Annotated in this window: 73 protein-coding genes (1 of these 73 only partly in view); 31 read left to right on the top strand and 42 right to left on the bottom strand. The window is 55.6% G+C overall.

Annotated features, from left to right (window positions below; translation table 11 throughout):
• Positions 1-787 precede the first annotated feature (787 nt).
• Positions 788-988: a hypothetical protein gene (locus ACIQT8_RS18395; RefSeq protein ID WP_400968043.1), complete on the top strand. Its 201-nt coding sequence runs from the start codon at positions 788-790 to the stop codon at positions 986-988.
• Between the two features lie 114 nt (positions 989-1,102).
• Here ACIQT8_RS18395 and ACIQT8_RS18390 read toward each other — a convergent pair whose 3' ends face one another.
• The gene (locus ACIQT8_RS18390) at positions 1,103-1,915 is read right to left on the bottom strand and encodes a nickel-binding protein (protein WP_400968040.1); all 813 of its coding nucleotides are present in this window, start codon (positions 1,913-1,915) and stop codon (positions 1,103-1,105) included.
• Between the two features lie 236 nt (positions 1,916-2,151).
• Here ACIQT8_RS18390 and ACIQT8_RS18385 point away from each other — a divergent pair, with 236 nt between their 5' ends.
• Positions 2,152-3,216: a class I SAM-dependent methyltransferase gene (locus ACIQT8_RS18385; protein ID WP_400968037.1), complete on the top strand. Its 1,065-nt coding sequence runs from the start codon at positions 2,152-2,154 to the stop codon at positions 3,214-3,216.
• A 154-nt stretch (positions 3,217-3,370) separates the two neighbouring features.
• Positions 3,371-3,541, top strand: coding sequence for a hypothetical protein (locus ACIQT8_RS18380; protein ID WP_262526291.1), 171 nt, complete (start codon positions 3,371-3,373; stop codon positions 3,539-3,541).
• Positions 3,542-3,577: 36 nt separating this feature from the next.
• Here the strand turns inward: ACIQT8_RS18380 and ACIQT8_RS18375 are convergent, their stop codons facing one another.
• Positions 3,578-4,189, bottom strand: a complete 612-nt coding sequence (locus ACIQT8_RS18375; protein ID WP_400968034.1) for an ankyrin repeat domain-containing protein — start codon at positions 4,187-4,189, stop codon at positions 3,578-3,580.
• A 124-nt stretch (positions 4,190-4,313) separates the two neighbouring features.
• On the opposite strand from ACIQT8_RS18375, the gene ACIQT8_RS18370 reads away from it, so the two are divergent.
• Complete coding sequence (locus ACIQT8_RS18370; RefSeq protein WP_400968031.1) at positions 4,314-4,976, top strand: AAA family ATPase; 663 nt, start codon at positions 4,314-4,316, stop codon at positions 4,974-4,976.
• Between the two features lie 117 nt (positions 4,977-5,093).
• On the opposite strand, the gene ACIQT8_RS18365 is transcribed toward ACIQT8_RS18370, so the two are convergent.
• The 7 genes from ACIQT8_RS18365 to ACIQT8_RS18335 all read right to left on the bottom strand — a co-directional run bounded on the left by ACIQT8_RS18365 (position 5,094) and on the right by ACIQT8_RS18335 (position 12,023).
• The gene (locus tag ACIQT8_RS18365) at positions 5,094-5,345 is read right to left on the bottom strand and encodes a hypothetical protein (protein WP_400968028.1); all 252 of its coding nucleotides are present in this window, start codon (positions 5,343-5,345) and stop codon (positions 5,094-5,096) included.
• Between the two features lie 408 nt (positions 5,346-5,753).
• Positions 5,754-7,793: a putative bifunctional diguanylate cyclase/phosphodiesterase gene (locus tag ACIQT8_RS18360; RefSeq protein WP_400968089.1), complete on the bottom strand. Its 2,040-nt coding sequence runs from the start codon at positions 7,791-7,793 to the stop codon at positions 5,754-5,756.
• Between the two features lie 327 nt (positions 7,794-8,120).
• Complete coding sequence (locus ACIQT8_RS18355; RefSeq protein ID WP_400968025.1) at positions 8,121-9,056, bottom strand: 2-hydroxyacid dehydrogenase; 936 nt, start codon at positions 9,054-9,056, stop codon at positions 8,121-8,123.
• A gap of 22 nt (positions 9,057-9,078) precedes the next feature.
• The gene (locus ACIQT8_RS18350) at positions 9,079-9,810 is read right to left on the bottom strand and encodes an amino acid ABC transporter ATP-binding protein (RefSeq protein WP_138793236.1); all 732 of its coding nucleotides are present in this window, start codon (positions 9,808-9,810) and stop codon (positions 9,079-9,081) included.
• Positions 9,791-10,450: an amino acid ABC transporter permease gene (locus tag ACIQT8_RS18345; protein WP_400968022.1), complete on the bottom strand. Its 660-nt coding sequence runs from the start codon at positions 10,448-10,450 to the stop codon at positions 9,791-9,793. The genes ACIQT8_RS18350 and ACIQT8_RS18345 overlap by 20 nt, the downstream gene beginning before the upstream one ends.
• Complete coding sequence (locus tag ACIQT8_RS18340) at positions 10,447-11,151, bottom strand: amino acid ABC transporter permease (protein WP_400968019.1); 705 nt, start codon at positions 11,149-11,151, stop codon at positions 10,447-10,449. Before ACIQT8_RS18340 ends, ACIQT8_RS18345 begins: the two co-directional genes overlap by 4 nt.
• 68 nt (positions 11,152-11,219) lie before the next feature.
• Entirely contained in the window at positions 11,220-12,023 is an 804-nt protein-coding gene (locus ACIQT8_RS18335; protein ID WP_400968016.1) for a transporter substrate-binding domain-containing protein, read from the bottom strand.
• Positions 12,024-12,315: 292 nt separating this feature from the next.
• Here ACIQT8_RS18335 and ACIQT8_RS18330 point away from each other — a divergent pair, with 292 nt between their 5' ends.
• Positions 12,316-12,636: a hypothetical protein gene (locus ACIQT8_RS18330; protein WP_400968013.1), complete on the top strand. Its 321-nt coding sequence runs from the start codon at positions 12,316-12,318 to the stop codon at positions 12,634-12,636.
• Positions 12,637-12,793: 157 nt separating this feature from the next.
• The gene (locus tag ACIQT8_RS18325; protein WP_400968086.1) at positions 12,794-13,816 is read left to right on the top strand and encodes a LacI family DNA-binding transcriptional regulator; all 1,023 of its coding nucleotides are present in this window, start codon (positions 12,794-12,796) and stop codon (positions 13,814-13,816) included.
• Positions 13,817-13,881: 65 nt separating this feature from the next.
• Here ACIQT8_RS18325 and ACIQT8_RS18320 read toward each other — a convergent pair whose 3' ends face one another.
• The 7 genes from ACIQT8_RS18320 to ACIQT8_RS18290 form a co-directional block, all read right to left on the bottom strand.
• Positions 13,882-14,910, bottom strand: a complete 1,029-nt coding sequence (locus ACIQT8_RS18320; RefSeq protein WP_262528450.1) for a trans-3-hydroxy-L-proline dehydratase — start codon at positions 14,908-14,910, stop codon at positions 13,882-13,884.
• A 10-nt stretch (positions 14,911-14,920) separates the two neighbouring features.
• Positions 14,921-16,624 carry an aconitase X gene (locus ACIQT8_RS18315; RefSeq protein WP_400968010.1) on the bottom strand — a complete coding sequence of 568 codons (1,704 nt, stop codon included), beginning with the start codon at positions 16,622-16,624 and terminating at the stop codon, positions 14,921-14,923.
• A 13-nt stretch (positions 16,625-16,637) separates the two neighbouring features.
• Positions 16,638-17,879, bottom strand: coding sequence for an NAD(P)/FAD-dependent oxidoreductase (locus ACIQT8_RS18310; protein WP_400968007.1), 1,242 nt, complete (start codon positions 17,877-17,879; stop codon positions 16,638-16,640).
• Positions 17,879-18,601 (bottom strand): amino acid ABC transporter ATP-binding protein, encoded by a 723-nt coding sequence (locus ACIQT8_RS18305; RefSeq protein ID WP_400968004.1) that lies wholly within the window; start codon positions 18,599-18,601, stop codon positions 17,879-17,881. Before ACIQT8_RS18305 ends, ACIQT8_RS18310 begins: the two co-directional genes overlap by 1 nt.
• A complete protein-coding gene (locus ACIQT8_RS18300; protein WP_400968001.1) occupies positions 18,594-19,247 on the bottom strand; it encodes an amino acid ABC transporter permease in 654 nt (217 codons plus the stop codon). The genes ACIQT8_RS18305 and ACIQT8_RS18300 overlap by 8 nt, the downstream gene beginning before the upstream one ends.
• Positions 19,248-19,259: 12 nt before the next feature.
• Positions 19,260-19,925, bottom strand: a complete 666-nt coding sequence (locus ACIQT8_RS18295; protein ID WP_262528447.1) for an amino acid ABC transporter permease — start codon at positions 19,923-19,925, stop codon at positions 19,260-19,262.
• 69 nt (positions 19,926-19,994) lie between these two features.
• Complete coding sequence (locus tag ACIQT8_RS18290) at positions 19,995-20,801, bottom strand: transporter substrate-binding domain-containing protein (RefSeq protein ID WP_262528446.1); 807 nt, start codon at positions 20,799-20,801, stop codon at positions 19,995-19,997.
• 349 nt (positions 20,802-21,150) lie between these two features.
• Between ACIQT8_RS18290 and ACIQT8_RS18285 the strand changes: the two genes are divergently transcribed.
• The gene (locus ACIQT8_RS18285; RefSeq protein WP_400967997.1) at positions 21,151-22,188 is read left to right on the top strand and encodes an Ldh family oxidoreductase; all 1,038 of its coding nucleotides are present in this window, start codon (positions 21,151-21,153) and stop codon (positions 22,186-22,188) included.
• Positions 22,189-22,382: 194 nt separating this feature from the next.
• Here the strand turns inward: ACIQT8_RS18285 and ACIQT8_RS18280 are convergent, their stop codons facing one another.
• The 3 genes from ACIQT8_RS18280 to ftsZ form a co-directional block, all read right to left on the bottom strand.
• On the bottom strand, positions 22,383-23,348 hold the full coding sequence (locus ACIQT8_RS18280) for a dihydrodipicolinate synthase family protein (protein WP_400967994.1): 966 nt from the start codon (positions 23,346-23,348) through the stop codon (positions 22,383-22,385).
• 110 nt (positions 23,349-23,458) lie between these two features.
• The gene (locus tag ACIQT8_RS18275; protein WP_138793250.1) at positions 23,459-24,157 is read right to left on the bottom strand and encodes a GntR family transcriptional regulator; all 699 of its coding nucleotides are present in this window, start codon (positions 24,155-24,157) and stop codon (positions 23,459-23,461) included.
• Positions 24,158-24,330: 173 nt separating this feature from the next.
• Positions 24,331-25,293: a cell division protein FtsZ gene (gene ftsZ, locus ACIQT8_RS18270; RefSeq protein WP_138793251.1), complete on the bottom strand. Its 963-nt coding sequence runs from the start codon at positions 25,291-25,293 to the stop codon at positions 24,331-24,333.
• Between the two features lie 274 nt (positions 25,294-25,567).
• On the opposite strand from ftsZ, the gene ACIQT8_RS18265 reads away from it, so the two are divergent.
• On the top strand, positions 25,568-26,008 hold the full coding sequence (locus ACIQT8_RS18265; protein WP_138793252.1) for a response regulator: 441 nt from the start codon (positions 25,568-25,570) through the stop codon (positions 26,006-26,008).
• A 326-nt stretch (positions 26,009-26,334) separates the two neighbouring features.
• On the opposite strand, the gene ACIQT8_RS18260 is transcribed toward ACIQT8_RS18265, so the two are convergent.
• The 4 genes from ACIQT8_RS18260 to aztA form a co-directional block, all read right to left on the bottom strand.
• The gene (locus ACIQT8_RS18260) at positions 26,335-26,481 is read right to left on the bottom strand and encodes a DUF1127 domain-containing protein (protein WP_400967990.1); all 147 of its coding nucleotides are present in this window, start codon (positions 26,479-26,481) and stop codon (positions 26,335-26,337) included.
• Between the two features lie 346 nt (positions 26,482-26,827).
• On the bottom strand, positions 26,828-27,817 hold the full coding sequence (gene aztC, locus ACIQT8_RS18255; RefSeq protein WP_400967987.1) for a zinc ABC transporter substrate-binding protein AztC: 990 nt from the start codon (positions 27,815-27,817) through the stop codon (positions 26,828-26,830).
• A 28-nt stretch (positions 27,818-27,845) separates the two neighbouring features.
• A complete protein-coding gene (aztB, locus tag ACIQT8_RS18250; RefSeq protein WP_400967984.1) occupies positions 27,846-28,718 on the bottom strand; it encodes a zinc ABC transporter permease AztB in 873 nt (290 codons plus the stop codon).
• Positions 28,705-29,496, bottom strand: a complete 792-nt coding sequence (gene aztA / locus ACIQT8_RS18245) for a zinc ABC transporter ATP-binding protein AztA (protein ID WP_400967981.1) — start codon at positions 29,494-29,496, stop codon at positions 28,705-28,707. The genes aztB and aztA overlap by 14 nt, the downstream gene beginning before the upstream one ends.
• Positions 29,497-29,728: 232 nt before the next feature.
• On the opposite strand from aztA, the gene zigA reads away from it, so the two are divergent.
• Complete coding sequence (zigA, locus tag ACIQT8_RS18240) at positions 29,729-30,934, top strand: zinc metallochaperone GTPase ZigA (RefSeq protein ID WP_400967978.1); 1,206 nt, start codon at positions 29,729-29,731, stop codon at positions 30,932-30,934.
• Positions 30,935-31,037: 103 nt separating this feature from the next.
• On the opposite strand, the gene ACIQT8_RS18235 is transcribed toward zigA, so the two are convergent.
• Positions 31,038-31,475 (bottom strand): YqaA family protein, encoded by a 438-nt coding sequence (locus tag ACIQT8_RS18235; RefSeq protein WP_400968082.1) that lies wholly within the window; start codon positions 31,473-31,475, stop codon positions 31,038-31,040.
• 78 nt (positions 31,476-31,553) lie between these two features.
• Positions 31,554-32,564: a LacI family DNA-binding transcriptional regulator gene (locus tag ACIQT8_RS18230; protein ID WP_400967975.1), complete on the bottom strand. Its 1,011-nt coding sequence runs from the start codon at positions 32,562-32,564 to the stop codon at positions 31,554-31,556.
• Between the two features lie 193 nt (positions 32,565-32,757).
• Here ACIQT8_RS18230 and ACIQT8_RS18225 point away from each other — a divergent pair, with 193 nt between their 5' ends.
• From ACIQT8_RS18225 to ACIQT8_RS18190, 8 genes are all read left to right on the top strand, one after another.
• Positions 32,758-33,786 (top strand): ABC transporter substrate-binding protein, encoded by a 1,029-nt coding sequence (locus tag ACIQT8_RS18225; protein ID WP_138793258.1) that lies wholly within the window; start codon positions 32,758-32,760, stop codon positions 33,784-33,786.
• A gap of 124 nt (positions 33,787-33,910) precedes the next feature.
• Entirely contained in the window at positions 33,911-36,136 is a 2,226-nt protein-coding gene (locus ACIQT8_RS18220) for an ABC transporter permease (RefSeq protein ID WP_400967971.1), read from the top strand.
• A complete protein-coding gene (locus ACIQT8_RS18215) occupies positions 36,133-37,191 on the top strand; it encodes an ABC transporter ATP-binding protein (protein ID WP_400967968.1) in 1,059 nt (352 codons plus the stop codon). The genes ACIQT8_RS18220 and ACIQT8_RS18215 overlap by 4 nt, the downstream gene beginning before the upstream one ends.
• Positions 37,192-37,211: 20 nt before the next feature.
• Positions 37,212-38,009 carry an inositol monophosphatase family protein gene (locus ACIQT8_RS18210; RefSeq protein WP_400967965.1) on the top strand — a complete coding sequence of 266 codons (798 nt, stop codon included), beginning with the start codon at positions 37,212-37,214 and terminating at the stop codon, positions 38,007-38,009.
• Between the two features lie 203 nt (positions 38,010-38,212).
• Entirely contained in the window at positions 38,213-39,523 is a 1,311-nt protein-coding gene (gene ugpB, locus ACIQT8_RS18205; RefSeq protein WP_262528559.1) for a sn-glycerol-3-phosphate ABC transporter substrate-binding protein UgpB, read from the top strand.
• A 66-nt stretch (positions 39,524-39,589) separates the two neighbouring features.
• Positions 39,590-40,471: a sn-glycerol-3-phosphate ABC transporter permease UgpA gene (gene ugpA, locus ACIQT8_RS18200; protein WP_400967962.1), complete on the top strand. Its 882-nt coding sequence runs from the start codon at positions 39,590-39,592 to the stop codon at positions 40,469-40,471.
• A gap of 9 nt (positions 40,472-40,480) precedes the next feature.
• Positions 40,481-41,329, top strand: a complete 849-nt coding sequence (gene ugpE / locus ACIQT8_RS18195; protein WP_400967959.1) for a sn-glycerol-3-phosphate ABC transporter permease UgpE — start codon at positions 40,481-40,483, stop codon at positions 41,327-41,329.
• Positions 41,329-42,378 carry a sn-glycerol-3-phosphate import ATP-binding protein UgpC gene (locus tag ACIQT8_RS18190; RefSeq protein WP_400967956.1) on the top strand — a complete coding sequence of 350 codons (1,050 nt, stop codon included), beginning with the start codon at positions 41,329-41,331 and terminating at the stop codon, positions 42,376-42,378. The genes ugpE and ACIQT8_RS18190 overlap by 1 nt, the downstream gene beginning before the upstream one ends.
• A 66-nt stretch (positions 42,379-42,444) precedes the next feature.
• Here ACIQT8_RS18190 and ACIQT8_RS18185 read toward each other — a convergent pair whose 3' ends face one another.
• From ACIQT8_RS18185 to ACIQT8_RS18145, 9 genes are all read right to left on the bottom strand, one after another.
• A complete protein-coding gene (locus ACIQT8_RS18185) occupies positions 42,445-43,398 on the bottom strand; it encodes a substrate-binding domain-containing protein (RefSeq protein ID WP_400967953.1) in 954 nt (317 codons plus the stop codon).
• A gap of 89 nt (positions 43,399-43,487) precedes the next feature.
• Entirely contained in the window at positions 43,488-44,489 is a 1,002-nt protein-coding gene (locus ACIQT8_RS18180) for an ABC transporter permease (RefSeq protein ID WP_400967950.1), read from the bottom strand.
• Positions 44,490-44,497: 8 nt separating this feature from the next.
• A complete protein-coding gene (locus tag ACIQT8_RS18175; protein WP_400967947.1) occupies positions 44,498-46,021 on the bottom strand; it encodes a sugar ABC transporter ATP-binding protein in 1,524 nt (507 codons plus the stop codon).
• Positions 46,022-46,221: 200 nt separating this feature from the next.
• Positions 46,222-46,845, bottom strand: a complete 624-nt coding sequence (locus ACIQT8_RS18170) for a TetR family transcriptional regulator (protein ID WP_400968079.1) — start codon at positions 46,843-46,845, stop codon at positions 46,222-46,224.
• A gap of 115 nt (positions 46,846-46,960) precedes the next feature.
• Positions 46,961-50,095 carry a multidrug efflux RND transporter permease subunit gene (locus ACIQT8_RS18165; RefSeq protein WP_400967944.1) on the bottom strand — a complete coding sequence of 1,045 codons (3,135 nt, stop codon included), beginning with the start codon at positions 50,093-50,095 and terminating at the stop codon, positions 46,961-46,963.
• 14 nt (positions 50,096-50,109) lie between these two features.
• Positions 50,110-51,285: an efflux RND transporter periplasmic adaptor subunit gene (locus tag ACIQT8_RS18160; protein ID WP_138793270.1), complete on the bottom strand. Its 1,176-nt coding sequence runs from the start codon at positions 51,283-51,285 to the stop codon at positions 50,110-50,112.
• A 325-nt stretch (positions 51,286-51,610) separates the two neighbouring features.
• Positions 51,611-53,116 carry a diguanylate cyclase domain-containing protein gene (locus tag ACIQT8_RS18155; protein WP_400967941.1) on the bottom strand — a complete coding sequence of 502 codons (1,506 nt, stop codon included), beginning with the start codon at positions 53,114-53,116 and terminating at the stop codon, positions 51,611-51,613.
• 138 nt (positions 53,117-53,254) lie between these two features.
• Positions 53,255-54,070, bottom strand: a complete 816-nt coding sequence (locus tag ACIQT8_RS18150) for a bifunctional allantoicase/(S)-ureidoglycine aminohydrolase (protein WP_400967938.1) — start codon at positions 54,068-54,070, stop codon at positions 53,255-53,257.
• 172 nt (positions 54,071-54,242) lie between these two features.
• Positions 54,243-55,322: a class I SAM-dependent methyltransferase gene (locus ACIQT8_RS18145; protein ID WP_400967935.1), complete on the bottom strand. Its 1,080-nt coding sequence runs from the start codon at positions 55,320-55,322 to the stop codon at positions 54,243-54,245.
• Between the two features lie 284 nt (positions 55,323-55,606).
• Here ACIQT8_RS18145 and ACIQT8_RS18140 point away from each other — a divergent pair, with 284 nt between their 5' ends.
• Positions 55,607-57,601: a putative bifunctional diguanylate cyclase/phosphodiesterase gene (locus ACIQT8_RS18140; protein WP_400967932.1), complete on the top strand. Its 1,995-nt coding sequence runs from the start codon at positions 55,607-55,609 to the stop codon at positions 57,599-57,601.
• Positions 57,602-57,611: 10 nt separating this feature from the next.
• Here the strand turns inward: ACIQT8_RS18140 and ACIQT8_RS18135 are convergent, their stop codons facing one another.
• The 3 genes from ACIQT8_RS18135 to ACIQT8_RS18125 form a co-directional block, all read right to left on the bottom strand.
• A complete protein-coding gene (locus ACIQT8_RS18135) occupies positions 57,612-58,688 on the bottom strand; it encodes an Ldh family oxidoreductase (protein ID WP_400967930.1) in 1,077 nt (358 codons plus the stop codon).
• Positions 58,689-58,777: 89 nt separating this feature from the next.
• On the bottom strand, positions 58,778-61,387 hold the full coding sequence (locus ACIQT8_RS18130) for a DNA translocase FtsK (protein WP_400967927.1): 2,610 nt from the start codon (positions 61,385-61,387) through the stop codon (positions 58,778-58,780).
• Between the two features lie 199 nt (positions 61,388-61,586).
• Positions 61,587-62,765 (bottom strand): aminotransferase, encoded by a 1,179-nt coding sequence (locus tag ACIQT8_RS18125; RefSeq protein WP_400967924.1) that lies wholly within the window; start codon positions 62,763-62,765, stop codon positions 61,587-61,589.
• Positions 62,766-63,060: 295 nt separating this feature from the next.
• On the opposite strand from ACIQT8_RS18125, the gene ACIQT8_RS18120 reads away from it, so the two are divergent.
• The 7 genes from ACIQT8_RS18120 (at position 63,061) to ACIQT8_RS18090 (ending at position 69,542) form a co-directional block, all read left to right on the top strand.
• Positions 63,061-64,668: an ABC transporter substrate-binding protein gene (locus ACIQT8_RS18120; RefSeq protein ID WP_400967922.1), complete on the top strand. Its 1,608-nt coding sequence runs from the start codon at positions 63,061-63,063 to the stop codon at positions 64,666-64,668.
• A 13-nt stretch (positions 64,669-64,681) separates the two neighbouring features.
• Entirely contained in the window at positions 64,682-65,671 is a 990-nt protein-coding gene (locus tag ACIQT8_RS18115; protein WP_400967919.1) for an ABC transporter permease, read from the top strand.
• Positions 65,668-66,498 (top strand): ABC transporter permease, encoded by an 831-nt coding sequence (locus tag ACIQT8_RS18110; RefSeq protein WP_400967916.1) that lies wholly within the window; start codon positions 65,668-65,670, stop codon positions 66,496-66,498. Before ACIQT8_RS18115 ends, ACIQT8_RS18110 begins: the two co-directional genes overlap by 4 nt.
• Entirely contained in the window at positions 66,495-67,301 is an 807-nt protein-coding gene (locus ACIQT8_RS18105) for an ATP-binding cassette domain-containing protein (RefSeq protein ID WP_400967913.1), read from the top strand. Before ACIQT8_RS18110 ends, ACIQT8_RS18105 begins: the two co-directional genes overlap by 4 nt.
• Positions 67,298-68,071 carry an ABC transporter ATP-binding protein gene (locus tag ACIQT8_RS18100; RefSeq protein ID WP_400967910.1) on the top strand — a complete coding sequence of 258 codons (774 nt, stop codon included), beginning with the start codon at positions 67,298-67,300 and terminating at the stop codon, positions 68,069-68,071. Before ACIQT8_RS18105 ends, ACIQT8_RS18100 begins: the two co-directional genes overlap by 4 nt.
• A 9-nt stretch (positions 68,072-68,080) precedes the next feature.
• Positions 68,081-69,175 (top strand): pyridoxal-phosphate-dependent aminotransferase family protein, encoded by a 1,095-nt coding sequence (locus ACIQT8_RS18095; protein WP_400967907.1) that lies wholly within the window; start codon positions 68,081-68,083, stop codon positions 69,173-69,175.
• Between the two features lie 178 nt (positions 69,176-69,353).
• The gene (locus ACIQT8_RS18090) at positions 69,354-69,542 is read left to right on the top strand and encodes a hypothetical protein (RefSeq protein WP_138793282.1); all 189 of its coding nucleotides are present in this window, start codon (positions 69,354-69,356) and stop codon (positions 69,540-69,542) included.
• A 104-nt stretch (positions 69,543-69,646) separates the two neighbouring features.
• Here the strand turns inward: ACIQT8_RS18090 and ACIQT8_RS18085 are convergent, their stop codons facing one another.
• Positions 69,647-71,458 (bottom strand): IlvD/Edd family dehydratase, encoded by a 1,812-nt coding sequence (locus ACIQT8_RS18085; protein ID WP_138793283.1) that lies wholly within the window; start codon positions 71,456-71,458, stop codon positions 69,647-69,649.
• A 519-nt stretch (positions 71,459-71,977) separates the two neighbouring features.
• On the opposite strand from ACIQT8_RS18085, the gene ytfQ reads away from it, so the two are divergent.
• The 5 genes from ytfQ (at position 71,978) to ACIQT8_RS18060 (ending at position 77,312) form a co-directional block, all read left to right on the top strand.
• Positions 71,978-72,937: a galactofuranose ABC transporter, galactofuranose-binding protein YtfQ gene (gene ytfQ / locus ACIQT8_RS18080; protein WP_400967903.1), complete on the top strand. Its 960-nt coding sequence runs from the start codon at positions 71,978-71,980 to the stop codon at positions 72,935-72,937.
• A gap of 73 nt (positions 72,938-73,010) precedes the next feature.
• The gene (locus ACIQT8_RS18075) at positions 73,011-74,534 is read left to right on the top strand and encodes a sugar ABC transporter ATP-binding protein (RefSeq protein ID WP_400967900.1); all 1,524 of its coding nucleotides are present in this window, start codon (positions 73,011-73,013) and stop codon (positions 74,532-74,534) included.
• Positions 74,534-75,583 (top strand): ABC transporter permease, encoded by a 1,050-nt coding sequence (locus ACIQT8_RS18070; RefSeq protein WP_400967897.1) that lies wholly within the window; start codon positions 74,534-74,536, stop codon positions 75,581-75,583. The genes ACIQT8_RS18075 and ACIQT8_RS18070 overlap by 1 nt, the downstream gene beginning before the upstream one ends.
• Positions 75,580-76,560, top strand: coding sequence for a galactofuranose ABC transporter, permease protein YjfF (gene yjfF, locus ACIQT8_RS18065; RefSeq protein WP_400967894.1), 981 nt, complete (start codon positions 75,580-75,582; stop codon positions 76,558-76,560). The genes ACIQT8_RS18070 and yjfF overlap by 4 nt, the downstream gene beginning before the upstream one ends.
• 17 nt (positions 76,561-76,577) lie before the next feature.
• Positions 76,578-77,312, top strand: coding sequence for a FadR/GntR family transcriptional regulator (locus ACIQT8_RS18060; RefSeq protein WP_138793288.1), 735 nt, complete (start codon positions 76,578-76,580; stop codon positions 77,310-77,312).
• A 44-nt stretch (positions 77,313-77,356) separates the two neighbouring features.
• Here the strand turns inward: ACIQT8_RS18060 and ACIQT8_RS18055 are convergent, their stop codons facing one another.
• Entirely contained in the window at positions 77,357-78,574 is a 1,218-nt protein-coding gene (locus ACIQT8_RS18055; protein ID WP_400967890.1) for an MFS transporter, read from the bottom strand.
• Between the two features lie 202 nt (positions 78,575-78,776).
• On the opposite strand from ACIQT8_RS18055, the gene ACIQT8_RS18050 reads away from it, so the two are divergent.
• Positions 78,777-79,715 (top strand): AraC family transcriptional regulator, encoded by a 939-nt coding sequence (locus ACIQT8_RS18050; RefSeq protein WP_400967887.1) that lies wholly within the window; start codon positions 78,777-78,779, stop codon positions 79,713-79,715.
• Between the two features lie 10 nt (positions 79,716-79,725).
• Here ACIQT8_RS18050 and ACIQT8_RS18045 read toward each other — a convergent pair whose 3' ends face one another.
• The 3 genes in view from ACIQT8_RS18045 to ACIQT8_RS18035 are tightly spaced (each overlapping or abutting the next) and all read right to left on the bottom strand, a layout consistent with a single transcriptional unit that may run on beyond the window.
• Entirely contained in the window at positions 79,726-83,001 is a 3,276-nt protein-coding gene (locus ACIQT8_RS18045; protein ID WP_400967884.1) for an error-prone DNA polymerase, read from the bottom strand.
• Positions 82,998-84,515 carry a Y-family DNA polymerase gene (locus ACIQT8_RS18040; protein ID WP_400967882.1) on the bottom strand — a complete coding sequence of 506 codons (1,518 nt, stop codon included), beginning with the start codon at positions 84,513-84,515 and terminating at the stop codon, positions 82,998-83,000. Before ACIQT8_RS18040 ends, ACIQT8_RS18045 begins: the two co-directional genes overlap by 4 nt.
• On the bottom strand, positions 84,445-84,779 hold the 3' end of the coding sequence (locus tag ACIQT8_RS18035; RefSeq protein ID WP_138793292.1) for an ImuA family protein. Its footprint extends 415 nt past the window's final position; 335 of the gene's 750 nt are visible here — the last part of the coding sequence; the start codon falls outside the window, past its right edge; its stop codon occupies positions 84,445-84,447. Before ACIQT8_RS18035 ends, ACIQT8_RS18040 begins: the two co-directional genes overlap by 71 nt.

The raw sequence follows: 84,779 nt of genomic DNA, 5'->3' as shown, positions 1-84,779 counted from the left end.
CCTTATAATAACTATATCTTGATATAGTTATTATAAGGCCAGTCCGACAACGAAAATCACTCCTCTTGTCAGATCCAGGCTAATTCATACCAATCAAATTTGCAGCATTCTGCCAGACTCGTGTCAAAATCTACTGTAAAATTATCAGTTTGATCTCATTGGGAAGCAGGATCAGCCGGTTTTGGCTACCTCACCCCATTCCAGTCGAATCCGCTAAAAGCAGGTCGCACTCCGATCAATCTATATTTTATATATTTCGCCCCGCTGGAGCTCTTTATATATATATTATCATCGCGACAGCCTTCCCCGTAAACAGAACAATGTTCCAATCGAAAAGAACAAATAAAATATATAAACAAACTTGCTAACGCCCTAAAGAAATAAATTTCTATTATACTCGCAGACCAAAACCGGCAAGAGTTTCACTCTCCGGTTAGCATAGTAGCCGAACAAAATCCCTGTCTGCGCAGATCTAGACCTCAACCACAACGTTGCTTCGGAGCCGCCTGCTGACACGGCTATAAGGCAAATAGGCACGGGATACCCCCATTTGCAGTTGGAGACACACCGCACGAATGTGATTCTTGCTGTTAATGATTTCCGATTCCGCACCCCGCCCCGATGACACAGGAAGTCGTGATCCTGATCACGAACTTGATGCGCCAAGCCGTGACCGGATGGATTGCTTTGGCCTTGGTGGCATCCTAATCAAAGAGTAAAGCAGCGCCATCGCACGTTTTGCGACAAGCATGGGAGTACTTACCCCTTGCACTCCCATCGTTAGACCATGGGCGAACCCAAGAGCCGCACAAAAGCAACCGCCTTGTTGCAAATAGCAGACCTGATGCTCTATCCCATGGCAAAAGGCGGTTACGACCCCACCTACAAACCGTATGTTAATCTGATGGCTGCTGCGAAACTCATTGATGCGCTGCTACCACCAACAGATAGACCCAATCTCGGGATCAAATACAGTTACTTTCCATGAAAAAAGGCCCCAAAGGGCCTTAATGCATTTACGGCCAGCGCTTGGCGCTGGCCCTGCTTTTCGTGAGCTTAAGTAGGTTGTACGCTATGTCCTGTGACGTTCGTAGCAACCAAACTAGTTCAGCCACTCGCAGCGGTAGGCTAGAACCGGCTCAGCAAAACCCTTCAGCCGGAAGTGATTGCCCTCCACAGCCACGTTAACGCTGCCATATTCCTGCAAAATCCTGTCCGAGAAGAGTATCTGATCACTATCTGCCACAGCGCAAAGCCGGGCCGCAAGTTGGACTGTCGTGCCGAAAAAATCATTGCTGTCTTCAACCGGCTCACCGCAATCCAGCCCGATGCGGACGTGGATGGGTTCTCCATTGTCCCGGTTATAGCGCTGAAAGGCGCGCTGGATATCAATGGCGCAATCAACCGCAAATGGCGTCGTCGAAAACACCGCCATGATGCCATCACCAGTGTGTTTCACCACCCGTCCTGAGCGTCGCGCAAGGCATCCTCTCACAAGCGCATCATGAGCCCTGATGAGTTCAGCTGACATGAGATCACCCAGGCGGGACGTCATTTCCGTCGAGCCAACAATGTCCGTAAAGAGTACCGCCCGGTGACCCGAATCCATGTCTCTTGAACCGGTGCCGCTTCCCACGGGATCCTGTATTCGCCCCAAAAATGCTTCGACTGCCGAAAGTGCGACTTCCACGACTTCGCTGGCAATAAACCCGTGCGCCTCCCGATGCACACATTGAGCCGTTTCCGCATCCGGCGCATCCATCAGGCAAAACGCCGTACCACGATGATCATCAAACCAGTAGGTCAGAAACCTGACGCCGTACTGATCCTGAATGTTAAGGTCCTTGAGATGAGCTGCAGCGATATCTGCAGCCGAAACTCCGGCAAGATCGTGCCGGTCCATAAAGATAGGCATACGCTTCCTCCCCGAGAATGAAGTGCCTCTCCTAACAGCAGTTTACGACCTCTGAAAACACCAGTCCATCGCCCGTGTGGGTGACCCTCAAAGCTCCTCCCTAACCGGAATGTACGACGCCCGTTTACGTGACAATTCCGGGGTGTCCGGCTATATTACGTTTCACACGAGCATTCACTGACGCGGATTTCTGTCGCCAGCCTTTGCCCGCCAACACATCAATTGGGGGGAATGCGATGACACAGCTCGACGAAGCAAAACTCAACTCTTTTATTGGAAAAATACTGGGCGATCTCGGCGGCGCCTTTAGCGTGCCAACCGTCAGGATTGGCCTGCGACTGGGGCTCTTTGCCGCGCTTCACCGCTCAGGTCCCGTGACATCAGCGGGCCTGGCAGCGGCAGCTGGCAACCTTTCAGAGCGATACGTGCGGGAATGGGCCCTGGCACAGGCTGCAAACGGATACATAGATTACGACAGCGCTTCTGAAACCTTCAGTCTTTCCCCCGAACAGGCAATGGTTTTCGTCAACAAGGATAGCCCGGTCTACCTGGAAGGCGCCTTTGATCTGGCAGCCGCCATGATCGAGGGAGAACCAAAGGTCGAGAAATCGTTTCGGACCGGCGGCGGCGTACGCTGGGGTGATACTGCCGGTTGCCTGTTCTGTGCGACCGGGGCATTTTTCCGCCCAGGCTACGTAAACAATATCGTTCCCTCCTGGATACCCGCACTTCAAGGAGTCGAGGAAAAACTCGGCAAAGGCGCCAAAGTGGCTGACGTCGGATGCGGTGTTGGGTTCTCCACCATTCTCATGGCAGAGGCGTACCCGAATGCAACCTTCATCGGTTACGATTTCCACCAGCCATCGATCGACGAAGCCAACAAGCATGCCCGAGACCATGGCGTTGGCGATCGCGTCAAATTCGTCGCAGCAACCGCCAAAGACATCATGGACACCAATTTCGATCTCGTCACCAGCTATGACTGCCTGCACGACATGGGAGATCCGCGTGGATGCGCTGCGCACATGTCGCGAATCCTCAAAAATGATGGAACGTGGATGATTGTAGAGCCAATCGCAGGTGACCGCCCGGCTGACAACATGAACCCGGTCGGCAGGCTCTACTACAACGCATCGACCATGATCTGCGTACCGACATCGCTGGATCAGGAGGTTGGTGAAGGCCTCGGAGCACAGGCAGGAGAAGCCAGGCTCTCCGACGTCATTCGATCAGGAGGATTCAAAAACGTCAGGCGCGCATTTACAGGACCGTTCAACATGGTCCTGGAGGCCCGACCGTGAGAGCGCACTCAAATGGCAACGGACCCATGCCAATGAAATGGATCGCTCAGACGCGCTCACCCCGAAAACAACCGACCTCAAGAGAGATATCAACTTACAGACGAAAGTTTCGGACAATAATCGCGTGATTAAAACACTCCCACGAGGAGTACGCATGCCCGATAAACAAGACGATATTACCGAAGAAATCTTGATGCTGGCTTGGGCGATCACCGCCAAGCACCTCACACGCGGAGAAAAAGACGTCACCAGAATAGTTGCTGACGCTATCCTGCAGGAACGATTGCGTTGGGAAAATCGTCTCGGGCAACCTCAACAGGGATGAGACATCCACCGCACAACGAATGCATCACACCTATGCTCAGTCTTTTGCTTTCGCTGTTTCAAGCAGCGTGGCGATTGCCGACAGCCCACGCGCCTGGGCATGGGCCAACGCATTCTTTCCGTCAGAGTCCTTGATGTCCACGTCAGCTCCCGCCTGCAGCAATGAACGAACGATGCGCTGGGAGGTCGGACCACCATCCGTCAAGATCGCAACTTCGAGCAAGGCAGTCCATCCAAGCCTGTTGACATGATCGACATTGATCCCTGCAGCAATCAGCAGGTCGACGGCATCAGGATGGCCTTTCTCCGCAGCAGGGATCAGAGCGGTGCCGCCAAATCGGTTTGTGCTCGTTAGATCGGCGCCGTGCGCGAGGATCATACGCAGAATGTCCACACGGCCTTGAGTTCCGGCCACGAGAAATGGGCTATCATGAATGCTGTCCCTGGCGTTCACGTCAGCTCCGGCAGCAAGGAGCAGACGCGCGGCATCGACATCGTTTTTCCAGACCGCCACCAGAAGTGCTGTTTGGCCCTGTGCGTTTTTCTCCTCGACAGAGCTGCCCATTGCCAACGCCTGCTCCAGTCCGAGATGGTCGCCACGTTCCACCGCACCCAACACCGTGGCTGACGCGTTACCGCCCAGTGCCATCGTCAAAACTCCAGCTATCAGAAATCGTCGCATTCTGTCCTCGACATGTGGCCATTCGCGGTCTGGCGCTACTCGCACTTCTCTCAGTCGTCAGCCCCTCGACCCCGACGCCTTCCGCACCGTCATGGCATCATCGCAACTGGTCGAACTCCAGGCAGAACAGGATGGCCAGGCTGTCAGCGACACTGCCGTTGCGCGGGCGATCACGGTTGAGAACCGGCAACTGGCCGGATCAGGTCTGAGCGACGAGCAGCAGGAGGCCGTGCGCCACGTCACCGGACCACAGCAGATCGTCGCGGTGATCGGCTTTGCAGGTGCCGGCAAGTCAACCATGCTGGCGGCCGCAAGGCGTGCCTTTGAACTGCAGGGATACCGCGTTCATGGTGCAGCCCTTGCCGGCAAGGCGGCCGCCGGTCTGTCGGCATCCTCCCGCATTGCCGCACGCACCCTTGACGAGGCCGGCATGATCGGCAGCAAACAGCTGACCGGGTTTGTCCGGGAGGTTCAGGCACGCGGTGCCAAACTCGTTCTGGTCGGCGATCACGAACAGCTGCAGGCGATCGGTGCAGGGTCGCCGTTCCGGGCCACTACCGAACGGATCGGTGCTACCGAGCTGACAGATATCCACCGTCAGACAGCCGACTGGCAACGGCTGGCATCCAGAGCCTTTGCCACCCATCGCACCGCTGGCGGTCTGCCCCTTATACCGAACGTGGCGCTGTCTTGTTCGCAGAAGGTCGGGAGGCTGCACGGGATAAACTGGTGCGGGATTATCTTGCCGATCTGAAGGAAAGCCCTCGCACCTCCCGCATTTGCACTTGCGCATCGCCGCGTCGATGTCAGGGCGATCAACGATGCAATCCGATCGGCTTTGCAGGCCGAGGGGCTGCTGGCAAAAGGCATATCACCCGATGGTGATATCGGCTACGAAACGATCGTGCCGGGGATCTCGCCACACACTGAAGCCATCCTCAGGGCGTTGGATGCCCTCACCCACGACGATAGGCCAGACTTCATCAAACAGCTCTCCAGCACTCCGGATGGTCAAAAGGCCCTGCAGGACGTCGCCGAGATCACGCAAGCCCTCACAGCGCGATTTGGCACCGCGGATCTGCGAAACGTAGAGGCCCCAACGCTCAGGTCCAAGTTTACCCAATGGTCCAGCCCTCGGCAATAAATCGCTGCCAGAAACCAAGGACAGACGGCGCTTCTCTCTGGTCTGCTTTATCCACTTTCCGGATAAGATTGGTATTCAAGCCGTGTTCCGGCGTAAGTCGAGAGACTGAAACGTCGGGCTCTGAACACGCTGCGACGAGATGATCTCGCGAAGTAAGGGTCATATCGACGGCGGCCGTCGCGGCCAGCTCGGCTGAGGACACCGCAACGTAATCTCACAAGCAGCCCGCGCACAGGTTTATGGGTTCACAGCCAAATTTCACACGTACGCAATCACGCGGACGTTTTTGAAAAGAAGCAGCACGGTATAACAACTTCGGAGATCGTCACAGACTATCACGTGTCGGGGACAGTTAAAGCATGATCATCGGGAGTCGTCGGCAGGAAATCAGCACAACATCTCACTCACTGCTTTTGGCTCTACAGGCCGACTGAACAAGTACCCTTGACCATAGGGGCATCCAGCCTCACGCAGAAAATCTGCCTGTTCCTTTGTTTCTATGCCCTCAGCGATCACATCAATATCCAGCGAGGTCGCCAGCTGGATCATGATCGAAACAATAGCGGCGTCCTTGGACTGGTGCGGCAAGTTGGTCAGAAACGATCGATCGATCTTTATGCACGACAACGGGAATGTTTTCAGCATGCCAAGACATGAGTAGCCCATTCCGAAATCATCGAGCGCGAGACTGACACCCATCTCCTTGATGGCACGCATGATCCTGACGGATGCATCGACATCCTGGATAATGAGTGTCTCCGTGATTTCGATTTCAAGCGACGATGGATCAAGACCGGTCTCGTCGAGCGCGTCCCTGATTTTCGCCACGAGCCCGCTCTGGAACTGCCGAGGCGAGACATTGACAGCCATTTTTACCGGAGCAAGCCCCAATTGACGCCACAACTTCGCCTGTCGGCACGCTTTCTTCAGCACCAACTCCCCGAGCTCAACGATGAGCCCGGTTTCCTCTGCAAGGTCAATGAACTCACCGGGACCGAGCAGCCCTTCGGATGGATGCTGCCAGCGCACCAGCGCTTCCACGCCGAAGATCTCGCCTGTATCGAGATTGACCTGAGGCTGATAGTGGAGAACAAACTGATCGAATTCGAGTGCTGTGCGCAGTTCTTCGATACGCGTGAATTTTTTGCGTAGATCTTCCGCCATTTTGGGCGAGAACGTTACGATACTGTCGCGACCCGCGTGTTTTGCGCCATACATGGCGAGATCGGCAGCAGCGACAATTTCTGCAGTTGTCTCACCATGCTCTGGAAAGAGCGCCATACCCACGCTGCAGGTCACCTTCATATCGTAGTTTCCGACACGAACGGGCTTGGAAACAGCAGTCCTTATCTCTTCGAGCCTCGGTTCGAACCCATCTTGCCGGCATTCGAGTACGATGACAAATTCGTCGCCGCCAACACGTACAACGAGATCGCCACGCTGCAGGACACGAGCAATACGTTCGGCTGTTTTCGCCAACAGCTCGTCGCCCAGACTGTGGCCGAGTGTATCGTTGATCTGCTTGAAATTATCGAGGTCCAGGAAGCCAATCCCGACTGGCTTGGATGCTTTCGACGCGCTTTCGAGGATCTCAGGGAGTTTCGTATCCAGAAATCGGCGGTTGGGCAGACGCGTCAGCATATCGTGGTCGGCAAGGAAGAGAATCTGTGCCGCGGCACGCTTTCTATCAATCGCGAGCCCTGCCATGCGTCCCGCGGCTGCTACAAACTCGACAAGCCCGGCATCCGGGTTGCGGTCAGGCAGCATACACCAGACAAAACCGTGTGGCGCACCGTCGCTCGCAGGAATTTCGGAACCGAAAACCGATCCTTCGCCTAGAACGGCGATACCGGATAGCTGGTCGACAACCGAGATCGTATCGACAAGATCCATCGAGATCGTGCTTGTTTCAGAGGCGTAGAGCGTGCGCTCGCCTGGCGCGGCATCGTAGACCCGCACGACGCAATTGAGCCCCGATGCCAGACTTTCGATGGCTTCAACAAACTCAGCCAGAAAGTGGTCGATATCGGTCGCGGCAACGATCATTTGTAGAATACGTGCCTGCGCCTGCAACAGGCGTTCCGAGGCTTTCTTTTCGGTAATATCGCGAGAAGCACCGACGACACCGACGACATTTCCGTTGGTATCTCGCAAAGGCACCCGCGACATCATCAGCCAGCGATCGACCCCGCCGCGCATCGCACGCTGCTCGAAGCCAAGATCAGGCTCACCGGTACGCATGACGCGTTCTTCAGTGTCCGGGATCAACGCAAGACTTGCGGCTTCGCCATGGATGTCGACATCGGTCAAACCGATAAGTTCTTCGACAGAAGAAAACCCGTTGTTTGTGACGACGGCCCGATTGGCAAACAGGAAGCGCCCTTCCCTGTCCTTTGCATAGATCAGGTCCGGCACGTGATCGATCATGGCTTCAAGCAGTGCATGGCGACCGGAAGCTGTTGTCACGCGCTCGGCCGTCACCGGTCCAAAGCTATTGGCATCCACGATAGCGTCGTCACGCCGTGAAACCGACGCCTGATCATCCAAGGTTGATTTCACATCATTGGAACTCACACGCTCCGCCTCACCGCTCACATCATATGGGCCGGATAGTAAGAATACAGGTATTATGTAAATGTGAACAGGCGCTACCAGTTTACGCCTCGCAGGGCGCAAATATTTATAGTTGCAGCAGATTCTAAGGCAACGAATGCGTGAAGCGCGGCAAGAGATCGTCCTGCCGCGACCCGTTTGTTAAAGGACCGGTGTGGGGATCGGCTTACCCGCAAAATGGGCGTCGAGGTTGGCAAGAACGAGATCCGCCATTGCACGACGCGTCTGATGTGTTCCGCTACCGACATGGGGAGCAAGCACAACGTTTTCGAACGCAAAAAGTGCCTCCGGTACGCGAGGCTCATCCTCGAACACATCGAGCGCTGCGCCACCGATCACGCCGTTCTTAAGAGCGTCGACAAGTGCTGCTTCGTCCACCAGAGAGCCACGGGCTACATTGACGAGGGTTCCCTGCGGACCGAGTGCCTTCAGGACACCGGCATTGACGATGTGGCGCGTGTCGGCGGTTGCGGCAGCCGCAATCACCAGTACGTCGCAGTTGGCCGCGAGTTCCTCGATTGTCGCATGGTATTCGTAGGCGACATCGCGCTTGTTTCTGGCGGTGTAGGAAATGCGCGCATCAAAGCCTTCAAGGCGTGTTGCAATCGCCTGACCGATGCGACCAAGACCGAAGATGCCGTAACGGCGTCCAGTGACACGCGTTGAAAGCCCCATATCGCCTTTCAACCATGCACCGGTCCGGACATGCTGATCCGCACGCGGGAGCTGGCGAGCCTGTGCGAGAATAAGACCGAGTGCGAGGTCAGCAACGTCGGCGGTCAAAACATCCGGCGTATTCGAGACATGGTAACCACGGCGCTTTGCTTCTTTAAGATCAACCTTGTCGAAACCGACGCCGTTGATCGAAACAATCTCGAGGTTTGGCAGGCCGGCGCCAATATCTGCCGGCAGACCGATATGCCCCCCGGTGACGACACCACGGATCGCGGCACCTTTCTCAGCGAGGTATGCCGCTTTGTCTTCCGCTTCGAAGTAGCGATGAACGGTGAAGCGTTCATCGAGCTCCTTCTCCAGGGCCGGGATCAGCGGGCACAATTGCAAAATTTCGGTTGTCATCAGTCTTCCTTTTGCGCCGATGTTACTTCACATCGGCCTTTACGAATTGCCGGAGTTCCGGCGTTTGCGGATTGGCAAAGAGTTCGGCGGAGGGCCCCTGCTCCCAGATCGTGCCCTTGTGCATGAAGATGGTCTGAGTTGCGACGCGACGGGCAAACGCCATTTCATGGGTAACGAGGATCATCGTCATCCCATCCTTGGCGAGGTTTTCCATGACCGTCAGAACCTCTTCCGTGAGCTCTGGATCGAGCGCGGATGTGACCTCATCAAAGAGCATCACCTTGGGACGCATGGCGAGCGATCTTGCGATAGCAACGCGCTGCTGTTGCCCCCCCGACAACTGGTCCGGATAGGAATCGAACTTCTCCGAAAGGCCAACAAGCTGCAGCACTTCGCGGGCGATCGTCTGTGTTTCCGATTTCGCGACATCCTTGACGATGCGGGGGGCGAGCATGATGTTTTCGCCAACCGTGAGATGCGGGAAGAGATTGTAGCTCTGAAACACGATCCCGACGTCAGTGCGTAATTTGCGCAGTGCCTTGGCGTCCTCGCCAAGTGCGTGACCTGCTATTTCAATGCGGCCGGAATTGATTTTTTCCAAACCGTTCATGCAGCGCAGGAGCGTACTTTTCCCAGAGCCCGAACGGCCGATCAGAGCAAAGACCTCACCACGACCGACAGAGAGCGAAACACCCTTGAGCACTTCGAGCGCACCGAAGCTCTTGTGAACGTTTTCAACGATTACTTCCGGCATGAAGCCTCCTTTCCAGCCAACGAGAGAGCTGGGACAACGGGTAGCAGACGATGAAATAAAGAACCGCAACGGCAACAAAGACGCGGAAGGGCTGGAACGTAGCGTTGTTGATCAACTGCCCCGCTCTTGCCAATTCGACGAAACCGATGATCGATGCGATTGACGTATTCTTGACGACCTGGACGGCAAAGCCGACGGTCGGGGGTAAGGAGATGCGCATGGCCTGCGGCAGGATGACGTATCGGTATTGCTGTGCCCTTGTGAGCGCCAGCGATTCCGAGGCCTCCCATTGTTGCTTTGGCACTGCCTGGATGCAGCCACGCCAGATCTCTGCAAGGTAGCCCGAGGCATAAACCGTCATGGATGCGCCAGCCGCAATCAGGGGCGGCAACTCAAATCCTGCAAGGCTCAGCCCGTAGTAGGACAAGAACAGGATCATCAGCACCGGAATGCCCTGAATGACCTGGATGTAGGTACCGGCGGCAAAGCGTAGAGCCTTGATATCGGACGTACGGGCAAGAGCAATCAGGAAGCCGACAATGCCTCCACCGACAAGTGCAAGGATCGTCAAGAGTACGGTCCATTGCAGGGCGGTCAGAAGGAATCCGAATTCGCTGAGACCGAAAGTTCTAAGTGTCATGACTGCACCTCCGGCAAAGCGGTCATCGTCCTTCGGGCAACACGGCGGCCAAACAGCCACATGCCAACAAGGGCAAGGACAAGCCGCAGGCAAAGAGCGAGCGCGAGATAGATGAGTGTGACGACGATGTAGACTTCGAAGGAACGGTAAGTCTGCGATTCCACGAAGGCCGCAGCGGCTGCAAGTTCATGGGTCGAAATCGCCGAGCAGATGCTGGATGCCAGCATCATCAGGACAAACTGACTGCAAAGCGACGGATAGACCTTGGCGATCGCCGGGACAATGATGACATGGCGGTAGATCTGGAATTTTGTAAAACCCAGAGCCTCACCTGCCTCGATCTGCGACTTGTGGACAGCCTCGATGCCGGCCCGGATAATCTCGGTTGAATAGGCAGCGAGGTTGATCGTCATGCCGATCAGGGCAGCCGTGTCAGCACCGACACGAACCCCGAGCCCCGGCAGGCCGAAATAGACGATAAAGAGCTGCACGAGGAAAGGTGTATTGCGAATGATCTCGACGTAGGCATCCACAAGTACGCGGACGATACCGCCATTTATGGAGCGCAGTGAGGCCAGAAGAATACCAAATGCACAGCCGAGCACGATCGACAGGACCGACAGTTTGATCGTCAGCCATATGCCGTTCAGGAGCTCGTTTTGATATTGGGCGAGAGCGCCAAATTGAAACGTATAGGACATGCACCACTCCGTTGACATTTCCCGGCCCGCCGAAGGTTTTTATCCGGCGGGCACGCTGAAAGGCTCAATCAGAAGTTCGGCAGTTGCGGCATTGCGCGACCGGTCCACTTCATCGAAATACGGTCGAGGTCACCGGACATTTTCATGAGGTAGATGGACGTGTTGAGCCACTGACGAAGTTCGAAGTCTTCGATTTTGGTGGCCATCGAATTGCCCTGCTGGAAGAACGTAAATCCGACCTGCAGCCCGGCCTCAGGACGTTGCTTGATAATCGCTTCACCGACTGTCGATGGCAACGCAACCGCGTCAACCTGTCCGGCGAGAAGCGCCTGCGCGCTGGTGGAGTCGTCTTCGTAAACGACAACCTCGAGACCTTCGACATTAGCCTTGCGAAGAGCGGTTTCCTGAGACGAACCACGGTTCACCGAAACGCGTTTGCCCTTCAGGCTCTCCAGATTTTCAAACTTCTGATCCGGACCGGAAATAATATCCATATTGAAGGCGCTGTAGGGCTGCGTGAACATGACGGTCTTCGCACGTTCACCGGTTGGAGCCAGTGTCGCCACCAGGAAATCGACCTTGCCCGTCTGGAGGGCCGGAATACGTGCCGGCGGCGTCAGCGGAACGAGTTCAACGGGAAGATTGAGGTATGTTCCGATGAGGTTCGCAACATCGACGTCATAACCGGACGGGTTGCCCTTCTCATCGACCATGCCCATTGGCGGTGCACCTGTCAGAACACCGATCTTCACCGAGCCGCGCGACATGATATCGCTGATAGAGACGGCATGCGCCGATGTCGTCGCAGCAAGCGAAGCGGCTGCAACACCAACTGCAATCGTGACGTTCTTCAAAAATCTCGAAATACTCATGGTTTCTCCTCCAACCCTGAAAGCCCCGTCCAACCATCGAACGGCGCCAAGAAAGACCGGCAAAATGTTCTCGATAACATCGAGGCTTCCCTCGCCATAGAACTCCTCCCAAGCGGACGAAAAGATGTGAAATAAGCGAATAATCCCCGATTTCAGCCTGTTTTCGACACGATATCGATTTTCCTCCGATCGACACCCTTCCCCGTTCTTGGCACGATGAATAATGCATGTTATCGGTATCATTGCAAGTACGAACTCAGCTATCACGCTCTGTTCAATTTTGGGAGGAACCATGTACACGCGCTCAGCCATTTTCGAAGGCACAATTCACCCGGGACGAGAGGACGAGTTTTTCCGCATCGTGGAAGAGCGTCTTTTGCCGGTTTGGAAGAGGATGCCGAATGCACAGGCAGTCCGGGTTATGCGTACGCAGCGCACAGATCCGGATGCAACACCGATCATCATGGTTCAGGAAATTGACTATCCCTCGATGGAGGCAGTTGAGGAGGCACTCGTATCCCCGGTCAGACTGGAGGGCCGTGTCCTGACGGATGAGATGATGAGCATGTGTGACGGGCGATTCTATCACCTCGTCTATAGCCGCGTCGCATAAAAACCGGTGCACGTTGCGTCTGCATAATCCGACGTGACGTGCTTTCTCCCTTAGTCTTCGTGTATGTCTAGCCGAAAGCCGTTTCATATTCGGGAGACATGCCTTGGTGGAGCACACGCCCTTGGCCGCTGCGACAGTCGCATCCAAAAAAGCAACGATGAATGACGTCTCCAAACTTGCGGGCGTCTCGAAGATGACCGTGTCCCGCGTGCTCGGCGATCCCTCGCTTGTCTCTGAAGAGACTCGGCTGAAGGTGATGAAGGCCATTGAAAAGCTCGGATATGTTCCGGACCGGATTGCAGGCTCGCTTTCGTCACGACGGACGAATTTCATCACCGCCATCCTGCCGACACTGACGAACTCAAACTTTGCTGACAGCGCACAGGGTCTTGCCAATGCCTTGCGCGCTGCAGACTACCAGTTGCTGATCGGTTACACGATGTACGACTTGCAGGAGGAGGAGCGCGTCATCAAGACAATGATGGAGCGTAGGCCAGACGCAATCGTTGTCGCTGGCACTGTCCATACAAAAGCCGCGAGTGAAGTTCTCGTGCGTGCGGGCATTCCGATCGTCGAAATCTGGGAGGTGCCGGAGCACCCTATCGATCACGCTGTCGGCTTTTCTAACTATGAGGTTGGACGAACGGCGGCCAGGCATCTCATGTCGCTCGGTTTTACCCGCATCGGTGCTTTAGGCTCAAGGGCAGATGGTGATGTCAAGGATTGGCGTGGTGAGGCGCGACTGCTTGGGTTTGGCGCTGCTTTGCGGGAGGCAGGCCTTTCTGATGAATTCATAACACGCGAGGGCCATGCCCCGGTCTCTTACGACCACGGTGGCAAGACGCTTGGTGTCCTTCTCGAAAGGGCACCCGACATTGAGGCTGTTTTCGCGGTATCTGACATTTCTGCCGTTGGCGCACTTATGGAATGTCACCGCCGCGGCATAGATGTTCCCGGCAGGATTTCGATCCTCGGGTTCGGAGACTTCGATATTGGCAGACAGTGTTTTCCCGCGATCTCGACCATCCGCGTCGATGCCCAGATGATCGGTCGCAGGGCTGGTGAACTGCTTTTATCCATTCTGGAGCCGGAGAAAGATGCGACATCCCCGGAAAACGCCCGTATCGATGTTGGCTTCGAATTGATCATTCGGGATACAACCAAGCACGTTGCCGGTTAAGGTGCGCTCGCGGTCTGTCCATCTTGCCGTAGACAGACCGCCACGCATCAAATGCGATTGGCGTATTAACGCGCACCCCACGTGTCGGTGAGACGATAACCTTCCGGCCATGGATCGGAAGGATCGAGCATGTGCTGATGAATTCCCGTCACCCAGCCGCGGCCTGAAATCTCAGGCAGAACGGCCTTGCGATCACCGACCATCGTTTCGCCGAGAATGCGCCCGCTGAAGGTTGAGCCGATTACGGAGACGGCTGTCAGGGTCTCACCCTGCTTCATTTCCCCACGTGCGTGGAGCACGGCCATGCGTGCCGAAAGCGCAGTGCCTGTTGGCGAGCGGTCGACCTTGCCCGGTTGTATCGCTACAGCAGCTCCTGCCCTCAATCCTTCTGCAGTTCGCTCCACCCGGCCTGCAAAAAGGCAAAACGAAAAATGCTTCCAGTCGGGATTTTCCGGATGACTGAAGCCAAGCGATTGGTTCGCGGCATTGGTGATGCGGACGCCGAGCCGGGCGATATCATGCGCCTCGTCAGGTTTAAGACTAAATCCCAGCGCCTCGGCATCCACGATTACGAAGCTGTCGCCGCCATAGGCTGTGTCGACAGTCAAGGTTCCAAGTCCCTCGACGTCAAGTTTCGCATCCAGCCGATCGGCAAAACTCGGCAGGTTCTGAACGAAGATCCGCTCTGCTTTCCCATTTTTGCACTCGGCACGGACCCGGACAAGACCGCCTGGTGCTTCAAGCACCATGTGTGTTTCTGGCTCCTGCATCGGCACAATCCCGCCATCGAGAAGCACAGTCGAGACACAGATCGAGTTCGACCCGGACATGGGCGGCGTATCTTCCGGTTCCATGATAATGAATGCGGCATCCGCATCGGGGTGCTTTGGGGGAACCAGAAGGTTGACATGGCGGAAGACACCGCCGCGCGGCTCGTTCAACACGAAATTTCGCAGTGTCTGGTCGCGGGCAATAAAACGGCTCTGCTCCCAAATGGTGTCACCAGGCGGTGGCAGAACGCCCCCGACGATGACATCACCCACTTCGCCTTCCGCATGAGCGGAGATCACATGAACGGTTTTTATGCTTCGCATGAGAAATTCCTTATGAAAGCCAGGTCGGAAGAGAAACGTTGGCACGTCCTGTCAACGCCGCATCGACGCATTGAGCAAGAGATCCAAACCGGACGGCACGACCGCTAAGGCCTGGACCGTAATGCGCGTATTTCCCGGAATTGGTCATCAGGGCGCGTGTCTTCGTTGGGAAAACCGGTTCCGATATCGAGCACCAACAGAGATCGGGAAGGACCTGGATGCCGCTTTCTACAAGCCGCTGGAACGTGCCCTCATCTTTTGCCGCATCGATTACCTGTTGGCCAGCGGTAACGATCACTGCGACACCCGCATGGTGCTTTCGGCCGGCAAATGCATCCGCGAGCGCACGGCACTCGGCAAGCGAGGCATGCGGACTGCCGATCGCCACGAGCTGAACGTCCTCCGGCCCTTCATTCAGCAACCTCCAGGCAGCGGCCATGTCACGATCGGTAATCGTCACGAAATCGGCCCCCGCAACGGGTGGGAGCGAGGCTTCGGGGGTGACCCCTTCGATATGGAGCATCGGTGACGCCGATGTTGTTCCAAAGGCGGCACATAGCGCCTTGAGATCGTCCTTCGACGGGTGCCCTTCACTAAGGCCACGAAGGACGGGGATACAATCGGGAGCAGCCTTGCCTGCGAGATAACCGACGAGTGGCCAGAACGCGTCATCGATGTTAACTGGCAGGGAGACATCGATAATGCGCTGAGGACGCCGGTTTTCCTCAAGATAGACGCCGGAGAGCGGGGCACGTCCGGTCAGTGCAATACAGAGGTCTAGAAAATCCGGATGCTTGGCGGTACGTGCGCCCAGCACGGTATTTGCAAAGATGACGGCATTCGATTCCGCCCAGGCGATTGATTCACCCATCCTCGGGGCACTGTCGAGGAGATAGGGTGAGCAGGTAAAAGTCGGACGGCAACCCATGCGTACATAGGCGTCGGCCAATCGCGCAGCAGGATCGCCAAATGTCGTCGGCACGCCCTGCGACTGCCAATTCGACTTGTCTACGGAAATCGCGTTCATGGTTGTGGGCACGCGGACTTTCGCGCCCATTTCGGCCATCTTCTCCGCGAAGGTCAAGTTGGCAGGGCTCGCATAAATACAGCCGTCAATGTGCCCCTGGGTCACGTCGACAAGACCTGTGGCCCCTTGCTGTGCAGCCATGGCAACAATGATGCGCATCGCCTGTTGAACAGCAACCCCATCGCGGCCATCGAGCATGGCACTGTCGTCTGTCGCGAGGTCAAGCTCGCCCGTTGCTGGCGGCGCTAGAGGTAGCGAGAATTCACCACCTGATATGGAATGACCGTCAATCCGGATTTTCCCTACCCCAGAGAACTTCTCAAAACTCTGCTGATCGAGGCGCACGACCGGCATGGGGCTGCCGAACATTTCGCCAGCAATCAGCGCACCAAGCGTCAGGACCTCTTCGGCTTCGCAAAATACCAGGGCAGCAGGCCCGCGGCCGGTAAGGATCAGATCGAGCAGGACCCCCGAGCCTGTGCATGAGCCGCGGCTTGTCGGCATGAAAAGGATAGCGCCCGTAAGGCTCTGATCATGCAGCGGATGATGCACATCAATGACCTTGCCGGTGGCTGGATCGACACCACCCCAGAAGCTGAGCGCTTCGGTTGTCGCAATGACCCGGCCTTCCGCTGAGCCTCGAAGAATACTTTGTGCAGCTACAATATCTGAAGTGCGCGCGACCATCGAAATGCTCCTGTCAAAACCGCTGTGGCGAGAATGGTGCCAGATCCACCGGTGGCTTTTGGCCGGTCAGCAGGTCTGCAACAATATGAGACGTACCCGCCGATTGTGTCAGGCCCAGATGTCCGTGGCCGAAGGCATAGACAACACGGTCTGACTGCCGTGCATGACCGATTGCAGGAAGGCTATCTGGCAAGGATGGACGGAACCCCATCCATTGCCGGCCGCCATCCGCTTTGAGTCCAGGAAGGAAAGCCTTGGCCTTGTTCAAAAGGGCTTCCGAGCGTGCAAAATTAGCCGGCAGTTCCAGCCCGCCGAGTTCAACCGCGCCTCCGACGCGAATGCCACTCGTCAGTCTCGTGACGACAAAACCGTGCCCGCCAAAGGTAATCTGCGTACGAAGGTCAAACGCCCCGCCTGGCAGCGTGGTATTATACCCCCTCTCGGTTTCGAGCGGTATTTTTTCGCCAAGGGAATGGGCAATTCTATGGGAGAAAGCACCTGCTGCAACCACGGCCTTTGCGGCTCTCAACTTGCGTCCATCCAGGCCTGTAGCCTCGACCCCATCACCCTCTAAACGAAGGCTAGTGACGTCAAGCTTTTCAATCGTGCCGCCGGTGGCACGGAAATGTTCGGCGAGAGCGAGTGTATAGAGTTCAGGGTCTGCGATTGAATACCAGCCTGGCGTAAAGGTACCGCTGATAAACCTTGGCGCAATACCCGGTTGGATTTCGGCCATCTGTTCAGCATTGAGGTGCCTGAACTCAATGCCGTGACGGGCTCGTGCCTTCCATCCGGCCAATGAAGCTTCAAACTCAGCCTCACTTTCATAGACCTGAAGGTTTCCCTCCTTGCGCAGCATGGAGATTGTGCCGGTTTTTCTCAAAAACGGTTCAAGCTCAGCTCTGGAGAGATCCATCATTGCCGTCTGCGCGGCGGTAGAATGCTCGACCCGCGAGGCAGCACATGCCCGCCAGAACCGGAACATCCACGGCGCGATTTTCAGAGCATAAGCTGGTGGAACACTGAGTGGGCCAAGGGGGTCCATAAGCCATTTAGGAGCCTTCCACAAAATACCTGGCGAGGCGAGCGGCAGGATATCCGTGAAGGCAAACGCCCCGGCATTCCCGGCGGAAGCACCGGCGGCAGGCCCCTGCCTGTCAACGACTATAACGGAAAGGCCGCGTGCCTGTGCGGCGATTGCTGCAGACAGGCCAACGACACCCGCCCCAATGACGAGAACATCGGGACTGGTCATCAACGAACGCTCGCGAGGAACTTCTGTGTTTCTGCCTGTTGAGGTGACCCGAAGAGCTCCTCGGGCGTTCCAATCTCGGCCATGACCCCTTGATGGAAAAATGCGACGCGGTTCGACACATCGCGCGCGAAAGCCATTTCATGGGTGACACAGATCATCGTCATCCCCTCTTCAGCAAGCATTTTCAGGGTATCGAGAACCTCGCCGACGAGCATTGGATCCAGTGCCGATGTCACCTCGTCGAACAGCATGTATTCTGGCGACATCGCAAGCGCGCGGGCGATTGCCATTCGCTGCTGCTGTCCGCCAGACATCCTGTTCGGATAGACTTTCAGTTTCTCGCCGAGACCGACATGGGTGAGTTGCTTGACTGCAATCTCTTCTGCCTGCTCTTTCGAAATCCCGAGCACTTTTCGCGGTGCCAGCATAACGTTTTCCAGGACCGTTAGGTGGGGAAAGGCGTTCCACTGCTGGAACACGATGCCGACCTTACGGCGTAGCCTGTTCAGGTCCGTCGTCTTGGCGTGAACCTCGGTCCCGTCAATAACGATCTTGCCGCTGTCGATTGGTTCTAGACCGTTGATGCAGGTGAGAAGTGTCGACTTTCCAGAGCCGGAGCCACCGATGATGGTGACTACCTCGCCTTTGCTGACGGTGAGGTTGATCCCCTTCAGAACCTCCAGTGGGCCGAAGGATTTACGGACGTTTTCGATCTCAATCATTGGGGGACCACCGTCTTTCGAGATACCCGCCGAACCGGGCGATGGGGAAGCTGATAATGAAGTAGATGGCACCGCAAATCAGAAGGATTGTAAGCGGTTCCTGGAGGCGGGTGACAAGGATTTGCGAGGCCCGCAAAAGCTCGATCAGGCCGAGCCACAGCACAAGTGCAGAATCTTTCATGACACCGAGTGTCAGACCGATCCACGACGGGAGTGACACGCGGGTGGCAAGCGGCAGGACGATATAACGCATGTCCTGCGACCACGTCATGCCGAGAGATCGGCAGGCACGCCTTGTATTGGACGGCACAGAGGAAATACCGCCGCGGACGATTTCTGTGCAATAGGCTGCGGTGTAAAGTGACAGCACGACACAGGACGTGGTGAAAGGCGGCCAGCCAAGCTTGGCGATCGACTGAAACGCATTGCCGAGCACGAGTTGGATGAGCAGCGGCACAGAGCGGAACACATCAAGCACGAAGGTCAAAGGCAACGACCAATATGCACCGAGCTGAACGCGGATAATACCGAAGACAATCCCCATGACCGTACCTGCCGTAACGGCAACTGCCGTAACGGCAAGGGTCATTCCTGCCCCTTTGGCAAGAAAGGCGAGATCACTCCAGGTGAGAGCGGTTTCGAACATGGCTCACCTCTCTCAGTAACGGAACAGACGCCATGCCAGAACCCTGGCGGCGAGCGTGACGATCTTGGCAATCACGTAGTAGATGACTGCTGCAAGTGCGAAAAATTCGAAGGTACGGAATGACTTGGCATTCAGCGCCTGGGTAACACCCGCAAGGTCGGTATTCATTCCCACAGTCACGCCAAGCGAGGTCATGAGGATTGCCCAAACCATCTGGTTGGTGGCCGGCAAGAACGCGACGCGCAGCATTTGGGGCAGAATGATCAGCCGGAAGGTTTGCATCGACGTCATCCCAAGCGATCGGCCAGACCTGGTCTGGGTATCCGGGATGGCTTTCAACGCACCGCGGAAATTTTCCGCCAAATATCCGGCGTTGTTGAAGGCGATGCCGACGAGCAGAGCCGTGTATGGGCTGAGGTGGATACCGAAGTTACCAAGGCCGAAATGCGCCATGTAGATCTGGAACAAAGCCGGCGTGTTGCGGGCAATTTCGACCCAGGTCGCGGCAAACGCGCCAAGGGCACGATTTTCCGATAACCGGAACAGGGTGAGCATTATTGCGCAGGCCAGCCCGATCACCATGGACAGGATCGCGATCTGGAGCGTCACCACCGCACCGTCCAAGAGCTGCGGCAACGCCTTCAGCGCCTGGTTCCAGTGGAACGTGTAATTAAACATAACCGTCTCACCTTTCAGAAACGATCAACGGCGCGATCATGTTGATCGCGCCGTTTCAAAAAGTCCTGATTAGCGATAGACGCCGTTAACAGCGAGCGAGGGCGCTTCGCCGCCCACCCACTTCTCGTAAAGCTCGGCGTAACGACCTGTACGTACCTGCTGGTTGATGAACAGGTTCAGGTAGTTGATTAGGCCGTATTCGTCGCGATTGGTGAAGAGCGCAACGTAGTCGATATCGTAGGGTGCCTTACCCACAACGGAGATACCGCCGAATTTGCCGCTCTTGACGTTGGATTGTGCGACAGTCGATGTCGAAACCGTTGCGTCGATCTGCCCCTGGCTCAGCGCAAGGAAGACATCGGCTTGCGTCTGATAGGGACGGAACTCGCCAGCACCCCACTCCTTGACGGAGTTCTCAAGTGCAATTGCTTCAAACGTACCTGCGGTCGCGCCGACTGTCTTGCCCTTCATGTCTTCGAAAGACTTGATACCCGACTTGTCGTTGGCAGTGACAGCCATTTCGAATGCAAAGTACGGAACGGTCATGCCGACAGTCTTCGCACGCTCCAGCGTATCGGACGTCGAGGCGACGCCCACATCAACACGCCCAGACATCAGAGCAGGAATACGCTCTGGGAAGGGTGTTTCGACGATTTCGGCAGTAACGCCGAGCGCTTTGGCAAGATCGTTACAGTAATCGACGTCGAAGCCTTCCGGATTGTTGTTCGCGTCACGCGAACCCATCGGCGGGAAATCGAGCACAACAGCGCAACGCAGTGTACCCGAGGAAATGATATCGTCGAGCTTGTCGGCCTTGGCCGGTGTCATGGCGGATGCGGCGGCCAGCAGGCCGGCGAAGATGACCGTTTTTCTCATTCTTGATTTGCTCCCAGCAATTGGTCTGCCCTTGAAGGCAAGGACACTATTTCCTCAAGAATACGAGAAATCAACATAAAAAATACAACACGTATACAAAAAGAATTTTTGCACCTGCGAAAAAGACGCGGCCGGCTGCTCGAACAAACAGAACTAACGCTCTGAAAACAGACATGCTTCTCTGCTGGTGCATCAGCGGCATGCCGTTTGTCCATCCGACTTCCTAACAATGCCCCCGACACATCCGCTGCGATAAACGCTCGCCTTCCGAAAATCGCGCGTTGCATCCCAGGTAGCTTTGTATACTTTATGTATCCAGAAAGACGCGAAGAACATTCCAGAGGTAACAATGACAGGTCAAACGAATCTCACGATCACTGCTCTTGGCGAACGGGTTGAGGCGATTTTTCTGAAGGCCGGACTGAATGCGATCCAGGCCGGGGCTCTTGCAAGGGTTATCGTCGCGGGAGAGCGCGATGCCTGCAAATCTCATGGTATTTTCCGGATTGAAGGCGCGCTGCGCACCGTGAAGGCCGGAAAGGTCAAGCCCGACGCCGTGCCGGAAATACTGCCCGATGAAGGTACCGCCATCGTCAAGGTCAACGCCCGGGGCGGCTTTGCCAATCCCGCCTATGAACTCGGACTTCCGGTCCTGGTGGAGCGTGCCCGCCGGCTTGGCGTCGCAGCGCTTGTGATCAACGACTGCACGCATTTCTCGGCCCTCTGGCCAGAAGTCGAGGGATTGACGACGAACGGCCTAGCCGGTCTTGTCATGTGCCCAAGCTACGCAACCGTCGCCCCGACCGGAGGCAACAAGCCGCTGCTTGGAACCAACCCGTTCGCGTTCGGGTGGCCGCGCAAGGATCAGCCGCCCTATGTCTTCGACTTTGCCACATCTGTTGCGGCACGCGGTGAGATCGAATTGCACCGGCGGGCTGGCAAGCAACTGCCAGAGGGATGGGCCATCGATCGCGATGGCAACCCTACGACGGACCCGGATGCCGCCCTCGACGGCTCGATGCTGCCTTTTGGCGGACACAAGGGGTCCGCAATCGGCACGATGATAGAACTTCTCGCTGGCATCATGATTGGCGACCTGACAAGTCCTGAGGTTCTCGACTATCTCGGCACGACCACACTCGCACCGTTCCACGGTGAATTGATCATTGCCTTCTCGCCGGAAGCCTTTGCAAAAGGCCGCCCCGGAGATCCGTTCCAGCGCGCGGAAATCCTTTTCGAAGCGATCGTCGGACAAGGCGCTCGCCTCCCGTCAGGCCGCCGTTTCGCCGCCAGAGCCAAATCCGAAAGTGAAGGGATCACATTGACTGAAGCAGAGCGATCGAGCCTCGATCACCTTCTCGAAAAAGGTCTGGATGCGGTCTCCTGACCGCTTATCTCGCAAAAAACGAAGGGCCCGCATGACGGGCCTTTTTTTGCGCGACGATATTAATGGGGCCTCGGCACGGCACTGTCCGTGACAACCTGCCTGGGACTTAGCTAAACAGCCTTGACGTTCGTCATGCCAAATGGCCCCGGACCAAAGCCCGGAGCCATAAAGCGAAGAGAGCGATCAGCTGGCGATCAGGCTGCCTTGCAGGCCTGCACTGCACCGGGAAGCTTGCTCCAGTCGGCATACCAGTTGTTGAACAGCCTGAACTGAGCCTCTACGTAGCCACGCTGGCTGTCGGACAGAACATCCGTTTCGTTGAAGTGCAGCGAATACTCCTTGTCTCCCTTCAGCACCATCATGTGCTTGAAGTAGAGAACGAGATCTGGGCCTTCGTCGAACGACGACAGTACGGCCAGTGCCTGCTCTAGTTCGAGCGCACGTGCGCGCGCATCGGCATCGCCCTTCGCGGCAGCCTGCGACAGATTGCAAAGGTGGATGACTTCCTTCGGAAGAACGTTACCGATACCAGTGATCGCACCCGTCGCACCGCAATTGACGAAGCCGTGGAAAACGGCCGTATCAACGCCGATCATCAACGTGACCTCATCGTCACGGCTGGTGATGTTTTCAGCGGCATAACGCATGTCTGCCGGGCCACCGAATTCCTTGAAGCCGAGGAGGTTCTTGTGTTCTGCGCGCAGGGCGAAGAAAAGATCGGCGCGCGTTGCAAAACCATAATACGGGCTGTTGTAGATCACAGCAGGAATTTCAGGGGCGGCAGCAAGGATCGCCTTGAAATGTGCTTTCTGAGCGGAAATGACCGAACCGCGCGACAGAACGCGAGGGATAACCATCAGTCCCTTCGCGCCAACCTTCTGTGCGTGCGCTGCATGGGCCACTGCGGATGCCGTGTTGACGGCACCGGTTCCGACGATCACCGGAATGCCTGCCTTCACCAGGCGTTCCACGCCTTCCATGCGCTGTGCATCAGTCAGAAGCGGCCAGTCGCCCATCGAACCGCAATAAACAACGGCAGACATACCGTCCGCGATCAGTTCCTTGCCCTTACGGACGAGCGCGTCAAAGTCAGGGGTACGATCGTCCTTGCAGGGCGTCATCAGCGCAGGGATCACACCAGAAAAAATGCTGGCCGTCATTACAAGCTCCTCATCAATGTCTGTTCGTGGCTACGGGCGCGCGCCTGCGCCACCCTTTCGAAGGACACATTATCGTCTTGTATTTTATTTGTCGACAAGAAATCGACAAGTTAGAGCGATATTTCCAGACGATCTTCACGCACCAGCAATTTCTGCACTTGCCGCACAATTTGCTCGGCATGCTCACGGGCAAGTTTCTCTGAAAGAACAATGTCGCGCGCGGCGATCGCGGCAATCATTTCATCATGATCTTCCACGTACCGTTTCGGGAGCCGGTCTTCGTAAGACTGGTAATAAAGCCGCAGGATGCGTCGTCCTTCATCAAGCAGGCGCTTGAACAGCGTGATGAAATACGGATTACGGCCAGCTTCGGCGATTGCAAGATGGAGGGCTGCATTGGTCGATATCATTGCAAGCGCGTCTTGCTTTTCGACCGCTTTAGCAAACTCCGCCTGGTGTGCGCGGATACCGACGAGATCCTCTGGCCGATGATACTGGGCGGCAAGCTGCGTGGTGACGCGATACATCAGCACCAACGCATCGAAATAGGTATGCATGTTGAGAAAATCGATGTTCGACACCATTGTCGACCGGTTCGGCAGGGTATCGATCAACCCCTCACCGGAAAGGCGAACCAAGGCCTCCCGAATGGGAGTCCTGGACATTTTGAACCGCTCAGCAAGTTGAACTTCATCAATAGGACTACCTGGCGGCAGCACTAGATCTAGAATTTCGTCGCGCAGCAGATCGTAGACCATCTTTACGCCAGAGCCGCGCTTGCGCTCGGCAGAAGCACCTGTATCCGTCATCTTTGAATCCTTTTTGTCGACATAAAGTGTACGATCATATTTTTTTGTTATCAACGCTGACGACGCGCTCTTCACCGCTTATGGTGAAACAATCATGCGGCACAAATAAAAAAACCGTCGCGAAATTATCCGCAACGGTTGTTTTTTATTCGGAAAATGTCGGTTTGTGGCGATCAGGTCCGCAGGCCGGTTGCAACAACCGAAATCTTGAAACCACCATCGAGGGTCGGGTCGAACGAAGCACCCATCACGACGTCGGTTTCTTCGCTGACAGCTTCACGGACAAGCGTCATTGCTTCGTCGATCTCGTAAAGGGTCAAGTCGTTACCGCCCGAAATAGAAACGAGCGCCCCGCGCGCTTCTTTCAGGGAAGGCTCGCCGAGCAGTGGATTGGCGATCGCAGCAGCTGCTGCCTCAGAAGCACGCTTCTCGCCCTTGGCTTGCGCCGTCCCCATCAACGCACGTCCACCGTTCTTCATGACATATCGGACGTCTGCGAAGTCGAGATTCACCAGACCTTCGCGCAGGATCAAATCGGTAATACACCTGACACCGAGTGAAAGAACCTTATCCGCGGTCTTGAGCGCATTTTCGAATGTCGTTCCCGCATCCGCAATTCGCAAAAGGTTCTGGTTGGGAATGACGATCACGGTATCGGCGGTATTGAGCAGATTTGAGAAACCGTACTCTGCTGCCCGCATGCGACGAGCGCCTTCGAAACTGAATGGCAGCGTGACGACACCGACCGTCAGGATGTTTTTGGCACGGCAAGCTTCGGCAATCACCGGCGCAGCACCTGTCCCCGTGCCGCCACCCATACCTGCGGTGATGAAGCACATGTCGTAGCCGCTCAGGTGATCCATGATTTCGTCAAGGGAATCGAGAGCAGCCTGCCGGCCGACCTCCGGATCGGCACCGGCGCCGAGACCGCCTGTCAGTTCCGAGCTGAGCTGGACCAACCGAGGCGCATTGGTTTTCTTCAGCGCCTGCGCGTCCGTGTTTGCTGCAATGAAATCAACGCCACCGATACCTTCGGCGATCATGTTGTTGATTGCGTTCCCGCCACCTCCACCGACGCCGACAACGGCGATATTGGGCGTATTGCGGGCAATAGAGGCGTGCGGGGACTGGCTCATCGTCTGGTTCTCTTTTCTAAGTCTTCTCGATTCCGGCGCGTTCGGGCCGGAATGCCTGCGGAAAAAGGCGAAAGTCCGGTAGCAGGCATGTTTCTCCGACCACTTCCCCCGGATGAAAACCAAACCGAATCAACTGCTTCGCTTTCGCAGTTGATAGCCCAAAACCGAGAATGTTTACACTCCATTCACCATGTTTCTCTCAAATTGGAACGACCTGCCGTGAAAGGTGTTTGCCTCTTGCCGAGACTAGAGAGCACACAATGGAGGCAAGCATATGTTGGCGAACATTCTCCAGCACGGAAACGATTTGATGGTGAAACAGCCCAAGGTGCTGATCGTCGAAGACGAGTTCCTGATTGCAATGGACATTGAAGATTCCATTCTCCAGGCGGAAGACGACGCCGATGTAATCGGCATTGCCAACCGCCTCGACCAAGCTGTCGCACTCGGTCGTGACGCCGACATCGCCTTTGTGGACGTGAACCTGGCGGACGGTCAAACAGGTCCAGAGATCGCCAAGCGCCTGTCTGACGACGGAGTGATCGTCATTTTCATGACGGCAAATCCAGAAGTGGTTGTTAATCTCGGGATCGGCGCAGGCGTTATTACAAAACCTGTTCCGTTCGACGCCGTCGAACAATGCCTGGCTTATGCAGTCGCCAAACGGAATGGCACACGTGCGGTCACACCTATCGGTATGATGGCATTCGATTGAATATGTCTTGAGAAACAAAAAAGCCTGCCGCGGGAGGAGGTGCGACAGGCTTTTTAAAAAGGTCGAACAGCGAGTTGGGAGGAGGTAACCGCTGTTCAGTGGGCGCCTCTGGGAGGAGGTAGAGACGACCCGTTCACCAAACGGACTGGGAGGAGGAGTGTCCGTCTGATGATCTTAAGATAGCATTTTCTTGCGCGTTTCCTAGGCACAACTACGCAGCGCAGACATGCACAGTACGCATAACTCGATCAACGCAGGCCCTGGAAACGCAAAAACGCCCGCAAAGCGGGCGTTTCAAACATCATCGGATATGATCGTACCTTAGATCAGATACCGACGGCCTGGCGCGCGACACTAGCGATCTGGCTGCGATCGATACCCAGATCGTGCAGTTCACGAGTGCTCATACGGCCGAGTTCGTTGACGGTCAGACGATATTTGCGCCAGTTATTGAAGGAGCGTGCTACGTTCATGACATTACCCTTTCCTGAGGTTTGGTGACGTCAGTAACGTTTTCGTTCCGGCGTCCTTTGATGACCCCTATATGCTCGCTTTCGCGGCGATTTAACAGGCAGATTACGTCAACACACCCATGCGCTAAATGCAGAGGTCATTGCGAATCCTATGCGGAGGATTACCGGTTCGCCAATTTTTCAGCCACCTAAGGGCTAAGTTAACCGTCCGATCGCTCCGTAATCGGTCACAAGTACTGTGTTCGCATTGCTGATCTATCACACCAGTTGCCAAGAAACGGTACATGAAGACATGACGAGGGCGGCCCTGTAGCCGCCCTCCCCGGTAGCTTACCGAATGACCGTCTTACTGCGAAAGCACGGCAGCTTTGATTGTATCGATATTATTGTTGATCATGTCGATATAGGTGGAAGCGGGGCCGTCCATGGTCGAAAGCGCGTCAGAGTAGAGTGTCCCACCAACCTTGAGGCCGGTCTCTTTTGCAATCTGCTCGATCAGTCGCTTGTCGGTGATGTTTTCCACGAAGATCGCCGAGGCCTTATCTTCCTTCACCTGATCCACGAGCTTGGCGACATCCGCAGCAGATGCTTCCGATTCCGTTGAAACGCCCTCGGGGGCCAGAAACTCCAGGCCATATGACTGTTCGAAGTAACCAAACGCATCGTGCGAAGTGATGATCGTGCGTTTCTCTTGCGGAATGGCGGCAACCTCTGTCTTCACATGATCTTCGAGTTCCTGAAGCTTGGCAACATAGGCTTCCGAATTGGCCGTATATGTTGCGCAACCGGCCTTGTCTGTCTCGCAGAATGCGTCGGCAACGTTCTTCACGTAAATGATGGCGTTGCTGACGGATTGCCAAGCATGGGGATCAAATTCGCCGTGATGATGATGCCCATCTTCATCACCGTGGGAATGGTCATGTCCGTGACCGTTTTCCGCCGCCTCATCCGCTTCTGGATGTGCGTGCCCTGCCGGTTCCTCAGAGAGTTTCAGTGGTTCAACACCCTTTGTCATCTCGACAACCGGTGCCTTCGTTGCACTTGTTTCGATCAACCTTTTCAAAAAACCTTCAAACTCAAGCCCGTTCACAAGCACAACATCGGCTTTGCTGACCGCAACCGCGTCTGCCGGCCGGGGTTCATAGACATGGGCGTCACCATCTGGCCCAACAAGCGTTGTGACCGTCACCCGGTCACCGCCGACATTCTTGGCGAAGTCCGCAATGATGGAGAAGCTGGCGACAACTTTCAGATCTTTTGCCGACGCCTGTGTGGCCAACATCGTCGAAAGCGTGAGGATGCTTGCGCATGTGGCAAAACGTAACGTTGAAAGCACGGGTATATCTCCTTTGAGAGTTTGTATTTCAGGTGGTTTTGAGGCGGATCGCGTTAACGGCATCCCGAACGATGCCGCGTGGCGCGAAAAGAATGGAAAGGACGTAGATCGCACCGGCAGAGAGAATGATCGCCGGTCCAGACGGCAAGGACGCGTGGTAGGAAAGAAGGAGGCCGGCGCAAGATGAAACCATGCCAATGCCGATCGATACGAGGCACATGGGGAAAACCCGGCTTGCCCAAAAACGGCTTGCGGCAGCCGGCAACATCATCAGGCCGACGGAGAGTAATGTCCCCAAGGCCTGAAAGCCGCCGACGAGATTGAGAACGACAACTGCGAGAAAGAGGAAATGAACCGGCGCACCCCAACGGCTGACTGAACGCAGGAAAAGCGGATCAAGACACTCGGCAAACAGCGCACGACCGAAAAATCCCATGATCGACAGGCTGATGACGCAGATCCCCAAGATCAGACCGAGTGCTTCGTTGTTCAGGGCAAGAACCGTACCGAAAAGTACATGCATGAGATCGATGCTCGAACCACGCCACGATACGAGTAGAACTCCTAGCGCCAGTGAGATGAGATAGAACGCAGCCAACGAGGCGTCTTCTTTCTGAATCGTTACGCGGGAAATTGCGCCTGCGCCTAACGCGACCGTCAGGCCCACAACAAGCCCGCCTATGGTCATCGGCAAGATCTCCAGGCCATAGAAAAGAAAACCGAGAGCAGCGCCCGGCAAAATGGCATGAGACATCGCGTCTCCCGTCAGGCTCATCCGTCGCAACATGAGAAAAACTCCGACCGGACCACAACTGACAGACAGAAGCAGGGCGCCTGCCAGCGCACGCTGCATGAAGGCATAATCGAGGAAGGGAGCGAGAAACATGTCAAACAGCGGCATGCAAGCCTCTGACCGAGTGTAAATTCTGATAGGAGGACACTTGCTCGGCCGGTTCGCACCAGAAAGCAGTTTCGCCTTCGGTTTCGTAGAGCCGCCTTGCCTGACGTAAAATGGCGGGCTGCAGAACCTCCTCGGTCGGGCCGAAACCAACGAGACGACGTGCAAGAAGCATACATGTGGAGAAGTGCTGACGAACGATCTCGTAGTCATGGAGGACCGTGATCACGGTCCGGCCTTCTCCGATCCACTCGGCGATGACAGCCATTAGCTCGGCAACGGTCTTCTCATCGACGGCGTTGAAAGGCTCATCAAGAAGGATGAGATCTGCCTCCTGCAGGATGGTCCTGGCGAAGAGCGCGCGTTGAAGCTGCCCGCCGGAGAGCGCATCAATCCCCTTGCGCTCGTAGCCCGCAAGACCGACTGTCGCCAGCGCCTCGCCTATGGCATCTCGATCACCGGACGTGATCCGGCCAAGAAGGCCTCGTCTCGGCCACAAGCCAAGTGAAACGAGATCACGCACCTGTGCGGGAAAGCTGCGGTCTAATGCAGACTGCTGCGGCAGGTAGGCGACAGAGACACCGGAAGCCTTGAGGCATTCGCCCGAGAGCGGAGCGATAATTCCCGCTATCGACTTCAAAAGGGTGGATTTCCCCGAACCGTTCGCGCCGACGATCGCCGTAAGCGAACCCTTTGAGATCTCGGCATGCAGGCGCAGCAAAGCGGGTTGTCCGTTATATCCTAAAGTCAATTCCTTGAATGAGAGGCAAGGATCGTCCATCGATCACTCCGTCGGGTATTCAACTGAGCCTCATCATTTATGTAATGTTATTACATCGGTCAATTGAGATGTAATGAAATAACATTAAATTTTGGAAATGAAGCGTGCGGGCAGAAATTCCGCAGATTGAGTTTGACAGGATCGCATTATGTTATGTTATTACATTACTGCAATGACATGCGCTCAGGACGAAATCAGTTCGCTGTGCGTAATAACCAGGAAAAGAGAGATCGTGTTAAAAAAACTTCCAGTCACCGTCCTGTCTGGCTTCCTTGGCGCCGGAAAAACAACCCTCCTCAATCATATTCTTGCCAACCGCGAGGGTTTACGGGTCGCACTCATCGTCAACGACATGAGTGAAATCAACATTGACGCTGCCCTCGTCCGGGATGGTGGCGCCAATCTTTCAAGAACGGAAGAGCAACTCGTTGAAATGACCAACGGCTGCATCTGTTGCACATTGCGTGACGATCTCTTGACCGAGGTGCGGGCGTTGGCTGAGCAGGACCGGTTCGACTACCTTCTGATCGAATCGACCGGTATCGCGGAACCCCTTCCCGTCGCGGCAACCTTTGACTTTCGTGACGAGGATGGACGCAGCCTCTCAGATGTCGCAAGGCTCGACACGATGGTGACAGTCGTGGACGCCGCCAATCTCCTGCAGGATTACAGCTCCTCCGATTTTCTGTCTGACCGCGGTGAAACGGCTGGTGACGGCGATAACCGCACGATTGTTGACCTTCTGGTCGAGCAGATTGAATTCGCCGATGTCGTGATCCTCAACAAGGTCGCCATGGCAACTGCCGAACAGCTCGATGCAGGACGCAAGATCGTCGTCGGGCTCAACCCGGATGCCAAGCTCCTTGAGGCCGATTTCGGCAAGGTGAATCTGACGGAGGTTCTGGGGACTGGCCGTTTCGACTTTCAAAAGGCAGAAGAGCATCCCTTATGGTTTAAGGAATTGCATGGATTTAAGGACCATGTTCCCGAAACTGAAGAATATGGGATACGCTCTTTTGTGTATCGCGCACGCAAGCCGTTCGATCCGGTTCTCTTTCAACGCTTCATCGATCGCACCTGGCCGGGCGTCGTTCGTGCAAAGGGTTTCTTCTGGCTAGCAACACGTCCCGATTACGTCGGCGAAATTTCCCAGGCAGGTGCACTGGTTCGTACCGGAAAAATGGGGCTCTGGTGGTCTGCGGTACCCAAAGAGCGCTGGCCGCGCGAACCCGAATTTCTTGCTATGATGAAGCCATATCTCGATCCGGTTTGGGGCGACAGACGGCAGGAGATCGTGTTTATCGGCGCAGACCCGATGGACGAAAAGGACTTGCGAGCGCAACTCGACGCATGCCTGCTCGATAGTGCTTCCTTCAAACCGGACGACTGGCGTGATCTCCCCGATCCGTTCGTATCCTGGGAGCGAAATGCCGCATAATGCTTTCCAACTGTGCGGTGGTCGTCACCAATTATGGCTACCGCATAGTCTGTCTTCGGGGATACCACTAAACCGGCAATCACCTTGAGAAGCACGCGGGAGCTTAGAGAACGTTCACCGTTATCAGAGCGAGTACGACGTAGCGGCCGACTTTGGCCAAGGTGACGAGCAACAAAAAGATCCCGAACGGCTCCCTCATGATACCGGCTGCAACCGTGAGGGGATCGCCGACCAGTGGCGCCCAGCTCAAAAGCAAAGACCATTTCCCGTAGCGGTGATACCAGGCCTGAGCGCGGCCAAGCGCTGCTCCATTAACCGGGAACCACGACCGATCGCGAAAATGTTCGATGCCGCGCCCCAGCAGCCAGTTCACGATCGAACCTGCGACGTTTCCGATACTTGCGACGACAACGAGCAGCCATACGGGGTAAGATTTCAGAGATATCAGAGCGACGAGCGCGGCTTCGGATTGCATCGGCAGGATTGTTGCGGCCACGAACGCGGCGAAAAACAAACCCGCATAAACCCCCAGACTGGTTATCATTATCCCGGCACTTCCCGATGATCACGTTACGTCAAGGTGACCTGACGCAAACAAAGTCCAGGGTCAAGCACACAGTCAACCCGCCCTGACGGAACCCCGCCATTGAAGCTCGGCATGCAGCAGGATCGACGGCGTCGTTTCGCCCAAATCCGGCTCGCGGCTAAGCCAACTGACAGCCGCATCGGCAATTTGGATCACGGGTTGTGCAAAGGTCGTCAGATCGTACGAGGACCAGCTGCCCTGCTCGATATCATCGAAACCGATGATGCAAAGTTCACCGGGTACGTCGATCCCGAACTTGTGGCGTGCCGCATCCATGAAACCGCAAGCGACCAGATCGGTGACGCAAAAAACTGCATCGGGTCGCTTGGCACCGGTCATGATACGCTGCGCCAACACGACACCACTCTGATATGAGGTCGGTCCATACCGCTCCACCTTGACTTCAATGCCGTGCTCTCTGGCAGCGCTCAGGAAGCCTTCTTCGCGCGCCATCAGGCTTGGCGTCATTGCCGCAGAATTTGCAAAAGCGAAATCGCGACAACCGGCCCTCAGGAATGCGAGCACAGCGCGTCTTGCGGCTTCACGATCATCTAGATTGATCCGTAAAGGCCCGTCTTGCCGATCATCGCGATTGATGAGAACGAGACGCTGCCCGTTGCGAAGGCAAGTATCCGTGATCGATTTGTCAGGCATGCCAGAAAGGATGACAGATGCGTCAGCCCGGTAGCGGATTGCCTGCTTCAAGGCTGCCTCGACACTTCCGTCAGTCCGGTCGGTATCGATCAGCATTGCGACCTTACCTGCGGCTTGCAGCCGTTCCGTGAGCGCACGGATCAGGGAGGAGCGATAGGGCGTACTGAGATCTGAAACGACAAGGCACACAATCCCGCTTTCGTTGCGCATAAGACCACGGGCGAGCTGATTGACATGGTATCCAAGCGCCTCCGCTGCCTCCGTGACACGTCTGCGTGTATCGGGCGATACGCTGGCACCGGGCGTGAACGTGCGCGACACCGCAGAGCGCGAGACGCCAGCGTGCTCGGCCACTTCCTTCGCGCTCACAAAAACCTTGCGTCCCTTCATCGCCCCTCACCGCTCCTCACATCAGCAATGCCATAAAATTGCAAAGCTGTGCAACAAAATGATGTCAAGGTGAGGTCCCATTTATGGATTTTCATATCATTAACGATTGACATCCCGCTTACCATGAGGAACTCTTTGCACACGCTTGCAAAGCGTGAGGCGTGGAGGCGCCTTTCAAATCTGGGAGGAAATTATGGGTGCAACGCATATTGCAGCAGCCGGTCTTTTGGCTGGTTTTGCCTTTCATGCTGGCACGGCCTTGGCGGCTGGCGACCTTAATCTCATATGCTCGGCAGATGTTGTTATCTGCGAACAGATGAAGGGAATGTTCGAGAAAGAGAAGGGAATTACCGTCAATATGGTCCGTCTGTCGTCAGGCGAGACCTATGCAAAAATCCGTGCAGAAGCGAGAAACCCGAAGACCGACGTCTGGTGGGCCGGCACCGGCGACCCACACTTGCAGGCCGCATCTGAAAATCTGACGCAGGAATACAAATCCCCAATGCTCGACCAACTTCAGGATTGGGCGAAAAAACAGGCGGAAAGTGCCGGCTACAAGACTGTCGGAGTTTATGCGGGCGCGCTTGGATGGGGATACAACACCGACATCTTCAAAACCAAGGGCTACGCGGAACCGAAGTGCTGGGCGGACCTGTTGAACCCTTCCTTCAAGGGTGAAATCCAGATTGCCAATCCGAACTCATCGGGCACAGCCTATACAGCACTTGCCTCGCTCGTACAGATCATGGGTGAAGACAAGGCGTTCGAGTATCTCGGCAAGCTTAACGCCAATATTTCTCAGTACACGAAGTCCGGGTCCGCGCCTGTGAAAGCTGCTGCCCGCGGCGAGACGGCCATTGGGATCGTCTTCATGCACGACGCCGTGGCCCAGATCGCCGAGGGTTTCCCGGTCAAGGCAGTCGCTCCTTGCGAAGGAACCGGTTACGAAATTGGCTCAATGTCGATCGTCAAGGGCGCCCGCAATCTGGAAAACGCCAAAATCTGGTATGACTGGGCACTCACCGCCGAGGTGCAGTCGCATATGAAGGATGCCAAATCCTTCCAGCTCCCTTCAAACAAGAACGCGGAAGTCCCCAAGGAGGCTCCGAAGTTCGAGGACATCAAGCTGATCGACTACGACTTCAAAGTCTATGGCGACCCCGAAAAACGCAAGGCATTGCTGTCACGCTGGGATAGCGAAATTGGCGCCAAAGCCAACTGATCGCTGAGGTCTTAGAGGCGCCGTTGGGAGACCTCGGCGCCTCCATCCACCCGATTTGACGTCGCCATCTGGAAGCGTGCGATCACGTGCGCGTTCATGGCATGCTATCGAAGGGCCTTGCAATATGGATTACCGGAACCGGCGACTGGACTTCACGCTCTGGCTTGGGCTAGCGGCATTTCTCTTGCTGCCATGGTATCGCATTGAGAGTGGATTTTATGCCTTCCGATGGGTTGCAGATTATCCTCTGGCGCCATCCGCATCACCGGCACTGCTCCAGATCCCCCTCCACGGCAAATTGTGGCTCGCCTTTAACCTTGCCCTCTTCCTGGCCTCATGTGCTGCACGCTTTGTGAAAGATCCGACGCTGCGTGCCAGGCTCCTGTGCTGGTCTGGATTTCTCGGTCTGCTTTTCCTTGCTTTGCAGGGGCTTGCGATTGGCATCACCGGTTGGAACTGGACGATCGCTGAAACGCTTTTTGGCCAGATTTCTGACGGCCAGCCATCAATGGGCGCCGGCGCCGTACTCGCTGCAATCTCCTATGTCCTTATTTTTTCATTCGGTCTCGCTGAACGTGGCGCGATGAAGGGCGACGCCTTCATCGTTGCGACAATCTCGGTCCTCATTTTCCTCGTAGTGGTTTTCGTTTTCTATCCGATCGGCAGCATGTTCGTTGGCGGCTTCCAGGATTTTGACGGCTCCTTCAACTCGGATGGTTTTTTTCGCAACGTCACGGACGGCTCAATCTGGAGCCTTGGCTGCATCACCGATGGATCGCGTTGTGGTGTTGCCTGGCGTACCCTCGTTCTTGCGATCATGACCGCGAGCGCATCGACATTGCTTGGTCTCGCGTTTGCCCTGGTTGCGACCAGAACCCGCTTTCGGTTCAAGAAGGGGCTACGGCTTCTGACTGTTCTGCCGATCATCACGCCACCGTTCGTCATCGGCCTTGCCCTGACCCTCCTGTTCGGCCGAGCGGGCATCGTCACCACCACACTTTCGGATCTCTTCGGGATTGAGCCAAGCCGATGGCTTTACGGTCTCACGGGCATCTGGATTGCCCAGGTGCTCTCGTTTACACCGATCTCGTTTCTCGTTCTCATCGGAGTTGTCGAGGGCGTTAGTCCTTCGATGGAGGAAGCCTCGCAAACGCTACGGGCCGGGCGCTGGCGTACCTTCTGGGCCGTGTCGCTGCCTCTGATGAAGCCTGGACTTGCCAATGCCTTTCTGATCGGTTTCATCGAAAGCATGGCTGACTTTGGAAACCCTCTGGTCCTTGGCGGCAGCCACGGCGTCCTCTCAACCGAGATTTTCTTTGCGGTCGTCGGCTCACAAAACGATCCATCGCGCGCGGCAGTCCTCGCTATGATCCTTTTGTGCTTTACGCTCACGGCTTTCATTGCCCAGCGCTTCTGGCTAGCCGGGAAAAACTTCGCAACGGTGACCGGAAAAGGAGATTCCGGTCAGCATGCAGCCTTGCCAAAGCCGGTTTCTATTCTCGTTCATATCATCGTCATTCCCTGGATGGCGTTCACGGCTGTCGTCTATGGAATGATTGCGTTCGGTGGCTTCGTCAAAACCTGGGGCCTCGACAATTCACTTACCCTTGATCATTACCGGCGCGCGTTTTCCTTCTCTGTTGTAGATGGCGGCGTCGCCTGGACCGGTGTTGCCTGGAACTCGTTCTGGACGACAATGGAGATATCGCTAATTGCAGCACCCCTGACCGCAGCGGTCGGTCTTGCGACCGCCTATATCATCGTGCGACAGAAATTTGCGGGTCGCGAGCTGTTCGAGTTCGCACTGATGATGAGCTTCGCCATTCCGGGCACTGTGATCGGCATCAGCTACATCATGGCCTTCAACTTGCCGCCATTGGAAATGACCGGCACGGCTTTGATCCTGATTGCCTGCTTTGTGTTCCGCAACATGCCGGTTGGCGTACGCGGCGGTATCGCGGCCATGTCTCAACTGGACAAGAGCCTCGATGAGGCCTCTATGACCCTGCGCGCCAACAGCTTCCGGACCATCCGACACGTTATCCTGCCACTGTTGCGACCCGCGATCACAGCAGCCCTCGTCTACTCCTTTGTCCGCGCCATAACGTCGATCAGCGCGGTCATCTTCCTTGTTAGCGCGCAATACAACATGGCGACATCCTACATCGTCGGACTTGTCGAGAACGGCGAATATGGCGTGGCAATCGCGTATTCCTCAATGCTCATCGTCGTGATGATCGTCGTCATCACCGGCTTCCAGCTCGCCGTCGGCGAACGTCGCTTGCGACGCGAGAATCGTGTGGCGGGCGTTTCGTCTGCTCAATCTGAAACTCTGGAGAAAACGGCATGAACAATCGCCCCGGCTCGGTAACCTTCCAGAATGTCAAAAAGCAGTTCGGTGCCTTTACCGCCATCCACGATCTGTCATTGACCATTGAACCAGGAACGTTGGTGACGCTGCTCGGCCCCTCCGGCTGCGGTAAAACCACCACGTTACGGCTGCTTGCGGGGCTTGAACATCCAACCGCTGGCAAGATCATAATCGGCGGCAAGGACGTCACAATGCTGCCCGCCAATGAGCGCGACGTCTCCATGGTCTTTCAGTCCTATGCCTTGTTTCCACACATGTCGTCACTGGAGAACGTCGCATACGGACTGGTTTCGTCGGGGCTGCCGAAAACACAAGCGCGACAGAAGGCTGAACACGGCTTGGAGCTCGTCGGTCTCGCAGGTATGGGAAACCGGCTTCCTGCTGAACTGTCCGGTGGCCAACAACAGCGCGTTGCGGTCGCTCGCGCTCTCGTGCTCGAGCCACAGGTCCTTCTCCTTGACGAACCTTTGTCCAACCTCGACGCGCGTCTGAGAAGGCGTGTACGTAAGGAAATTCGTGACCTGCAACAGCGCCTGCAATTCACTGCTGTCTACGTCACGCACGACCAGGAAGAAGCGCTTGCCGTATCCGACAAGATTATCGTGATGAAGGACGGCAACATTGCACAGGCAGGAAGTCCGCGCGACCTCTACGAGGCGCCTGCGTCGGCGTTCATTGCCGACTTCATGGGGGAGGCAAACGTTGTTGATTGCAACGTCCAGGACGTCGAAGGCGATAGCGCTATCATCCGTATCCAGGACCTGATTCACCGTGTCCCGAGCCGTCGAGCGAGAACCGGACCGGCGCGCCTTGCCGTCAGACCCAACGCCGTGACCCTGTTTGAAGGCAAGGGTGATTTTACCGGGCATGTCACTCATGCGGCCTATCTTGGCGATCACATCGAGTACGAGGTTGAAACAGCGAGCGGAAAGCTTTTCGTTGTTGATTCCGAAGTGGAACGCCCCCTCGCCCCGGCAACAACGGTCGCCATTGGCCTCAAGCCACATGGTATCGCGCTTATTTTCGAACAATAATCAGGCGGATGATTTGAAAAATGTCTATTGCAAAGGCTCACCTCGAACAAAGATACAGTCTCGCGAAGGAAATAGCGGACGAAGCCGGCAAGCTGGCGCTCGAGTATTTCCGCAACCGTGAAAACCTTGTCATCGAGACAAAACGCGATCTGCAGGATGTCGTTTCTGTAGCGGACAGGACCGTTGAAGAACGAATAAAGGAGCGGGTACGTCTCAACTTTCCGGAAGACGGGTTCCTGGGGGAAGAATACGGGCTTACGCAAGGCGTTTCCGGATACACCTGGGTCGTCGACCCGATCGACGGGACCAGCCCTTTCGTCAACGGGATGCCGAACTGGTGCGTTTCCATAGCGGTGCTGTTCGACAATGAACCGGTGATCGGTGTCATCTCGGCGCCTTGCCACGACGAACTCTATGCGAGTGCGTTCGGCATGGGAGCAACTTTGAACGGCAAAACCCTCAGGCTTGACCCATCGCGCAATATCCAGAACTCGGTCACTGGCATTGGCGCCAACAATCACGTCACCCCCGCTTTCGTTGCTCGCATCGTCGAAAGCCTTCTGGAGGCCGGTGGAAACTTTATCCGCAATGGCTCAGGTGCACTGATGCTGGCCTATGTCGCAGCTGGCCGGCTTGTTGGCTATTACGAACCCTACATGCACGCTTGGGACTGCATGGCAGGTTTTTGCCTGGTGCGCGAGGCCGGTGGATGGTTCCACAACTTCCCAACCGAGGGCGACCGGCTGACAAGAGGCGCACCAGTCATTGCAGCCGCTCCCGGCGCGAAAGACGATCTTTCGCGGATCGCCGGACTGTAAACTCGCAATGTGCCAGCTTGCGAAAGATTGAGGGCGGATCTTCTCTCGAGCACTTTCGTTTCAATCGTTCTGCTTTCTGTTGCATTTCTGTTGGAGTTCGCTTTTAATCAAACGGTTAACACAGAAGGACAGGCCGCAACCTGATCGAGGAGGATCAGCTGCGGTAAATAACTGTATCTTTTATGGTTTTCGAAACGGGAGGAATCACCTTGAAAAAAATGAGCTGCCGCCTGGCTGCGGCATCCGCGCTTTCGTTTTTTATCGCGTCAAGCGCATTCGCTGCCACTGAAATTCAATGGTGGCACGCCATGACCGGCGCCAACAACGAAGTCGTCGACGCATTGGCCAAAGAATTTAACGAGAGCCAGCAGGACTACAAAGTCATGCCGGTTTTCAAGGGAACATATCCTGAGACGCTGAATGCTGGCATCGCAGCGTTCCGCGCTAAACAGCCGCCAGCTATCATTCAGGTTTTCGATGCCGGTTCTGGCGTGATGATGGGGGCTGCGGGCGCAATCAAGCCAGTTGCCGACGTACTGAAGGAAGGTGGATACACGTTCAACAAGGACGAATATCTGGCTGGCATCGTCGCCTATTATTCCAAGCCTGACGGCACGATGCTGTCCTTCCCCTACAATTCCTCTTCGCCGATCCTCTATTACAACAAGGACACCTTCGAAAAAGCTGGCCTTGATCCCGCTAAACCACCAAAAACTTGGCCGGAGGTTTTTGAGGCTGCGAAAAAGATCAAGAGCAGTGGCGCCTCTCAATGCGGTTTCACCTCGACGTGGCTCACATGGATCCAGACCGAAAACTTTGCGGCCTGGAACAATGTTTCCTATGGCAGCAATGAAAACGGGCTCGGCGGAACGGATGTTAAACTCGCGGTGAACGCGCCTCTCTTCGTCGAGCATTTCCAGGCAATTGCCGATCTCGCGAAGGACGGAACCTTCCGATATGGTGGGCGCACATCCGAAGCAAAACAACTCTTCATGTCCGGCGAATGCGGGATCCTGACAGAATCGTCGGGTGGTCTCGGCGACATCATCAAGACGGGCATGAACTACGGTATCGGACAGCTTCCATACTATGAAGGCCACGGCCCGCAAAACACCATTCCAGGTGGCGCAAGCCTCTGGGTCTTTGCAGGCCGAAGTGACGCTGAATACAAGGGCGTTGCCGAGTTCTTCCATTTCCTGTCCCAGACGAAGATCCAGGCGCGCCTGCATCAGGTCTCCGGCTACATGCCTGTGACGATTGCCGCATACGAGGAAACCAAGAAGTCCGGTTTCTACGATAAAAATCCTGCCCGTGAGACCCCGCTTTTGCAGATGATGGGCAATCCGCCGACAGAGAACTCCAAGGGTGTACGTCTCGTGAACCTGCCGCAGGTCCGTGACATCATGAACGAAGAGTTCGAGGCGATGCTGGCCGGTAAACAGGATGCCAAGGCAGCACTCGACAAGATCGTCGAACGTGGTGACGCGGCTATCAAGCAAGCTGCAGGCAACTGATCTGATCTCCACATCCGCCCGCTCCTGACAGGTGCGGGCGGCGTTTCACCTCATCAGGAGATCACCTTGCAAAGCGTAGTCTTCCCGAACAAGATTCTGCCCTATCTGTTGGTCGCTCCACAGATCATCCTCACAGTAATCTTTTTCTTCTGGCCGGCGAGCCAGGCTCTTTACCAGTCGACCATGCGTGAAGACGCATTTGGCCTCAGTAGCAATTTTGTCGGGTTCGCTAATTTCTCCGCCGTTCTCTCTGACAGCAGCTATCTTAATTCGCTTCAGGTGACTGTTATATTCAGTGCCATGACTGCATTCGTATCTATGGGCTTTGCCCTTTTGCTCGCAACGGCTGCTGACCGTGTCGTTCGTGGCAGGGGCCTCTACCGTACGATGCTGATCATGCCCTATGCCGTGGCACCTGCCGTTGCAGGCATGTTGTGGCTTTTCATGTTCAACCCTGCCATGGGCACGTTTTCCTACATCCTTCGACGCAACGGGATTGTCTGGGATCCGCTGCTGGATGGAAATCAGGCCATGCTGCTCGTCGTCGTTGCTGCCGCGTGGAAGCAAATAAGTTACAATTTCTTGTTCTTTGTCGCTGGGTTACAAGCAATTCCTAAGTCATTACTTGAGGCCGCCTCAATCGATGGTGCTCGTGGTACCAGGCGCTTCTGGACGATCGTCTTTCCCCTTCTTGCACCCACGACGTTCTTCCTTCTTGTCGTCAACACCGTCTATGCTTTTTTCGACACCTTCGGCATCATTCACGCAGTCACGGGAGGAGGTCCCGCGAAGGCAACGGAAACTCTCGTCTACAAAGTCTATAATGATGGTTTCGTGAACCTGAACCTCGGTTCTTCCGCTGCGCAGTCTGTCATATTGATGGTGATCGTCATTGCCCTGACTGCATTCCAGTTCCGCTTCGTTGAAAAGCGCGTGCACTACGGATGAGGACATCACATGATCGAAAATCGACCTATAGCGCGCATGATCGCCCATCTGATGCTTGTTATTGGCATCCTGATCGTTGCGTTTCCAATCTATTACACCTTTGTCGCTTCATCGATGTCGTCGACCGATATCATTCGCCCGCCAATGTCGCTTCTGCCTGGCGATCAGCTTGGAGAGAACTATAGCGATGCGATGGCCGGGGGCGTCGAAAGGGTGGTCGGCGTAAGCCTGGAACGCCTTCTCTTCAATAGTTTTGTCGTTGCAGTCGCGATTGCAGTTGGCAAAATCGTGATTTCCTTCCTATCGGCATTCGCCATCGTGTTCTTCCGGTTCCCGTTTCGCATGGGATTTTTCTGGATGATCTTCATAACCCTCATGCTTCCGGTCGAAGTGCGTATTCTGCCGACCTACAAGGTGATCGTCGATCTCGGTCTGATTGACACCTATGCTGGGCTGACATTGCCGCTGATGGCGTCGGCGACCGCGACCTTCCTCTTCCGCCAGTTTTTCCTGACCATTCCAGGTGAGATGGTTGAAGCTGCACGAATAGACAACGCCGGTCCCTTCCGGTTCATGCGCGATATCCTGCTGCCATTATCGAAGACGAACATCGCAGCACTGTTCGTGATCCTGTTCATCTACGGATGGACACAATATCTGTGGCCACTCCTCGTCACAAACGATGCGAAGATGAACACCATCATTATCGGTCTCAAACGTATGGTGGATTTCACCGACGCGTCGACGCCGTGGAACTATGTCATGGTGACAGCAATCCTCGCCATCATCCCCCCAATCATTGTCGTAGTGCTGATGCAGCGCTGGTTCGTCAAAGGCCTCGTGGAGACCGAAAAATAATGGCTAAAATTGCGCTGAGAGATGTCCGCAAGGTTTATGGAAGCAATATCGACGCTATCAAAGGCGTCTCGATGGAAATCGACGATGGTGAGATGATTGTTCTCGTCGGGCCGTCCGGCTGTGGCAAATCAACCTTGCTGCGCATGATCGCCGGACTTGAGAGTATATCAGGTGGCCAGATCATGATTGACGGGCGGGTGGTGAATGACCTTGAACCATCTGACCGCGATATAGCCATGGTTTTTCAGAACTACGCGCTTTATCCGCACATGACGGTGCGGCAGAACCTTGCTTATGGCTTGAAGAACCGGAACACCCCAAAAGACGAAATAGATCGCCGCATTGCGGAAGCCGCAAAGGCACTTGAGATCGAGCAATTTCTCGATCGAAAACCGCGGCAATTGTCCGGCGGGCAGCGCCAGCGCGTGGCCATGGGGCGCGCCATCGTGCGAAAACCGGCTGCGTTTCTTTTCGATGAGCCACTGTCTAACCTCGATGCGAAACTGCGCGTACAGATGCGCGTCGAAATCAGGCGCCTCCAGCGCTCACTGGCGACCACAAGCGTTTACGTCACCCACGATCAGATGGAGGCCATGACGCTGGCAGACCGGCTTGTGGTTTTGAATGCCGGTCGCATTGAACAAATTGGTACGCCGATCGAATTGTATGAAAAACCGGCGACAACCTTTGTCGCGACATTTATCGGTTCGCCTTCGATGAACTTGCTGGAGTGCAGCAGATCTTCGAACGGGAGCTGGTCACTTTCCGACACCGTGACCCTATCTGGTGAAGCCGCAACGCTCGGCATCAGACCTGAGGACATCACGCTCGCAGGAAGTATTGACGATCCGGGCCTGACTGCGACGGTCAGCGTCGATGCCGTCGAACTGGTCGGCGCAGAGAGCTACGTGCACGCATCATTTTCCGACGGCGTCACGATTGTTTTCCGTGTTCCCGGCAGATCACAGATCCGGATTGGGGAGACGGTTACGATTGCAGCACAGATGAAAGACTTTCATCTGTTTGATCGAAACGGCACGCGTCTCTAACATAGCTCTAGCAATAAGAACGCCCGCATTAAGCGGGCGTTTTCGTTGGCGCGGATCCGAGCGTTTTCAGAAAGGCGAGTCCGGGAAATAGAACTGCTCCGCATTGTCCTTGGTGATCAAGGTTGCGTCCAGGATGTACTCACCGCTGACAGGAACCTGGTCGTAGAAATGACCTGCTGTGAGCTCCATCGCCGTCGCAACCATCGCCGGCGGATAGAGAACGTCGACAGGGATCAGCTTATCGCCATCCATGACCTTCTTGATCATATCCTTGGAGCCTGCACCCGCCACCACGTACTGGATATCCGTGCGTTTTGCCTGCTCAATTGCCTGCAGTACACCGACAGCCATATCGTCGTCCTGGCACCACACGACGTCGATCTTCGGATACTTGGTCAGGTAATCCTGCATCACGCGGAAAGCATCATCACGGTTCCAGTTGCCATACTGGCGATCCAGGACCTTCACGTTTGATCCCGCGATACCCTTGTCAAAGCCATCCTGGCGTTGTTGATCGATCGGGATCGGCAATCCGCGAATAACAACCACTTCTGCATCAGGCGTGGTCTTCTTGATATATTCGCCCGCGACCTGGCCGAGTGCCGGGTTATTGCCGGCGACGTAAAGGTCGCGGATGGAATTGTCGTTCACGCTTGGTGCCCGATCCACCAGAGCAACAAATGTGCCTTTATCCTTGATTTCCTTGATCGCATTCACAAGCGGATCAGGATCTGAAGGCAGGACGACCAGTGCATCAAGTCCTTGCACAGCAAGATCCTGCAGCGCGTTTGCCTGGTTTGCAGCGTCTGGCGACGTTTTGACGATGACGTTTAGACCCGGATGTTCGGCCATCAGAAGTTTTGCGACACGCTCTGCATGATAAACAACGCCAGCCGTCCAACCGTGGTCGGCTGCAGGTATCGAAACACCAATGGTGACCTTCTTGTCCTGGGCCTGGGCCGCTCCGCTGAACGCCACAGCGAGCGCAGCAAAAGCCACACCAATGAATTTTCTACGCATTCTCTCTCCTCCGAAGATCAGGGCATTCCTCCTCTACGCACCGCGCCTGCCCCAGAACTGCACGGTTGTATTTCTTGCTACGGCTCACATCACCGGCGGCTCAACGAGCGCTGGACAAGCATGGCTATGATGATTATCGCACCCTGAATGGCTCCGATCAGATATTCGCTGACGAAGCTCGACAGGATCATGATGTTCCCGACGATCTCCAGGATAAAGGCGCCGCAGATCGTTCCCCATATGCGGCCGACACCGCCTCTGAGCGCAGTTCCGCCAACGACGACTGCAGTGATGGCTTGCAACTCCCAAAGCATACCCGTCGTGGCAGAGGTCGAGGCAAGACGCGGCACGTAAAGCAGGACTGCAATTGCAACGCAGAGACCCTGAACGACATAGGCGACAGTCCGCACGCGCGCGACCGAAATGCCAGAATAACGCGCGACATCCTCACTCGAACCGACAGCAATAAGATGTCTGCCGTAGCGGGTACGATAAAGCACGAAGGCCGCAATCGCCGCGGTGACGAAAATGACGATTATTGGCACGGGTATTCCTGCGAAACTCTCGAAATAAACCGGTTGGTACAATTTCTGGATCTCCGGATTGCGCAGGGTGATCGCCCCCCCCTGCGACAACCAGGTCGTCAAGCCTCGGTATATCCCCATCGTGCCGAGCGTCGCGATGAACGGCTCTATTCGACCAACAGTGGTAATGAGGCCATTCACCAACCCGCAGGCGGCTCCGATGGCGATGGCAAGCAGCATTGCCGCGATGAGCATCATCAACGGATTGGCAATGGCTCCACTGTTCATAAACAGGATCATCAGACTTGCGACAAACGCAACCATCGCCCCGACTGAAAGGTCAAGGCCGCCTGACGTGATGACATAGGTCGCACCAAGCGCAATGATGGCGATGAACGCACTCCTGGTCACAACGTTAAGAAGATTGTCGATACCGATGAAATTGGGATTGGCGATGGTGCCGAGCACCAGTAGCAAAGCCAGGGCAACGAATGGTGCAACAGCTCGCAGGTCCCAGTCTTTCGATGTTTTGGGCGTCTTGCCTTTTTCGATTGCAGCCTCGGTCATTTTCCCCCTCAAGCAACCTTATCGCTATGAACGCCGGTCGCCAGCGCGACAATCTCGTTCTCGGTCATTCTATCGCCGCTGACCTCTCCAGCTATCCGTCCTGATCGCATGACGAGAATACGGTCGCATATGCCGATCAGTTCAGGCATTTCCGATGAAACAACGATGATTGATCGTCCCTCCTCCGCAAGTTCTGCAATGAAGCGATAAATCTGTTCCTTGGTGCCAATATCGATGCCCCTCGTTGGTTCATCGATGATGACAATCGAAGGATCTAGTAACATCATCTTGGCCAGGAGCAGTTTTTGCTGGTTTCCGCCCGATAGCTGACCAGCGAGCAGGTCTTTGCGGCCCGTTCTAATGTCAAAATCCCGCACTGCATTGTCGAGCGCAGCATTTTCGCGCGTTTTATCGATGCGCAAGAAACTGCTGAACCGTTTGAGCGACGCGAGTGTGAGGTTGATCCGGAGATCCTTGCCGAGCAGCAGTCCCTTCCCCTTGCGATCCTCACTGAGATAAACGATGCCTGCTGCGAGACTATCCCTGGCACTGGTAAAATGTGCGGGCTTGCCCATGTGTCGAACCGCGCCACGGCCCGGTCGAAGCCCAAGAACCCCTTCCATCAGTTCGGTTCTGCCCGCTCCCACAAGACCGGCAAACCCTAAAATCTCGCCTTTGTGCAGCTTGAAGGAGGCCGAGCTCACAAATCCTGGCACGGTAAAATCGACCGCCTCCAGCACGGCTTGCTGCTCTTCGGCTGCGATCCGGTCCGGATAAAGCTTCGCGACATCTCGGCCGACCATCAGCCTCGCCATATCAGCCGGTTCCAAATCAAGGGCCGAGTGCGAAGCAACAAGCTTACCATCGCGAAGCACGGTCACGCGGTCGGCAATCTCTTTCACCTCGGGCAGACGATGCGAAATATAGAGGACTGCGACACCCTTTGCCCTGATTTCACGAATGACATTTAGGAGGGCATCTGTCTCAACCGGCGTCAGACTTGCGGTTGGCTCATCGAAAATAACGACGCGATGGGGAACGAGCAAAACGCGGGCAATCTGGACCAGTTGCCGCTGGGCGATCGAGAGGCTGCCCACAAGCGCATCGGGGTCGATCTGACCACCCAGTCCGGCAACAGCATCGCGAGCCCCCGCCCGCATTGCACGGTCATCGACAACAGGGCCTTTCAAGAGTTCCCGTCCAAGGTAAATGTTCTGAGCGACCGTCAAATCTGGTGCGAGCAGGATTTCCTGATGGACGAGAACGATACCACGTTCTTCCGCGTCGACCGGTCCAGTAAACGAAACAGGAATGCCATCTATTCTAATCTCGCCTGAACTCGGCTTTTCATTGCCTGCCAGGAGCTTCATCAGCGTTGATTTGCCTGCGCCATTTTCGCCGATAATGGCGTGAACTTCGCCAGCGCGAACTTCAAGACTAATTTCTCTTAAAACCTGGACAGGGCCAAATGACTTCGACAGACCCGCAGTTTCAACCACTGGCGGTACGGACTGAACACCCGTTGATACCATGGAGCGTCACCCGCCCAGACAACAGACAGGCGTCGACACTATTTCTAACCGAAAATTTTTGATCATTATCGAACTCCTCCCAAAGCTCGAAAATGAAGCTAGCGCCCGATTTGAGGTACGTAAAGCAAATTTCGTACATCTATTCGGATACACTTAAATTTGAACAGTATTGTCCATCGACATCGTATTCAGAGAACTGATCAAACCGTGGGGTAGCGTTTGAAGCTTCTCAGGAGGCGGTTAATGGCCACAGCGCCTTCTTGTGCTAAATCAAAGCGCTTCCCGAACAACAACCAGTCAGAGCACATACCTTTGATGAGCCAGTAGATTGCCCCGAAGGCGGATGTCGCGGTCCAGTTTTCATTGAAAGCGCCTGCTAACTCAAGCCTTTCGAACACTGACTTCAGGAGCGACTTGTGGCGGCTGTCAAGTTCTTCCTGGGCACGCAGGACGGGTGCGAATTCGTCCGAGTAATTTGTCCGCAGGGTGATCGTCATGATGCGCTGGCGTTGTTCATCACGTGAGAGGAGTGCCAGCCAGCTGCAGCACGCCTGCTCCAGCCGCGCGAACAGATCGCTGCCGCTCAAATCGGGATCACCTAGATCTAGGAGATCAGCCTCCGGTAACGAAACCGATTCGTAAAGCCCAAGGAAAAGGTCGACCTTGCTGGAAAAATGCCAGTAAATCGCACCGCGTGTTACGCTGGCCGCCGCAGCAACCTCATCAAGCGAACTGTTCGCCACACCTTTTTTGAAGAATACCAGTTCGGCAGCAGCAAGGATCGCCTGACGGGTCTCTTCTGCTTCTGCTTTGGTTCGTCGCATCGTGACGCCTCCCTCATCAAAAGTACGGCGCGTATGCGCGCCGTACTTCTTGTTGGACATTGGTGTAATCGCACCGCCAATGTCCTGTCCTCTTTATCTCCGCAACCCTTAAGTTCTATTCCGCCGGAGATGGCGCGTCAGCAGTAATCTGGCTGTCTTTTTGTTTCCCGCCGAAAATCTTCATGATGAACACAAAGAATGCCGGAACAAAGAAGATGGCAAGAACAGTCGCTGAGATCATACCGCCCAAGACGCCTGTACCGATCGCGTTCTGGCTGGCAGCACTGGCACCCGATGCAATTGCCATCGGCAACACACCAAGCGAGAAGGCGAGCGAAGTCATAAGAATGGGACGGAAGCGCAAGTGCGCTGCCTCCACTGTCGCATCATAGATAGACTTACCCTCTGCGCGGAGATCCTTGGCAAATTCGATGATAAGGATCGCGTTCTTCGCCGAGAGGCCGATGATCGCGATGAGACCCACCATGAAGTACACATCGTTAGACATGCCCCTCAGCATCACAGCCGCGACCGATCCAATAACCCCAAGAGGAACGACAAGCATGACCGATAACGGGATAGTCCAGCTTTCGTAGAGGGCCGCAAGCAGCAGGAACACGAAGAGGACACTGAGCCCGATCAGAGCTGGCGCCTGAGATCCGGACTGGATTTCCTGCAAGGATTGCCCGGTCCACTCGAAGCCGAAACCTGTCGGCAATTCCCTGGCAAGGCGCTCCATCTCGGTGATTGCATCGCCAGACGAGAAGCCTGGAGCTGCCTGTCCGCTGATACGGATCGAGGGGTAACCGTTATAGCCGACGACCTGCGACGGCCCACGCACCCACTCGACAGACGCAAAGGACGCCATCGGGACCATTCCGCCGTTGGCATTGCGGACGTTGAGGTTCAACAGATCCGCGGTTTTCATGCGCTGGCCCTGCTCGGCCTGCACGGTCACCCGCTGCATACGGCCTGCATTCGGGAAGTCATTGACATAGGATGAACCCATGTTTGCGGAAATGGTGGCATTGATGTCGCTAAAGGTCACGCCGAATGTGTTGGCCTTCTCACGATCGATGATGAGGTTGACCTGCGCTGCGTCAGGCATCCCCTCAATACGCAATCCGGCAAGGACAGGGCTCTGGCGCGCCGCTGCCATCAGCTGTCCGCCGGCGGCACTCAGCGCCGTCTGGCCTGCGCCCGACCGATCCTGTAGGCGGAATGTGAAACCGCTTGAGTTGCCAAGCCCCTGAATAGGTGGCGGAGAAAGGGCAAAGGACATCGCATCAGGCAGACCCCAAAGCTTGCCATTGACGCGAGCAGAGATGGCTGCGGCAGAGTCCTCAGGTCCACGCTCACTCCAGTCCTTCAGCGTTGCGAAGGCAAGACCTGCGTTCTGACCGGAGCCGGAGAACGAGAACCCGGTCACGGCGATTACACGCTCTACAGCTGGCTCTTCCATGAAGATCTTCTCGATCTGCTGGATAGTCTGGAGAGTACGTTCACTGCTTGCTTCGGCCGGCGCCTGGACGTCGACAATGAGATAACCTTGGTCCTCGTTCGGCAGGAACGACTTCGGCAATTGCAAAAACGCCCAGCCGAGCCCGGCCAAAAGCGCGACGTAAATGATCATGAAGCGACCGGAGCGCTTGATGATTGCACTGACAGAAGACGAGTAACGATGCGATGCTTTGTCAAATCCACGGTTGAACCAGCCAAAGAACCCGCGCTTTTCGTGATGTCCGCCGGTGATCGGTTTGAGGAACGTGGCGCAAAGTGCGGGTGTGAGCGAAAGCGCGAGGAAACCTGAAAACAGGATGGAAACCACCATCGTCAGACTGAACTGTTGATAGATGATCCCCACGGCTCCCGGGAAGAATGCCATTGGCACGAATACCGCTGTCAGAACCAGCGTGATCCCGATGATGGCACCGGATATCTGCCCCATCGCTTTCCGCGTCGCTTCCTTCGGCGAAAGGTGTTCTTCCGCCATGATGCGTTCGACATTTTCCACCACAACGATGGCGTCATCGACAAGGATGCCGATGGCAAGCACCATGGCAAACATCGTCAGCACGTTAATCGAGAACCCAGAGACGTACATGATCGCGCAGGTCCCGAGCAAAGCAACGGGAACGACCAATGTCGGAATGATCGTGTAGCGAATGTTCTGGAGGAACAGGAACATGACCACGAAGACGAGAATCATCGCCTCGATCAGCGTGTGAATCACCTTCTCGATCGATACCTTTACGAACGGGCTCGTATCGTAGGGAATTTCAAACTCGATGCCCGGCGGGAAATATTGTGACAGCTCCTCCATCGTTGCCCGTACGCCCTCGGACGTCTGCAATGCATTGCCGGTAGGAGAAAGCTGGACACCGATCGCCGCGCTTGGTTTTCCATTCAAGCGGCTGGAGAAGTTGTAGCTTTCGCCACCGACTTCTACGCGCGCAACGTCTCTTAAGCGAACGGATGACCCATCCGGATTGGCACGAAGCACGATCGATCCGAACGCTTCAGGCGATGTAAGCTGCCCTTGAACATTCACTGTCGCCGATATCTGCTGGCCGACCGGGTTGGGTGACGCACCGATACGGCCGGCCGCGACCTGGGAATTCTGCGCTTGGATAGCACCGATGACATCGGCTGACGTCAGTTTGAGCCCCAGCATCTTGTCCGGATCCATCCAGATACGCATGGACCGCTGGGTAGCGAAAAGCTGAGCGCTGCCGACACCCGGCACGCGACGGATTTCTCCGACGACATTGCGGCTGAGGTAATCACCCAGGCCGATAGCATCCGTGTTGCCGTCAACGGAGGTTAGCGCCACCATCATCAGGAACGACGTGCCGGCCTGTTCGACGCGCATACCTTGTTGCGTCACAGCTTGCGGAAGGCGTGGTTCAACACGAGCAATACGGTTTTGAACCTCAACCTGCGCCTCGCCGATGTTGGTCCCCGGCGCGAAAGTGACGTTGATCGAAATACGGCCGGACGATTCCGAGGTCGACTCGAAATAGATGAGACCAGGAACACCGTTCAACTCTTCTTCGATCGGACGCGTGACGCTCAGGTAAATATCCTCTGGCGACGCACCAGGATAGGTCGTCGACACCGAGATCTGCGGCGGTGCAACGTTTGGATACTGGGCGATCGGCAGCATGGGGATCGCAAGCAGACCCGCCAACATGATGAAGATCGCGACGACCCATGCGAAAATCGGGCGGTCAATAAAAAAGCGTGCCATTTGGCCAGTCTTTGTTAGTTCGTGGCCGGGGCAGCGGAACCTGCATTTGCCTCAACGGCATCTGTCCATGGCTCCGGCTTGACCTTGGCGCCTGGCGCCGTTTTCTGGAAACCTTCTGCAACAACCCGATCGCCGGTGTTGATGCCTTCGGAAATAACCCAGCGGTCACCGACGGCGCGATCCACGCTGACGCGACGCTGCTCGACAGTGTCTTCGGCGTTAACGACAAGCACGCTTGCCTGCCCGCCTGCATCGCGTTGCACCGCTTGCTGTGGAACGGCGATTGCCGCTTTCTGGATGCCCTGCTGGATCTGCACACGAACATACATGCCAGGAAGGAGGTCACCGTGAGGATTGGGGAATTCGCCGCGCAAGGTCACCTGCCCCGTAGTTTCGTCGACGGCGGCCTCGGAAAACAGAAGCCGGCCTGCGACGGGATAACGGCTTCCGTTATCGAAAAGGAGATTGACCTCGGCTTCATTTGGCCCGGTCATTAGCTGTCCATCCTGGAGTGCCTTACGCAACCGGATGAGGTCAGCCGCAGGTTGGGTAAAGTCCGCATAGATCGGATCAAGCTGCTGGATGGTCGCAAGATTTTCGGATCCGGTAGCACTGACCAGCGCCCCTTCCGTAATGAGCGCCCTGCCAATGCGGCCGGAAATCGGTGCAGTTACATTGGCATATTGAAGATTGAGCCTAGCCTCGGCAACGCCAGCCTCAGCGACCGCAACCTCGGCGTCCGCCTGTGCAAGCATGGCGATCGCGTTGTCGAATTCCTGCTGGGAGGCGACATTCGAACGCCGCAACTGCTGCTGCCGGTCAGAGGTTTGGCGCGCCTGTAGCTGCGCAGCCTGTGCGCGTCTGAGAGTGGCTTCCGCGCTGTCGACACGAACCTGGAACGGAGCTGGATCGATCTTGTAGAGGACATCACCTTCCTTCACCAGCGAGCCCTGCTCGAAGACGCGCTCGACGATAATTCCCGAAACGCGTGGCCGGACCTCGGCGAGCCTGGTCGGCGCGATGCGACCCGGCAAGTCGTTTGTGATCGGAAGCTCTTCCTGTTGTGCCGTTACCACCTTGACGACACCTGGCGGCGGCGCACCTGGGGCAGACGCCGTCTCCTCGCTGCACCCCGCCAGCGCCACGCCCGCCAAAAGCACCGCGAAAACCTGCCCCATTCTCTTCGCCATCATTCGCTCCGAATTCAAAAAAATACACAAATTGTTACATACATTCTAACACGTATGTAAAATTTAACAATTGACCTTTCGCAGTGCAGCAGAAGTCTCACAGCCTTGTGAAAGCAGTGAGAGCCCTTCTGTCATCCAAGGTATGAAAAGGGCCCTTTGAAATTGACGCAAGGTAAAGCGAGCACGCGTGACCGGGCCACCCGAAATTGAGAAAATCGCAAGAACTCGTTGGAAATTAACGGAAAAAATTCATATAAATCCGCGCTTCTTGGGAACCAAGAAGAGTGAAACGCCTCACAGCACTTCTCGTGGTATGCGGTGAAGGCTATCGCTTCAGAGACAAATTCCGCTCTGTGACGATCGGCTGTTTGACATCATCAGATGGCTCAGCGGCGAGGCGCGCCCGCGCGGCAGCATAGTAGGCCTTCTTCTGTTCGTACATGCTGATGTCGGCACGCCGAACCAGCGATTCCATTGTTTCGCCTGCCTCGCTGGTCGCCACACCCAACGAGATACTGAGAGGCGCACTGGAATAAAACTGGTTGTTGATTTTCAGGAGTTCGTTGATCGTATCCACGACCGATGCTGCAATCTGCTTATCGGCTCCGGGCAAGAGGATTGCGAATTCATCTCCACCGATGCGAGCCGCATGGTTTGGCGCTTTTGCCACACCATTCAGGACCTCGCCGACGCGACGGAGAAGCGAGTCCCCCGCGTCGTGCCCGAGACTATCGTTGGCGTCCTTCAACCCATTCAGATCGATAACGATGGCGGAGACCGGGCGAAGCGAATTTCGCTCCAGCCGGTTGACTTCCTCTGAATAAAATGCCCGGTTATGGAGTTTGGTCAGCACGTCATGCTTGCCGAGATATTCAAGGTAAGCCTCTGCCTTCTTGCGCGCTGTAATATCCGTCAAGGCAATCTGAACAAGCGACCAATCGTGTTCATGCCCGGGAAACACGGAGAAATGCAGCAGCACGTTCCTCATCGAACCGTCAAGCGCGTAGTTCACCACCTCGCGATGATGATTGAGGTTCTCGTTCCAGAGCTCCATCAGCTGCTCGCGGAATGGTTTTTCCATCTCGTCACGGAAGATATCGCGAAGTCGCTGTAGAAGTACCTGGCGATCCGGAGCGCAAAACAGGTCGAGCGTCGCCTGGTTTACGTCAATCACCCTAATCTCGCTCATGCACTGGCGGACGAATTCCGGATGGACATCCATAAACACGCGGAAATCGAAGATCCCACGATCGCGCACTTCATCGATAAGGCGCTTGATCCGGGAGAAATCCTCCACCCACAGAGATACAGGCGAGTGCTGGAAAAGACCCTCTGCATAATGACGGTTGAACCGCTCCCGACGTCGGGCTTCTTCACGCTCCGTCACGTCTTCCGTTGTCAACAGAAGACGGGCGAGCGTCTCCTCGTGCCCCGGAACGACCGTCGCCTTCAGCTGGATATCGAGCCGTTTGCCGCCGATGGAATAGTTGACCGCATTACTGGTGAATTCTGACTTCCCGTCCCAGAGCTCGGAAAGCTCGTTGACATGGCTTTCAAGCATGTCGTCGCGGAAAATCCGGTGGAGGTTATCAATAAGGTGCTGCCGATCGTTTGCTTCGAAAAGCTCGAGTGTTCTCGGATTGACGTCCAAAACCCGAATTTTCTGGGAGCAAGTCGCCACCCGCGATTTATCCTCAAGCAGGAAACCGCGTAGGTCTTCGACACCTTCTGCACGCCAGCGGTCGAATTGCTGTTTTACGTCGCTGAAATCCTCGATCCACATCGCTACAGGCGCGAGATTGAAGACATTGGTATCGCTTGTCTCACTCATCCGATGCAATCTTCTTTCTCACGTCGACGCCCCACTGCCGTTCGTCTTGATGGGCAAGCAAAGACTTCGCGCCAACCCAATTCATGACCGTCACCAACTGCGCGCAAGCGCCCAGTTGGCATTGGTCGGCAACGTCCGTCACCAGAGTTTAACGTGACGATTGACGTCCTTGTAAAGCAAATAACGGAACCTGCCGGGTCCGCCCGCGTAACAGGCCTGCGGGCAATAGGCGCGCAGCCACATGAAGTCTCCTGCCTGCACCTCCACCCAGTCTTCATTCAGACGATAGACTGCCTTGCCCTCCAGCACATAGAGGCCGTGCTCCATGACGTGCGTTTCCATGAAAGGAATGGTCGCACCCGGCTCGAAGGTTACGATATTAAGGTGCATGTCGTACCGAACGTCGGATGGATCGATAAAGCGCGTTGTCGCCCACTTTCCGTCCGTGTCCGGCATTGCAGACATGGTGTGATCGTCTTCATGAGAGAAGATCGCTGGTGGCGGTTCGATGCCGTCTACAGCCTGGAATGCCTTGCGCACCCAGTGGAATTTTACAGCGACGCTCCCGCTATTATGGAGCTTCCATGTCGAGCCTGCCGGCAGAAATGCGAATGACCCGGCGCGGAGTGCGTGCGTCTTGCCATCAAATTCGATTGTCATCTCACCGTCGACGACGAAGATCGCTGCCTCAGCGCGCTGATCGGGCTCTGGCCGGTCACTGCCGCCGCCTGGCGAGACCTCGACAATGTACTGCGCAAAAGTCTCCGAAAATCCGGTCATCGGCCTTGCGATGATCCAGGCACGCGTTTCCGTCCAGTGAGGCAAAACGCTCGTCACAATATCGGACATCACAGTTTTCGGAATAACGGCGTAAGCCGTCTTGAAGACAGCCTTGCTCGAGAGCAGTTCACTCTGCCCTGGCAAGCCACCCATTTCCGAATAGTATTTGCTCATGCTTTCGTTCCATTCCCCAAATGTTGTTGCAAAACCCTTATGCGCGGTGTGACCATTAGGCAACGACAATATCGATTGAACGAGGTCGTATGCGGCCTCAGTTGCCGACGGGCAAAGGATGAAATGCAAATGCAGGCGCTCCCCCTCGCCCGCTATCTGATGCTTCTTTCGATCAGTCCTTCTTGCGGATCGTCGCGTAAACGATGTTGTGGTTCTCACCGAAGAAAACCTCCGCCTCAACCGACGACGGCTCAGCGCTTTCGTTGACGATCTTCCACATATCCGCCTTCGAACGAAGCAGGAGCGCCCAGTTCATAAAGGTCTCCATATATCCATCAACAACAATATCCTCGGAGAAATTGGCGAACAGGAACATCCCGCCCGGTTTGAGCATCTCCATGCACCGTTTCGTCAACTTGATGGCGACCTTGTCGTTAAGGTAGTCGTAGAGCCCAGCGGCGTAGATGAAGTCGAACGTACCGAGTTCTTGTGAGCGCAACACAATATCCCGGACGGATCCATCAATCGCCTCAATGCAGGTGCCGTGGAAATCACGCATCACGGATCCAACACTGATAGGATCCTGATCGAGCGCCACCCACCGCTTGATCCGCTTTTCCTTGAGTGCTGTCGAGTTATTCGCCTCGCGTAGATGCCCCGATGCGATGGTAAGGATTTCCGCACCCCCTGCATGCCGCTCGGCAGCCTCGTCAACGAAGCGTGTCAGGATATCGCGTCGCTCACGCACCGCAACCGAAGAACTCGCGTCCTTGGTGTAGTCATAAAGAGCAGCCCCAACCGGCGAGGCATTACGGACCAAGCCGGCAACACTCTCATGGCCGTAGATGAAATCGAGAAGCTGGGCATCCCCCGAGTATCCCCGAGGTTTTTCGAACGACCAGCGGGTGAAGGGATCTTCGAGAAAATAATCAGAAACGGCGTGATTCTGAACGATCGGAATGAGTTCGGCCCACACGCTTGAGTGGATTTTGTCGCGCAAACCATGTAGCGCGCCCGCCGTGAAGTGTATTACTCCCTGGGCGGCAAGACCCTTTTCAATTTGCTGCTGTGCCATTTCGAGAATGAGGGCAATTTCTGCTTTTGCGACAATAAAATTGTCGTCGAATGATTCCGTTCTGCTCGAGAAAATTTCTTTTGCTACAGTATCGGGGGTAATGAGACTTTGGCCGTCCAGATTTCTTTTCTTTATCTGCTTCACATGAGCCTCCAGCGTTAACGCATTGTTAACCATACGTTTCTGGGACAGCGAAGGCCACTCGCTTTCAACTTTTACACATAGTACGAATTTGTTTGGCCCTGATCGTGCCATTTTGGTCACACTCGAACTGTGCCAAAATGCACCTTCAAAATTTAGCAAAACTTAATGCGGCGACCGTATGTTGCGTTTGCCGCTCATTGAGTGATCGTACCCATGGGAGGAACTGGGAGGCATTCAAGACGCCTGCTAAAATACACGGGAAAGTGGAAGATAGAGGCGCCAGCCCACAGTTTTACTAAAACAACATGGGAACGTGCATGAAGCACAACTACGGAGATGTGACAGGCTTACAGAGCCATCGACAGGTTGATGGACAACTGTACGAGGAACTTCTTGCTCTATACCAGCAAGAAGGCGAAAGAACGCGTCGAGGCTCTATTCGCCAGGGTCTCTGGATAGCCGTTGTTGTCTATATTCTTTTTGTCGTCACCGATGCCATTCTGATCCCCGACGTAACTATATACACATTCGTCTCGCGTATGCTTGTCGGCGCAGCGTCGCTGGCAACCCTTGAAATACAATTTCGGCGGAGGGCAAAGACTGCCTCACTCGACCTGACCTGCGCCGCGGCGTTGATCATGGGTTACATTGGCTGGCTAGTACCCGCGCTTTTGACGGAATACGTCGAAAACATGTCTTATTACATGGTGTTCGGCGCAATCTTCATGATGGGCGCCAACCTGTTCTTCAGTTTCCGCTTCTTTCTCTCGCTGATATCGTCCGGCATTATTCTTTTTACTTATTTTCTGGCACTGACCCTCTTTCCTGAGGACATATTCTACAAGGTCGCATTCGGTACGTTCTACATTTCCTGTTTTGTCTTCACCTCCTATGTGAACTGGAACCTGAACCGCGAACGGTATCATGTCTTCCTCAATGCCCAGGAAGCAAAGGCACAGCAGAAAGCAGCTGAGGAACGGGGACTGGCCCTCCTAAGGCTTTCACACACAGACTCCCTCACCGGACTTGAAAACCGGCGCGCGGTCGATCAGCGCCTACGACTTCTCTGGGAAAACTGGGGTAAAAAGTCAGAGGGTTTTGCTGTCCTTCTCATCGATGTCGACTTCTTCAAGAAATACAACGATTGCTACGGTCATCAGGAAGGCGACCGCTGCCTGATCACGGTTGCAAATGCGTTGCAGGATGCGATCGCCGATTTCGGCGCATCGATCGGGCGTTACGGGGGTGAGGAATTCATCGTTCTCGTCCCGTTCAAGTCCAGGCAGCAGGTCGGTGAACTGGCAGAGATCATTCGCCACACAGTCGAAGATCTCTCACTTGAGCATGAGCAGCGCAGGGACGGCACGTTCGTCGTCACTGTCAGCATTGGCGCTTCCTTCACACGCCAAAACCCGGACGCCAAGCTTGAAAAGGTGATCAACGAGGCTGACAGGGCTCTCTATATTGCCAAGGCGAATGGTCGAAACTGCATGAAGCTGTTCGATCCGAACGACCCTCAAACGAGCGACGAAACGGAAAACATCGCCGCACTCCTGAAAATCGCGATTAACGAGAACCTTGTCTCACTCGTCTATCAGCCGATCCAAAACATGCGGACGAACGAAATCGAGGGCGCCGAGGCCTTGATGCGCTTGCGCTTGCTTGACGGCACTCCCATTCCACCAAGCTTGTTCATTCCGATCGCTGAGCGGACCGGCATCATCAACGACCTAGGCCTCTGGACGATCCGCACCGTCTGCCGTCAGATCTTGACGGATGACAACGTGCGCGTGATCAGCGTCAACGTTTCACCAATGCAGCTCAAGAATCCCGGTTTTGCGACATCTGTCGCTGCAATCCTCGTCGAGGCAGGAATATCTGGTTCGCGCCTCGCCTTCGAAATCACCGAAGGCCTTGAAATGGAGATGCATTCAGATGTCCTGCGGTGCATCAGCGACCTGAAAACACTCGGTATCAATATCTGGCTCGATGACTTCGGTACCGGGTTTGCGGGACTTTCCTGGTTGCGTATCACCGACTTCGACACGGTCAAGATCGACCGCTCGTTCCTGCACGACAGCGAAACCCCGCGCGGAAGAGCGATGCTTCAGGATATGATAAGGCTTGTCCGCAATCGCGGTCACAAGATCCTCATCGAAGGCGTCGAGACACGCGAACAACTCGCGTTGTCACGTGCTCTGCAGATTGATTATGCACAGGGCTACTTCATTGGACGACCTGAGCCCCTGGAGCAATTCCGTGCAGAGCGGCGCCGTTACGCCAGACCCACGGGGCTCGTAAGACCGGCCTGATTAGGCTTGATCAGCGATATTGTGGGGGCTCCACCGAAAAGCGTTCTGCAAGTTCTGCAAAAGCAGTACGCGTAACGGGATCAACCGGAGCACCTTCCCTTTCACGCCTTGCGGCAACTCCCCATTCGCGGTCACCAGGCGCCATAATCTTGCAATCCTCACGCGCCGGAGATTCTCGTAAGACCTCGAGATAGCGCTTCATGCCTTCGTCGAATAAGCTGCGTTCAATGAAGGCCTCAGGCTTCAGTGCTATCACGAACGCTCCAAGCCCGCGCGGTGTGGAGAAATCCGGGCCTGGCATTGGAGCGAGATCAAAGCTTAGCTTCATCCCGGTCAGGACGGCGCTGAAAATTTCGACCATACCGGCAAGCGCAGCGCCTTTGAACCCGAACTCTCCACCGAGCGGGGCAAGCATTTCCGCAGTATTGGGATCACGCGTATCGATGCCATTCCCGTTCGATGCGACGCCTTCAGGCAATGTCGTGCCAAGGCTACGATAGAGCAGAACGCGATTGTAGGGTACCGCGCTCGTCGCCATATCAAGCAACCAGGGCATACCGTCAGGTGCGGGAACGCCAACCGCGATCGGATTTGTACCATGAAACCGCATGGCGCCGTCGTGGAGCCGGACAAAACTGTCTGAGTTACAGAAAGCGATACCGATGAAGCCTTTTTTTGCAGCCTCAAGCGCGTAAGCGCCGGCCGGTCCAAAATGCGAAGAATTGCGTATTGCGATAGCACCGATACCAAACTGACCGGCAAGCGAGATGGCGTTCTCCATCGCATGAAAGGTGGCGCGAGCGCCGTGAGCATGATCTGCGTCGATGGTTTCTACAGCACCAAATCCGCAAACTCGCTTGATTTCCGGGCGGGGGTTCAGCCTCCCACCCGCAAAGGCCGTTATATAGTGCGCAAGCAAGCGTACCCCATGGCTATCAACGCCAAGGCGCGTGCCGTGCATCATTGCCCGAGTTGCGGCATCGGACGTCTCTGTATCGACACCGGCGGCTAACAAGACCGAACGGCAAAAGCGGTCCAGTTCTGAAAGCTTTGACAATACGCTTGTCGGTTCTGCCACCAATTGCATGAAAAGCCCCTCCCGATTCCTCAGACAACGGGCTACACGCTATTCACCGGGCACGATTTTGCAACTGCTATCGCACCCGGGAGGGACAGTTAGCTGTCGCTGCCCATGGCCTCATAGGCGTCACGCTCACCGGCAATGATAGAACGCTTGCCGACATGGTTTGCTGGACCAACGATGCCTTCCTGCTCCATCCGCTCTACGAGAGACGCCGCGCGGTTATAGCCAATCGAAAGGCGCCTCTGAATGTATGAGGTCGAGCATTTCTTGTCGCGCAACACGACCTTGACGGCTTTTTCATAGAGGTCGTCTGTGTCGTCTTCTGCCATAGAGGTCTTATCGAAAACTGCACTATCGTCCTCAGCGTCGTCCTCAGCCTCTTCAGCGTCTTCCGTGACTGTACCAAGGTACTCGGGACGGCCTTGTGTCTTCAGATGCGCGACGACTTTTTCGACTTCCTCGTCAGAGACAAACGGGCCATGAACGCGAGCAATGCGACCACCGCCCATCATGTGCAACATGTCGCCCTGACCGAGCAGATGTTCGGCACCTTGTTCGCCGAGGATCGTACGGCTGTCGATCTTGGAGGTTACCTGGAACGAGATGCGCGTTGGGAAGTTCGCCTTGATAGTCCCGGTGATGACATCGACAGAAGGACGCTGCGTGGCCATGATCAGGTGGATACCTGCAGCACGTGCCATCTGCGCGAGGCGCTGGATCGCACCTTCGATTTCCTTACCGGCAACCATCATCAGGTCTGCCATCTCATCGACGATAACGACGATGTAGGGCATCGCGCTAAGGTCCATTTCCTCCTGCTCATAAACCGCTTCACCGGTTGCACGATCAAAGCCAGTCTGAACGTTGCAGAACACCGTTTCGCCTTTGGCACGCGCAGTCGCTGCCCTTGCGTTATAGCCATCGATATTGCGCACACCGAGGCGCGACATCTTGCGATACCGGTCTTCCATCTCCCGGACAGCCCATTTCAGGGCCATGACGGCCTTTTTGGGATCTGTAACAACGGGGGTCAGGAGATGTGGAATACCGTCATAGACCGACAGCTCAAGCATCTTCGGATCGACCATGATGAGGCGGCACTCTTCCGGCTTAAGGCGGTAGAGGATCGACAGGATCATGGTGTTGATGGCGACAGATTTACCGGAGCCAGTCGTGCCTGCGACGAGCAGGTGCGGCATCTTGGCAAGTTCAGCGATAACAGGCTCTCCACCGATCGTTTTGCCAAGGCAAAGGGCCAGTTTCTGACGAGTTTCGCTGTAGTCTCCCGATTCAATCAGCTCGCGCAGATAGACCGTTTCTCTGACCGGATTTGGCAGTTCGATACCGATGACGTTTCTGCCGGGCACGACGGCGACGCGTGCTGAAAGAGCAGACATCGAGCGAGCGATGTCGTCCGACAGACCGATGACGCGAGAAGACTTGACTCCTGGTGCAGGTTCGAACTCGTAAAGCGTTACGACCGGCCCGGGACGGACGTCAATGATTTCACCCTTGACACCGAAGTCTTCAAGCACGCTTTCAAGAAGGCCTGCGCTCTGTTCGAGCGCTTCCGGCGTCATGGTGGTTGTCTGCTGGACACGAGCCTGCTGCAGCAGCTCGATCGAAGGGTATTCGTATTCGCCCTCGGCGAAGACCGGTGCGTCACGGAACATCGGCTGCGACGCTTGAATGGGCGCACGTGCGACGAAGCGTGGCTCGACCGGCGGCGGCGGCTCGCAAGCAATAGCTGCCTCGGGTGCTGGAGCATTGATTTCTACTTCAACCGGAGAAACATTGCCGAGCGGCAACATGGATGATGCAGCCGCACGAACACCGATTTCGCGATAAAGGCGGACTGCGGATCCACCTGGAACGGTGATGACGGGTGGTTCTATAGATAGCTCAATCGCCGGCGCAGAGGCAGGTAACGGCATCGGGTGCGAAATTGTTAAGAGCCCTGGGTTGGGCACTACACCGGGCACGGGCGCAAGATCGAGATCCATCACCTCGAAGAAGATTTCGTCGGGCAAATTCGCTGCAAATGCCGGGAGCACCATAGTGGGGCTGACGGCCTCGTCGGTGGGTAGGTCCTGCACAGGCACGACAGGTGCCACTTCCGTCACGTCTGCAATTGCGACGTCGGCAGTAACGTTTTCCATCACTGTGCTCTGTTCCGCCTGTTGTTTCAGGGCCAGCTCGCGACGTAACTTGTACGTCAACGCACGCGCACCCTGCGCATGTGGGGGCTGCGGGAGAACGGGGATACGCGGAGGCTGCGGGACCCTTGGCTCCGGCTTCTTATAAACGAGCGCGACAGCTTCCTCGACCGGTGTAGCGATCACCGACTCAACGGTTTCGACCTCAATTTCGGCAGGACCGATGTCTACTTCGTCTTGCTGAGGCTCGACGGCCCCGCGACGTGAGAACGCGCTTTCTGGCGTCCTTGTAAAGCGGACATTTGGCCCCAATACAAAAGCATTTTGCCAGCCAGGCATGTCGGAACGCCCCTCTATTGCGTCAGCCGCGACGACATCTGCATTTTGGCGAGGAAGACTGGTCGAGTGATCGGCGTGTGCGCTCGCGACACGCCCAACCCCATCATTGGGTTTGGCATGAGGGCTTACGCCCCCCTCCCCTGCGCTATTGCCGGAATTCGGAAAATTGGATCGGGAGAAGCTCATGGCAGCGTGCACACTCATCATAAACGTACATAATTTCGGTCTCCCTGAAATAAAAAATAAAGGTTAACCACCCCTTTCCAACTAGGACCCAACCACGCAATTTTTTCTCTCAGATACCTTCAGCATAGAATAGAAAAAGCGCCCAAGCTTTCCCCCAAGCGCCTGTAATTAATTAGTTAAATTGAATTTTATCGCGCCGATCCTGCCGTGCGCGACAGCCTCACCCTGCCATGGAGAAGTCTTTGAGGCGCGAGGCCAAGCCTTCGATCGTTGTGGCCCCGGCGTTTGCAAAGGCGAAGCGCAAAAAACCATCCTGGCCTATGCCGAAATAGCTTCCCGGCAGGCAAACCACACCGAATTCGCGTGCCATTTTTTCGGCAACGGCAGCGGATGAAACACCGTCGAACGGATGTCGCACGAATGCGAAGTAGGCTCCCGCCGATGCCAGGCCCCATTGTGGGAGCTCACGCATGACCCGGCGAAGAGCGTCAGCGCGCAATGCGATTTCTGACCTGTTCGCTTCCCGCCACTCGACAAGTGCCGGAATGGCCTTGGCAACAGCTGCCTGCGGCGCTCGAGGCGCGCAAATCTGGAGGTTGTCCATGATCTTGGTGATCTCAAAAAGGGCTTTTTCACCAGCCGTGATGGCACCAAGGCGGTGACCGGGAATGCAATACGACTTTGAGAAGCTGTAGAGCATGATCAGATTTTTTTCCCAGCCCTCGATCTTCATCAGATCATGGGGCCTGTCGTCTCCTGGTGGAAGGAAATCACGATAGGTCTCATCGAGGATGAGCCACGCGCCGTGTTTTCTGCAGGCATGAAATATCTCTGCAAGCAGGCTGGCGGAGTAGACCGCGCCGGTCGGATTGTTGGGTGTAACGACTGCCAACGCCTTAACTCCCTTCGACAGGACGGCATCGACGTCCTCAATCTTGGGCAAAAATCCGTTCTCGGCCGCACATTCGATCAAAACCCGGTTTATTCCGAGCATCTCAAGCGTCGTATCCTGATTGAAGTAGAACGGATTTGTCAGCGCAACGGTATCGCCAGCGCCCGCAACGGCCATCGCGGCACACATAAAGGCCTGATTGCAACCCGACGTGATGTGAATATTGCCGGCATTGAGGCCTACGCCATAGATCGCACCCACATGTTCCGCGTAGGCATCTCTCAGAAGCGTTTCACCTTCAATCGGGCCATAACCGGTATAGGCGAGTGAACCTGATGCCTCTGCTAACCAGCCAAGGATGTCCTTATGCGCCGGGTAGCCCGGAACGGCCTGCGAAAGATCGATTGCCGGCCCCTTGCTGCCGTCATAGGCGCGCGCCCACGCAAAAACTGACGGTACAGGCGGCGGGAGGATTGACGCAACGAGCGGATTGAATACGGCAGACATCTTGTTCTCTTGGAAAAGGGGCAGAAGGGTTTCAGCGGGAGGCGACAATCCGTCATCGCGACCCCACATGCAAGTACTGCTTCCAAAATCATAAGAGGCACCGGGTTGCGCCGAATGGGTATCCCCACTTTTTGCGATCCGAAGGATATTGTTTCCGCCAATGACCCAGCTGCGTAAATTCATTGCTGTAACACCAACGATTTAGCGTGGACAGTGGCGATCCCTCGATCATAAGATCGGCGCGAGCCAAATGCTGTTCAGCCGCGCCCGGCTTCCTATCTTCCGGAGTATGTCCATGTTGCCTGTTTCGATTTCCCGCCGCTCGCTTCTCAAAACTTCTTTGATCCTTGCGGCTTCAACTGGGCTCACCGGGATTGCCGCCGCCCAGCAGGCAGGTGGAGGTCGACTGATCGTTGCGGCAGACTCCGAGCCGAAGAACCTCAATCCAGCTATCGTCGCCTCCAACGGGGTTTTTTACATCTCCAGCAAGGTCATCGAGCCGCTTGCAGAAGCCTCGTTCAAAGGAAGAGATGGCCTCGAACCTCGCCTAGCAACTGAGTGGAGCGGTTCCGACGACGGACTGACTGCCACTTTCAAGCTGCGCGAAGGGGTAACATGGCATGACGGCAAGCCATTTACCTCAGCCGATGTAGCCTTTTCTGCGCTCCAGGTATGGAAGCCACTGCAAAATCTTGGACGTCTCGTATTCGCAAATCTCGAGGCTGTTGAGACGCCGGATGATCACACGGCGATTTTCCGCTTCTCAAACCCTACCCCATTCCAGCTCGTCCGCAACGCATTGCCGGTCGTGACGAGCGTCTTACCAAAACACCTCTATGAAGGAACCGATATTGCGAACAACCCCGCAAACACCAAGCCGGTCGGCACCGGTCCGTATGTGTTTGCGGAACACAAACCCGGCGAATATTATCGCCTCACCCGATACGCGAACTACTGGGACAAAAGTCAGGCCTTGCTTGATGATATCATCTACAAAGTTTTGCCGGATCGTGCCGCTGCAGCTTCGGCACTGGAAGCAGACGAGATCCAGCTTGCTGCGTTCTCCGCAGTGCCGCTTGCAGACCTTGAGAGGATCTCAAAAGTACCTGGCATCAAGGTAATCGCCGATGGCTACGAAGCGCTGACCTACCAGCTTGTGGTGGAGATCAACCATCGTCGTAAAGAGCTCTCTGACCTCAAGGTTCGGCAGGCGATTGCCCACGCAATCGATAAGAAATTCGTCGTCGACACCATTTTCCTCGGTTACGCGTCAGCGTCGACTGGACCAATACCCAAGAACTCTACCGAGTTTTATTCGGATGACGTTGCCTCTTACGATTTCGATATCGCAAAGGCGAATGCCCTTCTCGATGAAGCGGGCTATGCGCGAAAGGCGGACGGGACGCGTTTTGCGCTGAAACTTTTGCCCGCGCCATATTTCAACGAGACAAAACAATTCGGCTCTTACCTACGACAGGCGCTCCAAAAGATCGGGATTGATGCCGAGCTGGTAAACAATGATTCCGCAGCTCATCAAAAGGCTGTCTACACCGATCACAACTTCGATCTGGCTGTTGCACCACCGGTTTTCCGCGGTGATCCTGCGATCTCCACGACCATCCTTGTACGCTCCGGGATCCCTGCGGGCGTTGGCTTCTCCAACCAGGGCGGCTACGAAAACAAGTCGGTTGATGAACTGATCGATAAAGCAGCAATCACCGTCAATGCGACTGCAAGAACGGAACTCTATAAGGATTTCCAGAAACAGGTGGTTGCTAACTTACCAATCATCAATGTCGCTGAATGGGGTTTCATCACTGTTGCCCGCGATAGCGTCCACAACGTCGCCAGCAATCCGCGCTGGGCCGTTTCCAACTGGGCCGATACGACAATCAGCAGATAATAGGGCTTCAGCCATGGCAGGTGCATTGCTGTTGTTGAAGCGAAGAGCACTCACTGCAATTCCGGTGATGTTGATTGTCCTCGTATTCACATTTGTGCTGATGGAGAACGCATCCGGAGATGCGGTCGACGCCTATCTCGTCTCTATTGGCGGTGGCGATGCGGGGCTTCGCGACGCGCTTCGCCAACAGTATGGTTTGGACGGTTCGATCCTCGCGCGCTTCTGGCTCTACATAACCTCCGTTTTACGGCTCGATCTCGGCTGGTCGGTTTCTTTTGACCGCCCGGTTCTCAACCTCATTCTCGAGCGGCTGCCAAACACGCTACTTTTAATGGCGAGTGCCACAACGCTCGCCTTCCTGTTTGGAACCGCGCTCGGAATTATCGCTGGTGCGCGTCCTCGTGGCTTGACCGACCGGTTACTGTCGGCAATGTCACTGGCACTATACTCGATGCCAGGATTTTGGCTCGGACTTGTGATGGCAATCGTCTTTGCAGTGCAGTTGCGGTGGCTGCCAACCTCAGGGATCGAAACCGTCGCCTCCGGGAAATCAGGCTTGCCACGAATGCTCGATGTAACAAGGCATCTCGTCTTGCCGGTCGCAAGCCTCGGCCTCATCTACCTCGCCCTTTTCTTGAGAGTGATGCGGACTGCCATGGCGGCAATCTGGCCACTCGAATTCGTATTGTTTGCACAATCGAAGGGCCTTTCGAGATCAAGGATTGTCATCCGGCATGTGGCTCGAAACGCCGCGTTGCCGCTCATCACCGTTCTTGGCCTGCAATCTGCCACCATGCTTGGTGGCAGCGTTGTCATAGAAAGTGTCTTTGCAATTCCAGGCTTCGGAAGATTGGCGCAGGAAGCCGTGAGCGGTCGTGACACACCGCTTCTTATGGGAATCATCTTGGTGAGCGCGGTGTTTGTGATCCTGATCAATCTTGCCGTCGATCTCGTTTTATCCGCGCTCGACCCCAGGATTGGGAATGGAGGACAGGTGGGATGAGCTTCCTTTCCCGATTGCTCAAGACCCCTGAGGGCGTTACGGGCGCGTCGATCCTTTTGGTGTTGACGGTTGTTGCAATTTCAGCCCCATTGCTTTTTCCCGGCGATCCGCTGTCGATTGTCGGCGCACCGCTCGTTGCTCCTTTTAAAGACCCAGCCTTCCCGCTCGGCACCGATCATCTGGGTCGCGATGTGATCGCCTGTCTCGCTCACGGAGCACAAACCTCGCTGCTCGTCGGACTGGGTGCTGCCCTTGCTGCGCTGGCGGTCGGAACGGTGATCGGTACCGTCGCCGGATTTTCAGGCGGGCTAGTCGATGAGGCCCTGATGAGGCTGGCAGATGCATTCCAGATCGTACCGAGCTTCCTCCTGGCGCTTGCATTCGTCAGTACGATTGGCGCCTCGATGCCGGTGGTTATCATGGCGATTGCGCTTGGCGCATGGGCCGACCCTGCAAAACTGATGCGGACGCAGGTCTTGTCTGTACGTGAGCGCGACTACGTACAATCGGCACGAGCAATCGGCATGCATCCCCTGGAGATTGCATTTCGTCAGGTCTTTCCGAATGCGTTGGGCCCAGTGCTGGCGCTGGCGGCAATCATTGTCGCTGCCGCAATTTTAACAGAGGCAGCACTTTCATTTTTGGGTTTGGGCGATCCTAACATCGTAACATGGGGTTCGATGATCGCAGAAGGACGCAACGTGCTGCGATCTGCAGCGTTTCTTTCCGTTATTCCTGGCCTCGGCCTGCTGATAACCGTCCTTGGCGTTTACCTATTGGGTGAAGGGATCAACACCGCACTCGCGAACAAGGCGAAGTTAGCATGACAGCAACATCGACGCTCTGCCATATCGACCAACTCAGTGTTGCCTATAGCCGGACAGGCGAACCGGCGTTGATAGATGTAACACTCACGATCACCAGAGGGCGGAAGCTGGCGATAATCGGTGAAAGCGGTTCTGGGAAATCGACGCTAGCCAAGGCCATTGCCAACCTCTTACCAGGCAGCGCCACGGTAACTGGTGAAATCACATGGAAGGGTCCATCCGGCAATATCGCCAACGCGCCATTGTCTGGCAAAGACATCGGATATGTCTTTCAGGATCCGGGCGCTTCACTCAATCCGCTTTTGACTGTGGGCGAACAGGTTTCAGAGGGTGCCGTTCGTCATCTGGGACTTTCATGGTCTCAAGCAAGGGAGCGCGCGCGCGATCTACTCGAAAAGGTCAATCTGCCGCACCCCACGCACCTGCTTTCGGCCTATCCGCACCAACTGTCAGGCGGTCAGCGTCAGCGTGTTGCAATTGCCGCAGCGATAGCTGCAGAACCCTCCATTCTCATTACCGACGAGGCTACGAGTGCGCTTGATACCGTGAGCCAATCCTCGATTATCTCGTTATTAAATGATCTCGTAGTCGAAGATGACCGCACGCTCGTTTTCGTGACACACGATATTGGACTTGCTTCCAGTCTGGCTGACGACATCGCGGTTCTCAGTCGCGGAAGGATGGTCGAAACCGGTCAGGCGGGACGGGTGCTGACGACGCCGACACAGGACTACACCCGGTCGCTTCTCGCGAACTACATAGACTTCGACACTCCATCCCTGATTGATGGAGCCAGGCCATGAGCCTACTTTCGGTAGAGGGTCTCGGCAAGACATTCGAGAGCCCTCAACGCAAAGTCGCCGCACTTGCAGACGTCACGTTCTCCCTGCAGGCCGGTGAAACGCTTGGGCTTGCCGGGCCATCAGGTTGTGGCAAATCGACGTTAGCGCGTATTCTGATGCGGCTTATAACAGCCGATGAGGGCACTGTCCGTTTCGACAAGTACGACTGGCTATCACTTGAAGGCAATGACCTTCGCAGAGCGCGGCCGCGCATGCAGATGGTATTTCAGGATACGCATAGCGCTTTCAATCCAAGCGCGACTGTCGAAAGCTCCATTGGTGAACCGTTACGCATCCATAAAGGCGGATCTGTTGCCAAACGATCGCTTGAAATACACGCACTTATGGATCGGGTTGGTTTGCCCTCGATCTACGCTCAACGTTCGGTCTTTAGCCTTTCTGGAGGTCAAAGACAGCGTGTTGCTATCGCACGGGCGCTTGCACTCAGCCCGGCCCTCCTTATCCTTGACGAGGCTGTTTCCGCGCTCGACATATCGGTCAGAAACCAAATCCTGGAATTGGTGGTAGAAATCCAGCGCGAGACCCAAGTCGCCTGCCTTTTCGTCTCACACGACCTTGCCGTCATCCACGCTGTTTGTCACCGCGTTGCTATCATGGAGAGCGGGCGCATCGTCGAGATCGGGGACACCGGCAAAATCATAAAATTCCCCCAATCGTCAGCCGCGCGGGCCCTTATTGCCGCAGCGCCGCGGCTGTCGAAGACAAGATAAGGACATGACATGCGGATGGATATTTCATCGCTCCTGGACGCCCCACCCTACCCTGCGGAGCGATACGGACGCCTTGCTGACAGACTGGCCCTCCTTCTCGGGACCACGAATGACGTTCTTCTCATTCAAGCTGAGGCCGTACTTGCGCTGGAGGCAGTTGCAACCAGCATTGCGCGTGAAGGAATAAGGGCCCTTAACATTGTCACCAGCCCTTACGGCACATGGTTTGGCGACTGGCTGACAAGAGGAGCCGCTGACGTCGACAATGTCTGCGCCACACCTGCCAAGCCGATCACAATCGAAGCGGTGAGACGAGCGTTGGACAAGGCAGATTATGATGTCTTGTCTATCGTACATGCAGAATCGGCAACCGGCATTCTCAATCCTCTTCCAGAAATCGCCGCACTCGCGAGACAAAAGGGCGTACTTACCATCGTTGACGCCGTTGCATCGATTGGGGGCCATCCTGTTGACGTTGACAGGCTGGGCATTGATATCGCGGTCGTCGGACCACAGAAAGCGCTGGCCGGCCCGGCCGGCGTTTCGGCCATTTCGGTCAGCCAGAGAGCCTGGAAAATCCTTGACCATGACCGCGCGCCGACAAATTCCATGCTGTCACTCCTCGATCAGAAGAAGCTCTGGCTGGACTGCGGACGAGCAGCTCTCCCAGGTACACCTGCGCCGCTGGAGTTCTTTGCGCTCGAGGCTGCTCTCGATCGAATCGAGGCTGAAGGACTTCCAGCCGTTCATCGGCGTCACGCGCAGGCAACCCTTGCCACCCGTGCGGCACTTGAAGCACTTGCGACTTCAGCTTGGGTTGACGTACCCGACAACTCTGTTCTGGTCACTACGGCTATCCTGCCAGATGGGATTGACAGGGACACCTTCCTCACCGCAGCGAACTCTACGCCAGGCGCCGACATTACCGCTGGCGTTGGCCCTGGTGCCGAACGCCTGTTCAGGCTGAACCACACCGGACGTCGCGCGTCAGAAGAAGCTGTGAGGTCGAACATCGCCGCAGTTTCTTCGGCCCTTCGGCAGGTTGGATTGCCATCAGATGACGAAGCTGGTCGGTTGGCCATCGCCTCCGTCTACGGCGCGTGAAATCCCCCTCGATTTTGCGGGGAAAAACGTAATTTCCATCAAAAGGCCGCAAGAAAGAACAGCTGCACATAGGTTCTTGTTAAAAATAGTAGACAAATCCCCGGCGTAATCTTGACGAAATCGTGGCAAAACGCGAAACTTAACACAACGTTAAACTGCGTGATAAAGGGGATTGGCCATGGTAGCAGGATTTAATATGCTTTCCTTTGACCTGTTCGGCATCGGCCGGAGAGCACCGATGCAGCCCGAGCGGGCCGAAACAGAATTCCAGAACCCCAAGTCTCCGAAGCCGGACAACGAACCCGATCAGCACGATAAGGATCAGGAATATGAACTGTTCTTCTGGTCGCTTTATCCGGTGATCTGAAGTTACAATTGGAAAAACAAAACCCGGCGGTTCGCTCCTGCCGGGTTTTTTATTGTCTTGTCAGAGGTGATGCTGTGCACGGATGACCATGCACAGCAACATTCTTAGTGGTTGTCGCGCGGAAGCCCCTTTGTCTGAGCAATGCGCTGATATTTGACTGCTGGCTCGAGGACGGCACCTGTTTCCATCTGGCTGACGATACCGCGCTGGATTTCCTGCCACGGTGTCTGGTGATCCGGGAACTTGTAACCGCCATCAGCAGAAAGTGCCGCATAACGATTGGCAAGCTCCTCGCCGGAAATCAGGATATCTGCCGTGCCGCGACCGACGTCAACACGAACGCGGTCACCCGTTTGAAGAACAGCCAAGCCACCGCCTGCCGCTGCTTCTGGCGAGGCGTTGAGAATGGATGGGCTGCCTGATGTGCCGGACTGACGGCCATCACCGATGCAAGGCAGTGAGTTGACGCCTTCCTTGAGCAGGTAATCGGGAGCGCGCATGTTGACGACTTCAGCCGCGCCCGGATAACCGATTGGGCCGGCACCGCGCATGAACAGAATGGTGTTCGCGTCAATCTTCAGCGACGGATCGTCGATGCGGTGGTGATAGTCCTCTGGACCATCGAACACGACAGCGCGGCCTTCAAATGCTTCGGGATCATTGGGGTTCGAAAGATAACGGTCGCGGAATTCTTTCGAAATCACGCTGGTCTTCATGATCGCCGAGGAGAACAGGTTGCCGCGCAGAACGCGGAAACCTGCGCGCTCCTTGAGCGGCTGCTCGTAAGGACGAATAACTTTCTCATCTTCAATGATCGCGCCACGGCAGTTATCGCCGATCGTCTTTCCATTGACGGTCATAGCGTCTTCCTTGATGAGCCCTTGGGTCATCAACTGGTTGACGACTGCGGGTACACCACCGGCGTGGTAATAGTCTTCACCGAGATATTCACCGGCCGGCTGCAGGTTGACGAGCAACGGCACGTCTTCGCCGTAGGTCTGCCAGTCATCGACCGTCAGTTCTACGCCCACATGGCGGGCAAGACCATTCAGATGGATCGGAGCGTTGGTGGAGCCACCGATGGCAGAGTTAACGCGAATGGCGTTGATGAATGCATCCTTCGTCATGATGTCGGACGGCTTCAGATCTTCTTTGACCATTTCGACGATGCGAAGACCTGTCAGGTAAGATACCTCCTGACGATCGCGGTAAGGCGCGGGAATTGCGGCCGACCCAGGAAGCTGCATGCCAAGTGCTTCGGCGAGCGAATTCATGGTCGTTGCCGTGCCCATTGTGTTGCAATAGCCGGTAGATGGCGCCGACGAAGCAACAAGTTTGACGAACCCCTGATAGTCGATTTCACCCTTAGCCAGGAGCTCACGTGCCTTCCAGACGATGGTGCCCGAGCCTGTCCGTTCTCCACGGAACCAGCCGTTCAGCATAGGACCGACGGACAATGCGATGGCAGGAATGTTGACGGTGGCCGCCGCCATAAGACAGGCAGGCGTCGTCTTGTCGCAACCGATCGTCAGAACCACGCCATCGAGCGGGTAGCCGTAAAGTACTTCAACGAGACCGAGATAAGCCAGGTTGCGGTCTAGACCTGCGGTCGGACGCTTGCCTGTCTCCTGAATTGGGTGGACCGGAAACTCGATGGCGATACCACCGGCTTCACGGATACCTTCACGCAGGCGATTTGCGAGTTCAAGATGATGACGGTTGCAGGGTGAAAGGTCAGAACCGGTCTGCGCGATACCGATGATCGGGCGGTCGGACTGCAATTCGGCCTGGCTCAGACCGAAGTTCATGTATCGCTCGAGATATAGCGCTGTCATATCCGCGTTCGCGGGATTGTCGAACCATGCGCGCGAGCGAAGCTTGCCCTGGGTTGCGGGTAGATTGTCGGATTTAGTCATGATGCAGGTCTCCAGCCTGAAGTGGCCAACGGTAAAATATTATCAAATGCGACAAGCTTATGTTGCACGCACAGAAAATGGAATCAGCATAAGGAGATCAGGCATAGCCGACAGAGGGCAGAGAGACGAGGCATAACGCGCCTGCTTTCAAATTTAGTCGAACATTTTTCGATGTTTAGTACCATAACGGCACTCCGCAGCTTGGTTCCGGATCACCTGGGCAAACCGTTTTCCCCGGGATTTCCTCATCCCGGACCCAACTGGCTCCACCCGTTATTTGTATTACTATTAAATCCGAGCCTCTGATGTCAAGGTTTCAAACAGGCGAAATCCACCCCGCTCGACAGAAGTACACTTCTGATCCCCTAACATATTATATTATTGATTTATCTAGATCTTAATTGGTCCCCCCCTTCTTTACACCCATGCACGAGCGAACAGCCTCAAAAAACACTTTTCAAAGATATTACTATATGCTCATACTGCCGTGTCAGCTGACTTCATCTCTGGGAGGATAAGATGAGAAAAGCAATCGCGGCAGTCACTGTCGCACTTTCAGTATGCCTTGCATCCGGCGTTTCTGCGCAATCGCTCACCGTCGGTTTTTCGCAGATCGGTTCTGAATCCGGTTGGCGCGCGGCAGAAACAACGGTCACAAAGCAGCAGGCAGAAAAGCGTGGTATCACGCTTAAGTTTGCTGATGCACAGCAAAAACAGGAAAACCAGATCAAGGCCGTTCGCGGCTTCATCGCTCAGGGTGTCGACGCAATCCTGATTGCGCCAGTCGTCGCCACCGGCTGGGATGCTGTCCTGAAGGAAGCCAAGGAAGAAAACATCCCCGTCATACTCCTTGATCGCCAGATCGAGGCACCCGACAGTCTGTATCTGACAGCCGTGACATCCGATCAGGTCCATGAAGGCAAGGTCGCGGGCGACTGGCTCGCCAAGGACGTCGGCTCTAAGGACTGCAAAGTGGTCGAATTGCAGGGCACGACCGGTTCGTCGCCTGCCATTAACCGCAAGAAGGGCTTTGAGGAGGCAATTGCCTCGCACAGCAACATCAAGATTGTTCGTTCGCAGACCGGTGACTTTACCCGCACCAAAGGCAAAGAAGTGATGGAAAGCTTCATTAAGGCCGAGGGCGGCGGCAAGGATATCTGTGCCGTCTACGCACACAATGATGACATGGCTGTCGGTGCAATCCAGGCAATCAAGGAAGCAGGCCTAAAGCCCGGAACCGATATCAAGGTTGTCTCGATCGACGCTGTTCCGGACATCTTCAAAGCCATGGCAGATGGTGAAGCAAATGCAACGGTGGAACTGACACCGGACATGGCAGGACCGGCGTTCGATGCACTGGATGCCTATCTGAAGGACAAGAAGGAGCCGGCTAAGTGGATTCAGACTGAATCCAAGCTCTACACGTCGTCCGATGATCCTATGAAGGTCTACGAGGCGAAAAAGGGGCTAGGATATTAATCCAGGCTCCACTTCAGGCGGAGCGGTACAGATGTGCCGTTCCGCACTCTTGATCCATCTGGGAAACTGCGAAATGTCCGAACCGGCCACACTCTTGGAAGCACGCGCGATCGGCAAAGCCTTCCTCGGGATCAAAGCCCTTGATGGCGTCGATTTCTCGGTGCAGCGTGGTGAAATTCACGCGCTCCTCGGCGAAAACGGCGCGGGAAAATCAACTCTCATTAAAATTCTGACGGGCGTATATCATCGTGACAGCGGCTCGGTGTTGCTGGAAGGTCAGGAGATCTCTCCGGCCAATGTTGGCGATGCACAAGCGCTCGGCATCGGCACGGTCTACCAGGAAGTAAACCTCCTCGAAAACCTTACGGTCGCCGAAAACCTCTTCCTTGGTCGCCAGCCCCGACGGTTCGGCATGATCGACCGCCGTGAGATGAGCAGGCGTGCGCTGGAATTGCTTTCGCGTTACGGCCTATCGATCGATGTCAACGCACTACTCTCTACCTATTCCGTCGCGATACGCCAGATCATCGCCATTGCCCGGGCGGTCGACCTATCCGGCAAGGTCCTTGTTCTGGATGAACCAACAGCGAGCCTGGATACGCACGAGGTTGAGATGCTCTTCGGGGTCCTCAGGCAATTGCGGAAGCAAGGTATTGGCACCGTCATCATCACGCATTTTCTCAATCAGGTGTATGACATTGCCGACCGGGTGACCGTTCTACGCAACGGTAAGCTCGTTGGCACCCGAGCCATTGGAGATCTTCCGCGTGCCGATCTGATTTCAATGATGCTCGGGCGTGAGTTACAGCACATCACGCATGATCATGAGGCGACCGAACAGACCATCACAGAGCGCGAGGCATCGATCCGCTTCGAGAATTACGGTAAGCGGGGCAGCGTCGCGCCATTCGATCTTGATGTGCGGGCGGGCGAAATTGTTGGCATCGCCGGTCTTCTCGGATCTGGTCGTACGGAAACGGCGTTCCTGCTGTTTGGCGTTGAACGCCCAGACAGCGGCAGAGCGATCATCGACGGCGCGCCGGTCGCAATCACCTCTCCCGAAGCAGCAATCGCAGCAGGTTTCGGTTTCTGTCCCGAAGAGCGAAAGACCGACGGCATCATCGGCGACTTGTCTGTAACAGATAACATCGCGCTCGCCCTCCAGGCGAGGCAAGGCTGGGCCAGACCACTTTCCCGAAAACAGAAATCCGAGCTCGCAAAAGATTTCATTCAGTCCCTCGACATACGCCCCGCCGATCCGGATCGGCCGATCAAATTTCTGTCTGGTGGAAATCAGCAAAAGGCCATTCTCGCTCGTTGGCTTGCGACCAATCCAAGGCTACTGATCCTGGACGAGCCGACACGCGGGATCGATATCGGCGCCCATGCGGAAATTCTGAAGATGATAGAGAGGCTGTGCGCAGAAGGCATGTCTCTGGTTGTCATATCGTCCGAACTCGAGGAATTGACGGCGATAGCACACCGCGTGGTCGTCCTGTCGGACAGGCGTCATGTACGTGAGCTCGCGGGAGCAGATGTAACAGCAGACAACATCATGCGTGCCATTGCAGATGCAGCACGAACGGAGGCTGCTTGATGCACGCGATCAAAAACCGCCTGAAAAGACTGTTTCCCCAGATTGCCGCCCTGGTTGTCATTCTCACCGCTATCACGGTGATTTCTCCCGGGTTTCTCAATGTTTCTTTCCAGAACGGGCGCCTCTACGGCAGCCTCATCGACATCCTGGTGCGCGCCGCACCGGTTGCGCTTTTGACTGTCGGGATGACGCTGGTTATCGCGACAAGGGGCATTGACCTTTCCATTGGTGCCGTGATTGCGATTTGCGGCGCGGTTGCGGCGACACTGATCAGTGAAGGGCACTCCATTGCATCTGTTATCGTTATATCTCTTGCCGTCGGCATAGCGTGCGGCATCTGGAATGGTGTGTTGGTTGCAGTTCTCGATATCCAGCCCATCATCGCAACGCTCATATTGATGGTCGCGGGACGCGGGATCGCGCAGCTCATCACCGAGGGTGTCATTCTGACCTTCAACAATGATGGCTTTGCCGCGATCGGTTCAGGCACTCTTGCAGGCATTCCGCTGCCTGTCATCATCTGGGCAGCGACAGCGTTGGTTATCGGACTGCTGGTTCGCAAGACGGCACTCGGGTTTCTGATTGAGGCAACCGGTATCAACCGACGGGCCGCCTCTCTTGCAGGCGTGCGAGCCCGTTTCCTTCTGTTTTTCGCCTACGCCGTATCGGGATTGTGTGCAGCAATTGCGGGCATGATTGTCACCGCCGATATCCGCGGGGCCGACGCCAACAATGCAGGCCTTTGGCTTGAGCTCGATGCTATCTTGGCAGTGGTCATCGGCGGAACGTCTCTGAATGGCGGCCGCTTCTCTATCACTGCATCGCTGATTGGTGCCCTGATCATCCAGACGATCAACACCGGTATTCTGGTGTCGGGATTTCCGCCGGAATTCAATCTCATTATCAAGGCGGGTATCATTATTGTCGTGCTTACACTGCAATCTCCGGCAATTTTGACCCTTCTCGATTTTCTCAAAACCTCTAGGCCAAAGCCTCAAACCCCATCCCATACTGCCAACGGCGTGGGTAAAGAGGGAGCAGCGCGATGATACACAGCCGCAATCTTCCCTTCCTCACCACTCTGACGATCTTCGTCATCGCCTATATTCTTTGCGTCATCCAGTATCCGGCAATCTTCTCAACCCGCGTGATCGGTAACCTTCTGACGGACAACGCCTTCCTGGGGATTGCCGCAGTCGGAATGACCTTCGTCATATTGTCTGGCGGGATCGACCTATCGATAGGGTCTGTTATCGCCTTCACGAGTGTCTTCGTCGCGGTCATGGTTGGAACCTATAACGTCCACCCGGTGCTCGCCTTTGCAGTAGTATTGGCGATCTCAACTCTGTTCGGTTGCCTGATGGGGGCGATGATCCGGTTCCTGTCTATCCCACCATTTGTGGTGACGCTTGCGGGTATGTTTCTGGCACGTGGTGCAGCCTATCTGATCTCGACGCAATCCGTGCCGATCTCCCATCCCTTTATCGATGCGATCCAGGGGTTTTACGTCCGCTTCCCGGGCGGCGGCCGACTGACGGCTCTTGCAATGTTGATGCTCATTGTTTTTGCAGCAGGCATCCTTATTGCAAGCCGCACGCGCTTTGGAGCCAATGTCTATGCACTTGGAGGTAATGTACAATCCGCCGAGCTCATGGGCGTTCCGATCGGGTCCACGACAATTGGTATTTATGCGCTCTCCGGCTTTTTGTCGGGCCTATCTGGCATCGTCTATACGCTCTACACCTCCTCAGGCTATTCATTGGCAACGGTCGGTGTTGAACTTGATGCAATCGCAGCCGTTGTCATAGGTGGTACCCTTCTGACGGGCGGCACCGGATTGGTGGCCGGAACATTTGTCGGGCTTCTTATTCAGGGACTGATCCAGACATACATCGTTTTTGACGGCACACTTTCATCGTGGTGGACGAAAATCGCCATCGGCATTCTGCTTTTCGTCTTCATCGTGTTGCAGCGCGCAATCATCTGGTATTCAAACAGGAGACTGGCCGGGCCACATCCGGCCTGAAACATACGGAGGCGCACTTGGGGCTGCTGGAAACGACGATAAGTGGGCGAAAGCGCCGGAACAGCCACTCTCATGTGGTGTCCGAACTCGGCAGCGCCATCGTTTCGGGCAAAATTGCCGAAGGCGCTCTGCTTCCAAACGACGCCGAACTGTCGATGCGCTTTGGCGTATCACGAACGGTGCTGCGCGAAACGATGAAGACGCTCGCAGCTAAAAGACTAGTGGAACCCAAGGCAAAAGTGGGAACGCGCGTCCTCAACCGGTCGAGCTGGAACTTCTTTGACCCCGACGTACTGGGCTGGCGTTGCGACGCTGGAATAGATCAGGAGTTCGTCAATCATCTCGCTGAAATCCGCTTGGCGCTGGAACCGGCGGCCGCGGCAGCCGCCGCCCTTCAGGCTTCAAATGAGGATATTGTTTCCCTCTACGTAATTGCCGCGAAATTCGACAATCAGCATCACACGCCGGAAAGCATCGCCAAGGTCGATCTCGAATTTCACTTGGCGGTTGCCCATATGTCGGGAAATCCCTTCATGCGTTCGGCCAGTGGACTCATCGAGGCGGCACTTGCAATCTCGTTCAAGCTTTCGTCTCCTGCATCCTCGCCTGAGACAATTGCCGAAATCGCCTCGAACCACCTGCGGATCGTGCATGCGATCGCAGCCAGAGATTCCGATGGGGCGATCAAGGCGATGCGACACGTCATAGAAGTCGGCAAAGATCGCACGCAAAGGGCAATCGACGCCCCCTAAAGAAAAAGGGCCCGCATGTGCGGACCCTCTGATTGCTCGGTACGTTATCCCCTTGAGGCCTCGGCCTGCGGAACCACGCCACGGTGCGAAGCCATGAGGCTCGCGCCCAAAAGCGTCGATACACTGACGAAAACGAACACCATTGTTGCACCATGAAGATCGATCAGCAGCCCACCGAGAACGGCGCCGCTCGAAATGGCGATCTGAAAAGTGGTTAGCAACAGCGCTCCGGCACTCTCTGCTTCGTCAGACGCAACCCGTGTTACAAAACTCTGTACCGTGACCGGCAAACCACCGAAGGCAAAGCCCCAAAATGCGATCGCCACGGATGCAATGACGGGAGAGGTCCCTGCAATCACGAGGACAGAAGCCGATGCAGCGATCAGGATCGCAACGATGGTTACAGCCCACGCCGCATTACGCTCTGCGAGAAACCCACCAAAGAAGTTACCGAAAAAGCCACCGACCCCATAGGCCAAAAGCGCAAAGGAAATCGCCTCGATACCGAATTTCGGAACCTCTTCGAGAAATGGGCGAACATACGTAAACCCTGCGAACTGGCCCGCTACAACCAACATGGTCGTCAGAAGACCGATGCGCAATTGCGGCCGCTGCAACAAACGGAACATTGTCCCTAAGCTCGGTGCTCCGGCCGGGGCGAGAGCAGGTACTGTCAATATCTGGGCAAAGAATGCAACCACGCCGAGGATCGCAGCAACCGCGAACGCAGCACGCCAACCCAGAGTGGCTCCAATCCATGCCCCAACCGGTGCGGCACAAACCGTTGCAAGCGACACGCCCGTGAGGATGATCGACATCGCGCGCGGCAGCTTGTCGAGCGGCACAAGCCTCAGCGCAAGAGCACCTGACATCGCCCAGAAACCGCCGAGCCCAATACCGAGGAGAACCCGCGATACCAAAAGCATTGAAAGCCCGTTTGCGAACGCAGCAAGCGTACTGGAGATGATGAGAAGGAGCGTAAGACCCAGGAGTGTCAATCGGCGGTCGACGCTACGGGTACCGATGACAACTGCGGGTCCGGCAACTGCGGCTACGAGTGCTGTCACCGTGATGGATTGGCCAGCGATACCAGGACTGATCGAAAGATCGGCAGAGACGGGGGTCAAAAGACTGACCGGCAGGAATTCCGCTGTCACAAGTCCAAAAACGCCGAGCGAGAGCGAGAAGACCGCGGCCCATTTCGCGTCAGGTTCGCGAGTGCGAGGGATATATTCAAGTTCGTTGGTCGTCCGGCTGGTCATAAAAATCTCCTGACGGGCGCCGCGCAGATATCGCGGGCATCCCTTGCGGAATAGGGTGAAGACGATGGAAAGGCACGGCGGGATCATCGGGAGGTCATTCCTGCCGCACCAGGGAATGCACGTAACCTACGCGTGACACGCTGGCGTTTCCATGCTAGAAAATCCGTATTTCTTGACATAACGTCCAAACACTGAGGCCAGCATGAACGATGCCCTGACAGAGATGTTGCGCGGTTTGCGCCTTGACGGTGTCGAATATGGTCGTTGCCGTATGGCATCCCCATGGGCGACTGCCTTTCCCGAACAGGAGGCTGCGCGATTTCATTTCATTGGTGTCGGGCAGGCAAAACTGCACAAGCCATCCGGTGATTGGCTCGATTTGAAATGCGGTGATGCCGTTCTGTTGCCACGTGGACACGCGCATGTTTTGGGCAGCAGTGAGAATGTGACAGCCACACCCTTCGATCGATTTGGCAAGAAGGAAGTGTGCCAAGGCATTTTTGACATGCAATGTGCCAGTTCAGGCGGAGACACCGTGGCTTTCACCGCTTCGATGCGGTTCAACATGGATCATCTCCATCCGCTTTTGCAGATGATGCCGGATGTGATGTTGACAAGCGATTTGGCAAAAAGCGATCCGGCTATTCCCCACTTGCTCGAAGCGATGACACGGGAGGTTGAACTTAACCGTGTTGGGGCCGGTGGTATTCTTGCGCGCCTTGCCGACGTGCTGACTGCAACACTTATTCGAACCTGGGTCGAGCATGGCTGCGGCGATTCCAGTGGTTGGCTGGCGGCGGTCAGGAACCCCGAGCTCGGGAGGGTACTCGCAGCCATCCATCTTGCGCCCGACAAAGACTGGAGTGTCGAGGAACTCGCAGGACTGATGGGCGCTTCACGATCAAGTTTCGCTGAGCGTTTTACTCGTTTGGTCGGGGAAAGCCCCGCCCGTTACGTGGTACGAGTGAGGATGCACCAGGCGCGGCTTTGGTTGCGTGAAGGAATGCGGGTGACAGCAGCAGCAGAAAAACTTGGTTATGATTCCGAGGCCTCCTTCAGTCGTGCGTTCAAACGTGTTGTTGGCGCTCCGCCAAGCCAGTTCCGAAAGAAGGATTTCGCAAGCGTGGAAGACGCTGCCTGAGCCAATGACCCTAGTGAAAATTTCGCGAGATGACCTTGATCCGCTCCACCGCGTCATTTTCCTGATCGGCCGTTGACGAGCGCTTGACAGTTCGGCGGCGATCTTCCGGCGGCATCCCATGATGGAATTCGTCACCGCGCCCATGTGGCAGGGGAAACGCCTTGTTTCTTTCTCCCACACTTGCAAGCGCTTCGGAAAGGTCAGTCAGCCGGTGCGCAACCAGATGTACGACATCGCCTTCCCGCTGGATCTTTCCATAAATGCCAACCATGCCGGCGGACAAAACAATGCGCCGGTATTTTTCAAACGTCCTGACCCACAAGACGGCATTGGCAATACCGGTTTCATCCTCCAGCGTCATGAAGATGACGCCCTTGGCGGAACCGGGGCGCTGGCGTACCAACACCAGCCCTGCCGTTTCAAGCCAGGTACCATCGCGAACACGGATCGCATCACGGCAGGTGACAATGCGGCGGCGAGCGAGATCGGCGCGCAAAAATGACATGGGGTGCTCGCGCAACGTCAATCCGACATGACCGTAATCCTGCACCACCTCGCCGCCATCCGTCATGGGACGAAGCGCCACGGATGGCTCGTCCAATTCAGCAATAACGGCATTCTCCCGACTGGCCGCCGCAGCAAAAAGCGGTAGCGGCTCATCCCGCAACGCCTTGATCGCCCAGAGTGCCTGACGCCTTGATAACTCAAGTGCAGGTAGGAAGGCATCGGCTTCCGCAAGACAAACAAGTGCTGATGACGATACCCCTGCCCTTCGCCAGAGATCATCGACCGAAGCGAAGTCCCTATCTTCCCGGCAGGCAACTATTTCTGCAGCATGTTTGTTCGAAAGCCCTTTCACCAGTCGCATGCCGAGACGTACGGCAAAGCGTGGGTCACCTTTGGCATCTTTCTCGCCTGTCGGTTCCAATGTGCAATCAAAACGGCTTTTGTTGACGCAGACAGGCCGGACCTCGACTCCATGATTTTGCGCATCGCGCACAATCTGTGCCGGGGCATAAAACCCCATGGGCTGAGAGTTCAAAAGTGCCACGCAGAAAATATCAGGATGATGGCATTTCAACCAGGAAGAGGCATAGGCGATCAGCGCGAAGGACGCAGCGTGACTTTCAGGAAAACCGTAACTGCCAAAACCTTCGAGCTGTTTGAAGATACGTTCAGCGAAATCCGCATCGTAGCCGCGTTTTACCATGCCATCGATCAGATCCTGTCTGAACTTGGAAATCGTGCCGACATTCTTGAATGTCGCCATGGCACGACGCAACTGGTCCGCCTTACCCGGTGAAAACCCGGCACATTCGATAGCAACGCGCATCGCCTGCTCCTGAAACAATGGCACGCCCTTCGTCTTTCCCAAGACTGCTCTCAGCTCTTCCTTGGGGTAATGTTCCGGCTCCTTGCCTTCACGGCGACGCAAATAAGGATGAACCATATCCCCTTGAATGGGGCCAGGGCGCACGATGGCGACCTGAATAACGAGATCATAAAATTCCGTGGGCTTCAGACGCGGCAACATCGACATCTGCGCGCGGCTTTCAATCTGGAACGTGCCAAGCGTATCAGCCTTCTGAATCATCGCATAAGTCTCAGGGTCGTCAGCGGGTACAGAAGCCAGATCGTATCGTTTGTTCGTCCTCGCTTCCAAAAGATCGAAACCTCTTTTCATGCAGGAGAGCATGCCAAGCGCCAGGCAGTCCATTTTCATGAACTTGACGATATCGATATCATCCTTGTCCCATTCGATGATCTGGCGATCGTCCATGGCAGCAGGTTCGATCGGCACAAGTTCATCAAGCCTATCATGGGTGAGAACGAAACCACCCGGGTGCTGGCTGTGATGACGCGGCGCACCGACAAGCTGGTTGGCGAGTTCGAAAGCAAGCTGGAGACGGCGATCCTCCATATTGAGATTCAGTTCTTTCACCTGTCCCTCGTTTACGCCGTCGCTCCAGCGCCAGACCTGTGAGGCAATGAGCTTTGTCATATCTTCCGGCAGGCCCAAAACCTTGCCCACATCGCGTAATGCGCCACGGCTGCGATAACGGGTAACCACAGAACAAAGAGCGGCCTTGTCTCGGCCATAACTGTCATAAACCCATTGAATGACTTCCTCGCGACGCTGATGTTCAAAATCCACGTCAATATCAGGCGGCTCACGTCGCTCTTCAGAAACAAAACGTTCGAAAAGAAGGTCAACCTTTAAAGGGTCGATGGAGGTTATCCCCAGAACATAGCAGACCACGGAGTTTGCAGCTGACCCGCGCCCCTGGCAGAGAATATCTTTTGACCTGGCAAATCGGACAATCGCATTCACAGTCAGAAAATAGGGGGCGTATTCGAGTTTACCTATCAACGCGAGCTCATGTTTCAGCGCCTTGTCAACCTTATCTGGCAGTCCGTGCGGGTAACGTCTCGGCACCGCTTCCTTGACCAGTTTCTCGAGCGCCTCCTGTGCCGTCAGTCCCGGCAACGAGCGCTCTTCTGGATACTGATAAGCCAGTTCCTCGAGAGAAAACCTGCAGCGCTTTGCAATTTCCAAGCTACGGGCCAGCGCCTCCGAATAACGCGGAAACAGCCGGTGCATTTCTTGCGGCGGTTTCATGTAACGGTCGGCATGGCGCTCACGCCTGAAGCCTGCTTCATCAATGGTACAATTATGCCGGATACAGGTGACGACATCCTGCAACATACGCCGCTCAGGCACATGAAATAGCACGTCATTTGTCACTACGGTCGGCACGCCTGCAGCCGCCGCCATGTTCGATAGCTCATAGAGCCGCATCTGGTCATTCGGACGGCGACGCAGACTAAGTGCCATATAGGCGCGATCACCGAAAGCTGCCCTGAGCCGACGTAAACGAAGGGTGCAAAGTTCGTCTGCAAGGTCGGCCAGCAACACTACAATCTGACCCTCACCCCATTCAACAAGATCGGCCCACTCGAGTATGCACTTGCCTTTGCCTGCCCGTTTCTTGCCAATGGAAAGCAAACGGCAAAGCCGCCCGTAAGCGGCGCGATCCATGGGATAAACCAATACGGAAAGATCATCTTCGAGATCGAGCCTGCAGCCGATGACGAGCCGAACACCATTATTCTTGGCCGCTTCATAGGCGCGAGGAATGGCCGCAAGGCTATTGCGATCGACAATACCAAGCGCCTCGATGCCAAGATGCGCAGCCTGCTCGAACAACTCATCGCAAGAACTGGCCCCACGCAAAAACGAAAAATGCGTCGTGACCTGAAGTTCAGCGTAGCGGGGCGCACTCATGTAAACAGCCCATGAATGAACCAGGCCTGTGAGCCTGTATTGGTATGTTCACCATCACCAGAGCGGAAGATCCAGAAGCGCCCTCCCGTCTCATCCTCCACCATGAAATAATCGCGAACGGCGGATTTTTCCCGGTCGCGTTTCCACCATTCTCCAAAAACCCGCTCCGGCCCGTCAGCGCATTTCACCAGATGGCGTATACCGCGCCAGATGAAATAACGCGGAGGATGATCCGGGAGCAGCGCAAGAGTTTCTATAGGCTCCGGTCTTGAAAAAAGCCGGATCGGACGCGGCCAATGACCCGGCCAGCCGATTGCATCTTCCGGGCAGAGTGCCGGCAGGCGGGCAACGGAGCGTTCCGGCACATCGCTGGCGACAGCGGCATATCGGTAGACACGATGACCGCGATTGATGATGACATCGATCGTATCAGCAACATCCGCACGATTTTCGGACAATAGAGATGTACGTACCTGTCCCGCCACAAGCGGTTCGGCATGGGTTACGGTCATGACCATTGTCTCGATACCGAAGCCGGGATCGATGGTATTGATACGGTCCGTCAGAAGTCGGGCTATCTGCCTTGCGTCACGGACAGGTTTCGATGTCCCGGCCCGGATCGCCTGAAATGTGCCATCGACACGATTGAGCAAGAGGTCAACACGGCGGGCGCCAAGACCGCGCTTTTCCAGAGCGGCACACAAACCACTTACAAGCTTTTCAGTGTAGCGACCTATCGTCTCCGCAGCAGCGATAGGTTCGGCGAACACGCGACGCACTTCCACGAGTTCGGGCACACGCACCGGCTTGACCGGCTCTGCGACCTGGCCGAATGCCTGATCGAGCCGGCGTGCCAGCTGCGGACCAAAGCGCAATACAAGTGGTGCACGCGGAGCATCGGCCAACTCCCCAATGGAACGAAAACCCAGTACCTTGAGACCACGGATCGTTTCATCTTCAAGCCGTAGCGCGGCAAGCGGCAAGCTATTAAGGGCTTCACGCGCCTTACCCTGTGGAATGACGGAAATCTCCTGACCACCAAAACGGGCGAGCGCATAAGCAGCGCCCCAGCTCTCGGCAATCGCGGCGCGTGCTGCAAAGCCGCTCGCATGCAAGCGGTTGACCATACCGCCCAACATCAGCGTTTCATTTCCATGCAGATGATCCGCACCCGTCGTATCCATGACCAGTCCATCCGGCAGATCGGTGGCAACGATGGGGGCATAGATGCGCAGAAAATGAAAAGCGAGTTCCTTCAGCGCACGTGCATCAGCATCCGCCTCCAGATGTTCCACAATCAAACCGGGCACCAGCGCCTGCGCCTTGCTGACCGGTGTGCCCAACCGGATGCCAGCCACCTTCGCAGCCTTGTCCAGCGCCAGAACGAGACGGCGGCTGCCTTGCCTTCCGATCATAACAACCGGTTTGTCGGTGGAGGGCGCATCATGCCCGAGCCGCCTCCGGTAGCGATCCGTCGGCCATGTCGGTAGATAGAGCGAGACGACCCTTTGCATCACATGCTTCCACTTCAAATGCTGCAGCTTCCCCGCCACGGCAGCGCAAAAGCTCCAGAAACCAGCGTGCCCTGCCTACTCCCGGTACCGGCAGCGAAGCCGATGGCCTGACAGAAACCCGCCACCGGGTAACGGCTGCTGTCGGCTCGCCGAACATGGTCGCCTCTGCCTGACGTCTGAAGCGCCGGATTGCGATGCCTGTCACGCCGGAGGTTTCCGCTGCCAGCTGCAGTCGTCGCGAAGCATTCATCGGCAATTTCGCAA

It is taken from the genome of Agrobacterium sp. NPDC090273, from assembly GCF_044772305.1.
Classification (GTDB): domain Bacteria; phylum Pseudomonadota; class Alphaproteobacteria; order Rhizobiales; family Rhizobiaceae; genus Agrobacterium.
This window is presented reverse-complemented; position numbering and strand designations above follow the sequence as displayed.

Excerpts from the sequence above, each read along its gene's own strand:
- ACIQT8_RS18395 (WP_400968043.1), top strand. The coding sequence starts at position 788 with ATGGGCGAACCCAAGAGCCGCACAAAAGCAACCGCCTTGTTGCAAATA.
- ACIQT8_RS18390 (WP_400968040.1), bottom strand. The coding sequence starts at position 1,915 with ATGCCTATCTTTATGGACCGGCACGATCTTGCCGGAGTTTCGGCTGCA.
- ACIQT8_RS18385 (WP_400968037.1), top strand. The coding sequence starts at position 2,152 with ATGACACAGCTCGACGAAGCAAAACTCAACTCTTTTATTGGAAAAATA.
- ACIQT8_RS18380 (WP_262526291.1), top strand. The coding sequence starts at position 3,371 with ATGCCCGATAAACAAGACGATATTACCGAAGAAATCTTGATGCTGGCT.
- ACIQT8_RS18375 (WP_400968034.1), bottom strand. The coding sequence starts at position 4,189 with ATGGCACTGGGCGGTAACGCGTCAGCCACGGTGTTGGGTGCGGTGGAA.
- ACIQT8_RS18370 (WP_400968031.1), top strand. The coding sequence starts at position 4,314 with ATGGCATCATCGCAACTGGTCGAACTCCAGGCAGAACAGGATGGCCAG.
- ACIQT8_RS18360 (WP_400968089.1), bottom strand. The coding sequence starts at position 7,793 with ATGATCGATCACGTGCCGGACCTGATCTATGCAAAGGACAGGGAAGGG.
- ACIQT8_RS18355 (WP_400968025.1), bottom strand. The coding sequence starts at position 9,056 with ATGACAACCGAAATTTTGCAATTGTGCCCGCTGATCCCGGCCCTGGAG.
- ACIQT8_RS18350 (WP_138793236.1), bottom strand. The coding sequence starts at position 9,810 with ATGCCGGAAGTAATCGTTGAAAACGTTCACAAGAGCTTCGGTGCGCTC.
- ACIQT8_RS18345 (WP_400968022.1), bottom strand. The coding sequence starts at position 10,450 with ATGACACTTAGAACTTTCGGTCTCAGCGAATTCGGATTCCTTCTGACC.
- ACIQT8_RS18340 (WP_400968019.1), bottom strand. The coding sequence starts at position 11,151 with ATGTCCTATACGTTTCAATTTGGCGCTCTCGCCCAATATCAAAACGAG.
- ACIQT8_RS18335 (WP_400968016.1), bottom strand. The coding sequence starts at position 12,023 with ATGAGTATTTCGAGATTTTTGAAGAACGTCACGATTGCAGTTGGTGTT.
- ACIQT8_RS18330 (WP_400968013.1), top strand. The coding sequence starts at position 12,316 with ATGTACACGCGCTCAGCCATTTTCGAAGGCACAATTCACCCGGGACGA.
- ACIQT8_RS18325 (WP_400968086.1), top strand. The coding sequence starts at position 12,794 with ATGAATGACGTCTCCAAACTTGCGGGCGTCTCGAAGATGACCGTGTCC.
- ACIQT8_RS18320 (WP_262528450.1), bottom strand. The coding sequence starts at position 14,910 with ATGCGAAGCATAAAAACCGTTCATGTGATCTCCGCTCATGCGGAAGGC.
- ACIQT8_RS18315 (WP_400968010.1), bottom strand. The coding sequence starts at position 16,624 with ATGGTCGCGCGCACTTCAGATATTGTAGCTGCACAAAGTATTCTTCGA.
- ACIQT8_RS18310 (WP_400968007.1), bottom strand. The coding sequence starts at position 17,879 with ATGACCAGTCCCGATGTTCTCGTCATTGGGGCGGGTGTCGTTGGCCTG.
- ACIQT8_RS18305 (WP_400968004.1), bottom strand. The coding sequence starts at position 18,601 with ATGATTGAGATCGAAAACGTCCGTAAATCCTTCGGCCCACTGGAGGTT.
- ACIQT8_RS18300 (WP_400968001.1), bottom strand. The coding sequence starts at position 19,247 with ATGTTCGAAACCGCTCTCACCTGGAGTGATCTCGCCTTTCTTGCCAAA.
- ACIQT8_RS18295 (WP_262528447.1), bottom strand. The coding sequence starts at position 19,925 with ATGTTTAATTACACGTTCCACTGGAACCAGGCGCTGAAGGCGTTGCCG.
- ACIQT8_RS18290 (WP_262528446.1), bottom strand. The coding sequence starts at position 20,801 with ATGAGAAAAACGGTCATCTTCGCCGGCCTGCTGGCCGCCGCATCCGCC.
- ACIQT8_RS18285 (WP_400967997.1), top strand. The coding sequence starts at position 21,151 with ATGACAGGTCAAACGAATCTCACGATCACTGCTCTTGGCGAACGGGTT.
- ACIQT8_RS18280 (WP_400967994.1), bottom strand. The coding sequence starts at position 23,348 with ATGACGGCCAGCATTTTTTCTGGTGTGATCCCTGCGCTGATGACGCCC.
- ACIQT8_RS18275 (WP_138793250.1), bottom strand. The coding sequence starts at position 24,157 with ATGACGGATACAGGTGCTTCTGCCGAGCGCAAGCGCGGCTCTGGCGTA.
- ftsZ (WP_138793251.1), bottom strand. The coding sequence starts at position 25,293 with ATGAGCCAGTCCCCGCACGCCTCTATTGCCCGCAATACGCCCAATATC.
- ACIQT8_RS18265 (WP_138793252.1), top strand. The coding sequence starts at position 25,568 with ATGTTGGCGAACATTCTCCAGCACGGAAACGATTTGATGGTGAAACAG.
- ACIQT8_RS18260 (WP_400967990.1), bottom strand. The coding sequence starts at position 26,481 with ATGAACGTAGCACGCTCCTTCAATAACTGGCGCAAATATCGTCTGACC.
- aztB (WP_400967984.1), bottom strand. The coding sequence starts at position 28,718 with ATGCCGCTGTTTGACATGTTTCTCGCTCCCTTCCTCGATTATGCCTTC.
- aztA (WP_400967981.1), bottom strand. The coding sequence starts at position 29,496 with ATGGACGATCCTTGCCTCTCATTCAAGGAATTGACTTTAGGATATAAC.
- ACIQT8_RS18230 (WP_400967975.1), bottom strand. The coding sequence starts at position 32,564 with ATGAAGGGACGCAAGGTTTTTGTGAGCGCGAAGGAAGTGGCCGAGCAC.
- ACIQT8_RS18225 (WP_138793258.1), top strand. The coding sequence starts at position 32,758 with ATGGGTGCAACGCATATTGCAGCAGCCGGTCTTTTGGCTGGTTTTGCC.
- ACIQT8_RS18220 (WP_400967971.1), top strand. The coding sequence starts at position 33,911 with ATGGATTACCGGAACCGGCGACTGGACTTCACGCTCTGGCTTGGGCTA.
- ACIQT8_RS18215 (WP_400967968.1), top strand. The coding sequence starts at position 36,133 with ATGAACAATCGCCCCGGCTCGGTAACCTTCCAGAATGTCAAAAAGCAG.
- ACIQT8_RS18210 (WP_400967965.1), top strand. The coding sequence starts at position 37,212 with ATGTCTATTGCAAAGGCTCACCTCGAACAAAGATACAGTCTCGCGAAG.
- ugpE (WP_400967959.1), top strand. The coding sequence starts at position 40,481 with ATGATCGAAAATCGACCTATAGCGCGCATGATCGCCCATCTGATGCTT.
- ACIQT8_RS18190 (WP_400967956.1), top strand. The coding sequence starts at position 41,329 with ATGGCTAAAATTGCGCTGAGAGATGTCCGCAAGGTTTATGGAAGCAAT.
- ACIQT8_RS18185 (WP_400967953.1), bottom strand. The coding sequence starts at position 43,398 with ATGCGTAGAAAATTCATTGGTGTGGCTTTTGCTGCGCTCGCTGTGGCG.
- ACIQT8_RS18180 (WP_400967950.1), bottom strand. The coding sequence starts at position 44,489 with ATGACCGAGGCTGCAATCGAAAAAGGCAAGACGCCCAAAACATCGAAA.
- ACIQT8_RS18175 (WP_400967947.1), bottom strand. The coding sequence starts at position 46,021 with ATGGTATCAACGGGTGTTCAGTCCGTACCGCCAGTGGTTGAAACTGCG.
- ACIQT8_RS18170 (WP_400968079.1), bottom strand. The coding sequence starts at position 46,845 with ATGCGACGAACCAAAGCAGAAGCAGAAGAGACCCGTCAGGCGATCCTT.
- ACIQT8_RS18165 (WP_400967944.1), bottom strand. The coding sequence starts at position 50,095 with ATGGCACGCTTTTTTATTGACCGCCCGATTTTCGCATGGGTCGTCGCG.
- ACIQT8_RS18160 (WP_138793270.1), bottom strand. The coding sequence starts at position 51,285 with ATGGCGAAGAGAATGGGGCAGGTTTTCGCGGTGCTTTTGGCGGGCGTG.
- ACIQT8_RS18155 (WP_400967941.1), bottom strand. The coding sequence starts at position 53,116 with ATGAGTGAGACAAGCGATACCAATGTCTTCAATCTCGCGCCTGTAGCG.
- ACIQT8_RS18150 (WP_400967938.1), bottom strand. The coding sequence starts at position 54,070 with ATGAGCAAATACTATTCGGAAATGGGTGGCTTGCCAGGGCAGAGTGAA.
- ACIQT8_RS18145 (WP_400967935.1), bottom strand. The coding sequence starts at position 55,322 with ATGGTTAACAATGCGTTAACGCTGGAGGCTCATGTGAAGCAGATAAAG.
- ACIQT8_RS18140 (WP_400967932.1), top strand. The coding sequence starts at position 55,607 with ATGAAGCACAACTACGGAGATGTGACAGGCTTACAGAGCCATCGACAG.
- ACIQT8_RS18135 (WP_400967930.1), bottom strand. The coding sequence starts at position 58,688 with ATGCAATTGGTGGCAGAACCGACAAGCGTATTGTCAAAGCTTTCAGAA.
- ACIQT8_RS18130 (WP_400967927.1), bottom strand. The coding sequence starts at position 61,387 with ATGATGAGTGTGCACGCTGCCATGAGCTTCTCCCGATCCAATTTTCCG.
- ACIQT8_RS18125 (WP_400967924.1), bottom strand. The coding sequence starts at position 62,765 with ATGTCTGCCGTATTCAATCCGCTCGTTGCGTCAATCCTCCCGCCGCCT.
- ACIQT8_RS18120 (WP_400967922.1), top strand. The coding sequence starts at position 63,061 with ATGTTGCCTGTTTCGATTTCCCGCCGCTCGCTTCTCAAAACTTCTTTG.
- ACIQT8_RS18115 (WP_400967919.1), top strand. The coding sequence starts at position 64,682 with ATGGCAGGTGCATTGCTGTTGTTGAAGCGAAGAGCACTCACTGCAATT.
- ACIQT8_RS18110 (WP_400967916.1), top strand. The coding sequence starts at position 65,668 with ATGAGCTTCCTTTCCCGATTGCTCAAGACCCCTGAGGGCGTTACGGGC.
- ACIQT8_RS18105 (WP_400967913.1), top strand. The coding sequence starts at position 66,495 with ATGACAGCAACATCGACGCTCTGCCATATCGACCAACTCAGTGTTGCC.
- ACIQT8_RS18100 (WP_400967910.1), top strand. The coding sequence starts at position 67,298 with ATGAGCCTACTTTCGGTAGAGGGTCTCGGCAAGACATTCGAGAGCCCT.
- ACIQT8_RS18095 (WP_400967907.1), top strand. The coding sequence starts at position 68,081 with ATGCGGATGGATATTTCATCGCTCCTGGACGCCCCACCCTACCCTGCG.
- ACIQT8_RS18090 (WP_138793282.1), top strand. The coding sequence starts at position 69,354 with ATGGTAGCAGGATTTAATATGCTTTCCTTTGACCTGTTCGGCATCGGC.
- ACIQT8_RS18085 (WP_138793283.1), bottom strand. The coding sequence starts at position 71,458 with ATGACTAAATCCGACAATCTACCCGCAACCCAGGGCAAGCTTCGCTCG.
- ytfQ (WP_400967903.1), top strand. The coding sequence starts at position 71,978 with ATGAGAAAAGCAATCGCGGCAGTCACTGTCGCACTTTCAGTATGCCTT.
- ACIQT8_RS18075 (WP_400967900.1), top strand. The coding sequence starts at position 73,011 with ATGTCCGAACCGGCCACACTCTTGGAAGCACGCGCGATCGGCAAAGCC.
- ACIQT8_RS18070 (WP_400967897.1), top strand. The coding sequence starts at position 74,534 with ATGCACGCGATCAAAAACCGCCTGAAAAGACTGTTTCCCCAGATTGCC.
- yjfF (WP_400967894.1), top strand. The coding sequence starts at position 75,580 with ATGATACACAGCCGCAATCTTCCCTTCCTCACCACTCTGACGATCTTC.
- ACIQT8_RS18055 (WP_400967890.1), bottom strand. The coding sequence starts at position 78,574 with ATGACCAGCCGGACGACCAACGAACTTGAATATATCCCTCGCACTCGC.
- ACIQT8_RS18050 (WP_400967887.1), top strand. The coding sequence starts at position 78,777 with ATGAACGATGCCCTGACAGAGATGTTGCGCGGTTTGCGCCTTGACGGT.
- ACIQT8_RS18045 (WP_400967884.1), bottom strand. The coding sequence starts at position 83,001 with ATGAGTGCGCCCCGCTACGCTGAACTTCAGGTCACGACGCATTTTTCG.
- ACIQT8_RS18040 (WP_400967882.1), bottom strand. The coding sequence starts at position 84,515 with ATGCAAAGGGTCGTCTCGCTCTATCTACCGACATGGCCGACGGATCGC.